The sequence below is a fragment of the Janthinobacterium sp. RA13 genome (assembly GCF_000745325.1).
Taxonomy (GTDB): domain Bacteria; phylum Pseudomonadota; class Gammaproteobacteria; order Burkholderiales; family Burkholderiaceae_D; genus Janthinobacterium; species Janthinobacterium rivuli.
This window is the reverse complement of the sequence record NZ_JQNP01000001.1, coordinates 2290465-2401952: the sequence shown is the minus strand read 5'-3', so window position 1 is coordinate 2401952 and position 111488 is coordinate 2290465. Positions and strand designations below refer to the sequence as shown.

At 62.6% G+C, this 111488-nt stretch carries 112 protein-coding genes, 5 tRNA genes and 2 pseudogenes (2 of these 119 only partly in view); 84 read left to right on the top strand and 35 right to left on the bottom strand.

Annotation, left to right across the window (positions count from 1 at the left end):
• The 6 genes from FG13_RS10605 to FG13_RS10580 all read left to right on the top strand — a co-directional run.
• Positions 1 to 31: the 3' end of an ATP phosphoribosyltransferase regulatory subunit gene (locus FG13_RS10605; protein WP_035820702.1), read on the top strand. Its footprint begins 1130 nt before the window's first position; the window shows 31 of its 1161 coding nt (coding positions 1131-1161); the start codon falls outside the window, past its left edge; the stop codon is at positions 29 to 31.
• A 3-nt stretch (positions 32 to 34) separates the two neighbouring features.
• The gene (locus FG13_RS10600) at positions 35 to 1348 is read left to right on the top strand and encodes an adenylosuccinate synthase (protein WP_034752021.1); all 1314 of its coding nucleotides are present in this window, start codon (positions 35 to 37) and stop codon (positions 1346 to 1348) included.
• A gap of 66 nt (positions 1349 to 1414) precedes the next feature.
• A complete protein-coding gene (locus tag FG13_RS10595; protein WP_034752020.1) occupies positions 1415 to 1960 on the top strand; it encodes a phosphoribosyltransferase in 546 nt (181 codons plus the stop codon).
• A gap of 65 nt (positions 1961 to 2025) precedes the next feature.
• A complete protein-coding gene (locus tag FG13_RS10590) occupies positions 2026 to 2535 on the top strand; it encodes a GNAT family N-acetyltransferase (protein ID WP_035820700.1) in 510 nt (169 codons plus the stop codon).
• On the top strand, positions 2532 to 3458 hold the full coding sequence (locus FG13_RS10585) for a WD40 repeat domain-containing protein (RefSeq protein ID WP_035820697.1): 927 nt from the start codon (positions 2532 to 2534) through the stop codon (positions 3456 to 3458). Before FG13_RS10590 ends, FG13_RS10585 begins: the two co-directional genes overlap by 4 nt.
• On the top strand, positions 3455 to 3760 hold the full coding sequence (locus FG13_RS10580) for an NIPSNAP family protein (RefSeq protein ID WP_035820694.1): 306 nt from the start codon (positions 3455 to 3457) through the stop codon (positions 3758 to 3760). Before FG13_RS10585 ends, FG13_RS10580 begins: the two co-directional genes overlap by 4 nt.
• A 73-nt stretch (positions 3761 to 3833) precedes the next feature.
• Here the strand turns inward: FG13_RS10580 and FG13_RS10575 are convergent, their stop codons facing one another.
• The 4 genes from FG13_RS10575 to FG13_RS10560 all read right to left on the bottom strand — a co-directional run bounded on the left by FG13_RS10575 (position 3834) and on the right by FG13_RS10560 (position 7872).
• Positions 3834 to 5261, bottom strand: a complete 1428-nt coding sequence (locus FG13_RS10575) for a Dyp-type peroxidase (protein ID WP_035820691.1) — start codon at positions 5259 to 5261, stop codon at positions 3834 to 3836.
• Positions 5262 to 5335: 74 nt separating this feature from the next.
• The gene (locus tag FG13_RS28920) at positions 5336 to 5794 is read right to left on the bottom strand and encodes a hypothetical protein (protein ID WP_152598735.1); all 459 of its coding nucleotides are present in this window, start codon (positions 5792 to 5794) and stop codon (positions 5336 to 5338) included.
• 278 nt (positions 5795 to 6072) lie between these two features.
• Positions 6073 to 6780: a hypothetical protein gene (locus FG13_RS10565; protein WP_035820688.1), complete on the bottom strand. Its 708-nt coding sequence runs from the start codon at positions 6778 to 6780 to the stop codon at positions 6073 to 6075.
• 30 nt (positions 6781 to 6810) lie between these two features.
• The gene (locus tag FG13_RS10560) at positions 6811 to 7872 is read right to left on the bottom strand and encodes an AI-2E family transporter (RefSeq protein ID WP_035820686.1); all 1062 of its coding nucleotides are present in this window, start codon (positions 7870 to 7872) and stop codon (positions 6811 to 6813) included.
• A 173-nt stretch (positions 7873 to 8045) separates the two neighbouring features.
• On the opposite strand from FG13_RS10560, the gene FG13_RS10555 reads away from it, so the two are divergent.
• Entirely contained in the window at positions 8046 to 8696 is a 651-nt protein-coding gene (locus tag FG13_RS10555) for a flavin reductase family protein (RefSeq protein WP_200880269.1), read from the top strand.
• Between the two features lie 2 nt (positions 8697 to 8698).
• On the opposite strand, the gene FG13_RS10550 is transcribed toward FG13_RS10555, so the two are convergent.
• Genes FG13_RS10550 through FG13_RS10540 form a run of 3 tightly spaced genes read right to left on the bottom strand, consistent with a single transcriptional unit; the run spans position 8699 to position 11974 of the window.
• Entirely contained in the window at positions 8699 to 10033 is a 1335-nt protein-coding gene (locus tag FG13_RS10550) for an MFS transporter (RefSeq protein WP_081922526.1), read from the bottom strand.
• 34 nt (positions 10034 to 10067) lie between these two features.
• Positions 10068 to 10865: a substrate-binding domain-containing protein gene (locus FG13_RS10545; RefSeq protein WP_035820681.1), complete on the bottom strand. Its 798-nt coding sequence runs from the start codon at positions 10863 to 10865 to the stop codon at positions 10068 to 10070.
• Between the two features lie 17 nt (positions 10866 to 10882).
• Positions 10883 to 11974, bottom strand: coding sequence for a porin (locus FG13_RS10540; protein ID WP_035820679.1), 1092 nt, complete (start codon positions 11972 to 11974; stop codon positions 10883 to 10885).
• Between the two features lie 106 nt (positions 11975 to 12080).
• Here FG13_RS10540 and FG13_RS10535 point away from each other — a divergent pair, with 106 nt between their 5' ends.
• Positions 12081 to 12995: a LysR family transcriptional regulator gene (locus tag FG13_RS10535; protein ID WP_035820677.1), complete on the top strand. Its 915-nt coding sequence runs from the start codon at positions 12081 to 12083 to the stop codon at positions 12993 to 12995.
• An 8-nt stretch (positions 12996 to 13003) separates the two neighbouring features.
• On the opposite strand, the gene FG13_RS10530 is transcribed toward FG13_RS10535, so the two are convergent.
• On the bottom strand, positions 13004 to 13846 hold the full coding sequence (locus tag FG13_RS10530; RefSeq protein WP_051958883.1) for a helix-turn-helix domain-containing protein: 843 nt from the start codon (positions 13844 to 13846) through the stop codon (positions 13004 to 13006).
• A 56-nt stretch (positions 13847 to 13902) separates the two neighbouring features.
• Here FG13_RS10530 and FG13_RS10525 point away from each other — a divergent pair, with 56 nt between their 5' ends.
• On the top strand, positions 13903 to 14397 hold the full coding sequence (locus tag FG13_RS10525; RefSeq protein WP_235211712.1) for a DUF3224 domain-containing protein: 495 nt from the start codon (positions 13903 to 13905) through the stop codon (positions 14395 to 14397).
• A gap of 73 nt (positions 14398 to 14470) precedes the next feature.
• Here the strand turns inward: FG13_RS10525 and FG13_RS10520 are convergent, their stop codons facing one another.
• Together FG13_RS10520 and uvrB are read right to left on the bottom strand one after the other, a co-directional pair.
• Entirely contained in the window at positions 14471 to 15430 is a 960-nt protein-coding gene (locus FG13_RS10520; protein WP_035820674.1) for an IS110 family transposase, read from the bottom strand.
• 315 nt (positions 15431 to 15745) lie between these two features.
• Complete coding sequence (gene uvrB / locus FG13_RS10515; protein WP_035820673.1) at positions 15746 to 17839, bottom strand: excinuclease ABC subunit UvrB; 2094 nt, start codon at positions 17837 to 17839, stop codon at positions 15746 to 15748.
• Between the two features lie 112 nt (positions 17840 to 17951).
• On the opposite strand from uvrB, the gene FG13_RS10510 reads away from it, so the two are divergent.
• The 3 genes from FG13_RS10510 to FG13_RS10500 all read left to right on the top strand — a co-directional run bounded on the left by FG13_RS10510 (position 17952) and on the right by FG13_RS10500 (position 19584).
• On the top strand, positions 17952 to 19166 hold the full coding sequence (locus FG13_RS10510; protein ID WP_200880268.1) for an amino acid aminotransferase: 1215 nt from the start codon (positions 17952 to 17954) through the stop codon (positions 19164 to 19166).
• A gap of 131 nt (positions 19167 to 19297) precedes the next feature.
• A tRNA-Asn gene (locus FG13_RS10505) sits at positions 19298 to 19373 on the top strand.
• Between the two features lie 135 nt (positions 19374 to 19508).
• Positions 19509 to 19584 (top strand) — tRNA-Asn (locus FG13_RS10500).
• Positions 19585 to 19635: 51 nt separating this feature from the next.
• On the opposite strand, the gene FG13_RS10495 is transcribed toward FG13_RS10500, so the two are convergent.
• Positions 19636 to 20553, bottom strand: a complete 918-nt coding sequence (locus FG13_RS10495; protein ID WP_268747012.1) for an alpha/beta fold hydrolase — start codon at positions 20551 to 20553, stop codon at positions 19636 to 19638.
• A gap of 197 nt (positions 20554 to 20750) precedes the next feature.
• Here FG13_RS10495 and FG13_RS10490 point away from each other — a divergent pair, with 197 nt between their 5' ends.
• Positions 20751 to 21077 carry a Dabb family protein gene (locus FG13_RS10490; protein WP_035820671.1) on the top strand — a complete coding sequence of 109 codons (327 nt, stop codon included), beginning with the start codon at positions 20751 to 20753 and terminating at the stop codon, positions 21075 to 21077.
• Positions 21078 to 21150: 73 nt separating this feature from the next.
• Positions 21151 to 21226: transfer RNA gene (locus FG13_RS10485), tRNA-Asn, on the top strand.
• Positions 21227 to 21538: 312 nt separating this feature from the next.
• Here FG13_RS10485 and FG13_RS29400 read toward each other — a convergent pair.
• The gene (locus FG13_RS29400) at positions 21539 to 22357 is read right to left on the bottom strand and encodes an HNH endonuclease (protein WP_081922525.1); all 819 of its coding nucleotides are present in this window, start codon (positions 22355 to 22357) and stop codon (positions 21539 to 21541) included.
• A gap of 274 nt (positions 22358 to 22631) precedes the next feature.
• Positions 22632 to 22877 (bottom strand): annotated as a pseudogene (locus FG13_RS10475) (integrase core domain-containing protein); the annotation flags it as partial.
• Between the two features lie 652 nt (positions 22878 to 23529).
• On the opposite strand from FG13_RS10475, the gene FG13_RS29395 reads away from it, so the two are divergent.
• Positions 23530 to 23850 (top strand): hypothetical protein, encoded by a 321-nt coding sequence (locus FG13_RS29395; RefSeq protein ID WP_200880267.1) that lies wholly within the window; start codon positions 23530 to 23532, stop codon positions 23848 to 23850.
• A gap of 430 nt (positions 23851 to 24280) precedes the next feature.
• Complete coding sequence (locus FG13_RS10470; RefSeq protein ID WP_035820664.1) at positions 24281 to 24583, top strand: hypothetical protein; 303 nt, start codon at positions 24281 to 24283, stop codon at positions 24581 to 24583.
• A gap of 3 nt (positions 24584 to 24586) precedes the next feature.
• Here the strand turns inward: FG13_RS10470 and FG13_RS10465 are convergent, their stop codons facing one another.
• The 3 genes from FG13_RS10465 to FG13_RS10455 are packed head-to-tail and all read right to left on the bottom strand — an operon-like array spanning position 24587 to position 26810.
• A complete protein-coding gene (locus FG13_RS10465) occupies positions 24587 to 25603 on the bottom strand; it encodes a sulfotransferase family protein (RefSeq protein WP_051958878.1) in 1017 nt (338 codons plus the stop codon).
• A complete protein-coding gene (locus FG13_RS10460; protein WP_035820662.1) occupies positions 25600 to 26337 on the bottom strand; it encodes an aspartyl/asparaginyl beta-hydroxylase domain-containing protein in 738 nt (245 codons plus the stop codon). Before FG13_RS10460 ends, FG13_RS10465 begins: the two co-directional genes overlap by 4 nt.
• Positions 26322 to 26810 carry a GNAT family N-acetyltransferase gene (locus FG13_RS10455; protein ID WP_035820660.1) on the bottom strand — a complete coding sequence of 163 codons (489 nt, stop codon included), beginning with the start codon at positions 26808 to 26810 and terminating at the stop codon, positions 26322 to 26324. The genes FG13_RS10460 and FG13_RS10455 overlap by 16 nt, the downstream gene beginning before the upstream one ends.
• Before the next feature lie 150 nt (positions 26811 to 26960).
• Here FG13_RS10455 and FG13_RS10450 point away from each other — a divergent pair, with 150 nt between their 5' ends.
• The 6 genes from FG13_RS10450 (at position 26961) to FG13_RS10425 (ending at position 33788) form a co-directional block, all read left to right on the top strand.
• On the top strand, positions 26961 to 27977 hold the full coding sequence (locus FG13_RS10450) for a hypothetical protein (protein ID WP_152598733.1): 1017 nt from the start codon (positions 26961 to 26963) through the stop codon (positions 27975 to 27977).
• A 123-nt stretch (positions 27978 to 28100) separates the two neighbouring features.
• On the top strand, positions 28101 to 28760 hold the full coding sequence (locus FG13_RS10445; RefSeq protein WP_035820658.1) for a sugar dehydrogenase complex small subunit: 660 nt from the start codon (positions 28101 to 28103) through the stop codon (positions 28758 to 28760).
• Positions 28757 to 30415, top strand: coding sequence for a GMC family oxidoreductase (locus FG13_RS10440; RefSeq protein WP_035820656.1), 1659 nt, complete (start codon positions 28757 to 28759; stop codon positions 30413 to 30415). The genes FG13_RS10445 and FG13_RS10440 overlap by 4 nt, the downstream gene beginning before the upstream one ends.
• Positions 30412 to 31872, top strand: a complete 1461-nt coding sequence (locus FG13_RS10435; protein WP_327062292.1) for a c-type cytochrome — start codon at positions 30412 to 30414, stop codon at positions 31870 to 31872. The genes FG13_RS10440 and FG13_RS10435 overlap by 4 nt, the downstream gene beginning before the upstream one ends.
• Positions 31873 to 32012: 140 nt before the next feature.
• Positions 32013 to 32414 (top strand): GtrA family protein, encoded by a 402-nt coding sequence (locus FG13_RS10430; RefSeq protein WP_035820654.1) that lies wholly within the window; start codon positions 32013 to 32015, stop codon positions 32412 to 32414.
• A gap of 75 nt (positions 32415 to 32489) precedes the next feature.
• Positions 32490 to 33788, top strand: coding sequence for an NCS2 family permease (locus FG13_RS10425; protein ID WP_035820652.1), 1299 nt, complete (start codon positions 32490 to 32492; stop codon positions 33786 to 33788).
• An 82-nt stretch (positions 33789 to 33870) separates the two neighbouring features.
• Here FG13_RS10425 and FG13_RS10420 read toward each other — a convergent pair whose 3' ends face one another.
• On the bottom strand, positions 33871 to 34578 hold the full coding sequence (locus tag FG13_RS10420; protein ID WP_051958875.1) for a GntR family transcriptional regulator: 708 nt from the start codon (positions 34576 to 34578) through the stop codon (positions 33871 to 33873).
• 269 nt (positions 34579 to 34847) lie between these two features.
• On the opposite strand from FG13_RS10420, the gene FG13_RS10415 reads away from it, so the two are divergent.
• Positions 34848 to 34923 (top strand) — tRNA-Asn (locus FG13_RS10415).
• A gap of 120 nt (positions 34924 to 35043) precedes the next feature.
• Here the strand turns inward: FG13_RS10415 and FG13_RS10410 are convergent.
• Positions 35044 to 35427, bottom strand: a complete 384-nt coding sequence (locus FG13_RS10410) for a hypothetical protein (RefSeq protein ID WP_233516153.1) — start codon at positions 35425 to 35427, stop codon at positions 35044 to 35046.
• Between the two features lie 337 nt (positions 35428 to 35764).
• Here FG13_RS10410 and FG13_RS10405 point away from each other — a divergent pair, with 337 nt between their 5' ends.
• Positions 35765 to 36559: an alpha/beta fold hydrolase gene (locus FG13_RS10405; protein WP_035820643.1), complete on the top strand. Its 795-nt coding sequence runs from the start codon at positions 35765 to 35767 to the stop codon at positions 36557 to 36559.
• On the top strand, positions 36553 to 36930 hold the full coding sequence (locus FG13_RS10400) for a VOC family protein (protein WP_035820641.1): 378 nt from the start codon (positions 36553 to 36555) through the stop codon (positions 36928 to 36930). Before FG13_RS10405 ends, FG13_RS10400 begins: the two co-directional genes overlap by 7 nt.
• Before the next feature lie 16 nt (positions 36931 to 36946).
• On the opposite strand, the gene FG13_RS10395 is transcribed toward FG13_RS10400, so the two are convergent.
• Positions 36947 to 37624 (bottom strand): hypothetical protein, encoded by a 678-nt coding sequence (locus FG13_RS10395; protein WP_051958873.1) that lies wholly within the window; start codon positions 37622 to 37624, stop codon positions 36947 to 36949.
• Between the two features lie 139 nt (positions 37625 to 37763).
• On the opposite strand from FG13_RS10395, the gene FG13_RS10390 reads away from it, so the two are divergent.
• The 4 genes from FG13_RS10390 (at position 37764) to FG13_RS10375 (ending at position 44396) form a co-directional block, all read left to right on the top strand.
• A complete protein-coding gene (locus tag FG13_RS10390) occupies positions 37764 to 38603 on the top strand; it encodes a M15 family metallopeptidase (RefSeq protein ID WP_035820639.1) in 840 nt (279 codons plus the stop codon).
• Positions 38604 to 38820: 217 nt separating this feature from the next.
• Positions 38821 to 42630 carry a type VI secretion system membrane subunit TssM gene (gene tssM, locus FG13_RS10385; protein ID WP_152598732.1) on the top strand — a complete coding sequence of 1270 codons (3810 nt, stop codon included), beginning with the start codon at positions 38821 to 38823 and terminating at the stop codon, positions 42628 to 42630.
• Positions 42627 to 43607, top strand: a complete 981-nt coding sequence (gene tagF, locus FG13_RS10380) for a type VI secretion system-associated protein TagF (protein WP_035820637.1) — start codon at positions 42627 to 42629, stop codon at positions 43605 to 43607. Before tssM ends, tagF begins: the two co-directional genes overlap by 4 nt.
• 9 nt (positions 43608 to 43616) lie before the next feature.
• Positions 43617 to 44396, top strand: a complete 780-nt coding sequence (locus FG13_RS10375; RefSeq protein WP_035820635.1) for an OmpA family protein — start codon at positions 43617 to 43619, stop codon at positions 44394 to 44396.
• Here the strand turns inward: FG13_RS10375 and icmH are convergent, their stop codons facing one another.
• From icmH to tssJ, 3 genes are read right to left on the bottom strand one after another with little or no spacing between them, the layout of a single operon-like run.
• The gene (gene icmH, locus FG13_RS10370; RefSeq protein WP_035820633.1) at positions 44397 to 45182 is read right to left on the bottom strand and encodes a type IVB secretion system protein IcmH/DotU; all 786 of its coding nucleotides are present in this window, start codon (positions 45180 to 45182) and stop codon (positions 44397 to 44399) included.
• Positions 45179 to 46549: a type VI secretion system baseplate subunit TssK gene (gene tssK / locus FG13_RS10365; RefSeq protein ID WP_035820631.1), complete on the bottom strand. Its 1371-nt coding sequence runs from the start codon at positions 46547 to 46549 to the stop codon at positions 45179 to 45181. The genes icmH and tssK overlap by 4 nt, the downstream gene beginning before the upstream one ends.
• A gap of 37 nt (positions 46550 to 46586) precedes the next feature.
• Positions 46587 to 47180 carry a type VI secretion system lipoprotein TssJ gene (gene tssJ, locus FG13_RS10360; protein WP_035820629.1) on the bottom strand — a complete coding sequence of 198 codons (594 nt, stop codon included), beginning with the start codon at positions 47178 to 47180 and terminating at the stop codon, positions 46587 to 46589.
• Between the two features lie 277 nt (positions 47181 to 47457).
• Here tssJ and FG13_RS10355 point away from each other — a divergent pair, with 277 nt between their 5' ends.
• The 12 genes and pseudogenes from FG13_RS10355 (at position 47458) to FG13_RS10300 (ending at position 60272) form a co-directional block, all read left to right on the top strand.
• The gene (locus tag FG13_RS10355; RefSeq protein WP_051959593.1) at positions 47458 to 48054 is read left to right on the top strand and encodes a hypothetical protein; all 597 of its coding nucleotides are present in this window, start codon (positions 47458 to 47460) and stop codon (positions 48052 to 48054) included.
• 37 nt (positions 48055 to 48091) lie between these two features.
• On the top strand, positions 48092 to 48601 hold the full coding sequence (gene tssB, locus FG13_RS10350) for a type VI secretion system contractile sheath small subunit (protein WP_035820626.1): 510 nt from the start codon (positions 48092 to 48094) through the stop codon (positions 48599 to 48601).
• Between the two features lies 1 nt (position 48602).
• A complete protein-coding gene (gene tssC / locus FG13_RS10345) occupies positions 48603 to 50102 on the top strand; it encodes a type VI secretion system contractile sheath large subunit (protein ID WP_035820623.1) in 1500 nt (499 codons plus the stop codon).
• 31 nt (positions 50103 to 50133) lie between these two features.
• A complete protein-coding gene (locus FG13_RS10340; protein WP_034750126.1) occupies positions 50134 to 50625 on the top strand; it encodes an Hcp family type VI secretion system effector in 492 nt (163 codons plus the stop codon).
• 67 nt (positions 50626 to 50692) lie between these two features.
• Positions 50693 to 51166 (top strand): type VI secretion system baseplate subunit TssE, encoded by a 474-nt coding sequence (tssE, locus tag FG13_RS10335; RefSeq protein ID WP_035820620.1) that lies wholly within the window; start codon positions 50693 to 50695, stop codon positions 51164 to 51166.
• Positions 51163 to 53802, top strand: a complete 2640-nt coding sequence (gene tssH, locus FG13_RS10330) for a type VI secretion system ATPase TssH (protein WP_035820617.1) — start codon at positions 51163 to 51165, stop codon at positions 53800 to 53802. The genes tssE and tssH overlap by 4 nt, the downstream gene beginning before the upstream one ends.
• A 20-nt stretch (positions 53803 to 53822) precedes the next feature.
• Positions 53823 to 54853 (top strand): annotated as a pseudogene (gene tssA, locus FG13_RS10325) (type VI secretion system protein TssA).
• Between the two features lie 42 nt (positions 54854 to 54895).
• Positions 54896 to 55687 (top strand): substrate-binding periplasmic protein, encoded by a 792-nt coding sequence (locus tag FG13_RS10320; RefSeq protein WP_235211710.1) that lies wholly within the window; start codon positions 54896 to 54898, stop codon positions 55685 to 55687.
• Between the two features lie 21 nt (positions 55688 to 55708).
• Positions 55709 to 56221 (top strand): lipocalin family protein, encoded by a 513-nt coding sequence (locus FG13_RS10315; RefSeq protein ID WP_035820611.1) that lies wholly within the window; start codon positions 55709 to 55711, stop codon positions 56219 to 56221.
• Between the two features lie 264 nt (positions 56222 to 56485).
• Positions 56486 to 58249, top strand: coding sequence for a methyl-accepting chemotaxis protein (locus FG13_RS10310; protein ID WP_035820608.1), 1764 nt, complete (start codon positions 56486 to 56488; stop codon positions 58247 to 58249).
• A gap of 71 nt (positions 58250 to 58320) precedes the next feature.
• Positions 58321 to 59004, top strand: a complete 684-nt coding sequence (locus tag FG13_RS10305; protein WP_035820596.1) for a tRNA-uridine aminocarboxypropyltransferase — start codon at positions 58321 to 58323, stop codon at positions 59002 to 59004.
• 80 nt (positions 59005 to 59084) lie between these two features.
• Positions 59085 to 60272 (top strand): PA0069 family radical SAM protein, encoded by a 1188-nt coding sequence (locus tag FG13_RS10300; RefSeq protein WP_442905202.1) that lies wholly within the window; start codon positions 59085 to 59087, stop codon positions 60270 to 60272.
• Between the two features lie 458 nt (positions 60273 to 60730).
• Here the strand turns inward: FG13_RS10300 and FG13_RS30430 are convergent, their stop codons facing one another.
• The 7 genes from FG13_RS30430 to FG13_RS10270 all read right to left on the bottom strand — a co-directional run bounded on the left by FG13_RS30430 (position 60731) and on the right by FG13_RS10270 (position 69386).
• Complete coding sequence (locus tag FG13_RS30430; RefSeq protein WP_158301208.1) at positions 60731 to 60907, bottom strand: hypothetical protein; 177 nt, start codon at positions 60905 to 60907, stop codon at positions 60731 to 60733.
• A 154-nt stretch (positions 60908 to 61061) separates the two neighbouring features.
• Positions 61062 to 62975 (bottom strand): S8 family serine peptidase, encoded by a 1914-nt coding sequence (locus tag FG13_RS10295; RefSeq protein WP_200880266.1) that lies wholly within the window; start codon positions 62973 to 62975, stop codon positions 61062 to 61064.
• Positions 62976 to 63271: 296 nt separating this feature from the next.
• Complete coding sequence (locus tag FG13_RS10290) at positions 63272 to 63985, bottom strand: aspartate/glutamate racemase family protein (protein ID WP_035820593.1); 714 nt, start codon at positions 63983 to 63985, stop codon at positions 63272 to 63274.
• Positions 63982 to 65214, bottom strand: a complete 1233-nt coding sequence (locus FG13_RS10285) for a DUF917 domain-containing protein (RefSeq protein ID WP_035820591.1) — start codon at positions 65212 to 65214, stop codon at positions 63982 to 63984. Before FG13_RS10285 ends, FG13_RS10290 begins: the two co-directional genes overlap by 4 nt.
• Positions 65189 to 67513, bottom strand: coding sequence for a sigma 54-interacting transcriptional regulator (locus tag FG13_RS10280; RefSeq protein WP_161784173.1), 2325 nt, complete (start codon positions 67511 to 67513; stop codon positions 65189 to 65191). Before FG13_RS10280 ends, FG13_RS10285 begins: the two co-directional genes overlap by 26 nt.
• 290 nt (positions 67514 to 67803) lie before the next feature.
• Positions 67804 to 68388, bottom strand: coding sequence for a gamma-glutamylcyclotransferase (locus FG13_RS10275; RefSeq protein WP_152598909.1), 585 nt, complete (start codon positions 68386 to 68388; stop codon positions 67804 to 67806).
• Between the two features lie 62 nt (positions 68389 to 68450).
• Positions 68451 to 69386, bottom strand: a complete 936-nt coding sequence (locus FG13_RS10270) for a LysR family transcriptional regulator (RefSeq protein WP_035820588.1) — start codon at positions 69384 to 69386, stop codon at positions 68451 to 68453.
• A 126-nt stretch (positions 69387 to 69512) separates the two neighbouring features.
• On the opposite strand from FG13_RS10270, the gene FG13_RS10265 reads away from it, so the two are divergent.
• From FG13_RS10265 to FG13_RS10195, 15 genes are all read left to right on the top strand, one after another.
• The gene (locus FG13_RS10265) at positions 69513 to 70046 is read left to right on the top strand and encodes a VOC family protein (protein WP_035820586.1); all 534 of its coding nucleotides are present in this window, start codon (positions 69513 to 69515) and stop codon (positions 70044 to 70046) included.
• 50 nt (positions 70047 to 70096) lie between these two features.
• Positions 70097 to 71125 (top strand): fumarylacetoacetate hydrolase family protein, encoded by a 1029-nt coding sequence (locus tag FG13_RS10260; protein ID WP_035820584.1) that lies wholly within the window; start codon positions 70097 to 70099, stop codon positions 71123 to 71125.
• 14 nt (positions 71126 to 71139) lie between these two features.
• Entirely contained in the window at positions 71140 to 71790 is a 651-nt protein-coding gene (maiA, locus tag FG13_RS10255) for a maleylacetoacetate isomerase (RefSeq protein ID WP_035820582.1), read from the top strand.
• Positions 71791 to 71923: 133 nt separating this feature from the next.
• Positions 71924 to 72703, top strand: coding sequence for a uracil-DNA glycosylase (locus FG13_RS10250; RefSeq protein WP_035820580.1), 780 nt, complete (start codon positions 71924 to 71926; stop codon positions 72701 to 72703).
• Positions 72704 to 72740: 37 nt separating this feature from the next.
• Positions 72741 to 73292 (top strand): NADAR family protein, encoded by a 552-nt coding sequence (locus tag FG13_RS10245; RefSeq protein ID WP_035820578.1) that lies wholly within the window; start codon positions 72741 to 72743, stop codon positions 73290 to 73292.
• Positions 73293 to 73481: 189 nt separating this feature from the next.
• Entirely contained in the window at positions 73482 to 73958 is a 477-nt protein-coding gene (iscR, locus tag FG13_RS10240; RefSeq protein WP_034779566.1) for a Fe-S cluster assembly transcriptional regulator IscR, read from the top strand.
• 40 nt (positions 73959 to 73998) lie between these two features.
• On the top strand, positions 73999 to 75255 hold the full coding sequence (locus tag FG13_RS10235) for an IscS subfamily cysteine desulfurase (RefSeq protein ID WP_035820576.1): 1257 nt from the start codon (positions 73999 to 74001) through the stop codon (positions 75253 to 75255).
• A 55-nt stretch (positions 75256 to 75310) separates the two neighbouring features.
• Positions 75311 to 75700: a Fe-S cluster assembly scaffold IscU gene (gene iscU, locus FG13_RS10230; RefSeq protein ID WP_034779562.1), complete on the top strand. Its 390-nt coding sequence runs from the start codon at positions 75311 to 75313 to the stop codon at positions 75698 to 75700.
• 51 nt (positions 75701 to 75751) lie between these two features.
• A complete protein-coding gene (gene iscA, locus FG13_RS10225; protein ID WP_010399774.1) occupies positions 75752 to 76072 on the top strand; it encodes an iron-sulfur cluster assembly protein IscA in 321 nt (106 codons plus the stop codon).
• 66 nt (positions 76073 to 76138) lie between these two features.
• The gene (gene hscB, locus FG13_RS10220) at positions 76139 to 76654 is read left to right on the top strand and encodes a Fe-S protein assembly co-chaperone HscB (RefSeq protein WP_035820574.1); all 516 of its coding nucleotides are present in this window, start codon (positions 76139 to 76141) and stop codon (positions 76652 to 76654) included.
• Positions 76655 to 76762: 108 nt separating this feature from the next.
• Complete coding sequence (gene hscA, locus FG13_RS10215) at positions 76763 to 78649, top strand: Fe-S protein assembly chaperone HscA (protein WP_035820572.1); 1887 nt, start codon at positions 76763 to 76765, stop codon at positions 78647 to 78649.
• 61 nt (positions 78650 to 78710) lie between these two features.
• The gene (gene fdx, locus FG13_RS10210; protein WP_035820570.1) at positions 78711 to 79052 is read left to right on the top strand and encodes an ISC system 2Fe-2S type ferredoxin; all 342 of its coding nucleotides are present in this window, start codon (positions 78711 to 78713) and stop codon (positions 79050 to 79052) included.
• Between the two features lies 1 nt (position 79053).
• The gene (gene iscX, locus FG13_RS10205) at positions 79054 to 79248 is read left to right on the top strand and encodes a Fe-S cluster assembly protein IscX (RefSeq protein WP_034750067.1); all 195 of its coding nucleotides are present in this window, start codon (positions 79054 to 79056) and stop codon (positions 79246 to 79248) included.
• Positions 79235 to 80152 (top strand): class I SAM-dependent methyltransferase, encoded by a 918-nt coding sequence (locus FG13_RS10200; RefSeq protein WP_034750064.1) that lies wholly within the window; start codon positions 79235 to 79237, stop codon positions 80150 to 80152. The genes iscX and FG13_RS10200 overlap by 14 nt, the downstream gene beginning before the upstream one ends.
• A 191-nt stretch (positions 80153 to 80343) precedes the next feature.
• Entirely contained in the window at positions 80344 to 81102 is a 759-nt protein-coding gene (locus tag FG13_RS10195) for an rRNA pseudouridine synthase (protein ID WP_035820567.1), read from the top strand.
• A gap of 87 nt (positions 81103 to 81189) precedes the next feature.
• Here the strand turns inward: FG13_RS10195 and FG13_RS10190 are convergent, their stop codons facing one another.
• The 5 genes from FG13_RS10190 to FG13_RS10170 all read right to left on the bottom strand — a co-directional run bounded on the left by FG13_RS10190 (position 81190) and on the right by FG13_RS10170 (position 83994).
• Positions 81190 to 81666 carry a group III truncated hemoglobin gene (locus FG13_RS10190; protein ID WP_051958869.1) on the bottom strand — a complete coding sequence of 159 codons (477 nt, stop codon included), beginning with the start codon at positions 81664 to 81666 and terminating at the stop codon, positions 81190 to 81192.
• Positions 81667 to 81729: 63 nt separating this feature from the next.
• Entirely contained in the window at positions 81730 to 82266 is a 537-nt protein-coding gene (locus tag FG13_RS10185; protein ID WP_035820565.1) for an RDD family protein, read from the bottom strand.
• Entirely contained in the window at positions 82256 to 83023 is a 768-nt protein-coding gene (locus FG13_RS10180; protein WP_035820563.1) for a DUF3106 domain-containing protein, read from the bottom strand. Before FG13_RS10180 ends, FG13_RS10185 begins: the two co-directional genes overlap by 11 nt.
• Positions 83024 to 83428, bottom strand: coding sequence for a DUF3619 family protein (locus FG13_RS10175; protein ID WP_035820561.1), 405 nt, complete (start codon positions 83426 to 83428; stop codon positions 83024 to 83026). It abuts the gene before it with no gap.
• Complete coding sequence (locus tag FG13_RS10170; protein WP_034750048.1) at positions 83425 to 83994, bottom strand: RNA polymerase sigma factor; 570 nt, start codon at positions 83992 to 83994, stop codon at positions 83425 to 83427. The genes FG13_RS10175 and FG13_RS10170 overlap by 4 nt, the downstream gene beginning before the upstream one ends.
• Positions 83995 to 84489: 495 nt before the next feature.
• On the opposite strand from FG13_RS10170, the gene FG13_RS10165 reads away from it, so the two are divergent.
• From FG13_RS10165 to FG13_RS10125, 9 genes are all read left to right on the top strand, one after another.
• Positions 84490 to 86220 (top strand): acetolactate synthase 3 catalytic subunit, encoded by a 1731-nt coding sequence (locus FG13_RS10165; RefSeq protein WP_051958867.1) that lies wholly within the window; start codon positions 84490 to 84492, stop codon positions 86218 to 86220.
• A gap of 2 nt (positions 86221 to 86222) precedes the next feature.
• Positions 86223 to 86714, top strand: a complete 492-nt coding sequence (gene ilvN, locus FG13_RS10160) for an acetolactate synthase small subunit (protein WP_010399754.1) — start codon at positions 86223 to 86225, stop codon at positions 86712 to 86714.
• 74 nt (positions 86715 to 86788) lie between these two features.
• Positions 86789 to 87805, top strand: coding sequence for a ketol-acid reductoisomerase (gene ilvC, locus FG13_RS10155; RefSeq protein ID WP_034750044.1), 1017 nt, complete (start codon positions 86789 to 86791; stop codon positions 87803 to 87805).
• Positions 87806 to 87954: 149 nt separating this feature from the next.
• Complete coding sequence (locus tag FG13_RS10150) at positions 87955 to 88365, top strand: hypothetical protein (RefSeq protein ID WP_035820558.1); 411 nt, start codon at positions 87955 to 87957, stop codon at positions 88363 to 88365.
• 203 nt (positions 88366 to 88568) lie between these two features.
• On the top strand, positions 88569 to 89807 hold the full coding sequence (locus FG13_RS10145) for an MFS transporter (RefSeq protein ID WP_081922520.1): 1239 nt from the start codon (positions 88569 to 88571) through the stop codon (positions 89805 to 89807).
• Positions 89808 to 90012: 205 nt separating this feature from the next.
• Entirely contained in the window at positions 90013 to 90768 is a 756-nt protein-coding gene (locus FG13_RS10140) for an SIMPL domain-containing protein (RefSeq protein WP_035820556.1), read from the top strand.
• A 101-nt stretch (positions 90769 to 90869) separates the two neighbouring features.
• On the top strand, positions 90870 to 91622 hold the full coding sequence (locus tag FG13_RS10135; protein ID WP_035820553.1) for an SIMPL domain-containing protein: 753 nt from the start codon (positions 90870 to 90872) through the stop codon (positions 91620 to 91622).
• 157 nt (positions 91623 to 91779) lie between these two features.
• Positions 91780 to 92631 carry a CDP-diacylglycerol--serine O-phosphatidyltransferase gene (gene pssA, locus FG13_RS10130; protein WP_035820550.1) on the top strand — a complete coding sequence of 284 codons (852 nt, stop codon included), beginning with the start codon at positions 91780 to 91782 and terminating at the stop codon, positions 92629 to 92631.
• Positions 92632 to 92679: 48 nt separating this feature from the next.
• The gene (locus FG13_RS10125; protein ID WP_035820548.1) at positions 92680 to 94224 is read left to right on the top strand and encodes a 2-isopropylmalate synthase; all 1545 of its coding nucleotides are present in this window, start codon (positions 92680 to 92682) and stop codon (positions 94222 to 94224) included.
• A gap of 8 nt (positions 94225 to 94232) precedes the next feature.
• On the opposite strand, the gene bamE is transcribed toward FG13_RS10125, so the two are convergent.
• Positions 94233 to 94730: an outer membrane protein assembly factor BamE domain-containing protein gene (gene bamE, locus FG13_RS10120; protein WP_035820545.1), complete on the bottom strand. Its 498-nt coding sequence runs from the start codon at positions 94728 to 94730 to the stop codon at positions 94233 to 94235.
• A gap of 185 nt (positions 94731 to 94915) precedes the next feature.
• On the opposite strand from bamE, the gene rpsO reads away from it, so the two are divergent.
• From rpsO to nuoG, 19 genes are all read left to right on the top strand, one after another.
• Positions 94916 to 95185 (top strand): 30S ribosomal protein S15, encoded by a 270-nt coding sequence (rpsO, locus tag FG13_RS10115; RefSeq protein ID WP_010399743.1) that lies wholly within the window; start codon positions 94916 to 94918, stop codon positions 95183 to 95185.
• A gap of 219 nt (positions 95186 to 95404) precedes the next feature.
• A complete protein-coding gene (gene pnp / locus FG13_RS10110) occupies positions 95405 to 97522 on the top strand; it encodes a polyribonucleotide nucleotidyltransferase (protein WP_010399742.1) in 2118 nt (705 codons plus the stop codon).
• Positions 97523 to 97735: 213 nt separating this feature from the next.
• Entirely contained in the window at positions 97736 to 98431 is a 696-nt protein-coding gene (locus FG13_RS10105) for a hypothetical protein (RefSeq protein ID WP_051958864.1), read from the top strand.
• Positions 98432 to 98437: 6 nt separating this feature from the next.
• Positions 98438 to 98737: a hypothetical protein gene (locus FG13_RS10100; RefSeq protein WP_051958862.1), complete on the top strand. Its 300-nt coding sequence runs from the start codon at positions 98438 to 98440 to the stop codon at positions 98735 to 98737.
• 122 nt (positions 98738 to 98859) lie between these two features.
• Positions 98860 to 100812: a methyl-accepting chemotaxis protein gene (locus FG13_RS10095; protein WP_035820542.1), complete on the top strand. Its 1953-nt coding sequence runs from the start codon at positions 98860 to 98862 to the stop codon at positions 100810 to 100812.
• A gap of 153 nt (positions 100813 to 100965) precedes the next feature.
• Positions 100966 to 101175 carry a hypothetical protein gene (locus FG13_RS10090; RefSeq protein ID WP_035820537.1) on the top strand — a complete coding sequence of 70 codons (210 nt, stop codon included), beginning with the start codon at positions 100966 to 100968 and terminating at the stop codon, positions 101173 to 101175.
• 109 nt (positions 101176 to 101284) lie between these two features.
• Positions 101285 to 102046 (top strand): GIN domain-containing protein, encoded by a 762-nt coding sequence (locus tag FG13_RS10085; RefSeq protein WP_035820535.1) that lies wholly within the window; start codon positions 101285 to 101287, stop codon positions 102044 to 102046.
• 62 nt (positions 102047 to 102108) lie between these two features.
• Positions 102109 to 102717 (top strand): tetratricopeptide repeat protein, encoded by a 609-nt coding sequence (locus FG13_RS10080; RefSeq protein ID WP_035820533.1) that lies wholly within the window; start codon positions 102109 to 102111, stop codon positions 102715 to 102717.
• Between the two features lie 70 nt (positions 102718 to 102787).
• Positions 102788 to 103768: an NAD(P)H-quinone oxidoreductase gene (locus FG13_RS10075; protein ID WP_035820530.1), complete on the top strand. Its 981-nt coding sequence runs from the start codon at positions 102788 to 102790 to the stop codon at positions 103766 to 103768.
• 72 nt (positions 103769 to 103840) lie between these two features.
• Positions 103841 to 104590 (top strand): triose-phosphate isomerase, encoded by a 750-nt coding sequence (gene tpiA, locus FG13_RS10070; protein ID WP_081922519.1) that lies wholly within the window; start codon positions 103841 to 103843, stop codon positions 104588 to 104590.
• 28 nt (positions 104591 to 104618) lie between these two features.
• On the top strand, positions 104619 to 105020 hold the full coding sequence (secG, locus tag FG13_RS10065; RefSeq protein WP_035820525.1) for a preprotein translocase subunit SecG: 402 nt from the start codon (positions 104619 to 104621) through the stop codon (positions 105018 to 105020).
• Between the two features lie 191 nt (positions 105021 to 105211).
• A tRNA-Leu gene (locus FG13_RS10060) sits at positions 105212 to 105296 on the top strand.
• Between the two features lie 177 nt (positions 105297 to 105473).
• The gene (locus FG13_RS10055) at positions 105474 to 105833 is read left to right on the top strand and encodes an NADH-quinone oxidoreductase subunit A (protein ID WP_010399734.1); all 360 of its coding nucleotides are present in this window, start codon (positions 105474 to 105476) and stop codon (positions 105831 to 105833) included.
• Positions 105834 to 105836: 3 nt separating this feature from the next.
• Positions 105837 to 106313 carry a NuoB/complex I 20 kDa subunit family protein gene (locus FG13_RS10050; RefSeq protein WP_010399733.1) on the top strand — a complete coding sequence of 159 codons (477 nt, stop codon included), beginning with the start codon at positions 105837 to 105839 and terminating at the stop codon, positions 106311 to 106313.
• A gap of 17 nt (positions 106314 to 106330) precedes the next feature.
• Positions 106331 to 106924: an NADH-quinone oxidoreductase subunit C gene (locus FG13_RS10045; protein ID WP_035820522.1), complete on the top strand. Its 594-nt coding sequence runs from the start codon at positions 106331 to 106333 to the stop codon at positions 106922 to 106924.
• Entirely contained in the window at positions 106924 to 108177 is a 1254-nt protein-coding gene (locus FG13_RS10040) for an NADH-quinone oxidoreductase subunit D (protein ID WP_034749992.1), read from the top strand. Before FG13_RS10045 ends, FG13_RS10040 begins: the two co-directional genes overlap by 1 nt.
• 12 nt (positions 108178 to 108189) lie before the next feature.
• Entirely contained in the window at positions 108190 to 108669 is a 480-nt protein-coding gene (gene nuoE / locus FG13_RS10035) for an NADH-quinone oxidoreductase subunit NuoE (RefSeq protein WP_035820520.1), read from the top strand.
• A complete protein-coding gene (nuoF, locus tag FG13_RS10030) occupies positions 108666 to 109961 on the top strand; it encodes an NADH-quinone oxidoreductase subunit NuoF (protein WP_010399729.1) in 1296 nt (431 codons plus the stop codon). Before nuoE ends, nuoF begins: the two co-directional genes overlap by 4 nt.
• A 22-nt stretch (positions 109962 to 109983) precedes the next feature.
• Positions 109984 to 111488 carry the 5' portion of an NADH-quinone oxidoreductase subunit NuoG gene (nuoG, locus tag FG13_RS10025; RefSeq protein WP_035820518.1) on the top strand. The gene runs 829 nt beyond the window's last position, so only the first 1505 of its 2334 coding nucleotides appear in the window; it begins with the start codon at positions 109984 to 109986; the stop codon falls past the right edge of the window.

Sequence of the window (111488 nt, the reverse complement as noted above, 5' to 3'; positions counted from 1 at the left end):
TAGTAGCTGGATTCTTAAAAACTTAGGTTAAGTGATGTCAAAGAAAATTATGGCAAAGAACGTCGTTGTCATCGGCACCCAATGGGGCGATGAAGGTAAAGGCAAGATCGTCGACTGGTTGACCGATCACGCCCAGGGTGTGGTGCGCTTCCAGGGCGGCCACAATGCAGGCCACACGCTGGTCATCGGCGGCGTCAAAACCGCGCTGCAGCTGATCCCGTCGGGCATCATGCGTCCAGGCGTCGCCTGCTACATCGGCAACGGCGTGGTCGTTTCCGTGCCGGACGTGCTGCGTGAAATCGACAAGCTCGAAGCGGTCGGCGTCGAAGTCGCTTCCCGCCTGAAAGTGTCGGACGCGGCGCCCGTGATCCTGCCTTACCACACCGCGATCGACCTGGCGCGTGAAGCCAAGCGTGGCGATGCGAAGATCGGCACCACGGGCAAGGGCATCGGCCCGGCCTACGAAGACAAAGTGGCGCGCCGCGCGATCCGCATCGCCGACCTGCTGAACGAGAAGCGCTTTGCTGAAAAGCTGGCCGAAAACCTCGATTACCACAACTTCGTGCTGGAAAACTACCTGAAGGCACCGAAAGTCGACTATCAGAAGACCCTCGACGACGCGCTGGCCTATGTGCCGCGTCTGCGTCCGATGGTCACCGACGTGTCGAGCGCGCTGTACAAGGCGCACAAGGCCGGCGCGAATCTGCTGTTCGAAGGCGCGCAGGGTTCCCTGCTCGACGTCGACCACGGTACCTATCCGTTCGTCACCTCGTCGAACTGCGTGGCCGGCAATGCCGCCGCCGGTTCGGGCGTGGGTCCTGGCATGCTGCACTACATCATGGGCATCACCAAGGCCTACACGACGCGCGTCGGTTCCGGCCCGTTCCCTTCGGAACTGCCAACGGATGCGGGCGTCGGCCACCACCTGGCGCAAGTCGGCCATGAATTCGGCACCGTGACGGGCCGTGCCCGCCGCTGCGGCTGGTTCGACGCCGCCTTGCTGCGCCGCTCCGTGCAGATCAACGGCGTGACGGGCATGTGCCTGACCAAGCTGGATGTACTGGACGGTATCGAAACGCTGAAACTGTGCACCGGCTACACCATCGACGGCGTAGCCACGGACATCTTCCCATCGGGCGCTGAAGAAGCCGCCCGTTGCGTGCCGGTGTACGAAGAGATGCCAGGCTGGACGGAAAGCACGGTCGGCGCGAAATCGCTGGCAGCCCTGCCAGCAACGGCGCGCGCTTACATCAAGCGCATCGAAGAACTGGTCGGCGTACCGGTGGACATGGTTTCGACCGGTCCGGATCGTGAAGAAACGATCGTGCTGCGTCACCCATTCGAGTAAGCTGCTGGACATAATCCGCCGCAAGGCGGATTTTTTTAATCACGCTAATAATAAGATTCCACTATCATGACTACCCCACAATCGAACGATCAACATCTCTGGGTCAACTGGGAAGAATACCACCGCCTGATCGAGCGCCTGGCGCTCAAGGTCTACGAATCGGGCTGGAAATTCGACCAGGTATTGTGCCTGGCGCGCGGTGGCGTGCGTCCCGGCGACGTCTTCTCGCGCATTTTTGATTTGCCACTGGCCATCCTGTCGACCAGCTCCTACCGCGAAGACGCGGGCACGGTGCGCGGCGACCTCGATATCGCCAAGTACATGACGATGACCAAGGGCCCGCTGGCCGGCCGCATCCTGCTGGTCGACGACCTGGCCGATTCGGGCGTCACCCTGGACAAGGTCACGCGTCACCTGAAGGAAAACTTCCCTGACGTGACCGAAGTCAAATCGGCCGTGATCTGGCTGAAGGGCTGCTCCGTCGTGCGTCCCGACTACTTCCTCGACGAACTGCCGCACAACCCGTGGATCCACCAGCCGTTCGAAGACTACGACGGCCTGCGTCCGCACCAGCTGGCCGCGTGGATCAAGAAGGGCGAAGCAGGCAAGTAATTGCGTGCGCGCTTGCAAAAAAAAGACGATCGTGTATCGTCTTTTTTTTCGTCCAAGGAAATGCGATGACCATACTGACGACGGCGCGCCTGCGCCTGGAACCGATCAATGAGAGCCATTACGAGCGCATGCGCACGCTCAACACCGATCCCGAGGTGATGACCTATTTGAACGCGGGCCAGCCCGAGACGGAAGAGGACACGCGCGCGGCCATCACGCGCACCATGGGCCGCTGGGCCGAGTGGGGCTATTCGTGGTGGGCGATGATACGCCTCGACGATGGTGAGCTGGTGGGCATGGCCTGCCTGCAGCACCTCTCCGGCGTCAAGGCCAATCCCCTGGAAATCGGCTGGCGCCTGGCGCGCACCAGCTGGGGCCAGGGCTATGCCAGCGAAGCGGCGGCTGCCATCGTCGCGCATGCGTTCGACGTCGTCGGCGCGCCCGAAGTGGTGGCCGTCGCCCATCCCGACAATGCGGCATCGATCAAGGTCATGACGCGCCTGGGCATGCAGTACGCGGGCATGGAGCGCCATTACGACCTCGATAGCGTCGTCTACCGGCTGGCGCGCCCATGACGGCAGCGCAGAATCCCCTGAAGCTGGGCTGCAGCTACGGCGTGCGCTTTTCACCGGATGGCACGCGCCTGGCCGTGCTGGGCCGCGACCTGGTCCTGTGGGACGTGGCGGCGCGGACCAAGCTGTGGCGCGGCAAATTCATCGCGCACATGTCGGGCATGGCCTTTTCTCCCGATGGCGGCCGGCTGGCCATCAAGAGCACGACGGGCCAGCTGGCCGTGCTCGATGCCGTAGCGGGGCAAGTGCTGGTGAACTTCCAGAACAAAAAGGATGGCGAAGGCAGCGGCCCCGCGTGGTCGCCGTGCGGCCGGTATCTCGTCGACGGCGGCTGGGATGGCCGCCTGCGGGTGCGCGATGCGCAGACGGGCGAAGTACTGTTCAAGCACGAGCACCCGGGTGAGATGCTGCGCGGTGTCTATGCCATCGATGGCGGGCGGCGTTTGCTGGTCCTGCATGGCGTCAAATCGGTGGAGGAAGGGCAGGCGCAGCCGCCCGACTACTGCAGCGTATGGGACTGGCCCTTGCAGGCGGGCGGCGGGCGCAAGGTGCTGTCGCTGCCCAGCCTGGCGTCGTGCGCGCCATCGCCCGATGGCGCGCGCCTGGCCGTGCTCCATTACGCAGGCAGCGACGAATATCTGTCCGTGCATGCGATGGACGATGGCCGCGTGCTGGCCACGGCGCGCGTGGAGGCGGGCGCCGGCACGGGCGATGCCTTGCGCTGGCTGCCCGACGGCAGCGCGCTGGGACGCATCGGCAAGGGCAAGCTGTTGTTCTACGCCTGGCCTGGGTTAAACGTCCTGGCGCAGGAAGATGTTACCTATCCCTGCGCGCTGGATTTTGTGCCTGGCTCGCCATTGACCGCCATCGGCTCCTGGGAGTCCGGCATGCTGATGGATCTGAACGTTTACAAGGAAACCGCATGATCACCTGTCACCTGCGTTACATCATCGACCCGTATAAATTGCGGGAATTCGAAGCCTACGGCAAGCTGTGGATACCGCTGGTCGAACGTTTCGGCGGCCAGCACCACGGCTATTTTTTGCCATCCGAGGGCGCCAGCAATGTGGCGCTGGCCATGTTCTCGTTCCCCAGCCTGGCCTTGTACGAGCAGTACCGCAGCGACTCGATGCAGGACGCCGAATGCCAGGCCGCCTTCCGCTATGCCGAAGAGACGCGCTGCATCATCAGTTATGAGCGCAGTTTTTTCCGGCCCGTGTTTGCCTAATAGCGTCCATCGCGCTGACAGGATCAAGGCAAGCGGTCCGGGACGTTCCCGCTTGCCTCCTTAGCCCGTCCGCCTAGCCGAGGTTCGCCAGGTAGCGCAAGCCCGTGATGCTGGGGAAGAAGCAATACACGCCGCCACGCGTGATGACGCTGCGCGAGAAATGCTGCAGTGTGGTATTGCCGCTGCCCTTGGGCCCCACGCCGGGCAAGGTGAAGGAACTGACGGCCGGGTCGTTGACACCCAGAAACACGTCCTGGCCGCTGATGTTGAGCGTGGCATTGCCCGCCTCGGGACCGGCCGGGCCGACGGCCGATTTGACGAAAATATCCTCATTGTTCCACTGCTTCATCAGGAATTCGAACTGATTGCGCAGGCTGGCATTGATGAAATAGCCGACCAGGCCGCGCTGCTCTGCGATGGGGGCGGCCGGATCATATTCGCTACCGTAGGGCATGGCGCGCCGCACGATGCGGTGGTGGCGGGCGGAGGCGCCCACGACGGCTTCGTCGCGCGGATTGTTGCGCCGGATATGCGCGCCGATCGGGCATTTCAGACCCAGCGTGTCGTCCAGTTCCGGCTGTTCATCGACATAGTGAAAGCGGTTCAGGCTGGCGTCCGGCAGCACGGGGCCGGCCTCGTCCGGCCTGAGCACGAGCGGATTGCCGTTGCGCCAGCGCCCGCACATCTTGGCGGCCACCATTTCGGTGCTGAGCCCGGAACTGGCCGCGCCCTGGCTCAGGATGCTGTCGAACAGGGGCACGTCCTGCTCCAGGATGCGGAAGGCGGCGTAGCTGCCATTGGTGGACAGTTGCGGTGGCTGCACCTCGTAGGTGCCGCCGTTCTCATTCTGATAGCCGAGCAGGAATTCCCCCGTCATGACGCTGTTGAGCGGGTCAGGGTCGTGTTCGTGCTTGCGCTGCGGTGCGCCATCGACGTCCGGCTGGGCGATGCTGTCGCGGTAGCCGAAATGCACGCGGTTGTCTGGCAGGGCCACGCCGTCGTGTGCATACAGTTCACGCCAGCCGGCGGCAAAGGCGCGGCGTAGTCTGGCCGAGCTTGCCTCCAGCACTTCCGTCGATTCGCTGACCCACAGGCTCAACAACGCATGCACCTGGCCCGCCTGGGTGGCCGGCCCCAGGTTGCCGAGCCAGTGTTCGGGGGCGCTGTCGCCCACGTCGCCCACGGCCTTGACGCTGGCCGGGTCGGCTGCACCCCGTTGAAATGCCTGGTCAAAGGTGGCCAGATCGGTCGCGGCAACGCCCAGCGCCGACAGGCCGGGAGCGGTAAAGCTGAGGTTCAGGAAGCAGGGCGGCTTGGGGCGGATATGGCGCGCGGTGGTAACGGACGGCAAGCCGTCGCTGCCGTCGAGCAGGGCCGCGATGGTGCACCGTGCCTGCGCCGCATCCGTGATGCTGAAGATGAAGTGGCGCGCCAGGTTGACGCGGTAGCCGCGCAGGATCGTGCCTTGCACGTCGTCGTAATCGATGGTGGGATCGGCCATGCTGTCTCCGGGGGCTGGGGTGGTGGCTGGCAGGGTGGTGGGGCCGCTTGCGCAGCCTCGGCGTGGTGTTTGGTTCAGACCGAGGCGAGGATTTTCTGAACGGTCTGCGGATAGGCGCTATACAGGCCATTATTGGGCACGTGCTGCGCGGCGTCGTTGGCCGTGATGAAGGCTTCAAATGCGGTCACGTGCTTGGCAACGGGCATCAACGCCTTGCCACCCACGACAAACTGCAGCAGTGCGTCGAATACCTCGCCCAGCTGGTCCACGAAATCTTCGATGTAGTCGTTGAAGCTGCCGTCATACTCGGTGATCACGCCGATGATCAGGGTATCGGAAGTGCCCACCGATTGAAGGTTGGGCAGCAGATTGGCCTGGGAGCGGTCAAGCAGGGTGAAACGGGCAAAGTGCACGGTACCAATCTCGGTGAGGGCGGCATTGATCTTCGCCTGGTATTCCACCAATGTCGCGGCGATGGCGGTCGGGTTGGTGCCGGGAAGTACCGGCATCATTAAGCACAGTGGATTTGCCATGGAAGGCTCCTCATTACGTGGTTGTCGGGAGGACCGACACTACGCCGCGGCGCCTGGTGCGTCAAAAACTATATTTTCGCACATGTTGCTAAATGTATACTATTGCAACATGATAAATATGCGAAATGCGGTCTCATGTGGATAGTTGCCGAGGCTGGCCGGCGCCGGCGGACACTCTGCCGCCAGGCTGTTCCCGCCTGTTTCAGGAAGCGCAAGTGGCGCCGTCGGCAGCGCAGGGTTCCGCAGGTTTTATTGGAGGCGCGCTGCATCGACCGCTGTTAAAACCGGATGGGACAAGGCGCCGCCGTCCCTTCGCCGAAACCGGCGTAGCCGGACCGCGCGCTGAGGTTCAGCGACATGCTGCCTTTGTCCGGTAAATAGATGCAGTATTCACCGGTCGCCGTGATGACGCGGTAGATGCGTTTCGGGTCGTTTGGCGCGCTGAACAGCTCAATGCGGGCCGCTTCGAACCACTTCGGCTTGACCGCCGCATGCGCTTCCGCAAATCCTTTTGCCAGGCGCGTCTGCGGCGTATCGGGCGGCGCCACGAACTCCTGCGGATGCTCGGCGCGCAGCTGGCGGTCGATGGCGCCGGCTGCCTGCAGCGCCCGTTGCGCCAGGGGGAGGGCGCCGGTCCTGGGTGCGGCAGGCGCCGGTTCTGCCGGCAGGGCATCGTCTTGCGGCTGGTCCTGCACCGATGCCGTCGCCTTCTTTGGCGGCGACACGCTTGCCGCGCTCGATGGAAGGGCTGGCGCGCGTGCCGGCGCCGGATCGGGCTTGGCGGGGGGAATGAAGCGTTGCATTGGCCGCTGTGGCGGCATCAGCTGCAGCCATATCCGCTCATCGTGCTCGACGCTTGTGTGTGCGGGCCGCGTGGCTACCCAGAACAGCGCCAGGTGCAGCACGATAATCGCGGCGATGTAGCGGCCATGGGAACGCTGGCCGAGAGAAAAATCATGCGCTTGTCCTGCAAGGTCGATGCGCATCTGTTTCCCGCCTGCCCAGGCCGCCACGACTCAATCCTCGGCCTGGAATTCGCTGGCCGAGACGAACAGATCCCACGAGGCAATGAACAGCGCTGCCACCACGGGGCCGATGACGAAACCGTTCAGGCCAAACAGGGCCATGCCGCCCACGGTCGACAGCAGCACCACGTAGTCGGGCATCTTGGTATCCTTGCCGACCAAAATGGGGCGCAGCACGTTGTCGACCAGGCCGATGACGAAGACGCCGAAGGCGGCCAGGCCCGCGCCTTGCCAGATGGCGCCGGTGGCCAGGAAATAGGCGGCCACGGGCGCCCAGACGAGGGCGGCGCCGACGGCCGGCAGCAGCGACAGGAACGCCATCAGCACGGCCCACAGCAGGGGCGCCGGCACGTCGAGGAACCAGAACGCCAGCCCGCCGAGGGCGCCCTGGGCGATCGCCACGAGGATGTTGCCTTTCACGGTGGCGCGGATCACGGTGGTGAAATTGGTGAACAGGCGCTGCTTGTACTTGCGGCTCAATGGCACGGCGCCCTTGATGCGGGCCGACAGGGTCGAACCGTCGCGCATGAGGAAAAACAGCAGGTACAGCATGATGCACAGGCTGGTGAGGAATTCGAAGGTGTACAGGCCCACATTGATGGCTTTCACCGCCACCACCTGGCTCACCTGCGTGGCGCCCTCGGCCAGCTTGTCCTGCAGGCTGGCCAGGCTGGTCAGGTTGAAGCGGTCGAGCAAATTGATCAGCCATTGCGGCAGCACCGCCATGATTTTATCGAAGAACATGGCTACCGTGATTTCGCCCGAACGCACCATTTCCACGACGCTGGCCGCCTGGTTCACGAGCGACACGGAAATGAGCGACAGCGGCAGGATCACGATGACGATGATCAGCAGCAAGGTCAGCAGCGACGCCAGGCCGGCGCGGCCCTTGGTTTTCCGCAGCAGCCAGCGGTACACGGGGGCGAACAGGATCGCCAGGATGACGCCCCAGAAGATGGCGCCCGCATACGGCGCCAGTATCCAGCCGAAGCCGATGGTGACGATGCTCAGGAGGAGCAGGAACACTTTCTGATGCAGCGTGAGGGTAGGCATGGGCGGTAGCGGAATGATAAGGGTTGAGTTGTCCCATCATAAGCGAGGCGTGGTGCTGCGCGCCATACAATTGTCATGATGCGTGCGCGAGCGCGCCTGGCGCCGGCGGGCTGGCAACGCGGTGGCGGCAATTCCAGTAAGCTGTCGCTCCAGGCGTTCCATCCCGGGCGCCCATGACTTCGATTTCAGGAACGCGCGTGGCCGACAACATTCACTTTTATGAACCTGCACAGGGCCATGGCCTGCCGCATGACCCGTTCAACGCCATCGTGGGGCCGCGGCCCATCGGCTGGATCGCCTCGCGCAGCAGCGAGGGCGTGCTCAATCTGGCGCCGTACAGCTTTTTCAACGCCTTCAATTACCATCCGCCGCTGATCGGTTTTTCCAGCATCGGCCGCAAGGATACCTTGCGCAATATCGAACAGACGGGCGAATTCGTGTGGAACCTGGCCACCCGTCCACTGGCCGACGCGATGAATATCAGCTGCGCGCCGGCGCCGCCCGAGGTCGATGAATTCGCGCTGGCCGGCCTGACGCCGGCCGCCTCGCGCATCGTCAAGGTGCCGCGCGTGGCCGAAAGTCCCGTCTCCTTCGAATGCCGGCGCACGCAGATCATCGAGCTGCAAGGCGTCAATGGCGACGGTGTCGGCAGCTGGCTGGTGCTGGGGGAAGTGGTGGGCGTGCACATCGCGCGCCACCTGTTGAGCGATGGCGTGTACGACACGGCGGCCGCCGCACCGATCTTGCGCGGCGGCGGTCCGGCCGATTATTTCGAGATCGGGCCGGACAGCCTGTTCCACATGCGCCGGCCCGCCTGGCCGTAACATCATGCCGGGAGCGGATGGCGCTCTCTGACGATGCCGCGATAGATCAGCCACGTCGCCAGCAGGCTGATGGCGCCGGCGCCGGCCATCCAGTAGCCTGGCGCCGCCTTGTCGCCGGTGCTCTCGATCAGCAAGGTCGATACGAGCGGCGTCATGCCGCCGAACAGCGCCGTGGCCAGGCTGTAGGCCAGCGAAAAGCCCGTCGTCCTGACGCTGGCCGGGATGATTTCCGTCAGCGCGACGATGGTGGCACCGTTGTAGCTGCCGTACAGGAAGGACAGCCACAGCTCCACCATCAGCATGTGGTCGAAGCTGGGATGGGCGACCAGCCAGGACAAGGCCGGATACGCTGTCAATACCGTTAGCGCCGAGCATACGGCCATGATGGGCCAGCGCCCGATACGGTCGGACAGCGCACCCATGACGGGCAGCCAGATGAAGTTCGACAGGCCGATGCACAAGGTGACGAGCAGGCTTTCCTCGGTGCTCAGCTTGAGCACGTTTTTGCCGAAGGTCGGCGTGTAGACGGTGATCAGGTAGAAGGCGACCGTCGTCAGCACGATCAGCATCGTTCCGGTGACCACCAGCGGCCAGTTGAGGGCGATGGTCGCCAGCATCTGCCGGAACGTGGGATGCGATTTGCGCGTCAGGTAGGCCTCGGTCTCCTGCAGCGAACGGCGGATGTAGAACACCACGGGGATGATGGAGCAGCCGATGAAGAACGGAATGCGCCAGCCCCAGTCCGCGATGAATTCCTTGCTCAAGGTTTCGTTGAGATAGTAGCCCAGCGCGGCGGAAAAGATGATGGCCACCTGCTGGCTGGCCGACTGCCAGCTGACGTAGTATCCCTTGTTGCCGGGCGTCGCCATTTCGGACAGGTAGACGGACACGCCGCCCAGTTCCACGCCGGCGGAAAAACCTTGCAGCAAACGCCCGATCAGCACGAGGAACGGCGCCAGCAATCCGATGGTGGCATAGCCGGGCACGAAGGCGATCAGCGCCGTGCCGGAAGCCATGATGGCCAGGGTCAGCACCAGGCCCTTGCGGCGGCCGATGCGGTCGATGTAGCTGCCGAGGATGATGGCGCCCAGCGGACGCATGAAAAATCCCGCGCCGAAGGTGGCGAACGTCATCATCAGGGCCGCGTATTCGCTGGTGGCGGGGAAAAAGGCCTTGGCAATGTACGTGGCGTAAAAGCCGAACAGGAAAAAATCGTACATTTCGATGAAGTTCCCGCTCGTCACCCGGATGACGGTGGCGATGCGCGAGGGCGGGCGCACCTGCGCGCGCGGCGGCGCTGCCTCGGCGATGGGTGCGGCGGTGGAGGGAATGGCCATGATTTACCTATTGATGAAAGATGAGTGACGTCGCCTAGTGCGTAGTTGATCCTGACGCCGGTTCCAGCCCGGTCGCTTCGATCGCGCCCGCATTGGCAGGGGCGGCGAGGAAGCGCAGCAAGGCGCGGCCGGCCTCAAGCTCCTTGCCGCCGGGGACCAGCGCCGCCGAAAACTGCGTCATCTTCTGCACTTCCGGCGGCAGCAGGCCGACGATGTCGATGCCCTCGACCGGCAGCAGCTCGCTGCGCTGCTGGCAGCCGAAATCGGCCTGGCCATGGGCGATGATTTCGCCGACGGGGGTGGCGGGAATTTTTGCGGCCTTGCCCTGCATCTGCTCCGAAATCTGCAGCTTGTTCATCAGCTGCGTCTCGATGTAGACGCCGCTGGCGCTGTCCGAATAGGCGACCTTGCCCGCCTTCAGAAAGGCGCTGCGCAAGCCCTCGGTGGTGCTGATGTCGGGTTTGGCCGCGCCGCGCCGCACGGCGCAGGCAATCGGCGAATTGGCCAGCACCACCTTGCTGCCGGGGACCAGGCGGCCTTCCTGCATCAGCTTGTCGAGCGCGTCGCCGACCATGATGACGACGTCGATCTGCTCGCCGCGCGCCAGGCGCGCCGGGATCGCATTCTTGGTGGTGCCCATCGATGGTCCCCATTCGGAGACCAGATGGTCGCCGCTGGCGCGCTCGTAGGCGGGGGCCAGGTTTTTGTAGGCCTGGGCGAAGCCGCCCGAGCTGACCACGCGGATGTCGGCGGCATGGGCCGCGCCGGCGGCCAGCAGCATGAAGCCGGCCAGTAGGGGGGCGGAGCGCCGCACGAGGGTCTGTTGAAGCATGGTTGTTTCTCCTGTCGTTAAAATTTGTGCATGAGGCCGAGCGTCAGGCCCATGCCTTTGCGGTCGTTGGCCCGCGTTCCCGTGACGCCGGCCGCATCGCCTTGCCACGTGGTGTAGTCCGATTCGAGATACAGGGTCGAGCGCGGCGAGAGCGTTTTTTCCAGGTAGGCGAAAGCGCGCTGGAAGCCGTCGTCGACGTGGCCCGTGGCGCTGCGCCGCACCTTGTAGTAGGCGGTCGTGAGCAGCACGTCCTGCGCCATTTGCCGGCTTACGCCGGCGGACAGCACGCCCTGCCGCACGGATTTGCCGGCGCCCACGTCGGCGCGGTTGACGCCGAGGTTGGCCTTGAACTGCCAGATGTCCACCTTGTAGGCGGCGCCCACGGTGGCGGCGTCGAGGCTGCGGTTGTCGCGATTGCGAAAGCGCATCAGCGCCCCGGAGATGGCCAGCCCCGCCTGCTGGTAGGTCAGGGCGCCGCCCCAGGTCGACAATGGCGACGTGGCGCCCGCCACCTCGCCGAAGGAATAGGCGGCGCGCGCCACCACCGGCCCGAGGCTGGCGCTGGTTTTCACCATGTTGTCGAGCCGGTAGAAGTTGTCGGCATAGCCGCTGCTGCCGTATTGCTGGCCGAACGCATGCCGGCCAAAAGCCGTGTTGCTCAAGCCCGTGATGTTGACGTTCGGATTGAATGAGGCATAGCGGATGCCCAGCGGATCCACCGGCGCGATGGCGTCGGCCAGCAAGGTTGCCTGGCGCCCCAGGGTCACGGAGCCCAGCGGTGACTTGAGGCCCACCCACGCTTGCCGGTCGAACAGCTTGTCGGATTTGGCCGCGCTGCCTGTGTCCAGATTCAGGCCACCCTCCAGACGGTACAGCGCCTGCCAGCCGCCGCCGAGGTCTTCCTGGCCGCGCAGGCCCCAGCGGCTGGTGTTGTTGATGCCGCTGCTGATGGCGGGCGTGGCGCCGCCGGCCGCCGGTGCGTTGGCGGCGGTCAAACCTTTTCCATAACGGATGCCGGCATCCGCGATGCCATACAAAACCGCGCCGCTCTGGCCCAGGCAGGTGCCGCTGGCCGCGAACAATAGCGCGAACGTGGAACAATGTCGCATGGTGTCTCCCTCGGGGTGATGCCTTCTTGGCGAGGCTCAGCATTAAGGCCCCATCATCGTTGAAATGGCATAATTTGATAATTGCAATTTTTCCGGGGATTCATGCATGCAGCGCATCAATTACGAACTTCATGATTTGCAGGCCTTCGTGGCCGTGGCCGAGCGCAACAGCTTTCGCCAGGCCGCGGCCGACCTGTTCCTGTCGCAGCCGGCGCTCAGCCGCCGCATTGAAAAACTCGAAGATGCGCTGGGGGTCAAGCTGTTCGAACGCACCACCCGGCGCGTGCAGCTGACCAATGTGGGGCAGGTGTTTCTGGTGAACGTGCGCGATGCGCTGAACGGCCTCGAGGATGCCGTGCTCGGTGTCGCCGATCTGGCCGCGCACCGCACCGGGACGGTGACGTTCGCCTGCGTGCCATCGGCCGTGTGGCATTTTCTGCCGGACGTGCTCAAGCGCTTCAGCGCGCAGTTTCCAAAAATCCGCGTGCGCGTGCATGACGAAAGCGCGCAGGATGTGCTCAATCTTGTGCTGACGGGCGAGGCGGATTTCGGCATCAGCTTCACGGGCGCGGAAAATCCGGAGATCCATTTCCAGCCCATCTATGTCGAAACCTACGTGCTGGCGATGCGCAACGATCACCGGCTGGCCAAGCGCAAGAAGCTGAGCTGGAAAGATACCGTCGACGAACGCTATATCTCGGTGGCCAAGTCGAGCGGCAACCGCAGCGTGCTCGATGCGGCGCTGGCCGGCGTGGAAAAGCACCCGTGGATCTCGTGCGAGATCAACCACGTGTCAGGTATCTTGGCGCTGGTGGAGTCGGGCCTGGGCGTGGCGGCCGTGCCGGGGCTGTCGATTTTGCCGGAGCGGCAAGGCACGGTGGTCGGCGTGCCGCTCGTCAATCCCGCCGTGAAGCGGACGCTGGGCCTGATCAGCCGGCATCAGCACGCGATGCCGCCCGCCTCGCGCACCCTGTTCGATATGATGAGCGCGAGCATCGGCAAGCAGGGGCGGCGGGGGTGAGCGCAGTGCTAGGCGGCTGCCTCTCGTTGCGAGCGGCGATAGTCGAGCGGCGTGCTGCCCACCAGTTCCGCAAAACTGCGGCTGAAATGGGCCTGGTCAAAAAAGCCCAGTTCCTGCGCCAGGCTGGCCAGGTCGGGCGCATCGGGCTGCGCCAGGCGCCAGATCGCTTCCTGCAGGCGGTAGCGCTGGATCACCCACTTCGGCGGCACGCCCACGTAGTTGGCGAACAGGCGCTGCAGCCGGCGTTCGCCGATGCCCATTTTTTCGCACAGCTGCGCCACGCCCGCCGGGCCATTGCGGGCCGCCGCGGCGGCCGTCAGCCTGGCGGCCAGCAGGGCCGCGTCATCGACTTGCGGCAGCCTTGCCAGCAGCAGCGCCTGTGCCTGTGCCACCATCGCCGTATCGTCGGCTTGCAGCAGCACCAGCGCCTCGGCTTGCGCGGCCGGCATGTCCAGCAGGGCGTCGGCGGCGATGGTCGTATCTGTGAATGACGACAAGGGCTGGCTGATGAACGGGCGCAGGCCGCCCGGCGAAAAACGCACGCCCAGCACCTTGCCCGCTCCGCTCAATGGCCGGTCGAAGGCGCCGCGCACGACGCCATGGATGGCCGTGCGCCCAAGGTTGAACACCAGGTGGGCGTTCGGGTAGGGCAGCACGCGCTGCGTCTGCGGCGCGCAGTCCCGCCTGTCCCATTCGACCACCCAGAAGTAGTCGACGAACGGCGCCAGCGCGCCAGCCGGCGGATAGGTCGCCAGCCGTATGCGGCGCGCCGCCGCCTGCGGGTCGACGATGCCTTTCGGCGCCTGGCCGCGCGCGGCCAGCACATTGCGCATGCTGTCGGCTTTATCCAATATTTGTCTCCTGCGCGGCACTAGGATGGCTCTCTCGCATCGATTGAAAGGGAATCATGAAATCATACAGCTTGCCGGGCCTGGTGCTGGCCGCATGTTGTCTATCGGTGGCGCCGGCCGGCGCCGCCTCGTCTGCAGAAGGAGATCATCGCATGCAAGTGCACGCCACGGGAAGTTTCAGCATCACCATGACGCCAGCCGCAGCGCCCCAGCGCTCGGGGCGCACGACTCTGGGCAAGGTGCTGCTCGACAAAGTGTATGCCGGCGACCTGGTCGCCACGGCCAAAGGCGAGATGCTCAGCGCCGTGACGGACACCAAAGGCGCGGCCGGCTATGTCGCCATGGAAGCCATCACGGGCGAGCTGCAAGGCAGGCAAGGCAGCTTCGTGGCGCAGCATGCGGGCACGATGGCCGACGGCCAGCAGACGCTGTCCATCGTGATCGTGCCCCATTCCGGCACGGGGCAACTGACAGGCATCAGCGGGACGCTGGCCATCCGCATTGAAAACGGCCAGCATTTCTACGACATCGACTATTCGCTGCCGGAGTAGGGCAAACCCATGGGCAGCAATCCTGTACTCGCTGGTGCGGTCAAGGCTTTTCAAGTAGATACTGTTATCCCCGTCAAGCGGCGTGCAAGGTCGGATCAAATATTTTGCCCGACCTGAGCACGCCGAATGCTACATGCACCAGCTTGCGCATCATGGCGCCGATGATCAGTTTCTTTGCCTTGCCAGCAGCACGTAGGCGCTGACCGAAGCGCTTGCCCCAGGCTGTCCGGTGCACGGTCACCATGGCTGGCATGTACAGGGCTTTGCGCAGGAAGCTGTGGCCGACCTTCGACATGCGTGGCTTGCCACGTACGCTGGAGCCTGACTCGTGTTGCCGCGGGTCGAGTCCCGCAAACGCCACGGCTTGCTTGGCGCTGTCGAAGCGTTCGGGATTGGCATAGTAGGACAGCAGCACCGGAATCGACCGCTCGCCCAGACCAGGAATGGTGTCGAGCAGCTCACTCTTGCCGCGTAAATCCGGGTCGTCATTGATATGCCGTTTGATGGCTTGGATCAGCTCCTTGATCTGGCCATCGAGCCAGGTAATGTGATCGACGATGCCTTTGCGCACGGCTTCACGTGCCACATCGAGCCGGTTGCATTCCTGCTGGCGCATGGTCTGCAAGGCTTCCAGGCGCAGCACCATGGCGCGTAGTGCCTGTTCGGCAGGCGACGGTGCCAGCCACGGCTCGGGCTGGCGTTCATGGGCGAAGTCGGCGATCAGCTGCGCGTCGACTTTGTCCGTTTTGGTGCGCACCAGGCGCGAAGCGCCGAAGGCCTTGATCTGCGCCGGGTTGATGACACTGACCAGCATGCCACATCCTGCCAGATATTCGGCCACCTTTTCCCAGTAGGTGCCGGTCGCTTCCATACAGACGCGCGGGCTGCCGGCATCCTGCTTGAGCAGCCATTCGCTGAGTGCGATGAATCCTTTGTGATTGTTTTCTACTACTTTGTTACGGTGTTTTCCGTTAGGCAGGCGCAGCGCGCAGTCGAGCTTCGCCTTGGCAACGTCGATTCCTAAATTAAACATGCTGTGGTCCTCTTGCGATCTACCTTGTGAATGCGGGCTAACCGGCATGCCGGTGCCAAAGATACTGTCCGATCTTGACATTGAGGATGGGTAACTGGTGCGAGATCTACGAAACTGGCTCGAAGCCTAAGGGCGGATACGGCATCCAGTTACCCGGTCTTGATATGCCTACCAAGATTTTGACAGCGGTCGATACCGTTCGCAATATCACGAACGGCATGAAGGGAATAATACAAGGTCGGATTAGCGGCAAGGCCGCGTAATCCGACACCGCGACCAGCGCCAACGATGTTGTCGGATTACGGCCCGCTGGGCCTAATCCGACCTACCCAGTATCGATGTCACATTGTCGGTACCCGGTGCGCCAAACAGCTGCTGCTTGAGGATGTGCAGCTGGTCGCGCACTTGCGCCGCCTTTTCGAACTCCAGGTTCTTGGCGTGGTCGACCATCAGTTTTTCCAAACGCTTGATTTCCTTGCTGACCTGTTTCTCGCTCATGGACTCGAACTTGGCCGCTTCCTGCGCCACTTGCAGGGTTTCGCGCGCTTCCTGCGGGCTGTAGACGCCGTCGATCATTTCGCGGATCGATTTCTTCACTCCGATCGGGATAATGTTGTTGGCCGTATTGAAAGCGATCTGCTTGGCGCGGCGGCGTTCCGTCTCGTCGATGGCGCGGCGCATGGAATCCGTGATGCGGTCGCCGTACAGAATCGCCGTGCCGTTCAGGTTACGCGCGGCGCGGCCGATGGTCTGGATCAGGCTGCGTTCGGAACGCAAAAAGCCTTCCTTGTCCGCGTCGAGGATGGCGACCAAGGAGACTTCCGGCAAGTCCAGGCCCTCGCGCAGCAGGTTGATCCCCACCAGCACGTCAAACGTGCCCAGGCGCAGGTCGCGCAAAATTTCCACGCGCTCGACCGTTTCGATATCGCTGTGCAGGTAACGCACCTTGATGCCATGGTCGCCCAGGTATTCCGTCAATTGCTCGGACATGCGCTTGGTCAAGGTCGTCACCAGCACGCGCTCGTCCTTCTTGATGCGCTCGACGATTTCCGACATCAGATCGTCCACCTGGCTGCTGGCCGGGCGCACGATGATCTGCGGGTCGACCAGGCCCGTGGGACGCACGACCTGTTCGACCACCTGGTCGGAATGCGTCTTTTCGTATTCGGCCGGCGTGGCCGAGACGAACACGGTCTGGCGCATCTTCTGCTCGAATTCCTCGAATTTCAAGGGACGGTTGTCGAGCGCCGACGGCAGGCGGAAGCCATAGTCGACCAGGTTCGTCTTGCGCGAACGGTCGCCGTTGTACATGGCGCTCAGCTGGCCCGTCAGCACGTGCGACTCGTCGAGGAACATCAAGGCGTCGGGCGGTAAATAATCGACCAGGGTCGGCGGCGGTTCGCCCGGCAGCGCGCCGGACAGGTGGCGCGAGTAGTTCTCGATACCCTTGGTAAAACCGATTTCGGCCATCATTTCCAGGTCGAAGCGCGTGCGCTGTTCCAGCCGCTGCTCTTCGATCAGCTTATTCTCCTTGCGGAAGAACTCGAGGCGCTCGCGCAGCTCGTCCTTGATGGTTTCCACGGCGCGCAGCACGGTGGAGCGGGGCGTCACATAGTGCGAACCCGGATACACGGTGAAGCGGGGGATTTTCTGGCGCACTCTGCCCGTCAGCGGGTCGAACAGCTGGATCGATTCGATCTCGTCGTCGAACATTTCCAGGCGCACGGCCAGTTCCGCATGCTCGGCGGGGAAGATGTCGATGGTATCGCCGCGCACGCGGAAGGTGCCGCGGCCGAAATCGACTTCGTTGCGCGTGTACTGCATCTGGATCAGGCGCGCGATGACGTCGCGCTGGGCGACCCTGTCTTTGACGCGCAACGTCAGGATCATCTGGTGGTATTCGTTCGGGTTACCGATACCGTAGATGGCCGAGACGGTGGCGACGATGATGACGTCGCGCCGTTCCATCAGCGACTTGGTGCACGACAGGCGCATCTGCTCGATATGCTCGTTGATCGACGAGTCCTTTTCGATGAACAGGTCGCGTTGCGGCACGTAGGCTTCGGGCTGGTAGTAATCGTAGTAGCTGACGAAGTATTCGACCGCGTTTTGCGGGAAAAAGTCGCGGAACTCGCTGTACAGCTGCGCCGCTAGCGTCTTGTTCGGCGCGAAGACGATGGCGGGCCGGCCCATGCGCGCGATGACGTTGGCCATGGTGTAGGTCTTGCCCGAGCCGGTCACGCCCAGCAGGGTCTGGAAGGCCAGTCCGTCGGCGATCCCCTCGGATAACTGGTCGATCGCCGTGGGCTGATCGCCGGCCGGAGGGAAGGGCTGGTGCAGCTTGAAGGGGGAGTCCGGGAAAGAGATAATTGCGCTTTCCGCCTCGCTGGCGGTAGATAATTCGGGCATGTGAATCAGACCTTTGTTAGAATAGTGCTCTGCTGGCGGCCCTGGCGTTGTATTTTGGGGCGCTGTCTACAACTCCGCTGTGAACCTGCTTCCAATCGAATCCAATCTTATCATGACGAACCCAACTGTTTCTGCCAGTCTGTTTAGCGCCATCGAGATGGCCCCACGCGACCCGATCCTGGGCATCACCGAAGCATTTAACGCGGACCAGAATCCCGCCAAAATCAATCTGGGCGTTGGCGTCTATTATGACGACAACGGTAAAGTGCCTCTGTTAGCTTGCGTACGCAAGGCGGAAGCCATCCTGATCGAACAGGCGGCGCCACGCACCTATCTGCCGATCGAAGGCCTCGCTGCCTACGACAAGGCTGTGCAAGAACTCGTATTTGGCGCCGACAGCGCCGTAATTCAAGAGCGCCGCGCCGTCACCGTGCAAGCCATCGGCGGCACGGGTGCACTGAAGATCGGTGCCGACTTCCTGCAGCGCTTCGCGCCGGGCGCGCAAGTCTACATCAGCGACCCAAGCTGGGAAAACCACCGCGCGCTGTTTGAAAACGCCGGTTTTGTCGTGAATAACTACGCCTACTACGATGCCGCCACCCATGGCGTGAACTTCGACGGCATGCTGGCCAGCCTGAACGCCATGCCAGCCGGCTCCATCGTCGTGCTGCACGCCTGCTGCCACAACCCGACCGGCGCCGACCTGAGCGTGGCCCAGTGGGATCAGATCATCAGCGTCGTGACCTCGCGCGGCCTGGTGCCGTTCCTGGACATGGCGTATCAAGGCTTCGCCAACGGCATCGCCGAAGACGGCGCCGTGGTGCGCCGCTTCGCCGACGCGGGCGGCCCGCTGCTGGTATCGAACTCGTTTTCGAAATCGTTCTCGCTGTACGGCGAGCGCGTGGGCGCCCTGAGCGTCGTCGCATCGAGCGCCGATGAAGCGGCACGCCTGCTGTCGCAGCTGAAGCGCGTCGTGCGCACCAACTACTCGAACCCGCCTACACATGGCGGCAAGGTGGTCGCCACCGTTCTGGCCACGCCGGAACTGCGCCAGCTGTGGGAAGAGGAACTGGCCGGCATGCGCGTGCGCATCCGCGAAATGCGCAATGCCTTCGTGGAAAAGCTGAAAGCCAAGGCGCCAGCCCACGACTTCGAATTCGTGCGCCAGCAAATCGGCATGTTCTCGTACTCGGGCCTCACCAAGGAACAGGTGGCGTCCTTGCGCGAGCAATCGATTTACGCCGTCGACACGGGCCGTATCTGCGTGGCAGCATTGAATTCGCGCAATATCGACATCGTCATTGACGCGATCGCCAAAGTACTTTAATATCTTGCTTCTTCGGCGCTGCATGCAAGTGCGGCGCTGATGGTGGTAGAAAGTCGGCGATGGCCGTGTTTGTGGCGATGCAGTATCAGTCTTGCAAATATGGAACAAGCGACATATAATATTGCCTCTTTTCCCTGATAGCTCAGTTGGTAGAGCGACGGACTGTTAATCCGCAGGTCCCTGGTTCGAGTCCAGGTCGGGGAGCCAGAATTCGAAAGGCCACGTTGAAAAACGTGGCCTTTTTTGTTTTTGCGGCGCCGGCGCATAGCTTGCCGCAAGATAAGATTTTCCCTATGGAAATCTGGACAGCGCCAGGTTTGGCCTATATAATACGGCCTCTTTTCCCTGATAGCTCAGTTGGTAGAGCGACGGACTGTTAATCCGCAGGTCCCTGGTTCGAGTCCAGGTCGGGGAGCCAGAACATGTAGTAGCAAAAAGCCCAGCCTTTACCGGTTGGGCTTTTTGCATTTCAGCGCGACGCGATTGGCGCGGGCAGGGTCCCGATGATCGATCGCTGGAATTTTTCCGGTTCATCCTGGTGTATCTGATGTCCCGACTGTTCAAATAAAAACAGCCCCTTCCTTGGCGCCTGCAACTGCTCAAAATAGTCTTGCGTGATGCGAGTGGAGGTCTGGATGTCGTTCTTGCCGACGAAGAAATACACGGGGCAGTCAACGCTCTGCAAGGTCTTGGGCAGATCAATGTTCATGACTTCGTTCCAGACTGGCGACCAGGTTTTCGACCATTGAAGAAAACCCGTCTTGAAGCCCTCGCTCGTCGCAAATTCCTTGCCATCCTTGTAAAAAAGCCATTTCCTTAGATAAAACATGCTTTCGTCACTGGTAAACGGGAAAGTGATGCTTCCCAGTTCCTGGCTGGCGACGGCATTGTCCTTGAAATGCACTTTCAAGGTTTTCAGTAATTCCTTTTCGCTGGCCAGCTGGCTGATGACGGGATTGACGGCGAAATACGCGTGCAGCAGTTCCGGATGCTGCTCGACGATATGAAAACCGAGCACATTGCCCCAGGAGCTGCCCAGCAAGTATATTTTTTCCTGCTTGAGCTCTTTTTGCAGAAACGTGATGACCTGGTAGGTGTCCTGTTCCATCTGCGCGACGGAAGGCTGGCTAGGCGACGGATTCAGTTTCAGGGTTTTTCCCGCATCGCGCTGATCCCATTGCACCAGCGTAAATCTGTTTTTCAGGATGGCGGTAAAGGCATCCGCATTCTTCATCATCGAACTTCCCGGCCCGCCCGATAAGAAGAGCAGAACAGGTTTTTTTGAGTCATCTGTTTTGATTTCCACAAACTGCTTGATGCCGCCGATGTCCGGTGTCAGCAGCGTGTCGATGGCAAGCGCTTGCGCTTTGCATGCGGAAAATGGCATCAAGGTGATGAATAGCACTGCCAGTAGCTTTGTCATAGTCTGAGATGGATGGTTGCCTGAGGTAGGGGGTGTCCATGAACGATATTATCCGAATAACATGTTACATATAGAAAATATGTGCGGTGTGGCGGGCCGCTGCCTGTGTGCTTTTTCGTTTTGCGCTATCCTGAATGCAACCCCATAGGAGAGCTGCCACCATGTCCTGTTCTATCCCGTTGCGCCATATCGTCCTGTGTGATTTTCTCGAGGACATCACACCGGCCAAGCATGCCGAGCTGGTCCATGAGTTTTCCCAGCTTAAACACCGTATTCCCGGCGTGCTGCAATTCGAATGGGGGCCGAACGTCAGCCCGGAAGGCCTCGATGACGGCTTTACCGATTGCTTTACCTTGACCTTCGATGGCGCCAGCGCGCGCGACGTGTACCTGGCCCATCCGGCCCACCTGGCCTTTGTCGATCTGCTCAAGCCATGGCTGGGACGGGTGCTGGTATTTGACTATCAGCCCAGGGAAAGTCCGGGCTGAGCGGCGCCGCGCATAAATTTTTTGGCGTAAATCTGGACAACTGAAAATTTGCCCTATAGAATGCGGCCTCTTTTCCCTGATAGCTCAGTTGGTAGAGCGACGGACTGTTAATCCGCAGGTCCCTGGTTCGAGTCCAGGTCGGGGAGCCAGAACAAGCAGCAGCACAAAGCCCAGCCTTCACGGTTGGGCTTTTTGCGTTTCCGGCTGGTTTATATGCGCATAGCGGTCCAAGGTGGGCCCGTTGGGCTGTTGGGATCACCTACACCCTAGGGCTGGCTTCCGTTGGCGCAGGGAGGCAGCCTACGGGCTCTTGATGTTGGCCTGGACACAGGGCAGCGCTACCGCACCGACGCAACAGGCTGGAGTGGGTGAGGCCTCAAGGCGGGGAGCTCGTCTATTTACGCATAGCGGCCTGGGGTGAAGCTGTTGGAGGAATGGGATGGCCTACCCTTTGGAATGACTCACGTGGCGCCGGGCGGCAGTTTGTACGAGTGTTGAAGGTGCTTTGCTTGAAAATCGCGATAACGTTCCTCCAAGGCTTCTTTGTTTGGCATTTTGGACAAAGGCTGTCGCAGCTCCTTTCCCTCTAGATTTTTATACTCTGAAGAAAGAAGGGCCGGTGCGAGCCGAACCCGTAGCCGGGCATCAACTGCGAGCAAGCCCAAATCAAATAAAGTATGAAGGTCTGCTCTTAGTAGCAAGCCATTTGTCACGCTGTAATTGGGCTTATTTGCATGAGGCTTAATATGGGCAGCTTCTAATATTTCGACAATCTTGCAACCAGAGATTGCACATGATTTGCTATATGCTACCAGCAGGGAGTCTCTAAATTTCTTTTGTCCGCGTCGAATCTTTATTGCGCGCTGCTGTAGTTCGTCGGGTGGTCCTGCCTCTTCGATTTCATGATCAGGATCAATAACAGAGCCTTTCGACCAGTCAAAGTTTTTAGGCTTGCGTGCGGCAAGGTCGGTTAGCAGCTTTTGAACATCGACGTTAAACGTTGTTGGGTTTACCTTGAATTCCTCTCTATTGGATAAGCCAGGCTCAAGAACTACAACGACGCGACTAACTTGCGCTTTGACAATGATGTAGCCGCCGGTAGCTACATCATTGAATCGGTACTCTGGCTTGTCGATATAACCCTGGTTATCTCCAGTGTAGTGAGGTCTAAGCTTATTCAAAACATGCTCAAACTGAGCCGCTGCTTTGGGATGTTCATCCAGCCATTTGCGGGTAAGGAGCTTGTCGTTGATGTTTTCGCTGCGTGCATTATAGGTCATGCTGAAAGAGCTCCATTTTCCGTAATTGCCATATTGTAACTCTGGAGTGTATACCCAACTTCAGTTCTCGAACTGTTAATCCACAGGTCCCTGGTTCGAGTTCAGGTCGGGGAGCCAGAATTTTTGTAATATCTAGAGCCCAGCCCTTGCTAGGTTGGGTTTTTTGCGTTTCAGGGCCCCGTTTGTTTGCGCAGAGCGGGCCATGGCGAGGCCGCTGCGTGAGAGGGATGGGGTGTAAAGTGGCCCCGTCAGTCAAGAAACTTTGCCGGCTAATTTAAGCTGTGCCCATTCCCTCCTCGTCAGCTGCTCGGCACTGCCCCGTACTGCTCTTTTCCTGCTGCGTCTCATCATCGTCGCCAAACCTGTCGACGATTAGTGCGCCGCCGCCAACCCCGGTGCTGTAGACATGGCTGGGCGTTTGATAGCCCAGCGCCTTGTGCGGGCACTCCGCGTTGTAGAGCGCGAAGTACTGCGCCAAACCCACCGTCAGCTCCGCCATGTTGGCGTACCCCTTCCGATATTGGTGTGAACAGATAACTTCAGTCAGCGAATTTCATAGTGTTAATTGAGTGAAAAATTGAGGAAGGAAACTTCGAGCATAACGCATATTATTAGTGTTGCTAATCAAAATACGCTCTTCTCAGCACTGCAATATCCAACAAGCAACGAATTCATCAGAGCCATGGGCTTGACTGGGAGCCGCAATGAAGAGATGCGAGCGCTTACAATTGCGGTATTTCGCGTTGCACAGAATAACTCTCAGCTGTCTACGCGGCCTATGAACATAAGTCTTTTACTTTCTTCTGGCGGACAGTACAAATGCCGTCAACCATTGGACTAGCAAAGGCCGGCTCGATCAGGTCACTGGCGGGTACGCCCTACGCCTACGGGACTCGCAGAATGTCAGAACACCTTGTTTGACCTTGCCGGTGCGTATAGCACTACAGAGGAAAAAGTTCGAGAATGGGTGGAGCGCTTGGTGACCGGTGGTCATGAAGCTATCCGGGTGGGTAATTTCCCCGCAAGCGCTTGGCCCTGACTACCTCCTCAATCATCTACGAATGAGGCACGTAACGAAAGAATAAAACCTTGGTCTGAGGAGTGTAGACTGGATTGTTTTTTGCAACCGCCAAGAATGCTGTTGAACGATGAATAGCCCACAGGAGACTTTGATGGAAGTAGATAAAAAACTTATAGCCGAATTTGATGAGGCAATGCATGGAATTTATCATCGCGCTTTATCAGATGCAGGCTATAAAGCATCCATATTTCTGAACATGTTGTTTGATCATGGTGGATTGGAAACCGCGAGGAGGCTTCTGCATTCGCCTAATATTTCTGATGGATATACCGCGTTGTGGGAGCGTAAAAGACTAGATTTGACGGTGGAGGCATTGATTTACGATACTCCAAAATGGCATCCATTGTTCTCCGTTGATGAGATAGCTATTTGCCGAAAACGATTACGACAATATGAGTACATAATGCGTTAGAGGTAGGAGAAGGATGTATCATTGCAATAATCACTATGCTTTTGCCCTCTCGGTCGCTGTTCGGTGTTTGGAAGCGGTAATGCTTTGATTTAATTCAACTTTTTGTGATGGCGACTCTGGTGGAACCATGCTGCCTCGGTATTGGGGCGGTTCTGGAGTGCGACAGTAGCAAGGGGGCAGAAATCCGTTACGTTTCTTCGACTTTCTACCCATAGGTTTCCCAGAGCCTCGTTCTATTAGTCCGCAGGTCCCTGGTTCGAGTCCAGGTCGGGGAGCCAGAACATCAGCAGTATCGAAAAGCCCAGCCTTCACGGTTGGGCTTTTTGCGTTGCGGCCATGGCGTGCGTGACATTTCACGCAGATTTGTCGAAAAGCATCTGCCATACTTGCAGAGTCTGTTTACTGCCTGTGGATGAAAAGAACCTTTCCTATGAAGAATCTCTGGACCCTGGTGCTGATGCTGGCCGCCGGCACGGCCTATGCGCCCCTTGCCGGCGGCCAGGGACGCCAGGCGCCAGCCGAAGCGAAGGTCAAACAGCAGATCATCGCCGAGTCGATTGCCGCCTATCCGGGCCGCTGCCCCTGTCCCTACAATGCCGCCAAAAATGGCAGCGCTTGCGGGGCGCGCAGCGCATGGAGCCGGAAGGGCGGTTACGCCCCTATTTGCTATGAACGCGAAATCAGCAACGAGATGGTGCGCAAGTGGCGCGAGGACAATGCCGCTGCGCTGTGAGTATTACCCTGTGCGCAATGTTTCCAGCGCCAGATAACTCGGTTGCACTTGCGCGGCGATGGCGGCCAGGCCGCTTGTCGTGGTCACTGGCGGATCGCCGTGGTAAGCCGTGCCGTATTTCGCATGCACGCCGCCGCGCGCGCGCATCGCTTGCAGCTGTGCCGGCGTGGCGGTGATGCCGAAGCGGGCCAATACATCGCTGAAGAGGATGTCGGGCAATTGCTTGTAGTGAATTAACTGCAGCTGGCCAGCGGCCGCATGGGGCAGGGCGGCGTCGAACAGGCTGGCCAGCACGAGGCCCGTATAGCCATCGAGTTCGCCGGGTTCCAGCTGGTGCGCGGGCAGCGGCAGCTGTGCCGGGTGCAGCATGCCGGGCACCATTTGCGGGCCGCGCTGGCGCTGGTGCGAGGCCAGCACGGCCAGCGGTTCGCGGTAGACGAACAGGCAGGGCGTGCCGGGAAACGCTTGCCGCAGCAAGTCCAGGCTGTGGATGTGCCAGCAGTCGAACTTGATGATGAAATGCGTCTCGTCCCCTGAGCGGCGCTGTCCCAGGGCCAGGATGGCCTGGCGCAGCAGGGCGATGCTGTCGTTGCCCGCCATGCCATCGTGATGCAGGCGCAGCAGCGAATCGATCACGGGCGGCTCGGACATGACGATGCATTGCGGCAGGGACGCCAGCAGCTGGCTCAGCAGGGTTGAGCCGCAGCGCGAGATGTGGAAGATGAAGGCGTCGGGTGCCAGGCCATCGCCCAGCGTGGCCACCGTGGCCAGCGCCGCCAGCGGCGTGCGGCAGACGCGGCGCTCCTCATGCGGCTGGCGCGCCAGGGTATTGACAAAGAAGGCGTCGCTGAAAGCCGTTTTCCCCAGGTCGCGCCAGCACATGGCAGCGTCCGCCAATGTTTCGCCGCGCTCCACGTACAGCGGATACCAGCCGCGCAAGTCCATGCCTTCGTGCCATGCCACCGACTTCCCCTTGGCCAGCCAGCGTTCCTGCTGCGCCAGGCCCGGCGCGGCGCTCATGGCGCGCTCCCGTCGGCCAGCGCGGCCAATTCGCTGGCCAGCGCCAGGCTGGCAGGTGAGGGCGATAGCCGCAGCTGGGCGATGACGGCCCGCACATTGCCGTCGTTGATGCTGGGGTCGCCATATTTCGGGGCCGCTTTCGGCACGAAGCCGGCCGAAGCGAACAGCGCTTCGAGCCAGACATTGGTGACGCAGTCGAGCACGAGGTGGATGCGCGGCGCCGCGCCCTGGTTGTACACCGCGTGCAGGCAGCTGGCGTCCATGTACCAGGCGTGGCCGGCCGCAAAGTGGACGATCTCGCCGTCGATGCGGAACAGCACTTGGGGCGAAGTATGGATGGGAATGTGGATGCGGACCAGGCCATCGGCCAGCGACGTGCCGGCGTCGCGGTGGGCGCGGATGACGGCGCCTGGCGCCAGAGCCATCAGGCGCACGGCGCGGATTTCGCAGGCGAAGCTGGCGAGCACTTCGCGCAGGCCGGGGCAGCGCGCCAGTTGCGGCGTGGCGGCATAGGCGGCGCCGTCGACGGGCATGATATCGCCGGCCTGGCCGCCTGCCGAGCGCAGCGGCACGCAGCTCCAGCCGTTTTCATAGGCGCCCGTATTGAAATGGCTTATCCACTCGCCGGTGGCGAACTGGTCGCTGTCGCGCTGCATGCGCGCCACGTCGAAGCGCAGCGGCAGTCGCAGCCAGGTGCTGGGCGGCTTCGGCGCCGGCACTATGGCGCACTCCATTCCAGCTGCTCCTGGACGTCGTTTTCGCCGCGCAATCGAAAGCCCAGCCGCTGGTACAGGGCGCGCGCTGCCGTGTTGCTTTTGTTGACGGCAAGGTGGATCCGGCATTGCTGCGCGCTCGCTTGCGCCTGCAGGCCGCGCAGCACGGCGCTGCCGGCACCCTGGCCCTGCGCGGCGGGCAGGATGGCGATGTCGACCAGGTGCAGCACCTGATTCTGGCGGTCGAGGATCAGACGGCCGATGGGCGTGTCGCCGTGCAGCAGCACCAGGTACACGGCGTGCGGATACGCCTGTCGGTAACCGTGGCTTTGCATGCGCTGCTGCATGGCGATCAGCTGTTCGATGACGGCGGGATCGGCCGGCATCTGGCGCAGGTCGTCGCGCGTGGAACTGTACAGCGCGGCGGCAAAGCCATCGTCGTCGTCGCGCTGGAGGCGCAACTGGTAGGGGGCGGAAAGCGGCAAGTCGTGCATCGGTGCTCCGGCAGGTGGTGGCAAATGCGCAGGCGTATATTTATTTGCTATGCTGCCAATTTTTCCGCGTACTTGCAATCATTTCAAGGAAGCCGCCATGCATTCTGTCTTTATCCTGCCTTATCCGTGGAGTGATGCGTGGAGTTGCGCGTGACTTCGGCGCGTACGGAACTGGCTGCCATCGCGGCCGCGCTGTGCGATCCGCGGCGTTCCCTGGCCAGCCTGGTCGGCGAAACGGTGCAGCTGCGCCAGCTCGTCGAGCGCCATTCGGGCCTGGCCATGGACCGGCAGGACGGCTTGCGCGATGGCGAGAGTTTTCTACCCAGCGGCTGGGCCATCTCGCCCGTGCAGGCGGGACTGTGCGCGCGCGAGCCCTACCGCAGCGCCGCCTTCATCCAGGGCCTGGCGCTGGCCGTGCGCGAGCGTCTGGCTGTGAGCGGTGGGCGGCCCGTGCGCGTGCTGTATGCGGGCTGCGGCCCGTTTGCCTTGCTGGCCTTGCCGGTGATGGCCGTGCTGGACGCCAGCGAAGTGCAGTTCGCCATCCTCGACGTGCATGCGGAAACCCTGGCGTATGCGCGCGAGCTGATCGCCGCCCTGGGCCTCGACAGCCACGTCGCCGAATACCTTTGCGCCGACGCGGCCGCCTATCAAATGCCTGCCGGCGCCATGCCGGACGTGATCGTCAGTGAAACCATGAATACGGCGCTGGGCAAGGAGCCGCAGGTGGCCATCCTGCGCAACCTGCACGCGCAAGCGCCTGCGGCGGCGCTGCTGCCGGCGGCCGTCACGGTGCACCTGGGCCTGGACCGGCGCAGCCCTGGCGAGCCGTGCACGGACTGGGGCCGCGTATTTATCCTTGATGTGGACGCCTTGCGCGCCTGGCAGGGTGAGCCGGGCGACACGCTGCCCGCCGCCAGCATCCGCCTGCCCGACGTGCTGGAAGGGGCGCCGCGCTTGCTCACGCGCATCCGCGTGCATGGCGACATCGTTCTGGGCGACCATGCGTGCAGCCTGAACCTGCCACTGGCTTTGCCGGGCAAGCCAAGTCTGGCTGGCGGCAGCGTGCTCGATTTTCAGTACCGCCTGGGCAGCCAGCCGGGACTGGTATTTTCCCTGCGCGAAACGCCCGCATTCACGCAGGCATTGCCCAAGCCAGACTTCCGGTAGTCATACTCCATCAGCAAATAATTCAGTTCTGTAGGATAATTATGGAACCGGTTCCATATATGCGCAAATGCAATGTGGCGCAATCATCGAAGTCAATAAAACAACAAGTCTTGCGGGAGTCTCATGAACCATCCAGGCACTGAACCATCTGCAACATCCGCTTCACCCCTTCCCCGTATCAGCCGCCGACACGCCCTGATCGGCCTGGCCGCCTTGCTGGCGCAGGCTGGTTTCTGGAGCAATCCCCTGTCGGCCGCCATGCAGGCGCCGGCCAGCGCGCCGGCGACGGGCCTGGCGTCCGCCACCATGCTGTTCTACACCTTGTCGCAAACCATCACGGGCCATCGCGATTTGTCCGCCGCGACGGCGGCGCGCATCGAGCAAGCCATGCGTACGAACGTGCCCGGCTTCGCCGAGCGCTTGCCGCAGCTGGGCGCGCTGCTCGTCACGGGCCAGGAAGCGAAAGCCCTGCTGGCGGCCGCCAGCGCCGCCGATGCCGGCCTGCGCGAACTGGCGCTGGCCATCGTTGCCGCCTGGTACACGGGCACCGTCGCCGGCAACGCGGCGCAGGGCACGAAGTCCATCGTTGTCGCCTACGCCGAGGCCTTGATGTACCGCACGGTGGCCGATGGCCAGGTCGTGCCGACCTATTGCAATTACGGCCCCCTGTGGTGGCTGAAGGCGCCGCCGGCCGTGCGCGTTTCCGCACCCGTGGAACCGAAACCCGTACCGGCCCCGGCCACCACCGGCACCCCCGAAACTAAAGGCAAGCAAGCAAAATGAAATCACCCCAATTCAAGAGTAATGGCGACGTCGTCGCCGATGTCATCATCGTCGGCACGGGCGTCGTCGGCGCCATGATGGCCGACCAGCTGGCCGCGCAGGGTCACTCCGTGATCATGCTGGAAGCGGGTTTGCGCATCGAGCGCGGCCAGGCCGTGGAAAACTGGCGCAACATGCCGTTCGAAAACCGCGTCGGTTCCGACTTCCAGGGCCTGTATCCCCAGGCGGAAAACGCGCCCGCACCCTTGTATTTCCCGAAGAATAACTACGTGGAAGTATCCGGTCCCAACGGCAGCAGTTTCCAGCAGGGCTATCTGCGCACGGTGGGCGGCACGACCTGGCACTGGGCCGCGTCGTGCTGGCGCCATTTGCCGTCCGATATGCGCATGAAGAGCGATTACGGGGTAGGGCGCGACTGGTCCATTTCCTACGATGAGCTGGAACCGTACTATTGCCGCGCCGAGCAGGAAATGGGCGTGGCCGGCCCCAATGATCCCGCCCTGCAATCGCCGAGCGAACGCAGCGCCCCGTATCCGATGGACATGGTGCCCTGGGGTTATGGCGACAAACGCTTCGCCGAAGTGGTCAACCCGCACGGCTACCGCTCCGTGCCGATTCCGCAAGGCCGTTCGACGCGTCCGTGGCAGGGCCGCCCTACCTGCTGCGGCAATAACAATTGCCAGCCGATTTGCCCCATCGGCGCCATGTACAACGGCATCCACCACGTGGAACGGGCCGAGCTGAAGGGCGCCGGCGTGCTGGCCGAGGCCGTCGTCTACCGCATCGACACGGACCACAACAACAGAGTCACCGCCGTGCACTGGTATGACGCCAAGAAACAGTCGCACATGGCGACCGGCAAGGCTTTCGTGATTGCCTGCAACGGCATCGAAACACCGCGTTTGCTGCTGTTGGCGGCCAATCAGAACAATCCGAACGGCATCGCCAACAGTTCGGATCAGGTGGGCCGCAACATGATGGACCACTCGGGTTTCCACTGTACTTTCCTCGCCAATGAGCCGATCTGGACGGGCCGTGGCCCGGCGCAAAGCAGCTGCTTGGTGGGACCGCGCGACGGCGCTTTCCGCGCGCAGTATTCGGCCAACAAGATGATCCTGAATAACATCACGCGTGTCGGACCGGCGACGCAGCAATCGTTGAAGCTGGGCCTGGTGGGCAAGGATCTCGATGATGAAATCCGCCGCCGCGCCGCGTTTGGCGTGGACTTGTCGATCAGCCTGGAGCCGCTGCCCGAAGCGCATAACCGCCTGACCCTGAGCAAGACGCGCAAGGATCCGTTGGGCCTGTCCTGTCCCGACATTTACTACGACGTGGGCGATTATGTGCGCGATGGCGCGAAGGCCGCGCATGCGCAGCTCAAGCACATCGGCAAGCTGTTCGGCGCCGTGGAATTCCACATCACCGACAGCCTGAACGCGAATAACCACATCATGGGCGGCGTCATCATGGGTTCGAATCGCCTTGACTCCGTGGTCGACGGCAATTGCCGCGCCCACGATCATGCCAACCTGTGGCTGCCCGGCGGCGGCGCCATGCCGTCGGCCAGCGTCGTCAACACCACCCTCAGCATGGCCGCGCTCGGTTTGCGCGCGGCAGACGACATCGCCCGCACCCTGGCAAGGGAGGCCGCATGATGCGCCGCCTCTTGCTGACGCTGACCCTGGCGGCCGGCTTGCCGCTGGCCGCGCACGCTGTGCCATCTGTTCCGCCCGTCACCCTGACGCCGGACCGCCCGGCCGCGCCCGTGGCCGCCAAGCCCGATGCGCGTCTGGAGCGGGGCCGCTACCTGGCCATCGCCGCCGACTGCATGGCGTGCCATACGGCAGCGGGCGGCAAGCCGTATGCGGGCGGCTACGCCATCGACTCGCCGCTGGGCACGATCTACGCGACGAATATCACGCCATCGAAAACAGGCGGTATCGGCCATTACACGGAAGCCGACTTTGCGCGCGCCTTGCGCGAAGGCGTGCGCGCCGATGGCAGCCACCTGTATCCGGCCATGCCTTACACCAGCTATGCGCAGCTGACGGATGCGGACGTGGGCGACCTGTATTACTACTTCATGCAGGCCGTCAAGCCTGTCGATGCGCCGGCGCGCCAGACGGCGTTGCCGTTCCCGTTCAATGTGCGCCTGTCCATGCTGGGCTGGAACACCTTGTTCCTCGACAATAAGCGCTTCGTGCCGGACGCGGCGAAGAGCGCGCAGATCAACCGGGGCGCTTATTTGGCCGAAGGCCTGGCGCACTGCAGCGCCTGCCACACGCCGCGCAACGCGCTGATGGCGGAAATCGGGAGCAAGACCCTGGCCGGTGCCTCGCTCGGTTCCTGGCATGCGCCGAACATCACGTCCGACAAGGTCAGCGGTATCGGCGCCTGGACGGATGCGGAACTCACGGCTTACCTGAAGACGGGCCACGTGGAAGGCAAGGGGCAGGCGGCGGGCGGCATGGCCGAAGCCATCCAGAACAGCCTGCAGTTCCTGCGCGATGACGACGTGGCCGCCATCGTGGCCTGGCTGCGCACGGTACCGCCCGTGCGCGCGCCGGGCCAGACGAAGGCTGCCTTCAGCCATGGCAGCGCCGCCAGCGAAGAACCGCTGCTGCGGGGCATGGCCAGTTCCACCGAGCATCATTCACTGAACAGCGGTGCCGTGCTGTTTTCCGGCTATTGCGCCAGCTGCCATTCGGCCAGCGGCGCCGGCAGCACGGGCCAGGCGTATCCGGCCCTGTTCAAGAACACGGCGACGGGCGGCAGCACGCCGGCCAACCTGGTGTCGGCCATCCTGTTTGGCGTCGAGCGCAAGATCGAAGGGGAGGAGCACGAAGCGTTTATGCCCCGTTTCGACCAGCGTTCCTACGTGCAACCCTTGACGGACGAGCAGATCGCTTCGATTGCCAATTATGTGCTGAAACAGTATGGCAACCCGGATGTGTCCGTCACGCCCGCGTATGTGGCGCAGGCGCGCAGCGGCGGCGAGAAACCCGTGCTGGCACGTGCTCAGCCGTTCATGCTGCCGGGCGGCATCGTGGGCATCTTGCTGCTGATCGCGCTGTTTGTGTGGCTGCGCCGGCGCCGCCAGCGCAGAGGATGAACGCTGAAACGGCGGCGAATATGAACGTTGGGCGCAACTTGCAGTAAAATGCAGGCTGAAAAATGGTTACGAGCAATCGTAGCCATTTTTTATTCTGGCACTATCCTGGCGAGTGTGTTCGCCTTATTTTAAAATTGACAATGTCCCATTCCCTGCATCACCAATTTTTACGTTTCGCCGCCGTCGGCGCTTCCGGCACGGCCGTGCAATACAGCGTGCTGTGGGGCGGCGTGGAATGGGCCGGCATCAGCGCCGCCGCCGCGTCCGGCATCGGCTACATCCTCGGTTCCGTCGTCAACTACCTCCTCAATTACTTTTTCACGTTTAAAAGCGACAAGGGCCATGGCGAGGCGGCAAGTAAATATTTCACCTTGCTGGGCATCGGCTGGTGCATCAATACAGGCCTGATGTGGCTGCTGGTACACCAGTTGGGCTGGTATTACTGGCTGGCGCAGGTGTTGGCGACGGGCATCGGGCTGGTCTGGAATTTCGCGGGCAGCCGCTGGTGGGCCTTCAAGCCGGCCGGCGCACCGACCAAATAACTGGTTATTGCAAGAAAAAAAGATGCGTCTTGGCCAAGACCAGGCGCGCGGTTTTACCAATACAAGGGGTTAATCATGCAGTTCCTGGAACGCTATTTCAAACTGAAGGACAACGGAACCAATGTGCGCACGGAGCTGCTGGCTGGCCTGACCACGTTCCTGACGATGGCCTACATCATCTTCGTCAACCCGTCCATCCTCGGCGACGCGGGCATGCCGAAAGACTCCGTTTTCGTTGCCACCTGCCTGGCGGCCGCCATCGGCACCCTGATCATGGGCCTGTACGCGAACTACCCGATCGCGCTGGCGCCGGGGATGGGCTTGAATGCGTACTTTTCGTACACGGTGGTCAAGGGCATGGGCATGAGTTGGGAAGTGGCGCTGGGCGCCGTCTTCATTTCCGGCTGCCTGTTCATCCTGGTGAGCCTGTTCAAGGTGCGCGAGATGATCATCAACAGCATTCCGCCCGCGCTGCGCACGGCCATCACGGTCGGTATCGGCCTGTTCCTGGCGATCATTTCGCTGAAAAGCGCCGGTATCGTGGTGTCGAACCCGGCCACCATCATCGCCCTGGGTGACTTGCACCAGGCGGCGCCCATCCTGGCCATTCTCGGCTTTTTCATCATCGTCGCGCTGGACCGCCTGAAAGTGCCGGGCGCCATCCTGATCGGCATTCTCACCATCACGATTGCCAGCTTCTTCTTCGGCGGCAACCAGTTCAACGGCATCGTCTCGGCGCCGCCGGCCATCGAACCGACCCTGTTCAAGCTCGACATCATGGGCGCGCTGTCGATCGGCATCGTCAACGTCGTGCTGGTGTTTTTCCTGGTCGAACTGTTTGACGCGACGGGCACCCTGATGGGCGTGGCCAACCGCGCGGGCTTGCTGAAAGACGGCAAGATGGAGCGCATGAACAAGGCCTTGCTGGCTGACAGCACGGCGATTGCCGCCGGCGCCTGCCTGGGCACGTCGAGCACCACGGCCTTCGTCGAAAGCGCGGCCGGCGTGCAAGCGGGCGGACGCACGGGCTTGACGGCCGTGGCCGTCGCGCTGCTGTTCCTGGGCAGCCTGTTCTTCGCCCCGCTGGCACACACGGTGCCGCCGTACGCGACGGCGCCCGCGCTGCTGTACGTGGCCTGCCTGATGCTGCGCGAACTGACCTTCATCGACTGGGATGACAGCACGGAAAGCATTCCCGCCGCCATCACGGCCTTGATGATGCCGTTTACCTATTCCGTGGCCAGCGGCGTCGCGTTCGGTTTCATCACCTATGCTGTCTTGAAGCTGTTGACGGGCAAGGGCAAGCAGGTATCCGTGGTGGCTTACATCATCGCCGCCATCTTCCTGTTCAAGTTTATTTACCTGGGTGAGTAGCGTGGGCGAATAGCGCGTTTGCCGCCGCATGCGACAAGGCCGCCCGTGCATCCACACCGGCGGCCTTTTTTGATGGCGCCGCCTACATCAGCAGCGCCGCCACCAGGTCTTTCTTGGCGTCGCCGGCGCTGCCGTCGAAGCGCAAGGCCGCTTCTACATGCGACAGATGTTCGACCATCAGGCGCGCGGCAAGATCCGCGTCGCCGCTGCGCGCCGCCTCGAGAAAGCGGCCATGCTCGTCGCACGAGCAGGCGGCAGCATGGCCGGACTGGTACAGCATGGTGATGAGCGAGCTGCGGCCCACCAGTTCGCGCACGATGTCGCGCAGCACGGCGTTGCCGGCGATATCGGCCAGCAAGACGTGGAAGTCGCCCAGCAGTTGCGAGCGCAGCGGCGTCGCTTGCGCCAGCGCCAGGCGTTCCGCTTTCAGGTGGCGCTCCAGCATCCTGTAGTCGGCAGCTTTGGCCCGCGCGACGAACTCGCGTGCCAGGGCCGCTTCGATGATGCGCCGCGCGGCAAAGATGTCGCGCGCCTCCGCCTCGGTCGGCTGGCTGACGAAGGCGCCCTTGTCGGGCACCATGCGTATGAGTTTGTCCTTCGAGAGTATGAGCAGGGCGGCGCGGATCTTGGTGCGGCTGACGCCGTACAGCCGGCACAGCGCCTCTTCGCGCAGCCGCGTGCCAGGCGGCAATTGGCGCGCCACGATGGCGGCCGCCATATGCTCGGCAATTTCCGCCGAGCTATCGCCGCTGCCGGCTTTGTCCACCAAGGTTGCGCTTGATTCTGTCATGTCGGGTGAGAGCAGTAAGCCAGGGGCAAGGTGACCTTGCAAGCGCATGTCCGCGCGGCGGCGTGGTTGACGCCTCGCTGCCGGCATGCCGTTATGCGCCTTGCATATCAGCAAGGCCTGGCTATTCTACTATCTTGCGTGGCGCCGCGCAGACGGCCCCTGCCACATTGCGAGGCTCGCCCGCTGGCGGCCTGTTTTGCTGGCCATGCAGCAACCATGCAGCAACAACTGGACACGAGAAATTTTGACGTATATAATTCGGCCTCCTTTCCCTGATAGCTCAGTTGGTAGAGCGACGGACTGTTAATCCGCAGGTCCCTGGTTCGAGTCCAGGTCGGGGAGCCAGAACAAGCAGCAGCAAAGGGCCACGTGGCAACACGTGGCCCTTTTGTCATGCGCGCACGGTTTCTCATTCACGCCAGTCATCGCTTCAGTGCGTCAGCGACGTGCGCAGTGTTTCCCGGATCAGGGATCGACAAACACGTCGAAACGCACCTTGAGCGGGCTGCCCCACGAGATATCCACCCAGGCACGGAAGCCGCCGTTATAGGGCGCGATGTTGTACACGGCCATGCGGGCGGCGCCGATGAAACGGTCCTGGGGCGTCGCGGCATACTCGCTGATGTTGAGCAGCACGCGCGAGTTGGCTTTCACGTTGGCGTTGGCGAAGTTGACCGAAGGATTCACGCCATTGGCCGTCCACGTGTAGTAGGTGGTGAAGGCGGCGGCGCTCAGGTTCAGGTCCTGTGCGGCCGCGCCTTTCGCGGCTTGGCCGTCCTGCTCCAGAGGCAGATCGGTGGTTTCCGGCGCCAGGTTGCTGCCGGTGCGATGTTCTACTTTCATTTCCATGATGTACTCCTGATCGATAGTTTGGACGCCGCGCCTGTCGTCGTGCGGCAAGACGCCCTATCTGTTGCCGTGACGGCCAGTGTCACGTCCTGGCTGATAAGGTAGCCGCCTGCTCCATGCTGTTGGAGTAATTCATTCTAGGCGTACACAGGGGCCGAATGCGCGCGGCGCCACCGGAAAAACGGCGCTTGCTTGTGCTGGCGCAAACACCTTGCAGGCAGGCGGCAGGATCTTTTCTCGCAGGCTATTTTTATGGGGCGCCACGCATGCCGCGCAGGACAATGGCACAATAGGCCCAGCCGACCTGTCGATGCGGAACCCGTTGCGAGCCTAGCCCATGCCGATACTGAACCTGAGTGCCGAAACCGATATCTATTACGAATTGATCGAAGGCGACCCCGCCAAGCCCTGCCTGGTATTCCTGCACGAGGGACTCGGTTGCTGTGCGATGTGGAAAGATTTCCCCGCGCTGCTATGCCAGGCGACAGGGTGCCGCGGCTTGCTGTATGACCGTCATGGCTATGGGCAGTCGTCGCCGCTGGCGGCGCGGCGCCAGCTCCACTACTTGCACGACTATGCGCTGTGTGAGCTGCCGCAGGTGCTGGCCGCACTGTTGCCGGGACAGGATCATTTTCTCGTCGGCCACTCGGACGGCGGCAGCATCGCCCTGATTTATGCGGCGCAGCAGCAGCCGCGTTTGCGCGGCATCATCACCGAAGCGGCGCACGTGTTTGTCGAGGACATCACGCTTGACGGCATCCGCGTGGCGGACGCGGCGTTTGGCGCGGGCAAGTTGCGCGCGCTGGCGAAATACCATGGCGACAAGACGGAAACCATCTTCAAGGCCTGGTCGGATACATGGCTCAGCTATGGCTTCCAGTTCTGGAATATCGAGTATCTGTTGCCCTCCGTCGAATGCCCGGCGCTGGTGCTGCAGGGCAGCGAGGACCAGTACGGCAGCGCGGCCCAGGTCGACACGATCGTGGCGCAGGCGCTTAACGCCGTGCCCGCCATGGTCGAGCAATGCGGCCATACGCCGCACCAGGAGCAGCCGCAGGCATTGCTGGCGCTGATGGAAGGTTTTTTGCAAGGCCGCATGGACGCGGCCACTCACCCGAGAAATATATGCTAGACCACCTCGATCACCTCGTATTGACCACCCGCGACAAGCCGGCCTGCATCGATTTCTATACGCGCGTGCTGGGCATGCAACTGGAAACGTTTGGTGCCGGCCGTCATGCCTTCAAGTTTGGCGCGCAAAAAATCAATCTGCATGAAGCCGGCAAGGAATTCCTGCCCAAGGCGGACGTGCCCACGCCCGGCTCGCTGGATCTGTGCTTCATCGCCGCCGTGCCGCTCGACGTGTTCATCGCCCACCTGGCGGCGCTGGGCATTGCCATCGAGGAAGGACCGGTGGCCCGCACGGGCGCCAATTGGCCCATCCGCTCTGTCTATCTGCGCGACCCGGACCGCAACCTGATCGAAGTGTCCGAGCGCGCCTGAGGTTCGTCAATGCTCATCAATGGCAGGCGGGATCGCTGTCCCAGCGGCCCGAGCAGATGCGCGAGCGGCACAGCATGCCTTCGATCAGGCCCAGCTGCTGACAGCGTTGCAACAGTTCTGCCGTTTCTTCTTCCTGCCTGCGCAGCACCACGTCGCGCACGGGCGTCGTCGTGCCTTCTTGCCGTTGCGCATGGGCCACCATCGCCGTCAGCAGGGTGACGTCGCTGTCGCCGGGCGCGGCAGCCGGCCTTGTCCCCTGTGGTCGCGCGGCCGCCTGGCGCACGGGCGGCGGCGCTTTGCGCGGCGCGCTCGCGGCGGCCACCTCGGGCAAGGACGATGCCGCCGTATTGACGATGGTGGCCGCCTGTGCCGGGTGTTGCAGCACCGTTGGCGCCGGCATTGCGGGCGCAGCCATGGCGATGGCGGGTGCCGGCGGCCGGGGCCGGGGCAGGGGCTGAACCTCCGTATCGTAGGCGAGTACGGCCGAGACCAGCACCGCCAGGCACAGCGCGCCAGCGGCCCAGTGCCGCCAGCCGGGGCGCCAGCGCAGGGCCGGCATGGATGCGGGCGCGGCGATGCCATGTTCGAGCTGCGACAGGATGCCCTTGCCTTCGATGCGCGCACCAGCGGCGCCGGCTTTGCTCAGCAGGTTGGGACCGCGCGCCTGGCCATCCCCGGTTTTCAGTAAAGACAAAATATCACCTCCGCAGTGGATCAAATTCGACTGACCTTGATGTAAACCGCGCTCATGCGGGCCGCGGACGCCTACGATCTAGCGATACCGCCGAGCAATGGATTGCCCGGTCCCGCCGATTCCCGTCACGGAGCGCCCCATGTTCGTCGCCCTGGTCCTGATGTATTTCCTGTTGGCCTGTTTTGCCTGCTGGCTGCTGCTGTTTCCCGGCGGCCGCGCCATCGTGCTGCACACGCTCGTCAACCTGGGCTGGCGCGTGCAGCGGCGCGCGCAGCATTTGAAGGGCGGCAGCGGCGCGCAGTGGCAGCGCGTGCAACGGCACACGGGCTCGGGCATGGCGCGCGCCTGGCAGCTGCTGTGGCGGCATCGCTGGTTGAGTCTGGCCGGCAGCGTGCTGGTCATCGTGCCGCCGCTGCTGGCCTGGCTGTCCAGCGACCGCATCGCCCTGCGCGGCTATGCCGATCAGCAACACGTCATCAACGACCAGGTCAGCGACCTGCTGAAAGGCGAGCAGCTGGTGCCGCCGCCAACCCTGCCGCCGCTGCTGTTTTCCACGGCGGAAGTAACGCAGCTGCGTCCGCTGTTGGGCGGCGCCAGCCGCAACTGGCAATTGCTCGACCACGATTTCGCGCAGCGTTTGCTGCTGGTCTTCAAGATCATGAAAGACGTGCATGGTTATGACATGGTCTTGCTGGAAGGCTATCGCAGCCCCGCGCGCCAGGATCAACTGGCGGCGGCTGGCCCGAACGTGACGAACGCGAAGGCGTTTCAAAGCTATCACCAGTATGGCCTGGCGGCCGATTGCGCATTCATGCATGAAGGAAAGCTCATCATTTCTGAAAAAAATGCCTGGGCCATGCGCGGTTACCGTTTATATGGCGTGACGGCCGAATCGGTGGGCCTGCGCTGGGGCGGACGCTGGACCATGATGGATTTTGGCCACACGGAATTGCCGCAACCGCGCGTGCTGGGCAAGTAAGCCGCGCCAGCCATTCTAGCGCCGCGCGGCGGCTAGATTTTCACCGCTGCAAGCTTGCTTGCGCAGCGTCAAGGGCACACCGGCGCTTGCCGTGCGCTGGCGCCTGGTACTTGTCATATGTCAACAAAGGCGTGCCGCATTGCTGTCAGCATGGGCCGACTCCGCCTCGCTGCGCGGCGGCGTTCCTCCTGCTTTGCGACCTCACCCTGGGCTCATCATGCTGCGAAGAATCTGGCATTTCCTCACCGACAGCCGCAATCTGACCATCCTTGGTTTCGTGGCGCTGGCCGTGTCCCTGTACCTGGGCGCCGAGGTGCTCGAAGTGGCGCTGATCTGGGCGCTGGCCTTGCTGCTGCTGGTATTTCTTACCTGGCTGGGCCTGTGGCTGTGGCGCCGGCGCCGCGCGCGGCGCGATGCGCAGGCGCTGGGCCAGGCCATCCTCAACGAGGCCGAGATCGCCGCCGCGCAAGCGGCCTCGGCGTCCACGGCCAGCGGCACCCAGCAGGGCGAACTTGGCGCCGTGCGCACGGGCATGCTGGCCGCCATCGAGACCATCAAGACATCCAAGCTGGGCCTCAAGTCGGGCGCCGCCGCCCTGTACGAACTGCCGTGGTACATGATCATCGGCAATCCGGCTGCCGGCAAGAGCAGCGCCATCCTGCATTCGGGCCTGCAATTCCCTTTCGCCGACGGCAAGGTCGTGCAAGGCGTGGGCGGCACGCGCAACTGCGACTGGTTTTTCACCACGGACGGCATCGTGCTCGACACGGCAGGGCGCTATTGCGTCGTCGACGAGCATCGCGGCGAGTGGTTCGGCTTTCTCGACCTGCTGAAAAAATACCGGCGCAAGGCGCCCGTCAACGGCATCCTCATCGCCGTCAGCATAGCCGAATTGGGCGGCGATCCTGATGTCGGCATGCAACTGGCGCGCAGCCTGCGCAAGCGCGTGCAGGACGTCATCGAGCGCCTGGAAGTGTTCGCGCCCCTGTACATCGTGTTTACCAAGGCGGACCTGATCGCCGGCTTCACGGAGTTTTTCGCCGATGCCGAACGCAGCGAGCGTGAGCGCGTCTGGGGCGCCACCATGCCCTACCAGCGCAAGCTACCGACGGCCGATTTGCTGGCGTTTTTCGACCAGAGTTTCGATGAATTGCACGATGGCTTGACGGAGCTGAGCCTGGCCAATATGGCGCACCGGCAGCGCAAGACGATGGCGCCCGGCGTGTTCACCTTTCCGCTGGAGTTTGCCGCCATCAAGCCGGCCCTGCGCGCTTTTATTGCCACCCTGTTCGAGGAAAATCCGTTCCAGTTCCAGCCCGTGTTCCGCGGCTTTTACTTTACCAGCGCGCTGCAGGAAGGCGAGCCCGTCAGCGCCTCCTCGCAGCAGGTGGCGCGCCGTTTCGACCTGGCTTTCGCGCCGGCCCCGGCCGTGCTGCCCACGGGCGCGCGCCAGCATGGCTATTTCCTGCTGGAGCTGTTCCGCAAGGTGATTTTTGCCGACAAGCACCTGGTGGCCAACTATGCCAACCGCGCCAGGCTGCGCTTCAAATATGCCGTGTTCTTTGCCGCCACCGTGTCGCTGGGCGCCTGCCTGGGCGGCTGGAGCTGGTCCTACCTGGGTAACCGGCAACTGGTGGCCAACGTCGAGGCCGATTTAACCAAAGTGGTGAAGCTGCAGGAGCGGCGCCTGGACTTGCAGTCGCGCCTGGAAGCGCTTGAAATATTGCAGGACCGCATCGAGCAGCTGGAAGCGTACCGCACGCGGCGGCCCTGGTCATTGCGCCTGGGCCTGTACCAGGGAGAGCTGCTTGAACGCAAGCTGCGCGAGGAATATTTCGCCGGCGCCCGCCAGGTCATGCTGACCCCCGTGGCGGGCGCGCTGGAAGCCTTGCTGTTCGAGATGAACGCCAGCGCCGACCAGCTGCAGCCCACGGCGCGCACGCCGCAGACGCCAGCCGCCGCATCCTCTGCGCCACGCAATGTCCAGTACCAGTCGGCCAGCGCGACGAATGTGGAAGACGCATACAACGCGCTGAAAACCTATCTGATGCTGGCCGATAAATCGCATGCGGAAAGCAGTCACCTGAACGACCAGCTGACGCGTTTCTGGCGCGCCTGGCTGGAGGGCAACCGGGGCGCCATGCCGCGCGAACAGATGATACGCAGCGCCGAACGGCTGCTGACGTTTTACCTGGCACAGATCGGCGACCCGTCCTGGCCGCGCATCGAGCAGAAGCTGGCGCTGGTCGACCAGGCGCGCGAGAACCTGCGCCGCGTGGTGCGCGGCATGCCGGCGCGCGAGCGCGTGTATGCCGACGTCAAGGCGCGCGCCTCGACGCGTTTTCCCGGCATGACGGTGGCGCGCATCGTCGGCGAGCAGGATCAGGCGCTGCTGGCGGGCAGTTACGCCGTCTCGGGCGCCTTTACGCGCCAGGCCTGGGAAAAGTTCGTCGAGGGCGCGTTTCGCGACGCCGCCAACCGCGAGCTGCAAAGCGCCGACTGGGTGCTGAAAAGCGCCTCGACCGACGACCTGACCCTGGAGGGCAGTCCGGAGCAGATCGAGAAAAACCTGGTGGCCATGTACAAGGCCGACTATGCGCGCGAGTGGCAGAAATTCGTGCAGGGCGTCGCCGTCGCCGACCTGAAAGGCTTTGACGGCGCCGTGCAGGCGATGAACCGCCTGGGCGACCCGCAGTCGTCGCCGATCGCCAAGCTGCTGACGACGATTTATGAGGAAACCTCGTGGGACAACCCGGCGCTGCAGAACGCCCAATTGCGCAAGGCGGAACGGGGCCTCATCGCCTGGTTCAAGGAAACCGTGCTGCGCCGCGCGCCGTCGCAGCTGACGGCCAATCCCGGCGTCAATGCGCAGCTCGACCCGGCCCGCCTGGACAAGCCCATGGGCCCCGTGGGACGCGAATTTGCCGGCGTGGGCAAGCTGGTGGCGGCCAGGGACAACAATGCCTCGCTGATGCGCGCCTATCTGGAAGCGCTGTCGAAACTGCGCAGCCGCCTGAACCAGCTGAAGAACCAGGGCGACGCGGGACCGGGCGCGCGCCAGTTCATGCAGCAGACCCTGGAGGGCAGCGGTTCCGAGCTGGCCGACGCCCTGAAGCTGGTCGACGAGCAGGTGCTCACGGGGATGAGCGACGCGCAAAAGCAGGCGATTCGTCCCATCCTCGTGCGCCCGCTGATGCAGACCTTTGCCGTCATCGTCGCGCCGGCCGAACTCGATATCAACAAGACCTGGGCGGCGCAAGTGTATGAACCGTTCCAGAAATCGCTGGCCAACAAATATCCGTTCGCGCCCACGGCGCGCATCGAGGCGAGCAACCTGGAAATCGGCCAGTTCTTCGGCCCGGAAGGACTGGTGGCGAAATTCGTCACGACGTCGATGGGACCATTGGTGGTGCGGCGCGGCGACGTGCTGGCGCCGCGCACCTGGGCCGACATGGGCATCAGCCTGGCGCCGCAGGTGGTGGCGCGTTTCCCCGGCTGGATCGCGCCCCTGGGCGCGGGCGGTGTGGCGGCCACCTCGACGGCGGCGCAAACCGTCTTCCAGATCCAGCCGTCGCCCGCTCCCGGCACCCTGGAATACACGGTGGAGATCGACGGCCAGCAGCTGCGCTACCGCAATACCCCGGCGCAGTGGACGAACATGGTGCATCCGGGTCCGCAGGGCGCGGCGGGCGCCCAGGGCGCGCGCATCACGGCCGTCACCTTCGACGGGCGCACGGTGGAACTGTTCAACGAGCCGGGGCAATTCGGCCTGAAGCGCATGATCGACGCGGCGAGCAAAAAGCGCAAGGAGGGCGGCGTGTTCGAACTGCGCTGGGCGCGCGGCGAGGTGGCCGTGGCGGTCGACCTGAAAATCACCAGCAGCGCCGAAACCTCGGGCGCGGGATCCGCCACGGCACTGCAGGAGCAGGGTTTTCGCGGCATGCAGCTGCCCGAGACCATCGTTGGCATGCCGGGCGCGCCTGTGCCAGTCGTCGCTGCAGTTGCGGCGACCGGAGTGGCGCCATGATGCGCGCGCAACAGCAGGTGCGCCTCGGTTACTTTGGCAAGATCCCCGCGCGCGGCGATTTCATCAAGGCTTGCGACAATCACGCGCTGGTGCAACTGCTCGACGACTGGCTGGCGCAGGTGATGACGGCCCTGACGGTGGAACCGCGCTGGAAGCTCAATTACGACGCCTTGCCGCCGCTGCGCTTTGCCTTTGTCGGCACGCGCAGCCGGCGCGCCATCGCCGGGCGCCTGGAAGCGAGCAACGACCAGTCGCTGCGGCGCTTTCCTTTCATGGCCATGGGCGCGCTGGAAGTCGATGACGCCGAAGCCTTTGTCGCCTGCAGCCCGCTGGCGCTCGCGCCCCTGTGGCAGCGCGTGGAGCAGCTGTCGCACGGCATCGTGGCCAGCGCCGAACCGGGGCCGGCCTTGCTGGCGCTGGCCGGCAATGTGGTCGAAGTCGAACCGGCCGCACCGGATCACGCGGCGCGGCTGGCCGCCTTTTTGCAGGCGCAGACCGTGCATGGCCTGCAAACGCTGATCGCTTCGCCCGCCTTCCCGGTGACGGTGCGCGAATTGCTGCTGGGCCTCGGCCTGCTGCTGCAGCCGGTGCGCCAGAGCGGCTTGCCGCGTCTGGAAAAAAGCCTGGTGCTGCCGCTGCCGCAGGACGCGCAGCTGCGCGAGCTGGTGGCCAGCTTCTGGCTGCATCTGATCGCGCCTTTCCTGCGCCAGGCCGATTTCGAACTGGCGCTGTTCTTTTCCCACCTCGACGAGGCGCCCGTGCTGGTGATCGGCTTTTGCGGCGCCGACCCGCATGGCTTGCGCGCGCTGATCGATCCGCAGGCCGGCAGCGAACGGCTGATCGTCTTCGACCAGCTGGACTGGGTCGAGGAGCAGCTGGGACACGAGGCGGCGCTGCGCCGGTTTTCCGTCTGCCTGCAGCAGGAGCAGCTGTCGCTGCGCTCGGCCTGCGCCATGTTTGCCGATACCTTTGTCTGAAGGATTGCGATGAAGTCACCCATTTTCCTGTTGCTATTCGCTGTGGCCACTGCCTGCCACGCCCAGGCGCAAGCGCCCCAGACGCCGATGCCGGGACAGATCCTCGTCACGGGCACCCTGGCCGATGAAGCGGGCAAGGCGGCCGTGCTGGCCCGCCTGCGCGAACTGTATGGCGCCGAGCGCGTGGTCGACCAGATCGCCATCGGCAACGTGGCCGTGCCGGCCAACTGGAACGGCTACGTGCACAAGCTGATCGCGCCGAACCTGAAGCTCATTTCACGGGGGCAGATCACCGTCGACGGCAACAACGTCAGCGTGCGCGGCGAAGTGGCGAACGAGGCGCAGCGCCAGCAGATCGCCAGCGACATCGCCACCAGCCTCAATCCCACCTACATCTTCAACAACGGCTTGCGGGTCAGGGCGGCCGAGGCCGAGCAGGGCTTGCTCGATGCGGCGCTCGATAAACGCATCATCGAATTCGACAGCGGCAAGGTTTCCATCACGCCGGCCGGCCTGGCCATTCTCGACGAGATGGCGGCCGCCATGCTCCGGCTGCGGGGCCGCAAGGTGGAGGTGATCGGCCACACGGACGACACCGGCCTGCGCGCCAGCAATGTGGCCCTGAGCCAGGCGCGCGCCGAAGCCGTGCGCGCCTACCTGGCCAGCAAGGGCGTCGCGGCCGATTCGGTGCTGGTGTCGGGCCAGGGACCGGACCGTCCCGTAGCCAGCAACGCCACGGCCGATGGCCGGGCGAGAAACCGGCGCATCGAGTTCAGGATCGCACAGTGATCAGGGTAGTGTGATGGTCAGGTGCGCTGGCCGTGGCGCGAGTTTGACCAGATCAGCGTAGGCCGCCAGGGTCGTTTGCGTGCCGCGCGTCAGATGCGTTTTCAGGCCCAGGTAGGCGCAGATGGCCAGCAAGGCGAAAAAGCTCGACAAGGCCCACAGCGGCACGTCGCTGCCGCGTTTGTTGACCACCTGGTCGGGGCGTTCCGCGCGTGGCGCGAAGCCGCGGCTCTTGCCCTTGATGTGGGCGATCTCGTCGCCCAGGCGCGCCGTCAGGTAGCTGAGTTTTTCGCCGCCGTCGATCGCATATTTGCCCTGAAATCCCAGCAATAAACACATGTGGAAGACCTGCAGCGCCTGCACGCGCATGGCGCCCTTGCCGCGCAAGGCGTCGAGGCGGTCGAAAAAGTGTTCACCGGCCAGCTGGTCGCCAAAGATCAGCAACTGCAGCGGGCGCCGCTCCCACTGCTTGCGCAGCGTGAAAGGCGAGGCCAGGATGATTTCATCGACGGCCGCGCAGAACGCATACTTGGCCGCCTCGATATCGTCGCCATCGGCGCGGATCTTTTTCGCTTCGCGTTCGAAGTCGTCGAGGAAGGTTGTGATGCGGTCCATGAAGCTTTGCTCGTCGCCCGGCGCCGAACCGTGCTTCAGCATGAACAGCATATAAAAGCCTTCGTGCATCAGGTCCAGCAGGGCGCTGCCGGCATGCCGGCCGCTGCCTGCGGGAGCGGAACCGCGTTGCCCCAGCAGGGAGGGCGCCGCGCGCCGTTCGATGAGCTGGCTCATGCCGTCACCGCGATCAGTTCCAGCTGCAGGTCGCGTATGCCGGCCGGCACGTAGACGGAAATCGACTGCGCCTTGAGCATCTGTTCATACAGCACGCCGCGGTTTTCAATCGCAAAATAATAGGTGTCGGGGCGCACGGGAATGGCGGCCGGCACTTGCGGCGCATGCGACAGCTTCAGGCCGGGCATGGCCGTGAGCACGCATTTTTCCACGTCGTCGGGCGCGCCCACTTTCACGCGCAGCGGCACCACGTCGACCAGTTCGATGGCGGGCATGGCGGCGCGAATGGCCAGGTACAAGGTGGTGTGCTGGTCGATCTTGCCCGAATCGAGCTTGCCCAGGTAGTACGACGGCTTGTCTTCGAGCAGGGCGATGGAAAAGTATTTCGACGAGATGACGGTGTCGAGCAGTTCGCGGATGATGGCATCGATGGCGTCGAAGCAGGCGCCTGGCTGCGCGTGGTCGTAGGCGGGCAGGCTGGCCAGGGTGTAATGCTTGGAGTAGCTGAGCAGGCCGCCCGCCAGGCCCAGCAGCGCTTCGTACAGGCGCTCCGGATGCAGGGCCGGATGGCGCACATAATGCATCAGCGCGGCGGCGGCCGTGCTGACCGTGTGCAGCAGCCAGAACGAGGACACGTCGCCCGAGCGGAATTCGATCACGTTGCGGCTTGGCTCGCGGTGGTGGCCGTGCAGCGCGCTCACCTTCGCCTGCAGCGCGTCGAGCAGGTGTTCCAGCACGCCTTGCAGGCGCGGCGCGCCGGCGATCGCCAGGCTGGGCGCCATGAACGAGGGCACGGGCTCGAAGCCGCCCGACACCGTGCGCCGCAGGGCGATCAGCGGCAGGCAGTCGTAGGAGCCGCGCGCATCGCTGTCGGGAATCAGGCGCACCGTCTTTTTCAGGTACGCCACGTCGGCCACGGCGGACTCCGTAAACAGGTCGGGCGTGGCGCGCATGGCATGCGCAAAGCGCGTGGCCGCCGGCGTGCCTGCCGTTGACGCCTGCGCCGTGTAATTCATGCCTTCGCGGTTGAGGATGGGCAGCGCCGCGTAGTACGTCACTTCCTGCACCGCCGGCGGCAGCGCTTCCAGATCCACCGGCGGGGGCAGGGTATCGCTGCCTGGCGCGCCGTCGCCCAGCGCCTCGAACACTTCGCCGTCGCGGAAGATCGCCGACAGGGCCAGCAGGCGCAAGGTGCCCGTCTGCAGCGCCGCCAGATCCCATTCCATGTGCGCCACGCCCCACAGGTAGGGATGCAGCGCGCTGGCCGTGTGATGCAGGCGCGCTTCGTGATATTGGTCCTGGCGCTGGAAATGCTGCGGCCGCAGGAACAGGCCCTCTCCCCACAAGACTTTCGCTGCCATGCCCATCTCGATTCTCCTTGTATGTGTGGCGTGTGTGTGTACGCTACTGGCAGCGCGGGGCCGACAGCGCGGGCATGCCGCTGACGCTCAGCGCGCAGGCGTGCAGGCCGACGGTGATGCCGCCGCGTTCCGCGTCGGCGGCGCCAAAGGTGGCGCGCCAGCGCTGCGACGCTGGCGCGCGGAACAGGGCCACGACGCCGATGAAATACGCTTCCTTGCTGACTTTTTCCTGCACTTCGTAGCGCTGGCCCGGCACCAGCAGCACTTCCTTCACTTCCATCAGGTCGGCGCCCAGTGTGGCCTTTTCGCGCTGCGCGTCGAGGAAGCTGTCGTAGGGCGCCTGCTCGAAGGCGGCGTTCTGGCGCAGTTTGTAGATGCGTGCCACCAGCGCCAGCGGCCGGCCGTCGGCATCGGTGTTGAGGCGCTGCGCCGCGTGCAGGCGGATGCTGACGTTGCGTGGCGGCTTTTGCGCGTCCGGCAGTTCGGGCGGCGGTTTGGCCACGCCGGCCATTTGCAGCGCCGCGTTGGCGAGGGTGCCGATGGCGCCGCCCGCGCAGCCGGTCAGCAGCAGCGTCGGCAACAGCAGCAGTAGCGCGGCGGTGCGGACCAGACTGGGGAGCGGGGCGTTCATTGGCATGGCTGATCTTTGCAAGGTGAAGGGTGGAAATAAAAGTCTTGCAGTCATTTAAACGCATGCAGGGGCGACCTGCTTGCGTTGGCGCAAGATCCGCCCGCGATCAAGATAATTACTGCGCCAGATCAGGCTTCATGTCGCTGCGCGCGGCTGTGATGTGGAACTTCTTCTTTGCTGATTAATCTCAATCTGGCAAAAAAATTGGCGATCAATAATGGCCTCCACCAAGGCGCCGCCCATCTTTCCCAGCGGTAGCGTCCTCCACGTGAAGGAATGCCCGATGAAGCCAGCCACCATGTTGCCCCGTATTGCCTGCCTCGCCAGCGCCTTGCTGCTGGCCGCCTGCGCCACGCCAGACCAGCCGGCGCCCAAAAAACCTGCCGCGCCGACCCTGGCGCAAGTGATGAGCGAGGCCGATGCGGCCGCGCGCGCCGGCCAGTACGAACGCGCCATGACCCTGCTTAAGGGCGGCGGTGCCAGCTACCCGGCCGACAAGGCGCCGTGGCTGCAAATGGCGCAGATGAAGTTCGACCGCGCCCAGTACGGCGAGGCCATCGGCCATGCGCTTGAAGCGCTGGAGCGCGACCCGGACGACAAGGTCGCCAACAGCATCGTCGCCGTCAGCGGCTTGCGCCTGTCCGGCAAGGCGCTGGCCGACCTGTCGCGGCAAAACAATCTGAATGGCTCGCTGCGCTCGGAAGCGCAGGACCTGGCCAAGCTGCTGCGCGCGAGCATCGGCGAAGAGGTGCTGGTGCCGCCGGCCAGGCGCCCGCCGGCGGCCGGCAAGCGCGCCGCCAGCGCCAGCTCCGGCACGCCGGCGGCGAAGGGCGCGGCAGCGCCAGCCAGTGCGGCCGACCCGTTCAGCGGCCTGAAATAAGCGAGCACCCCCACCATCCCCTTGCAAAGGAAGCGCCATGCCCAAGTCCGACAGCGTGCAAAAACGCCTGCAAAAGATACGCGCGCCGCGCGTGCAAATGACCTACGACGTCGAGATTGGCGACGCGATTGAAAACAAGGAGCTGCCCTTCGTGGTCGGCGTGCTGGGCGACTTCGGCGGCAATCCGGACAGCGAAAAAAAGCGCCTGAAAGACCGCAAGTTCGTCGCCATCGACCGCGACAACTTCGACGAAGTGCTGGCCGGCGTGGAGCCGGTGGCCCGCTTCGCCGTGCCGAACCGCCTCAGCGAGGCGGGCGGCACGTTCGCCGTCGACCTGCACTTCCGCTCGATGGACGACTTCCGCCCGGAATCGGTGGTGCGCCAGGTCGACCCCTTGCGCAAGCTGCTCGAAGCGCGCACCAAGCTGGCCGACCTGCGCAACAAGCTGGCCGGCAACGACAAGCTGGAAGACTTGCTGACGGAAGTGCTGAACAACACGGACAGCCTGGCCACCCTGAAACCGCAGTTCCCAGCGCAGGAGGATTGAGATGAGCGCCCAGGCAGAAGCCCCAGAAGCCCTTGCGGTATCCACGCCCGACGCGCCGGCTACCACCGACTTGCTCGATCAGATCGTCGAGCAAAGCCGCGTCGCCAAGTCCGGCGCCGAACATGCGCGCGCACGCGATCTGATCTCGGAACTGGTGGCGCAGGTGCTCGACGGCACGGTACTGATGTCGACCAGCCTGTCGGCGACGCTGGACGGGCGCGTGGCGGAAATCGACCGCCTGATCTCGGCCCAGCTCAGCGAAATCATGCACGCGGCGCCATTCCAGCAGCTCGAACAAAGCTGGACGGGGTTGCGCTACCTGGTCGGCAACTCCGATACGGGCACGCGCCTGCAGATCCGCATGTTCAACGCCACCAAGCGCGAACTGGTGAAGGATTTCCAGGCCGCGCTGGAGTTCGACCAGAGCAGCATGTTCAAGAAAGTGTATGAAGAGGAATTCGGCACCTTCGGCGGCGCGCCATTCGCCGCGCTGCTGGGCGACTTCGCCATCTCGCGCCAGCCGGAAGACATGTATTTCGTCGAGCAGATGTCGCACATCGCCGCCGCCGCGCACGCGCCGTTCATCGCTTCGGCCGCGCCGGAACTGTTTGGCCTGGAAAGCTACGGCGACCTGGGCAAGCCGCGCGACCTGGCCAAGGTGTTCGACACCATCGAGTACGCGAAATGGAAAGCCTTCCGCGAATCCGAGGATGCGCGCTACGTCGGCCTGACCTTGCCCCGTTTCCTGGGCCGGTTGCCCTTCAATCCCGTCGACGGCACCACGGTCGAAGGTTTCAATTTTGTCGAGGACGTCGACGGCAGCGACCATCACAAATACCTGTGGTGTAACGCCGCGTATGCGTTCGGCTGCAAGCTGACGCGCGCCTTTGCCGACTACGGCTGGTGCGCCGCCATCCGTGGCGTGGAGGGCGGCGGTCTGGTGGACGACCTGCCGACCCACACCTTCAAGACGGACGAGGGCGACGTGGCCCTGAAATGCCCGGCCGAAGTGGCGATCACCGACCGCCGCGAAAAGGAATTGTCGGACCTGGGCTTCATCTCGCTGGTGCACTGCAAGAACACGGCGTATGCGGCGTTTTTCGGCGCCCAGTCGGCGCAGAAAAGCCGCAAGTACAACAGCGACGCGGCCAACGCGAACGCGGTACTGTCGTCGCAGCTGCAGTACATCTTCGCCGTTTCGCGCATCGCCCATTACATGAAGGCCATGATGCGCGACAAGATCGGCAGCTTTGCCGCCGCCTCCAACGTGGAAGATTTTTTGAACCGCTGGTTGATGCAGTACGTGCTGCTCGACGATAACGCCAGCCAGGAGCAGAAGGCGCAGTTCCCGCTGCGCGAGGCGTCCGTGCAGGTGCATGAAGTGCCGGGCCGGCCCGGCGTGTACCGCGCCGTGTCGTTCCTGCGGCCGCACTTCCAGCTCGATGAATTATCCGTTTCGCTCCGACTGGTCGCGGAGTTGCCGAAGTCGACCAATTCCTGATTCATCCATCTTTCAACCACAGGAGCACACCATGGCAATCGATGTATATCTGCAGATAGACGGCATCAAGGGCGAGTCCACCGATGACAAGCACAAGGACTGGATCGAGTGCAAATCGGTCAGCTGGAGCGTCGAGCAGCCGAAGTCCGCCACCGCTTCGACGGGCGGCGGCCACACGGCGGAACGCTGCGAGCACAAGGACATCGTCATCTCCAAGCTGGCCGACCTGGCCTCGCCGGTGCTGCTGCAGACCTGCTCGGCCGGCAAGACCATCCCCAAGGCGCGCTTCGAATTCATGCGCGCCGACGGCCAGGGCGAGCGCGTCAAGTACTTTGAAATCGAAATCGAAAATGTCCTGATCGGCGCCGTCACGCCGAACGTGGAAGAGGGCGACATCCTCGGTGAACACGTCGGCTTCAAGTTCTCGAAAGTGAAGTGGAAATACACGCAGCAAAAAGTGACGGGCGGCGCCGGCGGCAATACCTCGGGCGGCTGGGACCTGGCCGCGAACCGCGTGGCCTGATCCATCCTTGCGCGGCGCGCGGCGGACATCCTCCTGCGCGCGCCGCGCCGACTTTTCAGGAGAGCGCATGGACAGTTATGTACCTGGCCTGTTCGACCGCCTGATGGGCGACGGCGGTGCGGCGGGCGGCGTGGCCGTGCGCCTGTCGCTGGAACAATTGAAGGATGCGGTGGCGCGCGACCTGGAAGAGCTGCTCAACACGCGCGTGGCCCTGCCGCCCGGCGCGCTCGACGCTTATCCGGAATGCGCGGCGTCCATCGTCAACTATGGCCTGATCGATTTCGCCGGCATGTGCTTATCCAGCAGCGATGACCGCGCCCGCATCTGCGCCGCGCTGAAGGCCGCCATTGAACGCCACGAACCGCGGCTGCGCAATGTGCGCGCCCGCCTGGAACGCGAAGCGGGCGCCATCAATCGCGTGGGCTTTGTCATCAGCGGCACCCTGGCCGTGAGATCCGGCGGGGAGACGGTCAATTTCGACGCCGTGCTGCAGCCGTCGTCGCTGCGCTATTCGATCAACCGCAAGGGAGCCGCCGCATGAGCAATAATTTGAAGACCCTGATCGCCAAACTGAATGACACGGCGCGCACGGCCGCCACCCGGGCCGCCGCCATCTGCGTGGGATTGGGCCAGTATGAAGTCGATATCGAACACCTGTTCTTGGCGCTGCTGGAGCAGGAACGCAGCGATTTCGTCACCATCGCGAAGCGCAGCGAAATCAGCCTGACGGCGCTGGAGGCGGACCTGCGGCGCGAGATCGGCGGCTTCCGCACGGGCAGCGCGCGCACGCCCGTCTTCTCTCCCCATTTGCCGCTGCTGTTCGAGCATGCCTGGCTGATCGCCTCGCTGGACACGGCGCAGCCGGGACCCATCCGCAGCCGCCACCTGTTATTGGCGCTGCTGACGGAGCCGGAACTGGCGCAGCTGGCGTACCGCGGCTCGAAGCTGTTCGCGCGCTTCAGCGTGGAGCAATTGAAGCACCATCCGGACAAGCTCACGGCCGGCTCCGCGGAGGAAAGCGCGGCAGTGCCGGAGCTTTCCGCCACAGCGGACGACCCGGTGACTGTCCTGGCCAGCAAAACCCCGGCGCTGGACCAGTTCACCACCGACCTGACGCAGCTGGCGCGCGACGGCAAGCTCGATCCCGTGATCGGCCGCGAGGCGGAGATACGCCAGGCCGTCGATATTCTGCTGCGGCGGCGCCAGAACAATCCGATACTCACGGGCGAGGCGGGCGTGGGCAAGACGGCCGTGGTTGAAGGCCTGGCCTTGCGCATCGCGGCCGGCGACGTGCCCGAGGTGCTGCAGGGCGCGCACATCCACGCGCTCGACATGGGCCTGCTGCAGGCCGGCGCCAGCGTGAAAGGCGAATTCGAAAGCCGTCTGAAAAACGTCATCGACGAGGTGACGAAAAGCCCGCACCCGATCATCCTTTTCATCGACGAGGCGCACACGATGATCGGCGCCGGCGGCCAGGCGGGGCAGAACGACGCGGCCAATCTGTTGAAACCGGCGCTGGCCCGCGGCGCCTTGCGCACGATCGCCGCCACCACCTGGAGCGAGTACAAAAAATATTTTGAAAAGGATGCGGCGCTGGCGCGGCGCTTCCAGGTGGTGAAGGTGGAAGAGCCGAGCGAAGACATCGCCTGCGCCATGCTGCGCGCCATGGCGCCGCTGATGGAGCGCCATTTCGGCATCCGCGTGCGCGACGCCGCCATCGTTGATGCCGTGCGCCTGTCGCACCGCTACATCAGCGGGCGCCAGCTGCCCGACAAGGCCATCAGCGTGCTCGATACGGCGTGCGCCAAGGTGGCGCTGGGCCAGCGCGCCACGCCGGCGCAGCTGGAAAACGCGCACCGGCGCCAGGAACGCATCGGCGCGGAAATCGCCGCGCTGGCCCGCGAGGCGGCCGATGGCGACGTGCCCGACAAAGCCGGCGCCGCGCGTCTGGCGCAGCTGCGGCGCGAGCATGAGGAAGAGCAGGCGGCGGTCGCGGCGCTGGCGCAGCGCTGGGAGCGCGAAAAGGCGCTGGTGGCGCAGATCGGTGACTTGCGCGCGCAGCTGCGCGGCGAGCGGCCGGGCGAGATCGGCGCGGCGCGCCTGCTGGCGCTGAAGGAAGAACTGGCGGCGCTGCAGGGAGAAGCGCCGCTGTCGCCACTGGAAGTCGATGCGCAGGTGGTGGCTGGCATCGTCGCCGGCTGGACCGGCATCCCGCTGGGGAAAATGCTCAAGGATGAAATCCGCACGGTGCTGACCCTCGATGGGGCGCTGCGCGAACGGGTGCTGGGACAGGAGCACGTCATCGAGGCGGTGGCGCAGCGCGTGCGCACGGCGCGCGCCAGCCTGGACGACCCGAACAAGCCGCAAGCCGTGTTCCTGTTCACGGGGCCGTCCGGCACGGGCAAGACGGAAACGGCGCTGGCGCTGGCCGACCTGCTGTATGGCGGCGAGCGCAAGCTCATTACCATCAACATGAGCGAGTACCAGGAGGCGCACAGCGTGGCCGGCCTGAAAGGCTCGCCGCCCGGCTATGTCGGCTACGGCGAAGGCGGCGTGCTGACGGAAGCCGTGCGGCGCCAGCCCTACAGCGTGGTGCTGCTCGATGAAGCGGAAAAAGCCCACCCCGACGTGCTGGAGCTGTTCTTCCAGGTCTTCGACAAGGGCGTGCTCGATGATGCGGAAGGGCGCGAAGTCGATTTTCGCAACACCATCATCATCGCCACCTCGAACCTGGGGTCCGGCGCGATGATGGCCGCCTGCCTGAACCGGGCGGCGCAGGACTTGCCCACGCCGGCCGCGCTGGAAGAACTGGTGCGCCCGCAACTGGTGGCGCACTTCAAGCCGGCCCTGCTGGGGCGCCTGAAGGTGCTGCCTTTCTATCCGCTCAACGACGCGGTGCTGGCCGAGATCATCGCGCTGAAGCTGGCGCGGATAGGCGCGCGCATCGCGCGTAACCACCAGGCGCAGTTCAGCCATGACGCGGGCCTGGTCGACGCCGTGCTGGCGCGCTGCACCGAGGTCGATTCGGGCGCGCGCAATGTCGACCAGATCCTCAACGGCAGCCTGCTGCCGGCGATCGCCGAAGCGGTGCTGGCGCGCATGGCCGCAGGCGAGCCGGTGGCGTCGATACGCGTCAGCGCCAGCAAGCAGGGGCAGTTCAAGTACACGATCCGATAATCCACCTTCCGGAGAGCGCCATGTTCAATCTGGAGCAGTTGCTGCACCCCGTCAGCGCCGTCAGTCCCTGCGGCGAAGACCTCACTTTCAGTCAGGAGCTCGACGCCATCGCGCGCGCGCGCCAGCACGATGATCCCAGCCTGGACCAGGGCGAATGGGTGACGGCGCTGAAGGAAGCCGACTGGCCGTTCGTGGCGACGCGCTGCGAACAGCTGATCGCCACGCGCAGCAAGGATTTGCGCGTGGCCGTGTGGCTGGCCGAGGCGTACGCGAAAACGCGCCACTTCCGTGGCCTGGGCGATGGCTACGCGCTGCTGGCTGGCCTGTGCGAACGTTACTGGGATGGCCTGTACCCGCCGGCGGAAGAGGGCGACCAGGAACAGCGCATCGGCAATGTCTTCTGGCTGCTGTCGCGCACGCCGCAGCTGCTGCGCGAGATCCCGCTGACCGAAGGCACCGACGGCCTGTATTCGCTGCAGGATTTCGATGCGGCGCGCCAGCGCGCGACCGCCAGCCTGGCGCAGGGCGCGGCGGATCAGGGCTGGGGCGATGCGCGTCACGAAGAGGGCACGACCCTGGCGCAGATGGAGGCGGCGCGGCAAAGGAATACGCGCGCCTATTCCGACGGCCTGCTGGCCGATGCGCAGTACTGCATGCAGTCGCTGCTGGCGTTCGAGCGCAGCGTCGATGCGCGTTTTGGCGCCGACGGCCCGAGTTTTCGCGCCGCGCGCGAAGTGCTGGAAAACGCCATCCACTTCATCGCGCCGCTGTCGCCCGGTGCGGATTTGGCCGGCGCGCTGCCCGCCGCTGGCCAGGGCGCCGGCGGCAGCGGGGCGCCATCGTGCAGCGCCAGCAGGCGCTGGCCCAGCTGCGCCAGGTGGCCGATTTCTTCCGCCGCACGGAGCCGCACAGCCCCGTCGCCTACCTGGCGGACAAGGCGGCCAGCTGGGGCGAGCTGCCGCTGCATCTGTGGCTGCGCGCCGTCGTGAAGGACGCCAGCACCCTGGCGCAGCTCGACGAAATGCTGGGCACGAACAGTGCAAGCGGATGATGGCCCGGGCCCCTTCCATGCTACTCTTCGGGCATGTTCAGAATGCTCATCTTGCCTGCCGCGCTATGCCTGTTCATCGCTGCCAGCGTGCAGGCCGAGGGGGTAACGCCGCTGGTGATTTATGGCGACGACGATTATCCGCCGTACTCCTATGTTGAAAACGGCCAGATGAAAGGCATTTACACGGAGATCGTGCGCGAAGCGATGCAATCGATGCCGCAGTATGCGGTGCAGCTGCGTCCCGTGCCCTGGAAGCGGGGTTTGCTGATGCTGCAGACGGGCGATGCCTTCGCCCTGTATCCGCCGTATTCCTGGCGCAGCGAGCGGCCGTACGTGCGCTATTCCGTGCCGCTGCTGATGGAGCAGCTGGTGGTGCTGTGCAACCAGGACGTGCTGGCCAAACGCGCGCTGCGGCAGTGGCCCGCCGATTACGGCGGCCTGCACATCGGCGTGAACGCGGGTTTCCTGCCAGGCGACACGGGCTTGATGGCATCCTTGCGCGCGGAAAAAATCGTGCTCGACCCTGCCAAGGGCACGCGCACGAATCTGCTCAAGCTGATGCGCGGGCGCATCGATTGCTATGTCAGCGACCGCCTGTCGGCGCAGTGGGAATTGCAGCGCATCCGGCGCGAGGGGGCGCCTGGCACACCGATGCAGGCGATACAGGAAACGGCGCAGCTGGCCAGCCAGCAGGGCCACCTGGGTTTTACGGCGCGCCAGCTTGCCGCCTATCCTTATCGCGATGACTTTATCGAACAATTCAATGCCGCCATCGTGCGCATGCGGAACAGTGGCGCGATCCGCCGCATCGTTGACCACGCGCTGCAACCCTGATTCAACCGGACGGAGAAAAACATGAAAAAACTGTTATTGCTGAGTGTGCTTGTGCTGGCCGGCTGCGTGGGCCGTCCCGAGAATATTGTGCCTGTTAGCAACTTCGACACGACCCGCTATCTGGGGAAATGGTATGAGATCGCGCGCCTCGACCATTCGTTCGAACGCGGCCTGAGCCAGGTGACGGCCGATTACAGCCTGCGCCAGGATGGCGGCCTGAAAGTGCTCAACCGCGGCTACAAGGATGCGGACGCCGTCTGGAAGGATGCGGAAGGCAAGGCGTATTTCGTTGACAAGAAAGACGTGGGCTACCTGAAAGTGTCGTTTTTCGGCTCCTTCTATGGTTCCTACATCGTTTTTGATTTGGACCAGCAAGATTACAGCTATTCCATGATCAGCGGTCCCGACAAGTCCTACTTCTGGCTGTTGTCGCGCACGCCAACCATGGATCCTGCCTTGCAGCAGCGCCTGATCGGGAAAGCCGGCAGCCTGGGTTTCGATACATCAAAATTGATTTACGTGAAGCAAAACTGACACTGCTTGCCTGCCGCCCGTTCGTGGCGGCATTTCACCTTCCGATTGTTGCTTTTCTGCATGTTATTTCTTGCAATACCATTCTGATTCACTCACAATCTGCTCCAAAGTAGTGCGCTGCGGCGCACTGCCATTCCGGTGGCGACGTGTCCGTCGCGCCACCGTTCGTGATTGCCGCACGGCAGATGCCTGCTATATTGATACGTAGCAGCAGGTCGGTTTCGTGGCGTCTGTGCATCGTTTTCTTCAGATAGGAATCACGCAATGAAAAACCTCAAAATCGGCGTACGTCTCGGTGGCGGTTTTGCCGCCGTCCTGCTCCTGTTGACCAGCCTGACCGTGGTGGGCATCGTGCAGATGCAAAGCGCCAGCAAGGAAACCGATGCGCTCGTCAACGTCAAGGTGCGCAATGAACGACTGATCGCTGAATGGACCAAGGTCATCGAGGTGAACGCGGCGCGCACGGCGGCCGCCTGGAAAGTGGGCGATCCCGAACACCAGAAGCAGTTTGAAAAGGAAATGGCGGTTTCGTCGGCACGCGCCACGGAAATCCAGAACGATATCGGCAAGAGCGAGCTGAATGCCGAAGAGCAATCGCTGTACCAGGAAGTATTGAGCACGCGCAAGGCCTACACGGAAGTGCGCAAGAATGTGTTCAAGGCCAAGAATGCGGGCGACCTGGAACTGGGCAAGCGCCTGTATGAAGGCGACATGGCCGTCAAGCGCGACATCTACCTGGCGTCGCTGAAGAAGCTGGAACTGCTGGAAGCCAGACTGCTCGATGAAACGGCCGCGCAAATCCGTTCGCGCTACGAAAGCGGCCGTTTGCTGCTGATCTCGCTGGGCGGGGTGGCCATCTTGCTGGGTATCGCCTGCGCGTACTGGATCACGCGCTCGATCACGCGTCCCATCACGCGCGCCGTCGAGGTGGCGGAAGCCGTTTCCGCTGGCGACCTGACCAGCCATATCGTCGTGGAAAGCCGCGATGAGACGGGGCAATTGATGCATGCGCTGAAAAACATGAACGATAAACTGGTCAGTATCGTGGGCCAGGTGCGCGCCGGCACCGAATCGATCAGCACGGCGTCGAGCGAAATCGCCGCCGGCAACCTGGACTTGTCGTCACGCACGGAAGAGCAGGCCAGTTCGCTGGAAGAGACGGCGTCGTCCATGGAAGAGCTGACCTCCACCGTGAAACTCAATGCCGACAATGCGCGCAGCGCCAACCAGCTGGCCATCGACGCTTCGCAGATCGCCAGCAAGGGTGGCGTGGTGGTGTCGGAAGTGGTCAGCACCATGGGTTCGATCAACGATTCCTCGCGCAAGATCGTCGACATCATCAGCGTCATCGACGCCATCGCCTTCCAGACGAATATCCTGGCTCTGAACGCGGCCGTGGAAGCGGCCAGGGCCGGCGAGCAGGGCCGTGGTTTTGCCGTCGTCGCCTCCGAAGTGCGCAACCTGGCGCAGCGCTCCAGCGCGGCGGCCAAAGAAATCAAGGGCTTGATCGACGATTCCGTGCAAAAGGTCGAGGCCGGTTCGCAACTGGTGGACAAGGCTGGCCGCACCATGGATGAAATCGTGCAAAGCATCAGCCACGTGACGCAGATCATGAACCAGATCACGGACGCCAGCGATGAACAGCGCGCCGGCATCGAGCAAGTCAACCAGGCCATTGGCCAGATGGACCAGGTGACGCAGCAAAATGCGGCCCTGGTGGAAGAGGCTGCCGCGGCGGCCGAATCCATGCAGGAACAGGCCGCCAAGCTGGCCGAGGTCGTGGGCGTGTTCAAGCTCGATGCAACGCAACAATATGTATCGGCCAGTGCTGGCCCGTCCGTGACGGCGCCTGCACCAGCTGCGATGCGAGCTGCCATGCGTCCCGCCATTCAGCCTGCCAAGCGACGCGCGCCAGCGCCTGCCGTGACTGCGCCTACGCCGGGCAAGGCGGCGCAAGCGGACGCTGCGCGCGCACGCGCGCCGAAGGCACCGGTGGCATCGGGCGCCGACGAATGGGAAGAGTTTTAAGCGCAGTTTCCTCCTAGCATGGCGCGGGCGCTACAATCGCGGCTTGAAGACAGCCGTGAACGCGCTCCGCCATGACCACCCGCCGTACCTCCAGCCTTACCCTTAGCTCTACCGCTGCATCGACCTCCCAGGCGGAATCCGCCAAACGCGCGCGCTGCCCAGCCTGCCTGCGCGCCGCATCCAGCTGCATCTGCCGCTGGATCGCCCCCGTTGCCCACGCGGTGGACGTGCTGATCTTGCAGCATCCGCTGGAAGTCCACAATGCCAAGGGCAGCGCCCGCTTGCTGCACCTGAGCCTGCCCAACAGCCGCATGCTGACGGGCGAGCAGTTTGCCCCCGATACACTCGCCGGACTGCTGGCCGGCAAGCACAACGTGCTGCTATACCCGGATACGCCCGGCGACCGTTCGCTGGGCATCGCGCCGCCGCCAGCGCTCGACCCCGCCATCTTGCTCGATCCCACCTTATTGCGGCTGGTGGTGCTGGACGCCACCTGGCGCAAGAGCCGCAAGATGCTGTACCTGAATCCCCTGTTGCAACAGTTGCCGCGCCTGCCACTGCGCGATACGCCCGCTTCCCATTACCTGATCCGCAAGGCGCACGCGCCAGACCAGTTATCGACCCTGGAAGCGACGTGCTATGCCTTGATGCAGTTGGAGCAGGACGAGGCCCGCTTCGTTCCCCTGATCACGGCATTTGACGGTTTTGTCGCGCAGCAGTTGAGTTATGTCATGCCGCAGGGGGAAAAAGCTTGAAATAGCACCATGGCAGCCCTTGATATTGGCCGCACAGCGGCATAGTATACTGTACGTATATACAGTTGATGGGGCCGTTCATGAAAGCAATCATTCCAGAGCACGATGACAGCTTCGCCGGGCAAGCCATGTTGCCGCCGCAATCGCTGAAAGCGCACAAGGGGCGCGGTGCCGTCTCGAACCTGCAGGGGCGCTACGAAGTGCACGCGCGCGCCGGTTTCGATGATGGCTGGAGCGTGGGCGGCCTGGATGCGGCAGATGGTGAGGCGCCGGCGCCGGCCTGGAAGACGCAGGTCAGCGACGAGCAGGCACGCACCATTCTCACGCGCAACGCTTCGCCCGATTTGCCGTTCAACGTCTCGCTGAATCCATATCGCGGCTGCGAACATGGCTGCATTTATTGCTTTGCCCGCCCCACGCACAGCTATCTGGGTCTGTCGCCGGGCCTGGACTTCGAAAGCCGCATCTACGCCAAGGTGAATGCTCCCGAGCTGTTGCGGCGCGAGCTGGCCAGGCCCTCGTATGTGCCCGAACCGATCGCCCTGGGCGTCAACACGGATGCGTATCAGCCATGCGAACGCGAACGGCAGCTGACGCGGCGCGTGCTGGAAGTGCTGCACGAGTGCGACCATCCCGTGGCGCTGATCACGAAATCGTCGTTGATCGAACGCGACATCGACATTCTGGCGCCCATGGCGGCCAAGCGCCTGGCGGCCGTGGCCGTGACTGTCACCACGCTTGACCCGGCCATCGCGCGCACCCTGGAACCGCGCGCGGCCGCCCCGGCGCGGCGCCTGCGCACCATCCGCACCCTGACGGAGGCAGGCATTCCCGTGGGCGTGAGCATCGCGCCCATCATCCCGTTCGTGACGGAGCCGGAAATCGAACAGCTGCTCGAAGCCGTGCGCGATGCGGGCGCCATCCACGCCCATTACGTGGTGCTGCGCCTGCCGTGGGAAGTGAGCCCCTTGTTCCAGCAATGGCTGGAAGCGCACTTCCCGGAACGGGCCCAGCGCGTGATGAACCGGGTACGCGAAATGCGTGGCGGCAAGGATTACGACAGCGCGTTCGGCACGCGCATGCGGGGCGAAGGCGTGTGGGCCGACCTCATCCGCCAGCGTTTTGAAAAAGCCGTGCACCGGCTGGGGCTGCACGGCAAGGGCGGCCGCTTCAAGCAGCTCGATTGCACGCAGTTCCGCCGGCCGCTGGTGGTGCCGCTGGGAAACAAGGCAAAAGGGGGGAATGTGGGGCAGCTGGATTTGTTCTAACGCATGGCGTGACCGGACTGCGGTCAATGCAGTTCCCGCTTCCGGCAGCGGCCAGGGGGCGGGAATCTGGCGAGCGGAATCGGTGCTCAGTGGCAGATGGCAAAGGTGCCATTCACGCCTTGCCAATGAATTGCGCCGCGCCGGGCGCAGCAGGCGCTGCAATGATGGGCTGTCGGTCCGCCTATCGGCCCGTGTGTATCGAAGCACTGGCCTTGGCCCGTGTTGGTCGGTCCGCAGGCGGACGGCTGCATGCCGCTGGCTTGTACGTTGGCTTGTGCGTTGCTTGTACGTTGATAGAGCCACGCGCGCTGCGCGAAACAGGCGGGCTTTATAGTGGGAGTCGCATTGCTGTTCTTCCTCAATCGTGGGTGACGCCAGCTGGCTGAACGGGCGACGAGAAACTCATCGCCCGCAGGCATGCCGGGTTTAGCCGGGATGGCTCGATCCTGCTGGCTTGATCAGCAAACGGTGGCGTTGCAAGCCATCAGGCAGAGTTGCTGTGCGGTGCCGCTCAAGGCGCCGCAAGCCGCTTTGCACAGGGTGCAGGTAATGCCGGAAGGGGCGACACCCTGGCTGATGGCGGAGATGCTGGGGCTGCGTTGTACGGCTTTGGCTTGCAATGGCAGATTGTTCATTTTAAAACTCCTTGTGGTGGCGCCGCCGCGGGCAACGGCAATGGGTGTGCGTACCGAAGTACGGTGCTGATCGTTTCCCGCCAACGACCGTATGCTGAAGCGCGTGCACGCATCGCTGCGCCCACGTGCCCCGACAATTCAAATGCTGTTGACGTTAGCGTTGCGACCAGTAGCGCACTGCGCCGACGCTGACCGGTATCACGTCGCTGACGTCGACGGCGAAACGGGCGACCGTGTTGGCTATCTGCAGGTTTTCCGGGTTGAAGAAGGTCATGATGATGTCGTAGCATTCGGAGCCCGGGCGGCAGACAGGGCTCTGTTGCACCACGATGGTATCGAGCTGCATGCTGGTGGTCTTGGCCAGCATTTCCGCCGCTTGCATGGCATTCGTGGCCGAGAAGTTGAGCGCGCGGTCCATGCCCGTGACGCCCAGGTTGCGGAAGTCGTAATAAATGCGGTTCAGGAAGTTTTCCAGGCGCGCGCCCGTGTTGCTGCTGTTGATTTCCAGGCTGTCCTGCACCGCCATCAGGCTGTCGATCAGCTGCGGCACATTCCAGCTGAACATGCCCCGGATGGCTGGCTGGATCACGGGCACGACCTGGCCGGACATCAGCCTGGCGGCGCCCGAGATTATGCCGGGAAACGAATTCATGACGACCAGGCCATCGATGGTGCCGACATAGGCCTCGAACAGCAGTTCATAGGTCAGGTCGGCATACGGGCCGACGGGAACGACCGCGTAAATCGGCGTGGCGTCCAGGTTGACGGTCCAGGTCAATGATTGGCGGAAATATGGCTTGGCGCGCAGGAATTCGATCAATTGCTGCGGATCGCCAGGATTGTTCCTGTCCGATGGCATGGCCTGGACGAAGGAATCGCGGCGCGCTTCACTGCCGAAGTCGATGCCCAGGTTGCCCAGCGCATACACCAGCGTCGGGCCCTTGGCGCTGCCGCCGCCGCAGCCGCAATCGGAGGCATCGATGCCGGAAGCGGCGATGCCTTGTCGCGTCGCGCCGGAAGGGCTCGCGAGGTTGGCCAGGGAGGGGGTTTCCAGCATGGGAATGCTGAGCGGATGCACCTGCGCGGAAGTGTCGGCATTGGCTGGGCTCGCTTCAATCACAGTATCGTCTGACATTTCAATTTTCCCTTTTAATAATAGTTGAGTGGCGCCCGGCACATTCAATGTCCCAGTCAGGAGGCGGCGACAGTCCTGCTCGCCATTGGTGTTGCAACGCGTTGCGCTCTGCAGCAATGCGCTGCAAACTCCACGAGGGTCAGGACGATCCCCATGTTGGTGTTGCCGGCATAGCAGCAAGGCTGCGATGGCCGAGACGATCGGGGTGGCAAAGCTGGTGCCGCTGCTGAGCCGCACGCGCCCTGCGGGAGCGGCGCCGAGGATGTCGGTGCCGGGCGCCATGATGCCGCGCGCGCGATAGGCTTCGCCCCAGTTGCTGTTGGGCATGGGCGCGCCTTGCCGGTCCAGGGCGCCGACCACCAGGGTGTACTCAATGGAGGCGGGAATATGCAGGCAATCGCAGCCGTCATTGCCCGCCGCGGCGATCAGCAGGACGTTGCGTTCATGGCACAGCTGTATGGCTTTTTGCAGCAGGCCATCGGCGCTGCCGCTGTCGGACAGTTCACCGCCGCTGACATTGATGATGTGCGCGCCGTGCTCGACGGCCTGGGTGATGGCGCGGGCCAGGTCGAGCTGCGTGCATTGTGTCAGTGCGCCGTCGGCGCGGTCGGCAAAGATGGGCAGGATCAAGCCCCGACAATGGGGGGCCAGGCCCGTGACGGGGCTGCCGGGCTGGCCAAAGATGATGCTGGCGACATGGGTGCCATGTTGCGATGCCCGGCCGCTGCCGCTGGCACCCGTGGCGAGCGTGTCGAGCAGTTGCAGCCTGGCGCCGGCAAAGCAGGGATGGCTGGTATCGACGGGACCGTCGAGCACGGCGATGCAGATGTCGGCACAGCCGGTGTTGCCATCTTGCAAGGCAGCCAGGCCGGGCAGCAAGCCATGATTGGCCAGACTGTCGTGGGTGGTGGATACTTCCATAGTCGTCGGCACGGCGGCGCTCCTTGCTGGATCCTGGAGGGCGGGCGGCTCACCGCTTGAGGTGCTCCGCCCGCCTGCTGCGGCGCCTGTTGCTCTAGCGCCGATAGCATGATCTTTAGCAAGGGGTGTGCCAGAAGGCCAAGTGCTTGATTTTCAAGGGATGGGGCGGATTTGCATTGTCGTGACGCAACAATGATGGCGGATATCGTCCACCCTTTTTGGCCGGGATGGACGAAAACGGCAGGCGGCAAGGACGGGGAGGGGGCGCCCGGGACACGGCATGGCGTGACGCGGGCGCGTGCGGCGCTTCAGCTATCCTTGCTGTAGCAGGCGCGGCTGGGACGCAGGCCCATGCGCACGAGGGACACCAGGAAGCTGAAGCCTGCCTGGTTCGGATCGATGACCGGCACATAGGTCTGCAGCGCGTCCTCCAGCAGCGCGCTGACGCGCGCGGCGACGCCGACAAATCCTGTGCAGCCGAGCAGGATGGACTGGGCGCCGTCGTCCTGTATCGCCAGCATGGCGGCCTTGAAAGTTTTTTCGACCACCGTGTCCAGCTTGCCGAGGTCGGCGACGGGACAGTCGATGGAACGGATCGAGGCGAAGCTGTCCTGCAAGCCGTAAGCCTGCATGTGGCCCCGCTGCATGGCGAGCGTGCTGGGCAGTATCGTCATGATCGACAGGCGCTGGCTCAGTGCCAGCGCCGTAAAGGCGGCGGGCGGGAAGCCGCCGAGGATGGGAATGTCGATCACTTCGCGCGCGGCCTCCACGCCGCACATGTCGAAGTCGCTGAGCCAGATGCCGTCATAGCCTTCGCCTTCGATTTCCCTGGCCAGTTGCACCACCGGATAACCGTTTTGCAGCCAGTCGACGCGGTATTCGATGCAGTCGTGCCCGCTCGAAATATTGCGCACGGACACTTCGACATCGGGCGGCATCACGGGTTCGATGGCGGCGAGCAGGCGCTGGTTGTAGGCGGCCGTGGCCACCGGCGCCACGATACAGATGCGCAGCGGCTTCATGCGGCGCTCCCTGCCGCAGCGCCAGCGTTGCCCGCCAGCGGCACATAGGGTCCCAGGTAGCCGATGGTGTTGAGCAGTTGCATGAAGCTGTCGAGTATCAGGCCGCCCCGTTCCCGCAATGCCGGGTGGGCTTGCAGGCCCAGCAGCGTCACCTTGCGCTGCAGCAGGGCCGGGTTGAGCGTGCCGTCAGGCAGCAGCAAGTCGCCATTCGAATACACGACCTGGCCATCGCCATCGCCATCGCCCTCGACAAAGTAACTGATGGTGTCGGGCGCCATGCAGAGGGGCGTGCTGCGGCTGCTATCCCAGGCCAGCAGCGATTCGTTCTGGTACAGGACCGTGCATAGCCGTTCACCCGCGCGGATGGTGATCTTGCCCAGGTCGAAGCCATTGCGCGAGTCGACTTCGGCGGCGACGAATGTGCCCTGAGGAAACAATGGCCAGGCGCGCATGTCGCATTGCCGCGCAAGATAGTCGACCAGTTCGTCCGCGCTGCGCAAGCGGCCTGCCTGCAGTTCGCGGCCCAGGCGCAGGGCGCGTCCCAGGGTGCCGCGCCCGGGCAGCGCCCGGGCCAGTTCCGCCGGCGTCATGATCCACATGGCCAGCCCGCCGAACTGCTTGAAATCGGCCTGCGAGACGATGGGGCGCATCATCTGGTCGATGATCGTTGCCACGTCCTGCTGGTGGGCGCGGGCGCCGTTCACGCCCTGGCTCGGCTGGACGTCGAGTTCCACGCGCAGTCCCGACTGGCTGACGAGGAAGGCCGGGCGCGGATTGATCTGCTCGGCCGCATACGTCAGCTGCGGCAGCGAGGGAACGGCGCGGCCGGCGCCATCGGCGTCGATCACCGCCAGCCCCAGGTGGGCGGCGACCAGGCAGGCGACGAGAAACCCCAGCGCCCCGCTCTCGGGCGGCGCCAGGTAGGCCAGGGTGCGGTTTTCCAGCGCCAGGCGCTCCCTGACGGCGATCACGGCATCGACGGGACCTTGCGGAAATTGGGCGCCATTGATCGCCACGGGCGAGCCCAGGTAAGCCACCATGACCGTCTCGCCATCGGTGGCTTCGTCGACGCTGACCTCGCGCACTTGGGCGTCCGGATAGTAATCGCCGGCGTGGAATTGGGCCAGCAGGCTGCGCGCGGAAGTGAGCGTGCCGCCACCACCGCTGCCGAAGAAGCAAGCTCCCAGCAGTAGCGATTCAAGGTCATCGTGATTCAGCACATAGCTCATGTTGCGGATCCTCAGGTTGGCATGGCATGGAAATGGTTTGCGCCAGGGTGGTCTGCAACTGCAGCGCCTGGGCAAACCGGGGGAAAGCCGTGTCACGTTCCACGCCGCGCAAGGCGCGCGTGAGGTGTTCGAGTGCTTCCGGCCGGCGTCCGCGCTGCTGCAGCAGTTGCGCCAGGCGGGTCGCCACCAGCAGGCCGCCGGCCGTCGCGCCCAGCGCCTTGGCGGTCGACAGTGCACTGCCCAGTTCGCGTTCCGCGTTGTCCAGGTCACCCACCGCGATCCACGTCTGCGCATGCATGTCGAGCAGTTCGACCAGGTAGGCCCGTTCGCCATGTTCCAGCGCCAGTTCGATGGCGCCGTGCAGCAGTTGCCGGGCTTGCGATGGCTGGCCTGCCGACAACAGCAGTTCGCCCCGTTTCCAGGCCTGGAATGAATGGAAGAGCATGCCGCCTTCGCACAGCATGTATTGCTGGTAGCCATCGGCGATGCGCTGTTCGGTCTGTACATGGATGTTGCCCGACGCCAATGCGCAGGCATGGAATATCTGGCCCACTCCCAGGTAGAATTGATAGCCATATTCGCTGGCGACGGTTTGCAGGTCCGCCGCCAGGTTTGCCAGCCGGCTCCAGTCCTCGAACATGCAGGCGAGCCATGCGGCGCCCTGCAGTGCGATGGCGCGATGGAAGGGATGCGGGTTGTCGGCGCCGCCGCGCAATGCCAGGTGGTCCATTACCTGGCGCGCGCGCCGGAAGGCGCCGCTCTGGAAGCAGGACAGGCCTTCGAAAGTGCTCGACAGCACGGCGATGTCCAGGCCCTGTCCCCCGGTGTCGGCCGATGCCGCGCCGCATAGCAGGTGTCCGCGCTCCAGGCAGGCCAGCGTTTCGCGGTAATCGCCTAGCCAGAACAGCGTGTTGGCCAGGGCCAGATGGGCCTGCGACAGCAAGTCCGTGTCACCTATGGCTTGCGCCCGCTGCAGCATGTCTTGCGCCGTAGCCCGGGCCGCCACTAGGTCCAGCGCCATCAGTTGCGAGCTCCAGATGCCGAAGCGCAGGGCGGTGATTTCCACCTCGTCGCCCAGCGCCGCCGCTTCCTGCAATGCCTGCTGGTAGCAGGCGAGCGCTTCGGCGCTTTGCCAGCCGCTGATGCCGCGGTGCGAAATGGCGAGCCAGCGGTGCAGGTCGCAGCTCAGGCGGCGCGCGGTGCAGGGGTGGGCGTCGGCGGCCAGCAAGGTGAGGCCGCGACGCAATACTTCGATGGCTTCCTTGAAACGGGCCGCCTCGATCAGCGCACGTCCCTCCAGCAGGCAGACGCGGGCAAAATTGCTGCGCTCCTCGTCGCCATGCACGCGGCGTTCGATGACCTTGCGGTTGATGCCCAGGTGGCGCGCCGCGATCGTCTTGTTGCCATCGGCAAGGCGCATCGCATAGTCGATCAGCAATTGTTCCGCGGTCTCCAGCTTGTTGTCGCCTTCCAGCCGCATCAGGGCTTCCGCCAGCAGTGTGTGATCCGCGTCTTCCGGCATGCCCGCCGACAGGAAGGCGTCCAGGCTGTGGGCATCGATCAGCGCCGATTCGGCCAGTATCGACAGCCGTTCAACCAGGTTGCGCAGTTCGCGGATATGGCCGGGCCAGGCATGCCGGCCCAGGCGCTCCATGGCGGTGGCGGTAAAGCGGATGGGCCGCTTCTGCAGGCTGGCAAAGTGGGTGGCGAGGGCGGCGACGTCGCCGCGGCGCTGGTCCAGGCCCGGCACGTCGAGTTTCAATACCGCCAGCCGGTAATACAGGTCTTCGCGGAAACGGCCCGCTTGCACCATCGCGGCCAGGTCGCAGTGGGTGGCGGCCACGATGCGGCCGTTGAACGGCTGGATATCACCACCGCCCAGTGGCCTGAAACAGCGTGCTTCGAGTACGCGCAGCAGCTTGCTCTGTACACCTAGCGGCAATTCGCCTATTTCATCGAGAAACAGCGTGCCTTGCCCCGCTTGGGCGAAGAACCCGGTGCGGCTGTTGAGCGCTCCCGTAAATGCGCCCTTGGTATGGCCGAAGAGTTCCGCGTCGATCAGGTGTTCCGGCAGTGCGCCGCAGTTGAGATCGACAAAGGGCGCACCGGGATCGCCGCTGTGCCGGTGCACGAGCTGGGCGATGATTTCCTTGCCGGAACCGGTTGGGCCACTGATGAGCACCGTGCAGCGGGTCGGCGCCACGGCTTCGACCATGCGCAGCAGGCGTTGGAATATTGGGGAGCTGCCAATGATGTTCAGCCCGCCCCCGGCGCTGCCGCAGTGGACGGGGACATGCACAGGGGCAATAGCGCCTGCTCCGGGAAGCATGCAATGCGGCTGCCTCCCATGCTGTTGCAGCATAGACCTTTCGGACATGGTCGTCTCGCTCCGGTGATTTCGCTCCGATCATGCAGGGCCGTATTTTTTGTTCTGCCCCGCTGCCTGCTGACGCGTACCGTTGCTCCACTCATGCATAAAGGAATCGCGCGTTCCGATTATGGCCGCTAATAAAACGGCGATAGTCGCCAATTGTCACAATGAAAATATATTCATCGCTTGCATCATGCAAGCTGCTTGCCCGCCGTCATTCACTGCGCTGCTGGCGGCGCATCCTTTAATTGCGCCAGATGTTGCTCGATGGCAAAGACGTGCGGATCGCTCTTGCCCAGCTCGCGCAGGGCGCTGGCCAGGTGCAGCAGGTATTCGCTGTTCGGGCCGCTGGGGCCGGCAGAGCGGGCGATCTGGCGCGCGATGTCCAGTTCCGGGGCGGCGCCGAGGAAGGCGGCGTTTTCCTCGTTGGCGATGTACACCAGGCCTTCGACCTTGCTGCCATCGTCGAAGGTGATGTCGGTGGCCAGGCGCAGGTAGCCGTTCTTTTCCCGGTGGTCGAGGTGGGCGAAGACTTCGGGCGTGATCAGGTAAGCCATGCCGTCGCACACGGCGTCCGCTTGCGGCACGATGGTGGCGACCCGGCCCGGCGCCATCGGCGTGCCCCGGTGGTCGTGCGAGCCTTGCCAGAAGCGCCGCGTCCAGCCGGCGATGCTGGCCGGGCGCCGTTCAATATAGGGAAAGTCCGCTTTGTAGATCAGCGAGCCATAGCCGAACAGCCAGACCTGTGCATGGCCGTCGAATTTGTTCATGCGCTGGTTGATGGCGATGGTGGCGGCGTCGATGGCGGACAGATCGTTCTGGTGAGGCTGAGTCATGGTGCGAGCGGTGAAAGGGCGACGCCCGATTATAAAGCGGCGCCAGCCGTGCCGCCCGCTCCCACGTTCCACTCGTGCGTCTCGACAAAGCGGAACAAAAAGGCCATGAAGCTTTCGGCGGCCGGCGACAGCGACCGCCCCGTCTTCGTGTAGACGAAAAAGCGTCGCGTCAGTTCCGGCTCGTGCAGGGCGCGCATCTGCAATTGATATAGTTTGACCATCGGTTCCGCGTACGGCAGGCAAACCGTGATGCCCAGGTTGGCGCTGACCATGGCCAGCGCCGTCGTCATGAAGGTCACCTCGTTGTAGGGATTGAGCGACAGCTCGCGAAACGCGCCGTGCATGTCGCGCAGCAGGCGTTCCGTGAACTGGCCTTGCAGCGAAATGAACGGATAGTCGCCCACGTCGGCCCAGGTGACCCTGTCCTTTTGCTGCAGCGGGTGCTGCTCGGGGAAGACCAGCACGAAGGGCATTTCGAACAGTACTTGCGCGGCGATTTCCGCCGTCGGGTCGCGCTCGGGGCCGATGCCGAAATCGACTTCGCCGCTGAAGACGCGCGCCGACACATTTTCCACGGGGCAGTCGACGAGGCGCAGCTGCACGTCCGGGTGCGCCTGGCGGTAGGCGGCGATCACTTCCGGCAGCAGGGTGCAGGCCATCATCTGCGGCGCGGCGATGCGCACCATGCCCGTTTTCAGGGCCTTGCGCTGGGCGATGCCGGCCATGGCGCCATCGAGATCCTCGATCATCTTTTCAAACAGCGGATACAGTTCGCGGCCGATTTCCGACAGCTGCGTCTTGCGCGTGCTGCGCTCGACCACGCGCACGCCCAGCACGCTTTCCAGTTCCTTGATCAAGCCGCTCAAGGCCGACTGCGTCACGTGCAGGTATTCGGCGGCCAGGGTAAAACTGCCGGTCTTGGCCAGTGCCACGAAGGCGCGCATCTGTCGCAGGCTGGGACTCATAAGATAATCCGATAAATCAATGGTTAAAAATTGTTTGTATGATAGCTGGAACTCGATTCTAATGGTGAAAAGCTGAAAAACAGGCCAGCCAACGCGCCCACGGCGCCATCCATTGGAGACAAGCACATGAAGATCAAGCAAATCCACCACGTCGCCTACCGCTGCATCGACGCGAAGAAAACCGTCGAGTGGTACGTCAAGCATTTGAACATGAATTTCGTCCTCGCCATCGCCGAAGACCTGGTGCCGTCGACCAAGGCGCCGGACCCTTACATGCACGTCTTCCTCGATGCGGGCCAGGGCAATGTGCTGGCCTTTTTTGAACTGCCGACGCAGCCGCCGATGGACCGCGACCGCAATACCCCGGCCTGGGTGCAGCATCTGGCGCTGGAAGTGGGCAGCATGGAAGAACTGCTGGCCGCCAAGGAACGCCTGGTGGCCGGCGGCATCGAGGTGCTGGGCCCCGTCAACCACGCCATCTTCCAGTCGATCTATTTCTTCGACCCGAACGGCCATCGCCTGGAACTGGCGGCCAACGTGGGCACGCCCGAGATGAAGGCCAAACTGGACGCCGTCAAATGGGAAATGCTGGAAGAATGGTCGCAGACCCGCCGCGCTCCCAAGCACGCCGCCTGGATGCACGCGCCGGCCGAAGCCTGAGCGCCCCAGACCGGCAACCTCTCTGAAACAACCACCGAACAAGGAACACCATGAAACTCGCAACCCTGAAAAACGGCAGCCGCGACGGCGCCCTGATCCTCGTCAGCCGCGACCTGCGCCAGTACCAGCGCGTGGCCGCCATCGCGCCCACCTTGCAGGCGGCGCTCGACAACTGGGACGCCGTGGCGCCGAAACTGGAGCAGGCGTATGCCGACCTGAACGCGGGCCAGGCGCCGGACGCGCAGCCGTTTGATGCGGCGCTGTGCCACTCGCCGCTGCCGCGCGCCTACCAGTGGGCCGACGGTTCCGCCTACATCAACCACGTGGAACTGGTGCGCAAGGCGCGCAACGCGGAAGTGCCGGCCTCGTTCTACACGGACCCGCTGATGTACCAGGGCGGCTCGGACAGTTTTATTGGCCCGCGCGACCCGATCTTCGCCTTGTCGGAAGAGTGGGGCATCGACCTGGAAGCGGAAGTGGCGGTGATTACGGGCGACGTGGCCATGGGCGCCGGCGTGGACGACGCGGCGAAAGCCATTCGCCTCGTCATGCTGGTCAACGACGTCTCCTTGCGCAACCTGATTCCGGGCGAACTGGCCAAGGGTTTCGGTTTCTTCCAGTCGAAGGCGGCCAGCGCGTTTTCGCCCGTCGCCGTCACGCCCGATGAACTGGGTGCCGACTGGGCCGGCAGCAAGCTGCATTTGCCGCTGCTGGTGGACCTCAACGACAAGCCCTTCGGCAAGCCGAACGCGGGCGAAGACATGACCTTCGACTTTGCCCAGCTGGTCGCGCATGCGGCCAAGACGCGCGAACTGGGCGCCGGCAGCATCATCGGTTCCGGCACCGTGTCGAACAAGCAGGGCAACCTGTTTGGCTCGAGCATCGAGAACGGCGGCGTGGGCTACTGCTGCCTGGCCGAAGTGCGCATGTATGAAACCATCGAACATGGCGCGCCGAAAACGGCCTACCTGAAGTTCGGCGACACGGTGCGCATCGAAATGCGCGACGCGGCCGGCGCCAGCATCTTCGGCAGCATCGAGCAGACCGTGGCCCTGTACGCTGGCGCCACACGCGCCTGAGGGGAGGGCGCCCCATGAAGCTGTACACCTACTTTCGCAGTTCGGCCGCCTACCGCGTGCGCATTGCCTTGAATCTCAAAGGCATCGCCTACGACAGCATCCCCGTGCACCTGCTGCAGGATGGCGGCCAGCAGCTGCTGCCAGCCTACCGCGCCGTCAATCCGTCGGCCCTGGTGCCGGCGCTCGACGACGACGGCGCCATCCTGACGCAGTCGCTGGCGATGCTCGAGTATCTGGACGAGACGCGCCCTGACGTGCCGCTGCTGCCGGCGGACGCGCTGGGCCGCGCCAGGGTGCGCGCGCTGGCGCTGGCGATTGCCTGCGACGCCCATCCGCTGACGAATCTGCGCGTGTTGAAATACCTGAAAAACACCCTGGGCCTGTCGGACGAGGCCAAGCAGGAGTGGTACCGCCACTGGATGGCCGAGGGGCTGGCGGCCGTGGAGGCGCTGCTGGCGCAGGGCGATCCGGCCGGCACGGGCCTGTTCTGCCATGGCGACGGCCCGACGATGGCCGATTGCTGCCTGGTGCCGCAGGTATTCAATGCGCAGCGCTTCGCCATCGACCTGGCGCCATACCCGCGCGTGGCGCGCATCCATGCCCATTGCGCCGGCTTGCCCGCGTTTGCGGCCGCCCATCCGTCGCGGCAGCCTGACGCCGAATAGATTTTCTAAGCCGCAAGGCAGGAAGCCCCGTCTGGCAACAGGCGGGGCTTTTTTATGCGTGCTTGATTTTTGGTGGCTAATGCCAGCTTGCCGGTGCGCTACAATTTGCGTTTGCCCAAATACTTTACGCGCCATGACTGCAACAACCGTTCCTGCCAGCATCACCGATACCCTGTCCCTGGCGCATGATTCCTGGCGTCCCATCCTGCTGCGCGGCTTGCACGCCGTGATGGCGGCCGATCCCACCTACCTGCCGGCGCTGGCCGCCGACGATTACCTGCCCACGCAGGGCCGGCTGTTCGCCGCTTTTGCCCTGCCGCTGGCGCAGGTGCGCTACGTGCTGGTGGGCGAGGGGCCGTATCCGCGCGCCGACAGCGCCACGGGCGTGTGCTTCATGGATGGCGCAGTCGGCAGTCTGTGGTCGGCCACGGGCCTGTCGAAGCCCGTCAACCGCGCCACCTCGCTGCGCAACTTCATGAAGATGCTGCTAGTGGCCGATGGCCAGCTGCAGGCCGGAGATACTTCCGGCGTGGCCATGGCGCCCGTGGCGGCCGCCGCGCAACTGCCGGGCAGCGGCGTGATCCAGACCTTGCCCGACTTGCAGCGCAAGATGACGGAACAGGGCTTCCTGCTGCTCAACGCGGCGCTGGTGTTCCGTGCCCACGTGCCGCCCGTGCAGGATGCGCGCGGCTGGCTGCCCTTCCTGCAGGTGGTGCTCGAAGCGCTGGCGCAGCAGGGCGGGGCGGCCTTGCCGCAACTGGTGCTGTGGGGCAAGATTGCCGAGCTCATCAAACGTTTGCCTGTGGCGGCGGCCTTGCCGCAGGTGACGGCGGAACATCCGTATAATCTGTCCTTTATCGGCAATCGTGACATGGAGGCCTTGTTTGGCCCGATGCAACTATTGCGTGCTTGAAATTGAATTGACGCCATCTGGCGGAAACGCGGGGAATATGCAAATCAGTAACGTGGAAGAATTGAAGGCGTGGATCGCGGCGGGCGGTGTGCCCGACTATCTGTATTTCTGGGGACACACGCCGGCGCAGCCGCAGGTGCCCGACAAAAGTTGCTTCAGCCAGTGGTTCCCATCGCCATTCAGCCTGGCCGGTGTGACGTATGCGACGGCCGAGCACTACATGATGGCGCAAAAGGCGGCCCTGTTTGGCGACACGGCCGTGCAGGCACGCATCGTGGCTGCCGCGCGGCCCTCGGAAGTGAAAAAGTTGGGGCGCGAAGTGGCGAACTTCGATGCCAAAGTATGGGAAGCGGCCCGCGCCGGCATCGTCTTCGATGGCAACTTTGCCAAGTTTTCGCAAAAGGCCGCGCTGCGCAAGTTTCTGCTGGGCACGGGCGAGCGCGTCATCGTCGAAGCCAGTCCCGTCGACCGCATCTGGGGCGTGGGCCTGGCGTCGGACAATCCGCGCATCCTGGACCCCGCCACCTGGGATGGCTTGAACTTGCTCGGTTTTGAACTGATGAAAGTGCGCAGCGCCTTGCGTGCTTGACGAGTACTGTTGTTTTCCTGATGCCGCCGCGCCTGGCGCGGCCGGCCATGCCCCTGCCAGCCCTGTGGTCATCGAGGGGCGCTCTGACAAACCCCGCCGAATTTGTTATACTTGACTAAATCATTCAACTACTCAGGGTTTGAGAAGTTGAAAAGCCGCAATATTTTAAACCAGTTGACCAGAGGATGTATGCGTCTGACTACAAAAGGCCGTTTTGCCGTGACCGCGATGATCGATCTTGCCCTGCGCCAGGGTAAAGGTCCGGTCACCTTGTCCGGCATCAGCCAGCGCCAGTCGATTTCCCTGTCCTACCTGGAACAGCTGTTTGGCAAGCTGCGCCGCCATGAGATCGTCGAATCGATCCGTGGTCCCGGCGGCGGCTACAGCCTGGCGCGCCGTGCCGACAAAGTGACGGTGGCCGACATCATCATCGCCGTCGACGAACCGCTGGACGCCACGCAGTGCGGCGGCAAGGAGCATTGCCACGGCGCCGATGCGGCCACCGGTGCGCGCTGCATGACGCATGAATTGTGGTCCACACTCAACGAAAAAATGGTCGATTATCTGGATTCTGTGTCCTTGCAGGACCTGGTCGACCAGCAGAGACAAAAGATTGCCGAACAAAGCGTGATGGTGATGCACCGTAACCACGCCGCCCTCGGTTGATAATGACAAAAATACCAGTTGCTGATTGCAGGAGTTATTGATGAACGCCCCAGAAAAAAACGTAGGCCAAGTGCACTTTGAAACCGCACCGCATTTCCCGATCTATATGGATTACTCGGCCACGACGCCGATCGATCCACGCGTCGCCGACAAGATGATTCCTTACTTGCGCGAGCAGTTCGGCAATCCGGCATCGCGCAGCCACATGTATGGCTGGACGGCGGAAAAAGCCGTGGAAGAGGCACGCGGCCACGTGGCGGCCCTGGTGAACGCCGATCCGCGCGAAATCATCTGGACTTCCGGCGCGACGGAAAGCAACAACCTGGCCATCAAGGGCGCGGCGCAGTTCTACAAGACCAAGGGCAAGCACATCATCACTGTCAAGACCGAGCACAAATCGGTACTGGACACGGTGCGTGAACTGGAACGCATCGGCTTTGAAGCGACGTATCTGGAACCGCAGGACAACGGCCTGATCACCGTCGAGCAGCTGGCCGCGGCCGTGCGCCCGGACACCATCCTCGTGTCGGTCATGCTGGTGAACAACGAAATCGGCGTGATCCAGCCGATCGACGAGATCGGCGTATTCTGCCGCTCGAAAGGCATCATCTTCCATTGCGACGCCGCGCAAGCGACGGGCAAGGTCGTCATCGACCTGCAAAAGACCAAGGTCGACCTGATGACCTTCACGGCGCACAAAACCTACGGCCCGAAAGGCGTGGGCGCCCTGTACGTCTGCCGCAAGCCGCGCGTGCGCCTGGAAGCGCAGATGCACGGTGGCGGCCATGAGCGCGGCCTGCGCTCGGGCACCCTGCCAACGCACCAGATCGTCGGCATGGGCGAAGCGTTCCGCATCGCCAAGGAAGAAATGGACAGCGAAATTGGCCGCATCCTGGCCTTGCGCGACCGCCTGGCCAAGGGCCTGCAAGAGATCGAAGAAGTCTACATCAACGGCGACATGGACCACCGCGTGCCGCACAACCTGAACGTGAGCTTCAACTACGTCGAAGGCGAGTCGCTGATCATGGCGATCAAGGATATCGCCGTGTCGTCCGGTTCGGCCTGCACCTCGGCCAGCCTGGAACCATCGTACGTGCTGCGCGCCCTGGGCCGCAGCGACGAACTGGCGCACAGCTCGATCCGCTTCACCATCGGCCGCTTCTCGACCGAGGAAGACATCGACTTCGCCGTCAACCTGCTGAAATCGAAAGTACACAAGCTGCGCGAACTGTCGCCGCTGTGGGACATGTTCAAGGATGGAATCGACATCAATTCGATTCAATGGGCAGCCCACTAACCAACACCGTGGCCCCTGTTGACGGGGCCGGCAAGAATATTAAAGGAGCATCAAAATGGCTTACTCGGACAAAGTACTCGATCACTACGAAAACCCGCGCAATGTGGGCGCTTTCGACAAGGGTGATGAAACCATCGGCACCGGCATGGTCGGCGCGCCCGCCTGCGGCGACGTGATGAAACTGCAGATCAAGGTCGGCGCCGATGGCCTGATCGAAGATGCGAAATTCAAGACCTACGGCTGCGGTTCGGCCATCGCGTCGAGCTCGCTGGTGACCGAATGGGTCAAGGGTAAAACCCTGGACCAGGCGCTGGCCATCAAGAACACGCAGATCGCCGAAGAACTGGCCCTGCCGCCAGTGAAGATCCACTGCTCCATCCTGGCGGAAGACGCCATCAAGGCAGCTGTTCTGGATTACCAGACCCGTCACCCGGCAGCAGCTTAAACGTTGGTAGCCCGCCCCAGCCGCAAGGCCGGGGCAGTTACGGAGAAATACATGATCACACTGACCGAAAAAGCGGCGAAACACATCAACCGTTATATCGAACGGCGCGGCAAGGGCATGGGCCTGCGCTTTGGCGTGCGTACCACGGGCTGCTCGGGCCTGGCCTACAAGCTGGAATATGTCGATGAAGTGGCGGCCGAAGACAGCGTTTTTGAGTCGCACGGCGTGAAAGTCTTCGTCGACCCGAAAAGCTTGCCTTACATCGACGGCACGGAACTCGATTTCGCGCGCGAAGGCTTGAACGAAGGTTTCAAGTTCCACAATCCGAACGAAAAAGACGCCTGCGGCTGCGGCGAGTCCTTCAGGATTTAAACAGCTGGCAAGACCCCGGTCGGTGCGCTGTACCCATCGATTGCGGTACAGCGACCACTGACCATTATGCAAAACCACTTCGAATTATTCCAGTTGCCGGCGCAGTTCTCGCTCGACATGAGCGCGCTCGACGCAGCCTACCGCGACGTGCAGGGCAAGGTCCATCCGGACCGCTTCATCAACGCCAGCAGCGCTGAAAAGCGCGTGGCGATGCAATGGGCCACGCGCGCCAATGAAGCCTACCAAACCCTGAAAAGCCCGCAAAAACGCGCGCAATACCTGTGCGAGCTCAATGGCGTCGACCTGCAGACGGAGTCGAACACGGCCATGCCGGTCAGCTTCCTGATGCAGCAGATGGAATGGCGCGAAGAACTGGGCGACGCGCGTGCCGGCAAGGATGCCGACGCGCTCGACGCCCTGGACCGCCAGCTGCGCGGCGAACGCAAGGCCTTGCTGGCCCAGGTGGCGGCCCAGCTCGACGCCGCCGACTATGTGAATGCGGCGCAAAGCGTGCGCGCCCTGATGTTCCTCGACAAATTCGGCGAGGAAGTCCGTTTTGCCTATGAGGCGATTGAAGTTTGATCTCCGGATAGCTTGACCGGCGTGCCAAGCGCCAGTCTGGCGCGCGTCTTATAATGCGCGACAGGCATCAACCGCATCACGCAAAAAATTAATCGAGGCACGAATACAATGGCACTTCTGCAAATTTCCGAACCAGGCATGTCGACCGCGCCGCACCAGCACCGCCTGGCCGTCGGCATCGATCTGGGCACCACCAATTCCCTGGTCGCCACCGTCCGCAACAGCATCCCCGAGGTGCTCAACGATGAAGACGGGCGCTCCCTGCTGCCGTCCGTCGTGCGCTACCTGCCGAACGGCCACGCCAATATCGGCTACAAGGCCCTGGCCGCGCAAACGACCGACCCGAAGAATACCATCGTGTCCGTGAAACGCTTCATGGGCCGCGGCCTGGCCGACATCGCCTACGCGGAAAACCTGCCCTACGATTTCCAGGATACGCCTGGCATGGTGCAGCTGAAAACCGTGGCCGGCGTGAAAAGCCCCGTCGAAGTGTCGGCGCAAATCCTCGCCACCCTGCGCCAGCGCGCGGAAGATTCGCTCGGCGACGACCTGGTCGGCGCCGTCATCACCGTGCCGGCCTACTTTGACGACGCGCAGCGCCAGGCCACCAAGGATGCGGCGCAGCTGGCCGGCATCAACGTGCTGCGCCTGCTGAGCGAGCCGACGGCCGCCGCCATCGCGTATGGCCTCGATAACGCGTCCGAAGGCGTGTACGCCGTGTACGACCTCGGCGGCGGCACCTTCGACATCTCGATCCTGCGACTGAGCAAGGGTGTCTTCGAAGTGCTGTCCACGGGCGGCGACTCGGCGCTGGGCGGCGACGATTTCGACCGCCGCCTGTTCTGCTGGATCAGCGAGCACGCCAAGCTGGCGCCCCTGTCCGACGAAGACACGGCCATCCTGATGGTGAAAGCGCGCGAGATCAAGGAATTGCTGTCGACCAAGTCGGAAACGACGATCGACGCCAAGCTGAACTCGGACGAAGAGATCCACCTGCGCATCACGGCAGCGGACTTTGCCGCCATGACGCAGCACCTGGTCGCCAAGACCATGAACGCCATCAAGAAAGCCCTGCGCGACGCGAACGTGGATGCGGACGACGTCGACGGCGTGGTGATGGTGGGCGGCGCCACGCGCATGCCGCACGTGCAGCGCGCCGTGAGCGAATTTTTCCACACGACGCCGCACGCGAACATCGACCCGGACAAAGTCGTGGCGCTGGGCGCCGCCATCCAGGCGAACTTGCTGGCCGGCAACCGCGCCGCCGGCGACGACTGGCTGCTGCTGGACGTGATCCCGCTGTCGCTCGGCATCGAAACCATGGGCGGCCTGGTGGAAAAGATCATCCCGCGCAATTCGACGATCCCGTGCGCGCGTGCGCAGGAGTTCACGACGTTTAAAGATGGCCAGACGGCGTTGGCCGTGCACGTGCTGCAGGGCGAACGTGAACTGGTGAGCGACTGCCGCTCGCTGGCGCGTTTTGAATTGCGCGGCATTCCGCCGATGGTGGCGGGCGCCGCGCGCATCCGCATCACGTACCAGGTCGACGCGGACGGCTTGCTGTCCGTCTCGGCGCGCGAGCTGCGCTCGGGCGTGGAAGCGTCGATCAGCGTCAAGCCGGCCTACGGCCTGGGCGACGACGACATCGCGCGCATGCTGCAGGATTCGTACACCTCGGCCGACGTCGACATGGTGGCGCGCGCGCTGCGCGAAGAACAGGTGGAAGCGGAGCGCATCCTGCTGGCCACGCAGTCGGCGTTGGACGAAGACGGCGGCTTGCTCGATGACGCCGAGCGCGTCACCGTCGACGGCTTGATGAACAAGGTGCGCGACGCCATCGTGCAATCGCAAAGCGGCGCCATCGATCACCAGGCCTTGAAGCTGGCGATTGAAGCGTTGGCCGACGGCACCGAGGATTTCGCCTCGCGCCGCATGGACCGCAGCGTGCGCACGGCTCTCACCGGCAAATCGCTGGATCAGGTCGTACAAGACTAATTGAACAGCGCGCCGCCGAAGCTGCGGCCGCGCTCCGAATGACAGACTGAAAGAAGAAACCATGCCACAAATCGTTATCCTGCCGCACGCCAAGCTTTGCCCGGACGGCGCCGTCATCGAAGCCCCTGCCGGCAAGTCCATCTGCGACATCCTGCTGGAAAACGACATCGACATCGAGCACGCCTGCGAAAAATCGTGCGCCTGCACCACTTGCCACGTGCTGGTCCGCGAAGGCATCGAATCGCTCAACGAAGCGACGGAACTGGAAGAAGACATGCTGGACAAGGCCTGGGGCCTGGAAGCCGTGTCGCGCCTGTCGTGCCAGTCCATCGTGGCCGACGCCGACCTCGTCGTCGAAATCCCGAAATACACGATCAACCAGGTCAGCGAAGGCAGTCACTAAGATGAAATGGTCCGACATCACCGCGATTGCCGAAGCCTTGTTCGACACGCATCCGGACATCGATCCCCTGACCGTGCGTTTCACCGACCTGCATAACTGGGTGGTGGAACTGGACGGCTTCGACGATGACCACACGCGCGGCGGCGAAAAAGTGCTCGAAGCGATACAGATGGCGTGGATCGATGAAGCGCGCTAAGGGCGCGGCAGCCGCCGCCACCGCAGTCGCTGCGCCGAAAGACATCATCACGGCCGCCAGCAACATGCCCGAGATCAAGGATGGCCAGTCGGTCGCCTTGCTGCAGGAATTGCACATCCTGACGCGCGACGGCAAGATGAACCAGGACAGCCGCCGCAAGCTCAAGCAGGTGTACCACCTGACGCAGTTCATCGAGCCGTTGCTGCGTGAAGTGCAGCTCGACCACCCTGGCGTCTCGCTGGTGGACCACGGCGCCGGCAAGTCGTATCTGGGCTTTATCCTGTACGACCTGTTCTTCAAGAACGGCAATGACGGTTCGCACATCTACGGCATCGAGACGCGCGAAGAGCTGGTGCAGCGCTCGCAGGAGCTGGCGAAGAAATTCAAATTCCCCGGCATGTCGTTCCTGCCGCTGTCCGTGGCCGAATCGACGGAGTCAAACTTGCTGCCGCAGCAGATCGACATCGTCACTGCCTTGCATGCCTGCAACACGGCCACCGATGACGCGATCCACTTTGCCTTGAAAAAGAAGGCGAAATTCATGGTGCTGGTGCCATGCTGCCAGGCGGAAGTCGCGTCCGTGCTGAAAAAGAACAAGGGCAAGAGCCTGGGCAAGAGTGTCTTGACGGAACTGTGGCGCCACCCGCTGCACACGCGCGAATTCGGTAGCCAGATCACCAACGTGCTGCGCTGTTTGCAACTGGAAGCCCATGGCTACCAGGTCAGCGTGACGGAACTGGTGGGCTGGGAGCATTCGATGAAGAATGAACTGATCATCGCCAGCTACAAGAACTTGCCGCGCCAGCGGCCGACGGAGCGCCTGCAGGAAGTGCTGCAGACCTTGGGCCTGGAAGAGATGGGCCACCGTTTCTTTGCCGAGGAATTGGCCAAGGCCACGGCCTGACTTGTTGGATTACGCGTTCCGCTAATCCAGCCTACCATATTCGCCACCGCCGCGCCGGTCGGGTAGGTCGGATTAGCGCGCAAGCGCGTAATCCGACAACCACCAGGCAGTCAGCAACAACGTCAACAAAAGGGGAGGAGCCGGTCGGTTACAATACCGGCTTTCTCCTCCCTTGCTTTTTGCGCCTCCCCATGACCACACCAATCGAAATGCCCACCGTCCGCCTGGCCAAGCGCCTGTCTGAAGACGTACCTTGTTCGCGCCGCGAGGCCGAGCTGTATATCGAGGGCGGCTGGGTGACGGTCGATGGCGTGCTGGTGGAAGAGTCGGGTGCGCGCGTGGCCGACAATCAAACGGTGGTGCTGCTGCCAAATGCAACCCTGGAAGAAATGCCGCCCGTGACGATTCTGCTGCACAAGCCGGCTGGGATCAATGGCGGCGTGGGTAGCGAAGGCAAGCCGGCATTGAGCTGTTTGCGTCCCGAAGAAATTTTCACGCCGGAAAATGTGGCGCCCAGCTCCGTTACGCGCTTTCTCAAGCGTCATCTGATCGGCCTGACCATCACCAATCCGCTCGAGACCATGGCCTCCGGTTTGCTGGTGTTTACGCAGGATTTCCGCGTGGCCCGCAAGCTGGTCGACGAAGCGAAAACGGTGGAGCAGGAATTCATCGTGGAAGTGTCGGGCGCCATCGCCGAGAATGGCCTGGCGCTGCTGAATCACGGCTTGCCCTTCAATGGCAAGCCTTTGCCGCCCATCAAGGTCAGCTGGCAAAATGAAACGCGCTTGCGCTTTGCCCTGAAAAACGTGCAGCCAGGCCAGATCGCCCACATGTGCAAGATGGTGGGGCTGGACGTGGTCGCCATGAAACGCTTGCGCATTGGCCGTATTTCGATGGGCGCCATGCCGTCAGGCCAGTGGCGCTATCTGCAAGGCTACGAACGGTTCTAGTAACACCTGAGCAAACCTACTGCGCGTCGCTATTTGCGGCCTGCGATGCTCACTGTACTAGAGTACAGTTGCGCTTCTTAGCCACAACTAGCTTCCGCTCGCTACGGTTTTCTCAGGCGTCGTGAGGCTGGCTGTTTGCTGCGGACTGCATTTGCTCGCGTGGCTTTCCGCAAAGCTTTTCCAGAGCCGCTCGGCAATATTCAAGGCAATGGTGTCGGCCTTCTCTTGCAGGGCCGCATTGCCCATGCTTTCCGTCGTGGCGAAGAACAGGGTCAGCCAGCGGCGGAACATGCAGGGCGTGAGGTGTTCCATTTGCGCGTGCTGGGCCAGCGGCTTGCCGTGGTAGCGCATGGTGCCGCGCAGCAAGCCTGACCAGAAATCGACCAATGTTGCCAGGTGGGCATCCCAATCCTTGACCTCGGCGGCAAAGATGGGGCCCAGCATGGCGTCGTCGCGCGCGGCCGCATAAAAGGTGTGGACGAGGTGTTTGACTTCGTCTTCGCTGCAGACTTCCTCGCGGTAGGGAGCGAAGCGTGTGTGGGGGAGGGGGGCGGTATTATTCATGGCATGCCATGATCGCAGAGCCCCCGTGGCGCTTCAATGACCCAGGTCAAGCCGCATAAAAACTCAGGCGGCGACTTTCTTCGACTTCTTCGCCGGGGCTGGCAATTGCACGATTTGCGTGCCCGCCAGCTTGTCGTGCAGGAATTGCCCATTGCCCGTGAACAGGGCCGTGCCAGACCAGGCCAGGATGCCGATGCCGATGGCGCCCAGAGCTGTCCAGTGCTGCAGGTCGAAGGCATACGCCGCCACGAGCGCGGGCAGCAGCCACATCCATGACAGGACATAGCGGTAGGCGGCCACGCGCAGCGGCACGTGGGCGTGGCCCGGCAGCACGACTTTCAGGCGCCACGTCTTCATGGCCAGGGTTTGCCCTTCGCGGCTCCACTGATGGATGAAATACGCGCCCATGACGAGGAAGGCCAGGCATTGGCGCATGTGTTCCGTCAACGGCGTATGCGCGCCTTGCACGGCCAGTTCAAACAGCAGGAACGGTAAAAAGAGCACGGCCAGGGCCAGCAGCGACTCGTAGACCATGGAAATCAGGCGGCGCTTGATCGTGGGATGGGAAGTGGTGCTGGCGGCAGGCGTACTATTTGACATTGCTTGGCAGTGGGGCAGGCGTGGCAGGTGGCGTGACGGGCACGGCGGCGGCGGGTGGTGTGGTGGCGGCAGGATCGCCTGCCGGCACGGCCGTCGCTGCGGGAGCGGGCGGCAGGACTGGCGCGGCGACGGCAGGCGCTGCCGGCGTGGCGGGCGGCAGGATCACGGGCGGCTTGCTCGTATTCGAATTGATCGCCGGCACTTTGCCCAGCGGTTTTTTCGGCACGAGTTCCGTCGCCAGCTTTTTCTTTTGATCTTCCGGCAATTGCTGGTATTGCTCCCATTGCGCGGTTTTTTGACCCGGATCAATCTTCTTCGTGCGGGTATAGTTCTCGCGCACGAGGCGGCGCTGTTCCGGCGTCAACTTGACCCATTCGCGCATGCGGTCATGCACGCGGGTTTGCTCGTCTGGTGTCATGGACGCGAAACGGTTGGCGATATCGAGCCATTTCTGCTTGCGCAAGGCTTCCAGCTTGTTCCATTCGCCCGCCAGCGGCTGCAGGGCTTCCTGCTGCGCGCGCGACAGCTTGTTCCACGATGGATTCTCGCCCGCCTTGGGCGTGCCGCCCTTGCCGGCCGTGCGGGGCGAGCCGGGCTTGGCGGCCGGCGCTGGCGCCACCACGGGCGCGGCGGCCACGGGAGGTGCGGCGGGGGCGGCATGTTGCTGCGCGCCTACCCAGGCGGCGCCCGCCAGGGCGCAGGCACCCAGGCCGACGCCGCCGGCCAGCCAGCCTTTGCGTACGCTCGTGCGTGCCATTTATTGCTCGCGTTTCGTCAGGTAGGCGTTGAAGCCATGGTCCATATAGGCGGAGAGCGGCAATTCGTCCGACAGCACGGCGGCGTCGATTTCTGCCAGTTCGGCAATATGTTGTTCCTGCTCAAACTGATAGATGCCCACCAGGCCGCCGACCAGCAGCAGCAGGGGGATGATGACGCTCATGCGGCCCAGCCACGACAGCGGTTCGACGAACAGGCTGCTGGCGATGCCGGCGAAGACGTCCTTGCGTACGGCGACGGCGGCGGGCGCGTCCGCCTTCTTGCGCGACAGGGCCAGCTTGCGTGCCGCCGCCAGGCGATCGGTGGCCGATGCGGGCAGGTCGTCGAGTTTTTCGTTCAGTGCATGGCGCACTTTGTAAGCGAAATTGAGATCGTCGGTGTTCATAATTTAATTCCCTTGGCTTTCAGCGATTCGGCGAGCGTGTGGGTAGCTCTAGAGCAATGTGTTTTCACGCTACCTTCGGAGCAACCCATCGCTTCCGCTGTTTCAGCCACATCCATGTCCTGCCAGTAACGCATGAGGAAGGCTTCGCGTTGACGTGAAGGCAGTTTTTGTACCTCTGCATCAATCAAATCAAGCATTTGCGCGCGTTCGACCTGGTCGGCCGACGATTCGGCGGCGCTGGAGCCTTGTTCCGATTCATATGTATCAAGTATATCAAAATCTTCATGCTCGTCGCCCGAGGGCTTCATGCCGGAAAACAGGCTGACCCAGGTGTTGCGCACCTTTTCCCTGCGGAAATAGTCGAGTATGGTGTTTTGCAAGATGCGCTGGAACAGCATCGGCAGTTCGGCGGCCGGCTTGTCGCCGTACTTTTCGGCCAGCTTGATCATGGCGTCCTGCACGATGTCGAGTGCCGATTCTTCCTTGCGGACCGCGTAGGCGGCTTGCTTGAAGGCGCGCCGCTCGACATTTTCTAGAAAGTCGGATAATTCTTTGTCTGTTGCCATGCGGTATTGGGGATCTTAGCGGCTGCGGGGGCGGTGGGCGAATTGGGGCGGGTATGCTTTTTGCAACCCCGTGCATGCTAGCAAAAAATGTGCGTTTCCGCAGGGTTTTTGCACGGCGTGCGGGCGAAATGGCCTTTCGGCCGACATTTTCCTTGACCATAATGGTGCAACGCGATAACGTATGGGACGCTTTGAACACCCCAAAGCCCTATGGTCAGGTCGCGACCGGCACACAAGGCCATCCGCGGCAAGACGCGCTTTCATTTGTAGGCAGTTTGTTCTAACCCGCGCCACAAGCGCGAGCGGTTCGTACAGGCGCCACAGAAACTCCGGCCAAACGAGTTGCGTTAAGCGTTGTTTTGTAAGGTATCTATGGGTGCCCAAAGAAATGTCGTGACCGCATGAAAAGGGAAGCAGGAGCACTGTCGCGCACGGCGAACTTCGTCAGGAAAGAACATCCGATCAATCTCCAATGGACCTTGAAAGGAATGTTTCATGAATACCGAAGCAGCAGCAGGACCCATTACCGGCGCAGAAATTGTCGTGCGCTGTCTGGCTGAAGAGGGCGTCGAGCACGTCTTTGGATACCCGGGCGGAGCCGTACTCTACATCTACGACGCCATCTTCCAGCAAAACAAATTCCAGCATATCCTGGTACGCCACGAGCAGGCCGCGATCCACGCCGCCGATGCCTATTCGCGCAGCTCGAACAAAGTCGGTGTCGCCATCGTCACGTCCGGTCCGGGCGTCACGAATGCCGTCACGGGCTTGTCGACCGCGTACATGGACTCGATTCCCATGGTGGTGATCTCCGGCCAGGTGCCGAGCCACGCCATCGGACAGGATGCGTTCCAGGAATGCGACACGGTCGGCATCACGCGCCCCGTCGTCAAGCACAACTTCCTCGTCAAGGACGTCAAGGACCTGGCATCGACGATCAAGAAAGCCTTCTTCATCGCCCGTACCGGCCGTCCGGGACCCGTGCTGGTCGATATCCCCAAGGATATCAGCATGCACAAATGCCATTTCGACTATCCGAAGGAAGTCGAGATGCGTTCCTACCGTCCCGTCGACAAGGGCCACTCGGGCCAGATCCGCAAGGCCGTGCAGCTGTTGCTGCAAGCCGAACGCCCGATGATCTACACGGGTGGCGGCGTGATCCTCGCGCATGCGGCTCCCGAGCTGAACAAGCTGGTCGACCGCCTGGGTTTCCCGTGCACCAACACCTTGATGGGTCTGGGCGGCTACCGCGCCTCGAGCGAGCAGTATGTCGGCATGCCCGGCATGCACGGCACCTATGAAGCGAACATGGCGATGCAGAACTGCGACGTCTTGATCGCCATCGGCGCCCGTTTCGATGACCGCGTGATCGGCAACCCGAAACATTTCGCCTCGCATCCGCGCAAGATCATCCACGTGGACATCGATCCATCGTCGATTTCCAAGCGCGTCAAGGTCGATATCCCCATCGTCGGCAACGTCAAGGACGTGCTGATCGAGTTCCTCGCGCAACTCGACGCGGCCGAAGCCAAGCCGAACGTCAATGCCCTGAGCAACTGGTGGAAGCAGATCGCCGAATGGCGTGGCCGCGAATGCCTGAAATATCCGACTTCCGACCTGGTCATCAAGCCGCAGTCGGTGGTGGAAAAAGTGTTCCAGATCACCAAGGGCGACGCCTTCATCACGTCCGACGTGGGCCAGCACCAGATGTGGGCGGCGCAATACTATGGCTTCGACAAGCCGCGCCGCTGGATCAATTCCGGCGGACTGGGCACCATGGGTGTCGGCTTGCCATACGCCATGGGCGTGCAGATGGCCAATCCGGACGCCACCGTTGCCTGCATCACGGGCGAAGGTTCGATCCAGATGTGCATCCAGGAATTGGCGACGTGCAAGCAGTATCACCTGACGCCGAAGATCATCATGCTCAACAACCGTTTCCTCGGTATGGTGCGCCAGTGGCAGGAAATCGATTACGGTTCGCGTTATTCCGAGTCGTACATGGATTCGCTGCCCGACTTCGAGAAGCTGGCGGAAGCCTACGGCCACGTGGGCATGAAAATTGAAAAACCGGGCGACGTCGACGGCGCCCTGAAAGAGGCGTTTGGCATGAAAGACAGGCTGGTATTCATGAACTTTATTACCGACCAGTCCGAAAACGTGTGGCCCATGGTGAAAGCCGGCAAAGGCCTGTCCGAAATGATGCTCGGCTCGGAGGACCTCTAATCATGCGCCATATTATTTCTGTCTTGCTGGAAAACGAAGCGGGCGCCCTGTCGCGCGTGGTGGGCCTGTTCTCGGCACGCGGCTACAACATCGAAACCTTGACCGTGGCGCCGACGGAAGACTCGACCCTGTCGCGCATGACCATCGTCACCAGCGGCTCGGACGACATCATCGAGCAGATCACCAAGCACTTGAACCGCCTCATCGAAGTGGTGAAAGTGGTGGACCTGACCGAAGGCCAGCATATTGAACGCGAGTTGATGCTGATCAAGGTTCGTGCCGTGGGCAAGGAGCGCGAGGAAATGAAGCGCACCGCCGATATCTTCCGTGGCCGCATCATCGATGTCACAGAAAAGACGTACACGATCGAGCTGACCGGCAACAAGGTCAAGCTCGACGCGTTCATCGATTCGATCGACCGCGCCGCCATCCTGGAAACCGTCCGCACGGGTGGTTCCGGCATCGGCCGCGGCGAACGCATCCTCAAAGTATAAAAAGACTAGTCGTACTAAGCGGCCCTGGCGCCGCATTTAAAACAACAACGCATCATCAAATTATAGGAAATACCATGAAAGTTTTTTACGACAAAGACGCTGACCTCTCCTTGATCAAAGGCAAAAACGTTGCCATCATCGGCTACGGTTCGCAAGGCCATGCACACGCACAAAACCTGAACGATTCGGGCGTCAACGTCACCGTCGGCCTGCGCAAGGGCGGCGCTTCGTGGACCAAGGTCGAGCAAGCCGGCCTGAAAGTGGCGGAAGTCAACGACGCCGTGAAAGCGGCTGACGTCATCATGATCTTGCTGCCGGATGAAAACATCGCCCAGGTCTACAACGAAAACATCGCCCCGTTCGCCAAGCAGGGCGCCGTGCTGGCCTTCGCCCACGGCTTCAACGTGCATTACGGCCAAGTCGTGCCACGCGCCGACCTGGACGTGATCATGGTCGCGCCGAAAGCGCCGGGCCACACCGTGCGTGCTACCTACACCCAGGGTGGCGGCGTGCCCCACCTGATCGCCGTGTACCAGGATAAATCGGGCATCGCCCGCGATATCGCCCTGTCGTACGCCTCGGCCAACGGCGGCGGCCGTGCCGGCATCATCGAAACGAACTTCCGTGAAGAAACCGAAACGGATCTGTTCGGCGAACAGGCCGTGCTGTGCGGCGGCGCCGTGGAACTGATCAAGGCCGGCTTCGAAACCCTGACGGAAGCGGGCTACGCGCCTGAAATGGCGTACTTCGAGTGCTTGCACGAACTGAAGCTGATCGTCGACCTGATCTATGAAGGCGGCATCGCCAACATGAACTACTCGATCTCGAACAACGCTGAATACGGCGAATACGTGACCGGTCCTAAAGTCGTGACGTCGGCCACCAAGGATGCGATGCGTCAATGCCTGAAAGACATTCAGACGGGCGAATACGCGAAGAGCTTCATCCTGGAAAACAAGGCAGGCGCACCGACCCTGATCTCGCGCCGCCGTCTGACGTCCGAGCACCAGATCGAAGAAGTGGGCGCGAAACTGCGCGCCATGATGCCTTGGATCGCCAAGAACAAGATGGTTGACCAGTCGAAGAACTAAGCAGTTGTAGTGCATCACAAGAAGCCGGCGCAAGCCGGCTTTTTTTATGCGCATCGTTTGGCAGGCAACATCCGTTACAATCAGGCCCATTCAATCCTACCGTGCGCACCATGCTTGTTTTTTCTAAAGTTTTTGTCGGGAATCTTCATGTGCTCAAGCGCCCCTTCCTGGTGACCATCAGCTGCTGGTTTCTGATTTTCGGCTCGCTGTCAGCGCTGGTCTCGTCCTACCTCGGCCGCAACGATCCCGCCATGCTGGCCGGGATGGCGCACAGCGTGATTTCCGCCGAGGCGCAATACGCGATTTTGCTTTTCAGCATGAGCATTAACCTGGTGGCGGCGCTGGCCATGCTGCAAAGGCAGCGTGGCGCGCGCACTGTGTATCTGGTGTGGGGCGTGATCGACATTGCGTTCTGCCTGGCGACCTTGCCGGTCAAGATGCACGTCTTGCCTGGCGCGCTCCTGTTCGCCGTCATCTGTGCCTTGCTGTACAGTCCGAAATCGAATGCCTGGTTTTCGCCACGCAAGGCGGCCAATGATGCCTGCATGACGCCAGCGTAAGCGCGGTTGTTTTGGCGCGCACGTTGGCGCGCACGCTTTTCGCCCGCCTCCTGTTTTTTATATTCCTATATAATCCCGCCCTTCCTTTGCAGTTTCACATGGACTGCATCTGTTTCGGTATCTGCCGACCGCAACGCGCATCACCGCTTTTGTAGCACGCCAGGCGCTAAATGATCAGCCGCTTGGCAACCTGAAGGACCCCTATGACTGACCGCATTACCGCCACAGTACCCATGCCGGGCACTGCAGAATCTTCCATTTCCGAACGGCTTCCCGTCCTGGCCTTGCTGGCCCTGGCCATGACGGCGTTTCTCGCCCTCCTGTCCGAAACCTTGCCGGCCGGCTTGCTGCCGCAGATTGCCCATGATCTCAATATTTCCGAAGTCATGACGGGCCAGCTGGTGACCGTCTACGCCATCGGCTCCATCCTGACGGCGATCCCGCTGACGGCCCTGACGAGCGGCTGGCGCCGGCGCAATGTCTTGCTGCTGGCCATCATCGGTTTCTTGATCTTCAATACGGCGACGGCCCTGTCGCCCAACTATATGGTTGCCCTGGCCTCGCGCTTCGTCACTGGCATGGCCGCTGGCTTGGCCTGGGGCTTGATGGCCGGCTACGCGCGCCGCATGGTGAGCGTCGAACAACAGGGCAGGGCGATGGCCATTGCCATGATCGGCACGCCGCTGGCTCTGTCGCTGGGCGTGCCGCTGGGCACCCTGATGGGCGGCGTGCTGGGCTGGCGCAGCATCTTCGGCATCATGTCGGGCCTGGCTGTGGTGCTGGTCGCGTGGGTGCTGCTGGTCGTACCCGATTATCCGGGGCAAAAGAATGGCGAGCGCCTGTCGATCCGCCAGGTGTTCCTGACGCCGGGCGTGCGGCCGATTCTGGCCGTCATCGTCGCCTGGATGCTGGCGCATAACATTCTGTATACCTACATCGCGCCGTTCCTGGCGCCATCCGGCCTGCGCCCGCGCGTCGACCTGGTGCTGCTCGTGTATGGCGTGGGTTCCCTGGCCGGTATCTGGCTGGTCAGCCAGCTGATCGACCGCTGGCTGCGTCCGCTCGTACTGGGCTGCATCGCCGCCTTGGCCCTCGTGATGGTGGCGCTGGGCCTGGCGATGGACTCGCCTGCCGTGATCTATGTCAGCATGGCCATCTGGGGCATCACCTTTGGCGGCGCCGGCACCTTGCTGCAGACGGCGTCGGCGGATGCGGCCGGCGACGGCATGGACGTGGCGCAAGCCATGGTGGCGACCATCTGGAACGTGGCCATCGCCGGTGGCGGCCTGGCGGGCGGCATGCTGCTCGACGGCTATGGCGCGGCATCGTTCCCGTGGGCCATGCTGGCCTTGCTGCTGGTGGCGTTGACCATCGCCTGGTGCGCCCACCGCCACAGTTTCAAGCCGGGCCGGCGCAGCGGTGGCGCAGTCGTAGGCCACTAATAACATTGTTATTTATGATGACAGCGTGTTGAAATGTGAGCAGATGTGACTGGCAAGCGCATTTTGTGACGATTTGTTAATTTGCGCCACGGGAATGAATGAGGCGTTAGAATCTACACAGTTTGACAAGTTTCTCAGGTGAAAGGGGTGCCAAAAGCGCCCCGTTCGCTGGCTGTCAGCCACATTAACTACCTAGGAGTACCCCATGACCGTGATGAAATCCGTCCTTGTTGCCGCCGCAGCCACCGTTGCCCTGAGCGCACAAGCTCAATCCTTGCCGACTTCCGGCACCCTGGTGGTCGTACCCGCGTTTGGCGAAGTCAAGCATGTCAATGACCAGGTGGTCGCTACCCTGGCCGTTGAAGAACAGGACAAGGACAAGGCTGCCGCCGCGTCGCGAGTCAACCAGAAGATGAACAAGGGCATCGCCATCGTCAAGCAGGCCGACCCGTCGGCGGCATTGAAATCGTATGGCTACTACACCTATCCCGTGTATCCGGAAGAGCGCCCATTGCCGGCTGGCGCCGTGGCCAAGCCGCGTTTGCCTACGGCCTGGCGTGTCGGCCAGTACCTGGAAGTGACGACGGCCAACCTGGCGACCTTGCCAAAAACCGTGTCGGCGGCGCAAGGCGTGCTGACCCTGAATGGCTTGAATTTCGGCCTGAAGCCGGAAACCATCCGCCTGCTGGACGACCAGCGCATCGCCGCCACCTATAAAAACCTGAACGAGCGCGTGGCCGCCATCGCCAAGGCCATGGGCCGCAACGTCTCCGACGCCGTGCTCGATACGGTAGACTTCGAAGGTTCGGGCAACTACACCACGGAAAACCGTGCTGCCGCCGCACCGATGATGATGCGCAGCGCCAAGATGAGCGAAGACAGTGCCGTGGCCGAACCAAGCTTCGAACCAGGCGAAACGACGCTCGACATGCGTGTCGTCGGCAAGGTCAAGTTCAAGTAAGTTCAATAGTGTGGAAGTATTTCCACGTTAGCATGTTTTAAAAATCATGGGGCTGTTGGCCCCATGCTTGTTTTTGCCCCATTATTTTCCAGGAGAACACCATGACCGTCATGAAATCATTGCTGGCCGCCGCCGCTACCGTTGTCCTGGGCGCCCAAGCCCAGGCCTTGCCTACTTCGGGCACCCTCGTGGTGGTGCCCGCGAATGGCGAAGTGGTGCATGCGAACGACCAGGTGACCGTCACCCTGGCCGTCGAAGAGCAGGACAAGGACAAGGCCGCCGCCGCCTCGCGCGTGAACCAGAAGATGAACCAGGGCGCGGCCATCGTCAAGAAGGCCGATCCGCAAGCCGTGCTGAAAACCCAGGGCTATTACACGTATGCCGTGTACCCGGAAACGGCGCCTTTGCCGCCTGGCGTCGCCGCCAAGCCCAGAGTGCCGACCGGCTGGCGAGTGGGCCAGTACCTGCAGGTAACGACAACCAACCTGGCGGCCTTGCCGAAAACTGTTTCCGCTGCGCAAGGCGTGCTGACCCTGAACCGTTTGAACTTCGGCCTGGCGCCCGCCACCATCCGCAAGCTCGACGATCAGCGCATCGCCGCCGCCTACAAAAACCTCAACGAACGCGTGGCCGCCATCGCCGGCGCCATGGGCCGCAACGTCAATGACGCCGTGATCGACACCATCGATTTCGAAGGTTCGGGCAATTACGCGCAGCGCGTCAATGTGACCGGCGCGCGCAACATGAGCGCCGACTCCATGGGCTATGGCGGCAGCCAGGTGGCCGAACCGAGCTTCGAGCCGGGCGAAACGACCCTGAACATGGGCCTGGTGGCCAAGGTCAAGTTCAAATAATGCTTGAACAGGCGTCAATATTGCCGGCTTGACGCCGCCGCGCTTTTCTTTGGCGGTGGCTCCTCTATAATGGCAACATCGGCGGGCGCATGCCATGACAGTCATGCACCCGCTATCTGGCACCGATTCCCCCGCAGTACACAAGATATGGAACAACATGGCAAACTTCCCCCGTCGTAGAGGCAAGAACGGCACTCCCGCAACATCCAAAGCGTCCCGCTTCAGCAAATTCGTGCGCCAGCCGGTGACCGATGGCAGTGGCAAGAAAACCTTGCGCCGCCGCGGCATCTATCTGTTGCCGAATGCCTTCACGACGGCAGCCCTGTTTTGCGGCTTCTACGCCATCGTCATGGCCATGAACCAGAAATTCGAACACGCGGCCTGGGCCATCTTCATCGCCATGATCCTCGACGGCCTCGACGGCCGCATCGCGCGCCTGACGAATACGCAGAGCGAATTCGGCGCCCAGTACGACAGCCTGTCCGACATGGTCTCGTTCGGCGCCGCGCCGGCGCTGGTGATCTATGAATGGTCGCTGCGCGGCATGGGCAAGCTGGGCTGGCTGGCCGCCTTCGTGTATTGCGCCGGCGCCGCCTTGCGTCTGGCCCGCTTCAACACGAATATCGCCGTGGTCGACAAGCGCTTCTTCCAGGGCTTGCCCAGCCCGGCGGCCGCCGCCATGGTGGCCGGCTTCATCCTGCTGATGAACGACCTGGAATTTGCCGGCAACCAGCTGGCCTGGGTGTCGTGGACGATCGCCCTGTTCTCCGGCTTGACCATGGTCACCAACGTGCCGTTCTACAGCTTCAAGGATGTGAATTTCCGCAAGTCCGTGCCCTTCATCGTGGTATTCCTGCTGGCATTGTTCTTTGCGCTCATTTCCATCGACCCGCCGAAAGTGCTGTTCCCGATTTTCGTCGCCTATGGCCTTTCCGGCTACGCCGTGTTTTTCTGGCGCATGGCGAAGGGCAAGCCCGTCAGCATTATCCAGACCGACCCCGAGCATTAATGAGGCGAGTCGGTAGCGTCGCCAGTCTTCAGCCAGCCAGGAGCAGCCATGAGCACCAGCAACCGACTCATCATTTTTGACACCACCTTGCGCGACGGCGAGCAATCGCCGGGCGCTTCCATGACGCGCGAGGAAAAGCTGCGCATCGCCAAACAGCTCGAACGCCTGAAGGTCGACGTGATCGAAGCGGGCTTCGCCGCCGCCTCGCAAGGCGACTTCGAGTCGATACGGGCGATTGCCGGCGCCGTGCGCGAGTCCACCATCTGTTCGCTGTCGCGCGCCAACGACCGCGACATCGCCCGCGCCGCCGAAGCCCTGGCGCCAGCCGAGCGCAAGCGCATCCACACGTTTATCGCCACGTCGCCCCTGCACATGCAGATCAAGCTGCGCATGACGCCAGAGCAAGTGCTGACGCAGGCGCAAAACGCCGTGCGCTACGCGCGCCAGTTCACGGACGACATCGAATTCAGCCCCGAAGACGGCAGCCGCTCCGACGAGGATTTTCTGTGCCGCGTGCTGGAAGGCGTGATCGCCGAGGGCGCCACCACCATCAATTTCCCCGATACCGTGGGCTATGCCGTGCCGGAAATCTTTGGCGCGACCATCAAGCGCTTGCGCGAACGCATACCAAACTCCGATAAAGCCATCTGGTCCGTGCATTGTCATAACGACCTGGGCCTGGCGGTGGCCAATTCGCTGGCCGGGGTCATGATCGGCGGCGCGCGGCAGATCGAGTGTACCGTCAATGGCCTCGGCGAGCGGGCCGGTAACACGGCGCTGGAAGAGGTGGTGATGGCGCTGCGCACGCGCGCCGCCTATTACAACCTGACGGTGGGCATCGATACGACGCAGATCGTCGCCGCGTCCAAGATGGTGTCGCAGATCACGGGCTTTGCCGTGCAGCCGAACAAGGCCGTCGTCGGCGCGAACGCCTTCGCGCACGCGTCCGGCATCCACCAGGATGGCATTTTAAAAGCGCGCGAAACGTATGAAATCATGCGCGCCGAAGACGTAGGCTGGACGGCCAACAAGATCGTCCTCGGCAAATTGTCGGGGCGCAATGCCTTCAAGCAGCGGCTGCACGAGCTGGGCATCGCGCTGGAATCCGAGGCGGAAGTCAACGCGGCCTTCCTGCGCTTCAAGGAGCTGGCGGACCGGAAATCCGAGATTTTCGACGAAGACATCATGGCCCTCGTCAGCGAGGAGCAGCAGGCGCAGGAGAGTGAGCACTACCGTTTCATTTCCCTGACACAGCAGTCGACGACGGGCGCCGTACCGCATGCGCGCGTGGAGTTTCTCGTCGGCGGCGTGCAGCGCAGTTGCGAAGGGCAGGGCGACGGCCCCGTCGACGCCACCGTCAACGCCATCGAAAGCGCGGCCGCCAGCGGTGCCGAGCTGGTCCTGTTCTCCGTCAACGCCATCAGCACGGGCACGCAGTCGCAGGGCGAAGTGACGATGCGGCTGTCGCGCGACGGACGCATCGTCAACGGCGTGGGCGCCGACCCGGATATCATCGTCGCGTCGGCCAAGGCGTATTTGTCGGCGCTCAATAAACTGCACGCCAAGGATGAGCGTATCGATCCCCAACCATAAGGCTGTCTTCACCAGAAAAAGCGCCGCTCTTCCTTGGCCGGATCGGGCCCGTTCATCATCATGCGCACGATGCCGTCGTGGTCGAAGTGCACGTGCATCATGGAATCCCACACACCCGATTCCTTGTAGCGGTAGGACCAGACGTGCAGTTTCGGCAGCGACAGGTAGGAGGTTTCCGTCGGGCGGCCCAGGGTGTGCAGCACGTCTTGCTGCGTTGATACGCCCACCTTGATGCGGGCAAAGCCCGGTGTGTCGAGCACTTGCTCGTAGGAAATCAACTTGTCGTCGGGGCCGAAGCGGGCCATGTAGGTGTACTGGCCATATGGCCCCGTGGCGTATTCAAGCTCGGGACCGGTGGGCAGTTGATAGATATTGCTTGGCCGCCCCAGGCGCGCTTCCACGGCGGCGCGCGCTTCGCCCGGCTGGGGCGGCGGGACGTTCCAGCTGGCGCAGCCAGCCAGCGCGGCAAACAGCAGCGGTGTTGCTGATTTGAGCAGTTTTTTCATGGTTGACCTCCTGAAATGCAGGAAAACCCTATCATGCACCGAGAAAAGCGCGCACGGCAGGATACAGGCGGGCATTTTTCCGATATACTTGCGCGTCTGGTTGGCAGCATAGGCCAGTATTTTAATAATCGTAGTTCACGGTGGATAGGGTTCAGACTCTGTGCACCGCATGTGAAAGGTTTATCATGACAGTAGAAAACATCAACAAAGCCGCTATCATCGCGGACAACGCACGTGGTCAAAACGACACCGGCTCCCCTGAAGTGCAAGTTGCACTGCTGACAGCTCGCATCAACGAACTGAACGGCCACTTCAAAGCCCACTCGAAAGATCACCACTCCCGCCGCGGCCTGATCATGATGGTCAACCGTCGTAAGAGCCTGTTGTCCTACCTGAAGGCTAAAGACGCTACCCGTTATCGCGACCTGATCGCTAAACTTGGTCTGCGCAAGTAATTTTTGCCGTACAAGGTTTATACAGAAATGCCTGCGCCAGTTCGCTGACGCGGGCATTTTGTCATTTGAATTCCGGATTTTTATCGGTAAGTGCAGTATTCTCTACCGATATCATGTTTTAAAAGTAAAGTAGTAAAGGCGGCAACGATGTTCCGCCGCCTGTGGTGAGGTGAACGACAGCCCCTGAAAATCTGTCGGCAATTAGAAAAGGGATACCCCATGTTTAACAAAGTTACGAAAACCTTCCAGTACGGTCAACACCAAGTGACCCTGGAAACCGGCGAAATCGCACGTCAGGCATCCGGCGCAGTGCTGGTGTCGATCGAAGATACCGTCGTTCTGGCAACGGTAGTGGCACGCAAAGATGCCAAGCCAGGCCAGGATTTCTTCCCTTTGACGGTTGATTATGTCGAAAAAACCTATGCTGCCGGTAAAATCCCGGGCGGTTTTTTCAAGCGCGAAGGCCGTCCTTCCGAAAAAGAAACACTGACATCGCGTCTGATCGACCGTCCTATCCGTCCGCTGTTCCCGGAAGGCTACCTGAATGAAGTGCAAGTCATCATTCACGTGCTGTCGGTCAACCCTGAAATCGATCCGGACATCGCCGCCATGATCGGCGCATCGGCCGCCCTGTGCGTATCGGGCGTGCCTTTCAACGGTCCTATCGGCGCCGCGCGCGTCGGTTACGCGAATGGCCAGTACATCCTGAACCCGACCGTCCAGCAACTGAAAACGTCGGAAATGGACCTGGTTGTCGCCGGTACCGAAACGGCCGTGCTGATGGTCGAATCGGAAGCGAAACAGCTGTCCGAAGAAATCATGCTGGGCGCCGTGGTCTTCGGCCACGACCAGATGAAAGTCGTCATCGACGCGATTCACGACCTGGTGCGTGACGGCGGCAAGCCGGAAGTGGAATGGGCGCCTGCGCCGAAAAACGAAGCACTGATCGCCCGCGTCGCGCATTTCGCCAACGCCAAGATCAATGACGCGTATCAAACCAAGGACAAGCAAGAGCGTACGGCCAAGCTGAAAGCAGCGACGTCGGAAGTGATCGCCGACCTGTCGGCCGAAGCGGCTGCCGCCGGCGGCGCGTCCATCGATAGCGCTGAAGTGAACAACATCCTGTTCGACATCGAAGCGAAAATCGTGCGTACGCAAATCCTGGACGGCGAGCCACGCATCGACGGCCGCGACACGCGCACCGTGCGTCCGATCTCGATCCGCACCAGCGTGCTGCCACGCACCCACGGTTCGGCCCTGTTCACGCGCGGCGAAACGCAAGCGCTGGTCGTGGCAACGTTGGGCACCGCCCGCGACAGCCAGAAGATCGATGCGCTGATGGGCGAGTTCACCGATTCGTTCATGCTGCATTACAACATGCCTCCATTCGCCACCGGCGAAACGGGCCGTGTCGGTACGCCTAAACGCCGCGAAATCGGCCACGGCCGCCTGGCCAAGCGCGCGCTGATCGCCGCCCTGCCGGCAGCTGAAGAGTTCAGCTACTCGGTGCGCCTGGTATCGGAAATCACGGAATCGAACGGTTCCTCGTCGATGGCTTCCGTCTGCGGCGGCTGCCTGGCACTGATGGACGCTGGCGTACCGATGAAAGAACACGTGGCAGGTATCGCCATGGGCCTGATCAAGGAAGGCGGCAAGTTTGCCGTGCTGTCCGACATCCTGGGCGACGAAGATCACCTGGGCGACATGGACTTCAAGGTAGCCGGTACCCGCAACGGTATCACGGCGCTGCAGATGGACATCAAGATCATGGGCATCACCAAGGAAATCATGCAAGTGGCACTGGCGCAAGCCAAGGAAGGCCGCGAGCACATCCTGGGCGAAATGCAAAAAGCCATGCCGCACGTCAAAACCGAACTGTCCGATTTCGCACCGCGTCTGATCACCATCAAGATCAACCCGGAAAAAATCCGTGACGTGATCGGCAAGGGCGGCGCCGTGATCCGCGCGCTGACCGAAGAGACGGGCACCCAGATCGACATCAGCGACGAAGGCGTGGTCACCATCGCTTCCGTTGACGCTGCTGCCGGCCAGGAAGCCAAGCGCCGCATCGAAGAACTGACCGCTTCCGTCGAAGTGGGCAAGACCTACGAAGGCACCGTGCTGAAACTGCTGGACTTCGGCGCCATCGTCCAAGTCATGCCAGGCAAGGACGGCCTGCTGCACATCTCGCAGATCGCCAACGAGCGCGTCAACGCCGTGGCCGACTACCTGAAAGAAGGCCAGCTGGTTCGCGTCAAAGTGCTGGAAACGGACGACCGCGGCCGTCTGAAACTGTCGATGAAAGCTGCTGAAGGCAACGAAGCGCCAGCCGCTTAATTTCCTTCAGATTCGCCTGACTGCGGCCTCGGCCGCATGATCAAAACCGCCAGCGCGCAAGCCCTGGCGGTTTTTTTGCGCCTTGTTTGCGCTGTATCGAAGGTGGATGCCGGCGTGTGCATCTGCCTTGATCCAGCGCGTATCGGCCGCCGCCGCGCCTTGTAGATTCGGGAGGGGATATTCCCCTGAACGAGTCTTCCAAGGAGAAGCAGCATGCGCACATTCCGCGGGCTGGCCGCCGCCTTTCTGCTTGCCGTATCGCCCGGTGCCTGGGCGCAGCTGGACAACGCACCGACGCCGGTGCCGCTGCCCATCCCCATCGCAGCCGCGTCCGCGGCCATGCCGGCGCAAGATATCGACGCCTTGCGCGCCGTGCATGCGCGCGAAATCAATGACCTCAGCACCTTCAAGACGGCGGGCTTGCAGCGCGCAGCCATCGATCTCTATCTCGATAGTGGGCCAGGGCAGCAATTCCTGCGCGAGCTGCGCACCGCCGATCCCGCCGCGCCGGCCGAGACGATTTATGCGCGCGCGGTCGAGCAGCTCGCTTCCGGCAGCACCTTGCCCGATGTGCAAGCCATGTCGGCCGCGCTCGTCAAAATCGTGCCGCATGGCCAGAATGTGTCGCCATACTCGCCGTATTTCACCACCAGCGCGCAATTGCAGCTGGCATCTAGCCGCTGCGCCACCCTGGCCGACTGTTTCGGCTTGCCCTTGAAGAGCGAGGCGCCGCTGTATGATGTGTATCAGATCATGCCCAAGGGCACCGTCAACGTGTTTGTCAGTCAGGTGGCGCCGACGCAAGAGTTGGGTGGGCTGGTGCGGCGCAAGGGTGGGGCGCAGCAGTATTTATTACCCAACCGCAGCTTGTGGTCGGCCCCTGTGCTGATCGGTACGATCAAGAATTGAGGAGCGATGATGGATCAACAGAGCCTGCAAGCCCGCGCCGCCGAGCTGGAGCAAGTGCTGGGGCGCCTGGCGGGCGCCGATACGGAAGTGGCCGACCTGCGCAGCGCGCTCGAGCCGCTGCTGGCCCTGGCGGGCAGCGGGGGCTTGAGCGCGCCGCTGCCATGGGGCGATATCCCTGGCGGGCGCTACTTTAACGAAGGCAGTCTGCGCCGCTACCCCGAGCTGGAGCAGGCATTTGCCCGCTTCCGCATTGAGGCCACGGGTGGCGACTCGCCGGCCCTGCGCAAGCTGCGCGGCGAGACTTGATTTATATATGGTATCAATTGTTGTTTATGGGTAATTGACTGTCAGTATTGCTTGACGACAAAATCTTATTCCCCGACCATGGTGCATCCCTCCCGATTTCCCCTTTTTTTATTGGATGCACCATGTTGTCCTCCCTTAAGGCGCGGCTGATCGCCATCGCCGTTTCCATCGTCGTGCTGGCCATGCTGGCCGTCGCCATCGCCAATTTCTTCACCACCCGCTCCAGCACCCTGGCCGCGCTCGACACGCAGATGCTGCAGTTGTCGCACAGCCACGCGCAAGCCATCGCCGAATGGCTGCGCTCCAAGCAAGCCGTCGTGGGCTCGCTCAAGCAGGGCGCCACGGCGGCCGACCCGCTGCCGGCCCTGAAGGCGGCCGAGCAGGCCGGCACCTTCGACATGGCGTATATCGGCTTTGCCGACAAGCACGCCGTCTTTTCGCAAGAACGCAAGCGCGCCGCCGACTACGATCCCACGGCGCGCCCCTGGTACAAGCTGGCGTCCGAAGTGGGCGGCCCCATCATCACGGCGCCCTACATCGGCGCCAGCACGGGCAAACTGGTAGTGACGTTTGCCGAGCCGCTGGGCGGCAAGGGCAGCGTGACGGGCGTGATGGCGGCCGACGTGATGATGGATGCGGTGGTGCAAAATGTCGCTTCGATCAAGCCGACGGCGTCCAGCTATGCTTTCCTCGTCGATGGCGGCGGCAAGATCATCGCCCACCCGGACGGCAAGCTGACCCTGAAGCCCCTGGCCGAGCTGGACCCTGGCCTGAGCGCGCAGGCGCTGGCCGATATCGAAAAGAGCGGCGATGGCGCCGCCATTCGCCTGGGCGACCGTAACGGCATCTTGCATGTAAGTAAAGTGCCGGGCAGCGACTGGCTGCTGGCTACCGTGCTCGACCGCGCAGAAGCGACGCAAGCATTGAGCTCCATGCTGCGCGCCTCGGCCTTGACGGCCTTGCTGGTGCTGGCCCTGGCCGCCACGGTATTGAGCGTGCTGGTGGCGCGCGCCTTGCGCCGCCTGGGCCTGGTGCGCGATGCGATGGAAGCGATCGCCACGGGCGACGGCGACCTGACCAGCCGCCTCGACGCGGAAGGCTCGGACGAACTGGCGCAGATCGCCAAGGCGTTTAACTTGTTCGTTGAAAAGATTGCCACCGTACTGGTGCAGATCCGCAGCATCAGCACCCTGGTGCGCAGCGAGTCGGCCGACATTGCCGCCGGTAATGCCGACCTGTCGTCGCGCACGGAAGCGCAGGCGGGCGCGCTGGAAGAAACGGCAAGCTCGATGGACGAGCTGACCTCGACCGTCAAGCAGAATGCGGAAAACGCGCACGCGGCCAATGAGCTGGCCGTATCCGCCTCGGAAGTTGCGGCCAAGGGCGGCCGGGTGGTGCAGCAAGTGGTGGGCACCATGGCCGGCATCCAGGAAAGCTCGCGCAAGATCGTCGACATCATCGGCGTGATCGACGGCATCGCCTTCCAGACGAATATCCTGGCCTTGAACGCGGCCGTCGAGGCGGCGCGCGCAGGCGAGCAGGGCAGGGGCTTTGCCGTGGTGGCGTCCGAAGTGCGCAACCTGGCGCAACGCTCCGCTGGTGCGGCGAAGGAAATCAAGGAGCTGATCGGCGATTCGGTGGAAAAAGTGGATGCCGGCGGGCGCCTTGTCGATGAAGCGGGCCAGACCATGGATCAGGTGGTGGCGTCGGTGCAGCAATTGACGACCATCATGAGCGAGATCACGGTGGCCAGCCGCGAACAGAGCGCCGGCATCGGCGAGATCAATACGGCCGTCACGCACATGGATACCATGACACAGCAAAACGCTGCCCTCGTCGAGCAAGCGGCCGCCGCCGCGGAAAGCCTGCAGGAGCAGGCCGTGGACCTGGCGCAAGCCGTCGGCATGTTCCGCCTGGGCGATGCGGGTCCCGCCGTGGCGCCCGCGCCCGTGACGCGCCTCAAGGCGACGCCAGCCGTTCGTGCCCTTGCGCCGCGTGCGCCGGTCCGCGCGCCGTCGCCGAGCAAGCCTGTCAAGGCGGCCAAGTCCGGCGCCGACGAGTGGGAAGAGTTTTAAGAAGACTCGTAGCGATCTGCGCGTTCATCCGCGTTTTTGTCAGGCCAGCCTGCCAAAAGCGCAGTTCGTCGCAATCGGCGTGTCTGCCGGGGGCGGTATGGCTATAGTCACACCATACCGCAAGCCCACTGCCAGACACCCGAGGAGATTCAAATGAACGTCGCTAAAAACATGGAAGTCATCGCCGTTGCCGCCGCCATCCTGCTCGGCGCCAGCTGCTACACCATCGCCCCGGCCGCCCCGGCCCTGCAAGTGGCCAGCTCCACCGTCACCCTGGCCGCGCCAGCGGACAAGGCTGCCATGCACGTGGTGGTGGTCAAGGCCAAGCGCCTGAGCGCTACCGAAAAAGCCCGTTTCGCATAATTGATTGTCAGCAATTTTTGCTGCTGCTACAGTGGTAGCCAATGGCAATGCGCGCGAACCCCACGAGGGTGCCGCGACACATAAAAACAAGATACCGAGGATGCTCTACATGAAAAAGACACTGCAACTGGCGCTGCTGTTCCTGGCGACGTTGGGCCTGGTGCGCGGCGCGGCCGCCGAGACCCGCTTGCTGGAAATGCGCAACGTCGACGCCCGCGTGGTGCGCGTCAAGCTCGATGGCGTGATGGAAGTGCGCATTCGCCAGGGCAACGTGCCTTCGCTGAGCATCACGGCCGACAAGCGCTACATCGCCGATGTCAGCACGGCGCAAAGCGGCGATACCCTGCACATCGAAACGGAAGTGCGCGGCTTCAAGATCGGCCCTTCGTCGATCCGCGCCGACCTCGTCCTGCCGAACTTGCGCGAACTCAGTTCGGAAGGCTTCGGCAGCACGGACATCACGGGTTTCAAGGGCGAGGAACTGACCCTGTCGCTGGAAGGGGCGGGCAGCATCAAGCTGGTGGGCGACTACCGCAAGCTGAATGCCAGCCTGGGCGGCGTGGGCAGCATGCAAATATGGATAGGCAACAATGAGCGGGCCGAACTGGACTTGCAGGGCGCCGGCTCGGTGGTGCTGGGCGGACGCGGGCGCATGCTGAAAGCCAGCCTGGGCGGCCTGGGCAGCCTGAATGCGCAGCAATTCGAAGCGGACGCCGTCAACCTGGAATTGAGCGGCCTGGGCAACGCCACGGTGAACGCCCATACGAATGCCAAGCTGAACTTGAGCGGACTCGGTTCGGTGGTGGTGTACGGCAAGCCGGTCAACCGCGATGTCAGCGTCGAGGGCCTGGGCAAAGTCAGCTGGAAGTAAAAGCATCCTGCCGCAGGCCTTTGGCAGGACAAGAACAAGTAGTCAGACCACATCCCATTCCGATGAAAAAACTGATCATTACATTACTCATGCTGTTGACGATACAGCTACCCGCGCGGGCTGGCTTCGCCGAAGGCGCCAGCGCCTACAACAACAAGAATTACGCGCTAGCCTACAAGGAAATATTGCCACTGGCCAAGACTGGCAACGCCGATGCCCAGCATTTGCTGGGCTTGATGTATTACATGGGACGGGGCTTGCCGCAGGACTACAAGCAAGCCATGTTCTGGCACCGCAAGGCGGCCGAGCAGGGCAAGGCCGATGCCCAGTATGTCGTGGGCGCCATGTATTACACGGGCAACGCCGTGCTGCAGGACCATAAACAGGCCGTCGGCTGGTTCCGCAAGGCGGCCGAGCAGAACCATGCCGAGGCGCAGCAGGTGCTGGGCCTGATGTACCGCTACCACATGGGCGGCGTGCAGCAGGACAACGTCATCGCCTACATGCTGTGGAACCTCGCGGCGGCGAATGGCAACGCGAATGCGGCCGACCAGCGCGCCGCCGTGGTGCGCAAGATGACGCATGAGCAAGTCGAGGAAGGCCAAGCCCTGTCGGCGAAATGGAAGCCGGGCACGCCCTTGCCGCGCCAGTCGAAGACGGGCGGCGCCTAGGGCGGGAGGCTCCCTGCAAGGGTGGACGGCTTGGCGTACAATCGCCGTTTTCCCTTGAAAGAGTCCCGCCATGCGTGCAGTTGCCATCAGCCAGCCAGGTCCCGCCGACGTTTTGCAGATCGTCGAGTCTCCCGTTCCCGCCTTCAAAGCCGGAGAGCTGCTGATCAAGGTGCACGCGGCCGGCATCAACCGTCCCGACGTGCTGCAGCGCCTGGGCAAATATGCGCCGCCACCGGGTGCATCCGACTTGCCGGGCCTGGAAGTGGCGGGCGAAGTCGTCGATGGCGATTTCAGCAACACTGAATTCAAAAAAGGCGACCTCGTCTGCGCGCTGGTGCAGGGCGGCGGCTATGCCGAATACTGCGCCGCGCCCGCCGGCCAGTGCCTGCCCTTGCCCAAAGGCTTGACGGCGCTGGAAGGCGCGTCCCTCCCGGAAAACTTCTTTACCGTCTGGAGCAATGTCTTCGACCGCTGCGCGCTGGCCGACGGTGAAACCTTATTGGTGCAGGGCGGCACGTCCGGCATCGGCGTGACGGCCATTCAATTGGCGGCCGCCCTGGGGCATCGCGTCTTCGCCACGGCGGGCAGCGACGAAAAGGCGCGCGCCTGCGAGGCGCTGGGCGCCGAACGGGGCATCAATTACCGCACGGAAGATTTCGTTGCCGTCGTCAAGGAATTGACCGGTGGCAAGGGCGTCGACGTCATCCTCGACATGGTGGGCGGCGACTACCTGCCGCGCGAGATCAGCTGCCTGGCCGACGATGGCCGCATCGGCTTGATCGCCGTGCAGGGTGGCACCAGGGCGGAGCTGGACCTGGGCACCTTGCTGCGCCGCCGTCTGACAGTGACGGGTTCCACCCTGCGTCCCCGTTCCGTGGCCTTCAAGGCGGCCATCGCGAACCATTTGCGCACGACCGTCTGGCCGCTGATCGAGGCGGGCAAGATCAAGCCCGTGATCTATAAAACTTTCCCGCTGGAAAAAGCCAACGAGGCGCATGCCCTGATGGAAGCGAGCACGCATGTGGGCAAGATCATGTTGCAAGTTGTTTGAAACGGGGCACTGCCTGTTTGACCGGCATCGGTGCCGGAGTTAGAATGACGGGTTATTAGAATTTAGGCTACTATGCGTCGCAAACTCGTCGTCGGAAATTGGAAAATGAACGGCAGTCGCACCTCGAACGCGGTGTTATTGTCTGAAATAGTTGCTGGCCTGGCTGCCTCTGGCGCCGCCAGCGCCGTCTGTGTGCCTGCGCCGTATCTGGCGCAGTGCCAGGCGCAATTGGCAGGCACGGCCCTTGGCTGGGGTGCGCAGGATGTGTCCGCGCATGCCAGTGGCGCCTACACGGGCGAAATCTCGACCGCCATGCTGCAGGATTTCGGCTGCGGCTATGTGGTGATCGGGCATTCCGAACGCCGCGCCTACCATGGCGAGAGCGATGCGCAAGTGGCGGCCAAGACGGTTGCGGCGCTGGCGGCGGGCATCACGCCTATCGTCTGCATCGGCGAAACGCTGGCGCAGCGCGAAGCGGGCCAGACGGACGCCGTCGTGGCGCAGCAGCTGGGCGCCGTGCTGGCGGCGATTTCCGCCGACGACGTGGCGAAACTGGTGCTGGCCTACGAGCCAGTCTGGGCCATCGGCACGGGCAAGACGGCCACGCCGCAAATGGCGCAGGACGTGCATCAGGTATTGCGCGCCCAGCTGGCGGCAAAGAATGCGGTAGCAGCGACCGGCGTGCAAATCCTGTACGGCGGCAGCATGAAGCCGGAGAACGCAAAAGAATTGATGGCGATGCCGGATATCGATGGCGGTCTGATCGGTGGAGCGGCATTGAAGGCGGCGGATTTCCTGGCGATTATTCACGCCGCTGATTGAATTACTTTAAACTAAGAATGGAATTGCAATGAACATGATGTTCAATCTGGTAGTGGTAGTACAGGTTATTTCGGCATTGTCGATTATCGCGCTGGTGTTGTTGCAGCACGGTAAGGGCGCCGACATGGGCGCCGCCTTCGGTTCGGGCGCCTCGGGCAGCCTGTTCGGTGCGACGGGTTCGTCGAACTTCATGTCGAAATCGACGGGCGTTGCCGCCGCGATCTTCTTCGGCGCCACGCTGGCCCTGTCGCTGATGGCGAATCAGCGCGCCACGACGGTCGGCGGCGGCGTGATGGATAAAGTCGTCAAGCCAGTGCCGGTCACCGGCGCGGGCGCGATCCCGACGACGGTGCCTGCGGCTCCGGCCGCCAGCGCTCCGGCAGCGGCGGCACCGGTTGCCAGCACCCCGGCCGGCGCGATTCCGAAGTAATTTTGTATGAGCTCGATACCTCATCGAGAGTAATTCTCATTACGGGCAGATTATTGCTCAATGTTTCAGCAGCGCGGCAGGAAAAAATCGTGACGCGCTGGAAGATGTAAAAATTTATCGTTTTTATCTGTGTTTTGATGCATTTGTGCATTAACTTTAGCGACAAAGCAGAGTAGAATACGGGCCTTACCGCCGACGTGGTGAAATTGGTAGACACGCTATCTTGAGGGGGTAGTGGCGCAAGCTGTACGAGTTCGAGTCTCGTCGTCGGCACCAGAAATCAGAAGCCAGCAACGGCGCACGAGCCATGGCTCGTACAAAGTTGCTGGCTTTTTTTACGAGGATGTGTCGTTCGATCCTGGTCTTAGCTTTGATTGGGATCGTGCGTTAGATACGCTGCAAATGATCGCAGCGTCCTCATTTAACCGATCGTTCAATATAAGCTCATCAATCGTGAACCTCGAAAATTACTTCCCCGTCCTGCTGTTCATTATTATCGGCCTTGGTGTCGGTATCGCTCCCCAGCTCCTGGGGCGCCTGTTAGGCCCTAACAAGCCTGACGCAGCAAAACTCTCCCCGTACGAATGTGGCTTTGAAGCATTCGAAGACGCGCGCATGAAATTTGATGTGCGCTACTATCTGGTCGCAATCCTGTTTATTTTGTTCGATCTGGAAACGGCATTCTTTTTCCCATGGGGCGTTGCAATGCGCGACCTGGGCTGGGCCGGTTTCGTCACGATGATGGTGTTCATCGCTGAATTCGTGGTCGGATTTTGGTACATTTGGAAGAAAGGTGCCCTTGACTGGGAATAAGCCATGGCTATTGAAGGCGTATTAAGCGAAGGTTTCATCACCACCTCGGCCGACAAGCTGATCAACTGGGCGCGCACCGGGTCTATGTTCCCGATGACGTTCGGTCTGGCCTGCTGTGCGGTCGAAATGATGCATGTGGGCGCAGCCCGCTACGATATGGACCGTTTCGGCGTCGTGTTTCGTCCGTCGCCGCGTCAGTCCGACGTCATGATCGTTGCCGGCACCCTGTGCAACAAGATGGCGCCGGCCCTGCGCAAGGTCTACGACCAGATGGCGGAGCCACGCTGGGTCATCTCGATGGGTTCCTGCGCCAATGGCGGCGGGTACTACCATTACTCCTATTCCGTGGTGCGCGGTTGCGACCGCATCGTGCCCGTCGACGTGTATGTGCCTGGCTGTCCTCCGACCGCTGAAGCCTTGCTGTACGGCATCATGCAGTTGCAGAACAAGATCAAGCGTACCAGCACGATCGCACGCTAACCGGGCCGCTTCAGATTATGACAACACATTTAGAAGTATTGCAAAACGCCCTCGGCACTGCCCTGGGCGATCGCGTTAGCACGACGGTTGCGCTGGGCGAAGTCACTCTGGTCGTCAAGGCCGAGGACTACCTGGCCGTGATGCTGACCCTGCGCGATGATCCGAGCCTGCATTTCGAGCAGCTGCTCGACCTGTGCGGCGTCGACTACTCGACCTATGGCGACGGTAGCTGGGATGGCCTGCGTTTCGCGGCCGTCTCGCACTTGCTGTCGGTCAAGCATAACTGGCGCGTGCGCGTGCGCGTGTTCGCACCGGACGACGACATGCCGCTGCTGCCCTCCGTGGTGAGCATCTGGCGCGCCGTCAACTGGTACGAGCGCGAAGCGTTCGATCTGCTGGGTATTCTCTTCGAAGGCCACAACGACTTGCGCCGCCTGCTGACCGACTACGGTTTCATCGGCCATCCGTTCCGCAAGGATTTCCCCGTCTCCGGCTATGTCGAGATGCGTTACGATCCGGAACAAAAGCGCGTGATTTACCAGCCCGTGACGATCGAGCCGCGGGAAAACGTGCCGCGCGTGATCCGCGAAGAACATTACGGGATGAAATAATGGCTGAGATTAAGAACTACACCCTGAACTTTGGGCCACAGCATCCGGCCGCGCACGGTGTGCTGCGCCTGGTGCTGGAGATGGATGGCGAAGTCATCCAGCGCGCCGACCCGCATATCGGCCTGCTGCACCGCGCCACCGAAAAGCTGGCTGAGCAAAAGACCTACCTGCAATCCGTGCCGTACATGGACCGTCTCGACTATGTGTCGATGATGTGCAATGAACATGCGTACGTGATGGCCATCGAAAAGATGCTGGGCCTGGAAGTGCCGCTGCGCGCGCAATACATCCGCGTCATGTTCGACGAGATGACGCGCATCCTGAACCACCTGATGTGGCTCGGCACCCACGCATTGGACGTTGGCGCCATGGGCCCGTTCCTGTATTGCTTCCGCGACCGCGAAGACTTGTTCGACGCCTACGAGGCAGTCTCGGGCGCGCGCATGCACGCGGCCTACTACCGTCCGGGCGGCGTGTACCGCGACCTGCCGGATGCGATGCCGCAGCACAAGGCTTCCATCATCCGCAACGCAAAAGCGATTGGCAAACTCAATGAAAACCGCCAGGGTTCCCTGCTGGACTTCATCGAAGACTTCGCGCGCCGTTTCCCAAACTCGGTGGACGAGTACGAAACGCTGTTGACCGATAATCGAATCTGGAAGCAACGGACCGTCGGCATCGGCGTGGTGTCGCCGGAAGATGCGCTGGCCATGGGCTTTACGGGCGCCATGCTGCGCGGCTCGGGCGTGCAGTGGGACTTGCGCAAGAAACAGCCGTACGAAGTGTACGACCTGATGGATTTCGACATTCCTATCGGCACCAACGGCGATTGCTACGACCGCTACCTGGTCCGCGTGGAAGAGCTGCGCCAGTCGAACCGTATCATCAAGCAATGCGTGGAGTGGCTGCGCAACAATGAAGGTCCTGTCATGACCAGCAACCGCAAGGTGGCGCCTCCGGGCCGCGTCGACATGAAGACCAACATGGAGTCCTTGATTCACCACTTCAAGCTGTTTACGGAAGGTTTCCACGTGCCGCCAGGCGAGGCCTACAGCGCCGTGGAGCATCCGAAGGGCGAGTTCGGCGTGTACCTGGTGTCCGATGGCGCCAACAAGCCGTACCGCATGAAACTGCGCGCGCCAGACTACGCCCACTTGCAGTCGCTCGACGAAATGGCGCGTGGGCACATGCTTGCCGACGCCGTGACCATCATCGGGACGCAAGACATCGTGTTCGGCAGTATTGACCGCTAAGAGGCAAAAAGTATGTTGTTATCAGAGCAATGCTATAAGAAAATTGACCGCGAGCTGGCCAAGTACCCGGCCGACCAGCGTCAGTCGGCCGTCATGGCCGCGCTGGCCCATGCCCAGGATGAACTGGGCTGGCTGGCGCCGGAAACCATGAAGGAACTGGCCGATTACATCGGCATGCCGGCGATTGCCGTGCAGGAAGTGGCCACGTTCTACAATATGTATAACGTGAAACCCGTGGGCAAGCACAAGATCACCGTGTGCACCAACCTGCCATGCGCCCTGTCGGGCGGCGTGCGCGCTGCAGAGTACCTGAAGCAGAAACTGGGCATCGATTTCCGCGAAACCACCGCTGACGGCCAGTTCACCCTGGTTGAAGGCGAGTGCATGGGTGCTTGCGGCGATGCGCCTGTCTTGCTGGTCAGTAATAAAACCATGTGCAGCTGGATGTCGAACGAGAAGATCGACGCCATGCTGGAGGAACTCAAGAAATGACGTCACTCCACAACCGCCATATCGATCCATTGATCCTGAAGGATCTGGATGGCAAGAACTGGCATTTGCAAGATTATGTGAACCGCGGCGGCTATAGCGCCCTGCGGCGTATCCTGGAAGAGAAAATCACGCCGGAACAGATCATCGCCGACCTCAAGGCGTCGTCCTTGCGCGGCCGTGGCGGCGCGGGTTTCCCTACCGGCCTGAAGTGGAGCTTCATGCCGCGCCAGTTCCCGGGCCAAAAATACCTCGTCTGCAATACAGATGAAGGCGAACCGGGTACTTTCAAGGACCGCGACATCATTCGTTACAATCCCCATGCCCTGATCGAAGGCATGGCCATTGGCGCTTATGCGATGGGAATCACCGTCGGCTACAACTATATCCACGGTGAAATCTTCCAGGAATACCTGCGTTTCGAAGAAGCGCTGGAAGAGGCGCGTGCCGCCGGTTTCCTCGGTGACAAGATCATGGGCAGCGAGTTCTCGTTCCAGTTGCACGCGCACCATGGTTATGGCGCCTACATCTGCGGCGAAGAAACGGCCCTGCTCGAATCGCTGGAAGGCAAGAAAGGCCAGCCGCGCTTCAAGCCGCCTTTCCCTGCCTCGTTTGGCCTGTACGGCAAGCCGACGACGATCAACAACACGGAAACCTTCGCGGCCGTGCCATTCGTGCTGAACATCGGTCCAGAGAAATACCTGGCGATGGGCAAGCCGAACAACGGCGGTTCGAAGATCTTCTCGATCTCGGGCGACGTGGAAAAACCGGGCAACTATGAAGTGCCGCTCGGCACCCCGTTTGCGACCCTGCTGGAACTGGCAGGCGGCATGCGCGGTGGCAAAAAGATCAAGGCCGTGATCCCTGGCGGCTCGTCCGCTCCGGTGATCCGCGGCGACATCATGATGCAGACCGACCTGGACTACGACTCGATCGCGAAAGCCGGTTCGATGTTGGGTTCGGGCGCCGTCATCGTGATGGACGAAACACGCTGCATGGTAAAGGCGCTGGAACGCCTGTCCTACTTCTACTTTGAAGAATCGTGCGGCCAGTGTACGCCTTGCCGTGAAGGCACAGGCTGGATGTACCGCATGGTGCACCGCATCGAGCAGGGGCAGGGTCGTCCAGACGACCTGGACATGCTCAACTCGATCGCCGACAACATCCAGGGCCGCACCATTTGCGCGCTGGGCGATGCGGCTGCCATGCCGGTACGGGCCTTCATTAAGAATTTCCGTGAAGAATTTGAATATCATATCGAGCACAAGCATTGCTTAGTGCCCGCATATATCTAAGCTGCGTCAGGTAACGATCACCATGGTTGAAATCGAAATAGACGGCAAAAAAGTCGAAGTCCCTGCTGGTAGCATGGTGATGGACGCCGCCAACAAATTGGGAACCTACATTCCGCACTTCTGCTATCACAAGAAATTGTCGATCGCAGCGAACTGCCGCATGTGCCTGGTCGAAGTGGAAAAGGCGCCCAAGCCTTTGCCCGCTTGTGCGACCCCGGTCAGTGCCGGCATGATCGTGCGCTCCGCCAGCGATAAAGCTGTGCAGGCGCAAAAGTCGGTCATGGAATTCTTGCTGATTAACCACCCGCTCGATTGCCCGATCTGCGATCAGGGCGGCGAATGCCAGTTGCAAGACTTGGCAGTGGGTTACGGCAAGAGCGAATCGCGCTACAAGGAAGACAAGCGCGTCGTCACGCCGAAGGAAGCCGGTCCGCTGGTCTCCATGCAGGAAATGTCGCGCTGCATCCAGTGCACCCGTTGCGTACGCTTTGGCCAGGAAGTGGCCGGCGTGATGGAGCTGGGCATGATCGGCCGCGGCGAACACTCGGAAATCGTGTCCTTCGTTGGCCAGTCGGTCGACTCGGAACTGTCGGGCAACATGATCGACCTGTGCCCGGTTGGCGCACTGACCTCGAAGCCGTTCCGCTACAGCGCCCGTACGTGGGAACTGTCGCGCCGCAAATCGGTCAGCCCGCATGACGGCCTCGGTACGAACCTGATCGTGCAAGTGAAAGCTGGCAAGGTCAAGCGCGTACTGCCGCTGGAAAACGAAGCCGTCAACGAGTGCTGGATCTCGGACAAGGACCGTTTCTCGTACGAAGCGCTGGACAGCGCTGAACGCCTGACTTCCCCGATGCTGAAACAAGGCAACGAGTGGAAAGAAGTCGATTGGCAAACCGCGCTGGAATACGTGGCGCACGGTTTGAAAAACATCAAGCACGAGCATGGCGCCGACGCCATCGCCGCGCTGGCAACGCCGCATTCGACCGTCGAAGAGCTGGTACTGCTGCAAAAAGTGGCCAACGGTCTCGGTTCCGAGAACGTCGACTTCCGCCTGCGCCAGACCGACTTCGCGCTGGACGTCGGCGTCAAGCCATGGCTGGGCATGCCGATCAACGAATTTGGCCAGATCAAGCGCGCCTTCGTCATCGGTTCGTTCCTGCGCAAGGATCACCCATTGCTGGCCACGCGTTTGCGCGCGTCCGTCAAGGGCGGCGCCAAGCTGTCGATCCTGCACGCCTCGGACGATGATCAATTGATCACCATCGCCAACAAGATGATCGTGGCGCCAAGTGATTGGCTGGCGGCCTTGTCGGAAGTGGTCGTCGCTGTTGCCAAAGCCAAAGAAATCGCCGCGCCAGCCGGTTTTGAAGCGGTCACCGCTTCGGACGTGGCAGTGGCCATCGCTGCCAGCCTGATGGCTGGCGACCATGGCGCCGTGCTGCTGGGTAACGCGGCAACGCAACACCCGCAAGCGTCGCAACTGCATGCTGCCGCGCAATGGATCGCCGAACAGACGGGCGCCAA

Bases quoted from the DNA above. Each gene is read 5' to 3' on its own strand.
- FG13_RS10340 (WP_034750126.1), top strand. From the start codon at position 50,134: ATGGCAATCGATGTATATCTGCAGATAGACGGCATCAAGGGCGAGTCC.
- FG13_RS10310 (WP_035820608.1), top strand. From the start codon at position 56,486: ATGAAAAACCTCAAAATCGGCGTACGTCTCGGTGGCGGTTTTGCCGCC.
- FG13_RS10465 (WP_051958878.1), bottom strand. From the start codon at position 25,603: ATGAGCGCCGCGCCGGGCCTGGCGCAGCAGGAACGCTGGCTGGCCAAG.
- iscX (WP_034750067.1), top strand. From the start codon at position 79,054: ATGAAATGGTCCGACATCACCGCGATTGCCGAAGCCTTGTTCGACACG.
- FG13_RS30430 (WP_158301208.1), bottom strand. From the start codon at position 60,907: ATGAACAATCTGCCATTGCAAGCCAAAGCCGTACAACGCAGCCCCAGC.
- FG13_RS10585 (WP_035820697.1), top strand. From the start codon at position 2,532: ATGACGGCAGCGCAGAATCCCCTGAAGCTGGGCTGCAGCTACGGCGTG.
- FG13_RS10095 (WP_035820542.1), top strand. From the start codon at position 98,860: ATGTTGTCCTCCCTTAAGGCGCGGCTGATCGCCATCGCCGTTTCCATC.
- ilvC (WP_034750044.1), top strand. From the start codon at position 86,789: ATGAAAGTTTTTTACGACAAAGACGCTGACCTCTCCTTGATCAAAGGC.
- FG13_RS10200 (WP_034750064.1), top strand. From the start codon at position 79,235: ATGAAGCGCGCTAAGGGCGCGGCAGCCGCCGCCACCGCAGTCGCTGCG.
- tssC (WP_035820623.1), top strand. From the start codon at position 48,603: ATGAGCGCCCAGGCAGAAGCCCCAGAAGCCCTTGCGGTATCCACGCCC.
- FG13_RS10085 (WP_035820535.1), top strand. From the start codon at position 101,285: ATGAAAAAGACACTGCAACTGGCGCTGCTGTTCCTGGCGACGTTGGGC.
- FG13_RS10290 (WP_035820593.1), bottom strand. From the start codon at position 63,985: ATGAAGCCGCTGCGCATCTGTATCGTGGCGCCGGTGGCCACGGCCGCC.
- FG13_RS10285 (WP_035820591.1), bottom strand. From the start codon at position 65,214: ATGAGCTATGTGCTGAATCACGATGACCTTGAATCGCTACTGCTGGGA.
- FG13_RS10455 (WP_035820660.1), bottom strand. From the start codon at position 26,810: ATGCACGACTTGCCGCTTTCCGCCCCCTACCAGTTGCGCCTCCAGCGC.
- maiA (WP_035820582.1), top strand. From the start codon at position 71,140: ATGAAGCTGTACACCTACTTTCGCAGTTCGGCCGCCTACCGCGTGCGC.
- FG13_RS10265 (WP_035820586.1), top strand. From the start codon at position 69,513: ATGAAGATCAAGCAAATCCACCACGTCGCCTACCGCTGCATCGACGCG.
- FG13_RS10245 (WP_035820578.1), top strand. From the start codon at position 72,741: ATGCAAATCAGTAACGTGGAAGAATTGAAGGCGTGGATCGCGGCGGGC.
- FG13_RS10460 (WP_035820662.1), bottom strand. From the start codon at position 26,337: ATGGAGTGCGCCATAGTGCCGGCGCCGAAGCCGCCCAGCACCTGGCTG.
- tssE (WP_035820620.1), top strand. From the start codon at position 50,693: ATGGACAGTTATGTACCTGGCCTGTTCGACCGCCTGATGGGCGACGGC.
- nuoF (WP_010399729.1), top strand. From the start codon at position 108,666: ATGACGTCACTCCACAACCGCCATATCGATCCATTGATCCTGAAGGAT.
- FG13_RS10305 (WP_035820596.1), top strand. From the start codon at position 58,321: ATGACCACCCGCCGTACCTCCAGCCTTACCCTTAGCTCTACCGCTGCA.
- FG13_RS10560 (WP_035820686.1), bottom strand. From the start codon at position 7,872: ATGCCTACCCTCACGCTGCATCAGAAAGTGTTCCTGCTCCTCCTGAGC.
- FG13_RS10545 (WP_035820681.1), bottom strand. From the start codon at position 10,865: ATGCTTCAACAGACCCTCGTGCGGCGCTCCGCCCCCCTACTGGCCGGC.
- FG13_RS10125 (WP_035820548.1), top strand. From the start codon at position 92,680: ATGAGCACCAGCAACCGACTCATCATTTTTGACACCACCTTGCGCGAC.
- tssB (WP_035820626.1), top strand. From the start codon at position 48,092: ATGCCCAAGTCCGACAGCGTGCAAAAACGCCTGCAAAAGATACGCGCG.
- FG13_RS10425 (WP_035820652.1), top strand. From the start codon at position 32,490: ATGCAGTTCCTGGAACGCTATTTCAAACTGAAGGACAACGGAACCAAT.
- FG13_RS10145 (WP_081922520.1), top strand. From the start codon at position 88,569: ATGACTGACCGCATTACCGCCACAGTACCCATGCCGGGCACTGCAGAA.
- FG13_RS10190 (WP_051958869.1), bottom strand. From the start codon at position 81,666: ATGAATAATACCGCCCCCCTCCCCCACACACGCTTCGCTCCCTACCGC.
- icmH (WP_035820633.1), bottom strand. From the start codon at position 45,182: ATGAGCCAGCTCATCGAACGGCGCGCGGCGCCCTCCCTGCTGGGGCAA.
- FG13_RS10175 (WP_035820561.1), bottom strand. From the start codon at position 83,428: ATGAACACCGACGATCTCAATTTCGCTTACAAAGTGCGCCATGCACTG.
- tssH (WP_035820617.1), top strand. From the start codon at position 51,163: ATGAGCAATAATTTGAAGACCCTGATCGCCAAACTGAATGACACGGCG.
- FG13_RS28920 (WP_152598735.1), bottom strand. From the start codon at position 5,794: ATGGCAAATCCACTGTGCTTAATGATGCCGGTACTTCCCGGCACCAAC.
- FG13_RS10550 (WP_081922526.1), bottom strand. From the start codon at position 10,033: ATGGCCATTCCCTCCACCGCCGCACCCATCGCCGAGGCAGCGCCGCCG.
- FG13_RS10495 (WP_268747012.1), bottom strand. From the start codon at position 20,553: ATGCCATTTTCCGCATGCAAAGCGCAAGCGCTTGCCATCGACACGCTG.
- FG13_RS10165 (WP_051958867.1), top strand. From the start codon at position 84,490: ATGAATACCGAAGCAGCAGCAGGACCCATTACCGGCGCAGAAATTGTC.
- iscU (WP_034779562.1), top strand. From the start codon at position 75,311: ATGGCTTACTCGGACAAAGTACTCGATCACTACGAAAACCCGCGCAAT.
- rpsO (WP_010399743.1), top strand. From the start codon at position 94,916: ATGACAGTAGAAAACATCAACAAAGCCGCTATCATCGCGGACAACGCA.
- FG13_RS10320 (WP_235211710.1), top strand. From the start codon at position 54,896: ATGCTCATCTTGCCTGCCGCGCTATGCCTGTTCATCGCTGCCAGCGTG.
- iscR (WP_034779566.1), top strand. From the start codon at position 73,482: ATGCGTCTGACTACAAAAGGCCGTTTTGCCGTGACCGCGATGATCGAT.
- FG13_RS10375 (WP_035820635.1), top strand. From the start codon at position 43,617: ATGAAGTCACCCATTTTCCTGTTGCTATTCGCTGTGGCCACTGCCTGC.
- FG13_RS10555 (WP_200880269.1), top strand. From the start codon at position 8,046: ATGACTTCGATTTCAGGAACGCGCGTGGCCGACAACATTCACTTTTAT.
- FG13_RS10470 (WP_035820664.1), top strand. From the start codon at position 24,281: ATGAAGAATCTCTGGACCCTGGTGCTGATGCTGGCCGCCGGCACGGCC.
- FG13_RS10045 (WP_035820522.1), top strand. From the start codon at position 106,331: ATGACAACACATTTAGAAGTATTGCAAAACGCCCTCGGCACTGCCCTG.
- FG13_RS29395 (WP_200880267.1), top strand. From the start codon at position 23,530: ATGGAAGTAGATAAAAAACTTATAGCCGAATTTGATGAGGCAATGCAT.
- FG13_RS10420 (WP_051958875.1), bottom strand. From the start codon at position 34,578: ATGACAGAATCAAGCGCAACCTTGGTGGACAAAGCCGGCAGCGGCGAT.
- FG13_RS10435 (WP_327062292.1), top strand. From the start codon at position 30,412: ATGATGCGCCGCCTCTTGCTGACGCTGACCCTGGCGGCCGGCTTGCCG.
- ilvN (WP_010399754.1), top strand. From the start codon at position 86,223: ATGCGCCATATTATTTCTGTCTTGCTGGAAAACGAAGCGGGCGCCCTG.
- FG13_RS29400 (WP_081922525.1), bottom strand. From the start codon at position 22,357: ATGACCTATAATGCACGCAGCGAAAACATCAACGACAAGCTCCTTACC.
- FG13_RS10180 (WP_035820563.1), bottom strand. From the start codon at position 83,023: ATGGCACGCACGAGCGTACGCAAAGGCTGGCTGGCCGGCGGCGTCGGC.
- FG13_RS10270 (WP_035820588.1), bottom strand. From the start codon at position 69,386: ATGAGTCCCAGCCTGCGACAGATGCGCGCCTTCGTGGCACTGGCCAAG.
- FG13_RS10100 (WP_051958862.1), top strand. From the start codon at position 98,438: ATGATGGATCAACAGAGCCTGCAAGCCCGCGCCGCCGAGCTGGAGCAA.
- FG13_RS10490 (WP_035820671.1), top strand. From the start codon at position 20,751: ATGTCCTGTTCTATCCCGTTGCGCCATATCGTCCTGTGTGATTTTCTC.
- FG13_RS10105 (WP_051958864.1), top strand. From the start codon at position 97,736: ATGCGCACATTCCGCGGGCTGGCCGCCGCCTTTCTGCTTGCCGTATCG.
- FG13_RS10185 (WP_035820565.1), bottom strand. From the start codon at position 82,266: ATGTCAAATAGTACGCCTGCCGCCAGCACCACTTCCCATCCCACGATC.
- FG13_RS10600 (WP_034752021.1), top strand. From the start codon at position 35: ATGTCAAAGAAAATTATGGCAAAGAACGTCGTTGTCATCGGCACCCAA.
- iscA (WP_010399774.1), top strand. From the start codon at position 75,752: ATGATCACACTGACCGAAAAAGCGGCGAAACACATCAACCGTTATATC.
- FG13_RS10250 (WP_035820580.1), top strand. From the start codon at position 71,924: ATGACTGCAACAACCGTTCCTGCCAGCATCACCGATACCCTGTCCCTG.
- FG13_RS10075 (WP_035820530.1), top strand. From the start codon at position 102,788: ATGCGTGCAGTTGCCATCAGCCAGCCAGGTCCCGCCGACGTTTTGCAG.
- FG13_RS10090 (WP_035820537.1), top strand. From the start codon at position 100,966: ATGAACGTCGCTAAAAACATGGAAGTCATCGCCGTTGCCGCCGCCATC.
- FG13_RS10580 (WP_035820694.1), top strand. From the start codon at position 3,455: ATGATCACCTGTCACCTGCGTTACATCATCGACCCGTATAAATTGCGG.
- FG13_RS10565 (WP_035820688.1), bottom strand. From the start codon at position 6,780: ATGCGCATCGACCTTGCAGGACAAGCGCATGATTTTTCTCTCGGCCAG.
- uvrB (WP_035820673.1), bottom strand. From the start codon at position 17,839: ATGCCCGAATTATCTACCGCCAGCGAGGCGGAAAGCGCAATTATCTCT.
- tssM (WP_152598732.1), top strand. From the start codon at position 38,821: ATGCTGCGAAGAATCTGGCATTTCCTCACCGACAGCCGCAATCTGACC.
- nuoE (WP_035820520.1), top strand. From the start codon at position 108,190: ATGTTGTTATCAGAGCAATGCTATAAGAAAATTGACCGCGAGCTGGCC.
- FG13_RS10590 (WP_035820700.1), top strand. From the start codon at position 2,026: ATGACCATACTGACGACGGCGCGCCTGCGCCTGGAACCGATCAATGAG.
- bamE (WP_035820545.1), bottom strand. From the start codon at position 94,730: ATGAAAAAACTGCTCAAATCAGCAACACCGCTGCTGTTTGCCGCGCTG.
- hscA (WP_035820572.1), top strand. From the start codon at position 76,763: ATGGCACTTCTGCAAATTTCCGAACCAGGCATGTCGACCGCGCCGCAC.
- FG13_RS10195 (WP_035820567.1), top strand. From the start codon at position 80,344: ATGACCACACCAATCGAAATGCCCACCGTCCGCCTGGCCAAGCGCCTG.
- FG13_RS10080 (WP_035820533.1), top strand. From the start codon at position 102,109: ATGAAAAAACTGATCATTACATTACTCATGCTGTTGACGATACAGCTA.
- FG13_RS10040 (WP_034749992.1), top strand. From the start codon at position 106,924: ATGGCTGAGATTAAGAACTACACCCTGAACTTTGGGCCACAGCATCCG.
- fdx (WP_035820570.1), top strand. From the start codon at position 78,711: ATGCCACAAATCGTTATCCTGCCGCACGCCAAGCTTTGCCCGGACGGC.
- FG13_RS10410 (WP_233516153.1), bottom strand. From the start codon at position 35,427: ATGGAAATGAAAGTAGAACATCGCACCGGCAGCAACCTGGCGCCGGAA.
- secG (WP_035820525.1), top strand. From the start codon at position 104,619: ATGAACATGATGTTCAATCTGGTAGTGGTAGTACAGGTTATTTCGGCA.
- FG13_RS10355 (WP_051959593.1), top strand. From the start codon at position 47,458: ATGAAGCCAGCCACCATGTTGCCCCGTATTGCCTGCCTCGCCAGCGCC.
- tssK (WP_035820631.1), bottom strand. From the start codon at position 46,549: ATGGGCATGGCAGCGAAAGTCTTGTGGGGAGAGGGCCTGTTCCTGCGG.
- FG13_RS10535 (WP_035820677.1), top strand. From the start codon at position 12,081: ATGCAGCGCATCAATTACGAACTTCATGATTTGCAGGCCTTCGTGGCC.
- pnp (WP_010399742.1), top strand. From the start codon at position 95,405: ATGTTTAACAAAGTTACGAAAACCTTCCAGTACGGTCAACACCAAGTG.
- FG13_RS10575 (WP_035820691.1), bottom strand. From the start codon at position 5,261: ATGGCCGATCCCACCATCGATTACGACGACGTGCAAGGCACGATCCTG.
- tssJ (WP_035820629.1), bottom strand. From the start codon at position 47,180: ATGCCAATGAACGCCCCGCTCCCCAGTCTGGTCCGCACCGCCGCGCTA.
- FG13_RS10445 (WP_035820658.1), top strand. From the start codon at position 28,101: ATGAACCATCCAGGCACTGAACCATCTGCAACATCCGCTTCACCCCTT.
- FG13_RS10525 (WP_235211712.1), top strand. From the start codon at position 13,903: ATGAAATCATACAGCTTGCCGGGCCTGGTGCTGGCCGCATGTTGTCTA.
- FG13_RS10140 (WP_035820556.1), top strand. From the start codon at position 90,013: ATGACCGTGATGAAATCCGTCCTTGTTGCCGCCGCAGCCACCGTTGCC.
- pssA (WP_035820550.1), top strand. From the start codon at position 91,780: ATGGCAAACTTCCCCCGTCGTAGAGGCAAGAACGGCACTCCCGCAACA.
- FG13_RS10520 (WP_035820674.1), bottom strand. From the start codon at position 15,430: ATGTTTAATTTAGGAATCGACGTTGCCAAGGCGAAGCTCGACTGCGCG.
- FG13_RS10595 (WP_034752020.1), top strand. From the start codon at position 1,415: ATGACTACCCCACAATCGAACGATCAACATCTCTGGGTCAACTGGGAA.
- FG13_RS10510 (WP_200880268.1), top strand. From the start codon at position 17,952: ATGACGAACCCAACTGTTTCTGCCAGTCTGTTTAGCGCCATCGAGATG.
- FG13_RS10430 (WP_035820654.1), top strand. From the start codon at position 32,013: ATGTCCCATTCCCTGCATCACCAATTTTTACGTTTCGCCGCCGTCGGC.
- FG13_RS10400 (WP_035820641.1), top strand. From the start codon at position 36,553: ATGCTAGACCACCTCGATCACCTCGTATTGACCACCCGCGACAAGCCG.
- FG13_RS10235 (WP_035820576.1), top strand. From the start codon at position 73,999: ATGAACGCCCCAGAAAAAAACGTAGGCCAAGTGCACTTTGAAACCGCA.
- FG13_RS10050 (WP_010399733.1), top strand. From the start codon at position 105,837: ATGGCTATTGAAGGCGTATTAAGCGAAGGTTTCATCACCACCTCGGCC.
- FG13_RS10440 (WP_035820656.1), top strand. From the start codon at position 28,757: ATGAAATCACCCCAATTCAAGAGTAATGGCGACGTCGTCGCCGATGTC.
- FG13_RS10300 (WP_442905202.1), top strand. From the start codon at position 59,085: ATGAAAGCAATCATTCCAGAGCACGATGACAGCTTCGCCGGGCAAGCC.
- FG13_RS10315 (WP_035820611.1), top strand. From the start codon at position 55,709: ATGAAAAAACTGTTATTGCTGAGTGTGCTTGTGCTGGCCGGCTGCGTG.
- FG13_RS10170 (WP_034750048.1), bottom strand. From the start codon at position 83,994: ATGGCAACAGACAAAGAATTATCCGACTTTCTAGAAAATGTCGAGCGG.
- FG13_RS10135 (WP_035820553.1), top strand. From the start codon at position 90,870: ATGACCGTCATGAAATCATTGCTGGCCGCCGCCGCTACCGTTGTCCTG.
- FG13_RS10405 (WP_035820643.1), top strand. From the start codon at position 35,765: ATGCCGATACTGAACCTGAGTGCCGAAACCGATATCTATTACGAATTG.
- hscB (WP_035820574.1), top strand. From the start codon at position 76,139: ATGCAAAACCACTTCGAATTATTCCAGTTGCCGGCGCAGTTCTCGCTC.
- tpiA (WP_081922519.1), top strand. From the start codon at position 103,841: ATGCGTCGCAAACTCGTCGTCGGAAATTGGAAAATGAACGGCAGTCGC.
- tagF (WP_035820637.1), top strand. From the start codon at position 42,627: ATGATGCGCGCGCAACAGCAGGTGCGCCTCGGTTACTTTGGCAAGATC.
- FG13_RS10540 (WP_035820679.1), bottom strand. From the start codon at position 11,974: ATGCGACATTGTTCCACGTTCGCGCTATTGTTCGCGGCCAGCGGCACC.
- FG13_RS10260 (WP_035820584.1), top strand. From the start codon at position 70,097: ATGAAACTCGCAACCCTGAAAAACGGCAGCCGCGACGGCGCCCTGATC.
- FG13_RS10390 (WP_035820639.1), top strand. From the start codon at position 37,764: ATGTTCGTCGCCCTGGTCCTGATGTATTTCCTGTTGGCCTGTTTTGCC.